Annotated in this window: 98 protein-coding genes (1 of these 98 only partly in view); 28 read left to right on the top strand and 70 right to left on the bottom strand. The window is 34.3% G+C overall.

Annotated features, from left to right (window positions below; translation table 11 throughout):
* Window positions 1–282, top strand: the 3' portion of a protein-coding gene (locus ACQY44_RS17870; protein ID WP_428231657.1) for an OmpA family protein. Its footprint begins 1,890 nt before the window's first position; 282 of the gene's 2,172 nt are visible here — the last part of the coding sequence; its start codon lies off the left edge, out of view; the stop codon is at window positions 280–282.
* 139 nt (window positions 283–421) lie between these two features.
* On the top strand, window positions 422–898 hold the full coding sequence (locus ACQY44_RS17865; RefSeq protein WP_428231656.1) for a hypothetical protein: 477 nt from the start codon (window positions 422–424) through the stop codon (window positions 896–898).
* Window positions 899–1,072: 174 nt separating this feature from the next.
* On the opposite strand, the gene ACQY44_RS17860 is transcribed toward ACQY44_RS17865, so the two are convergent.
* On the bottom strand, window positions 1,073–1,453 hold the full coding sequence (locus tag ACQY44_RS17860) for a DUF1573 domain-containing protein (protein ID WP_428231655.1): 381 nt from the start codon (window positions 1,451–1,453) through the stop codon (window positions 1,073–1,075).
* A 275-nt stretch (window positions 1,454–1,728) separates the two neighbouring features.
* Here ACQY44_RS17860 and ACQY44_RS17855 point away from each other — a divergent pair, with 275 nt between their 5' ends.
* Entirely contained in the window at window positions 1,729–4,365 is a 2,637-nt protein-coding gene (locus tag ACQY44_RS17855) for a valine--tRNA ligase (RefSeq protein ID WP_428231654.1), read from the top strand.
* Between the two features lie 160 nt (window positions 4,366–4,525).
* On the opposite strand, the gene ACQY44_RS17850 is transcribed toward ACQY44_RS17855, so the two are convergent.
* The 3 genes from ACQY44_RS17850 to ACQY44_RS17840 all read right to left on the bottom strand — a co-directional run bounded on the left by ACQY44_RS17850 (window position 4,526) and on the right by ACQY44_RS17840 (window position 9,365).
* Complete coding sequence (locus ACQY44_RS17850; RefSeq protein ID WP_428231653.1) at window positions 4,526–5,839, bottom strand: APC family permease; 1,314 nt, start codon at window positions 5,837–5,839, stop codon at window positions 4,526–4,528.
* Window positions 5,840–6,040: 201 nt separating this feature from the next.
* A complete protein-coding gene (locus ACQY44_RS17845) occupies window positions 6,041–8,347 on the bottom strand; it encodes a TonB-dependent siderophore receptor (protein ID WP_428231652.1) in 2,307 nt (768 codons plus the stop codon).
* Window positions 8,348–8,639: 292 nt separating this feature from the next.
* Entirely contained in the window at window positions 8,640–9,365 is a 726-nt protein-coding gene (locus ACQY44_RS17840; protein ID WP_428231651.1) for a hypothetical protein, read from the bottom strand.
* Between the two features lie 291 nt (window positions 9,366–9,656).
* Between ACQY44_RS17840 and ACQY44_RS17835 the strand changes: the two genes are divergently transcribed.
* A complete protein-coding gene (locus ACQY44_RS17835; RefSeq protein WP_428231650.1) occupies window positions 9,657–10,817 on the top strand; it encodes an MFS transporter in 1,161 nt (386 codons plus the stop codon).
* Window positions 10,818–10,869: 52 nt separating this feature from the next.
* On the opposite strand, the gene ACQY44_RS17830 is transcribed toward ACQY44_RS17835, so the two are convergent.
* From ACQY44_RS17830 to ACQY44_RS17800, 7 genes are all read right to left on the bottom strand, one after another.
* Window positions 10,870–11,607 (bottom strand): protein phosphatase 2C domain-containing protein, encoded by a 738-nt coding sequence (locus ACQY44_RS17830; protein WP_428231649.1) that lies wholly within the window; start codon window positions 11,605–11,607, stop codon window positions 10,870–10,872.
* A 58-nt stretch (window positions 11,608–11,665) separates the two neighbouring features.
* Window positions 11,666–12,142: a DUF6265 family protein gene (locus ACQY44_RS17825; protein WP_428231648.1), complete on the bottom strand. Its 477-nt coding sequence runs from the start codon at window positions 12,140–12,142 to the stop codon at window positions 11,666–11,668.
* Between the two features lie 128 nt (window positions 12,143–12,270).
* Entirely contained in the window at window positions 12,271–14,583 is a 2,313-nt protein-coding gene (locus ACQY44_RS17820; RefSeq protein WP_428231647.1) for a DNA topoisomerase 3, read from the bottom strand.
* A 154-nt stretch (window positions 14,584–14,737) separates the two neighbouring features.
* Window positions 14,738–16,528, bottom strand: coding sequence for a right-handed parallel beta-helix repeat-containing protein (locus tag ACQY44_RS17815; protein ID WP_428231646.1), 1,791 nt, complete (start codon window positions 16,526–16,528; stop codon window positions 14,738–14,740).
* Window positions 16,529–16,791: 263 nt separating this feature from the next.
* Window positions 16,792–17,868 (bottom strand): acyltransferase family protein, encoded by a 1,077-nt coding sequence (locus ACQY44_RS17810; RefSeq protein WP_428231645.1) that lies wholly within the window; start codon window positions 17,866–17,868, stop codon window positions 16,792–16,794.
* 367 nt (window positions 17,869–18,235) lie between these two features.
* The gene (locus ACQY44_RS17805) at window positions 18,236–19,684 is read right to left on the bottom strand and encodes a hypothetical protein (RefSeq protein WP_428231644.1); all 1,449 of its coding nucleotides are present in this window, start codon (window positions 19,682–19,684) and stop codon (window positions 18,236–18,238) included.
* Window positions 19,685–20,027: 343 nt separating this feature from the next.
* Window positions 20,028–20,456 carry a copper resistance protein NlpE N-terminal domain-containing protein gene (locus ACQY44_RS17800; protein ID WP_428231643.1) on the bottom strand — a complete coding sequence of 143 codons (429 nt, stop codon included), beginning with the start codon at window positions 20,454–20,456 and terminating at the stop codon, window positions 20,028–20,030.
* 216 nt (window positions 20,457–20,672) lie between these two features.
* Between ACQY44_RS17800 and ACQY44_RS17795 the strand changes: the two genes are divergently transcribed.
* Window positions 20,673–21,011 (top strand): hypothetical protein, encoded by a 339-nt coding sequence (locus ACQY44_RS17795; protein WP_428231642.1) that lies wholly within the window; start codon window positions 20,673–20,675, stop codon window positions 21,009–21,011.
* 475 nt (window positions 21,012–21,486) lie between these two features.
* On the opposite strand, the gene ACQY44_RS17790 is transcribed toward ACQY44_RS17795, so the two are convergent.
* The 5 genes from ACQY44_RS17790 to ACQY44_RS17770 form a co-directional block, all read right to left on the bottom strand.
* A complete protein-coding gene (locus tag ACQY44_RS17790) occupies window positions 21,487–22,005 on the bottom strand; it encodes a hypothetical protein (RefSeq protein ID WP_428231641.1) in 519 nt (172 codons plus the stop codon).
* A gap of 294 nt (window positions 22,006–22,299) precedes the next feature.
* Window positions 22,300–23,151: a hypothetical protein gene (locus ACQY44_RS17785; protein WP_428231640.1), complete on the bottom strand. Its 852-nt coding sequence runs from the start codon at window positions 23,149–23,151 to the stop codon at window positions 22,300–22,302.
* Window positions 23,148–23,576, bottom strand: coding sequence for a hypothetical protein (locus tag ACQY44_RS17780; protein ID WP_428231639.1), 429 nt, complete (start codon window positions 23,574–23,576; stop codon window positions 23,148–23,150). Before ACQY44_RS17780 ends, ACQY44_RS17785 begins: the two co-directional genes overlap by 4 nt.
* 412 nt (window positions 23,577–23,988) lie before the next feature.
* Window positions 23,989–24,900, bottom strand: coding sequence for a hypothetical protein (locus tag ACQY44_RS17775; protein ID WP_428231638.1), 912 nt, complete (start codon window positions 24,898–24,900; stop codon window positions 23,989–23,991).
* Window positions 24,897–27,278: a glycoside hydrolase family 19 protein gene (locus ACQY44_RS17770; RefSeq protein WP_428231637.1), complete on the bottom strand. Its 2,382-nt coding sequence runs from the start codon at window positions 27,276–27,278 to the stop codon at window positions 24,897–24,899. Before ACQY44_RS17770 ends, ACQY44_RS17775 begins: the two co-directional genes overlap by 4 nt.
* A 348-nt stretch (window positions 27,279–27,626) precedes the next feature.
* Here ACQY44_RS17770 and prfA point away from each other — a divergent pair, with 348 nt between their 5' ends.
* Window positions 27,627–28,703: a peptide chain release factor 1 gene (gene prfA, locus ACQY44_RS17765; RefSeq protein WP_271335843.1), complete on the top strand. Its 1,077-nt coding sequence runs from the start codon at window positions 27,627–27,629 to the stop codon at window positions 28,701–28,703.
* Window positions 28,704–29,264: 561 nt separating this feature from the next.
* Here prfA and ACQY44_RS17760 read toward each other — a convergent pair.
* The 11 genes from ACQY44_RS17760 to ACQY44_RS17710 form a co-directional block, all read right to left on the bottom strand.
* The gene (locus tag ACQY44_RS17760) at window positions 29,265–29,636 is read right to left on the bottom strand and encodes a hypothetical protein (RefSeq protein WP_428231636.1); all 372 of its coding nucleotides are present in this window, start codon (window positions 29,634–29,636) and stop codon (window positions 29,265–29,267) included.
* A 23-nt stretch (window positions 29,637–29,659) separates the two neighbouring features.
* Window positions 29,660–30,040: a hypothetical protein gene (locus ACQY44_RS17755; RefSeq protein ID WP_428231635.1), complete on the bottom strand. Its 381-nt coding sequence runs from the start codon at window positions 30,038–30,040 to the stop codon at window positions 29,660–29,662.
* A gap of 35 nt (window positions 30,041–30,075) precedes the next feature.
* The gene (locus tag ACQY44_RS17750; RefSeq protein WP_428231634.1) at window positions 30,076–30,360 is read right to left on the bottom strand and encodes a YtxH domain-containing protein; all 285 of its coding nucleotides are present in this window, start codon (window positions 30,358–30,360) and stop codon (window positions 30,076–30,078) included.
* A gap of 48 nt (window positions 30,361–30,408) precedes the next feature.
* Window positions 30,409–30,561 carry a lmo0937 family membrane protein gene (locus ACQY44_RS17745; RefSeq protein WP_109746162.1) on the bottom strand — a complete coding sequence of 51 codons (153 nt, stop codon included), beginning with the start codon at window positions 30,559–30,561 and terminating at the stop codon, window positions 30,409–30,411.
* A 36-nt stretch (window positions 30,562–30,597) separates the two neighbouring features.
* Window positions 30,598–31,245 (bottom strand): porin family protein, encoded by a 648-nt coding sequence (locus tag ACQY44_RS17740; protein ID WP_428231633.1) that lies wholly within the window; start codon window positions 31,243–31,245, stop codon window positions 30,598–30,600.
* Window positions 31,246–31,290: 45 nt separating this feature from the next.
* On the bottom strand, window positions 31,291–31,809 hold the full coding sequence (locus ACQY44_RS17735) for a DUF4142 domain-containing protein (RefSeq protein WP_428231632.1): 519 nt from the start codon (window positions 31,807–31,809) through the stop codon (window positions 31,291–31,293).
* Window positions 31,810–32,189: 380 nt separating this feature from the next.
* Window positions 32,190–33,974: a sensor histidine kinase gene (locus ACQY44_RS17730; RefSeq protein WP_428231631.1), complete on the bottom strand. Its 1,785-nt coding sequence runs from the start codon at window positions 33,972–33,974 to the stop codon at window positions 32,190–32,192.
* Between the two features lie 10 nt (window positions 33,975–33,984).
* Entirely contained in the window at window positions 33,985–34,434 is a 450-nt protein-coding gene (locus ACQY44_RS17725) for a response regulator (protein WP_428231630.1), read from the bottom strand.
* Window positions 34,435–34,455: 21 nt separating this feature from the next.
* Window positions 34,456–35,007: a helix-turn-helix domain-containing protein gene (locus ACQY44_RS17720; protein WP_428231629.1), complete on the bottom strand. Its 552-nt coding sequence runs from the start codon at window positions 35,005–35,007 to the stop codon at window positions 34,456–34,458.
* Between the two features lie 157 nt (window positions 35,008–35,164).
* A complete protein-coding gene (locus tag ACQY44_RS17715; RefSeq protein WP_055098382.1) occupies window positions 35,165–35,350 on the bottom strand; it encodes a CsbD family protein in 186 nt (61 codons plus the stop codon).
* Window positions 35,351–35,457: 107 nt separating this feature from the next.
* Entirely contained in the window at window positions 35,458–35,931 is a 474-nt protein-coding gene (locus ACQY44_RS17710) for a Dps family protein (protein ID WP_428231628.1), read from the bottom strand.
* Between the two features lie 162 nt (window positions 35,932–36,093).
* On the opposite strand from ACQY44_RS17710, the gene ACQY44_RS17705 reads away from it, so the two are divergent.
* The 3 genes from ACQY44_RS17705 to ACQY44_RS17695 all read left to right on the top strand — a co-directional run bounded on the left by ACQY44_RS17705 (window position 36,094) and on the right by ACQY44_RS17695 (window position 40,255).
* Entirely contained in the window at window positions 36,094–38,277 is a 2,184-nt protein-coding gene (locus ACQY44_RS17705) for a DUF5723 family protein (RefSeq protein WP_428231627.1), read from the top strand.
* A gap of 115 nt (window positions 38,278–38,392) precedes the next feature.
* Complete coding sequence (gene pyrF / locus ACQY44_RS17700) at window positions 38,393–39,250, top strand: orotidine-5'-phosphate decarboxylase (RefSeq protein ID WP_428231626.1); 858 nt, start codon at window positions 38,393–38,395, stop codon at window positions 39,248–39,250.
* A gap of 204 nt (window positions 39,251–39,454) precedes the next feature.
* Window positions 39,455–40,255, top strand: coding sequence for an ABC transporter substrate-binding protein (locus ACQY44_RS17695; protein WP_428231625.1), 801 nt, complete (start codon window positions 39,455–39,457; stop codon window positions 40,253–40,255).
* Window positions 40,256–40,468: 213 nt separating this feature from the next.
* On the opposite strand, the gene ACQY44_RS17690 is transcribed toward ACQY44_RS17695, so the two are convergent.
* A complete protein-coding gene (locus ACQY44_RS17690; RefSeq protein WP_428231624.1) occupies window positions 40,469–41,389 on the bottom strand; it encodes a helix-turn-helix domain-containing protein in 921 nt (306 codons plus the stop codon).
* Window positions 41,390–41,608: 219 nt separating this feature from the next.
* Window positions 41,609–42,619: an aldo/keto reductase gene (locus tag ACQY44_RS17685; RefSeq protein ID WP_428231623.1), complete on the bottom strand. Its 1,011-nt coding sequence runs from the start codon at window positions 42,617–42,619 to the stop codon at window positions 41,609–41,611.
* A 631-nt stretch (window positions 42,620–43,250) separates the two neighbouring features.
* Here ACQY44_RS17685 and ACQY44_RS17680 point away from each other — a divergent pair.
* Window positions 43,251–44,744, top strand: coding sequence for a catalase (locus ACQY44_RS17680; RefSeq protein ID WP_428231622.1), 1,494 nt, complete (start codon window positions 43,251–43,253; stop codon window positions 44,742–44,744).
* A 427-nt stretch (window positions 44,745–45,171) separates the two neighbouring features.
* Here the strand turns inward: ACQY44_RS17680 and purU are convergent, their stop codons facing one another.
* The 11 genes from purU to ACQY44_RS17625 all read right to left on the bottom strand — a co-directional run bounded on the left by purU (window position 45,172) and on the right by ACQY44_RS17625 (window position 52,526).
* Window positions 45,172–46,026, bottom strand: a complete 855-nt coding sequence (gene purU, locus ACQY44_RS17675) for a formyltetrahydrofolate deformylase (RefSeq protein WP_428231621.1) — start codon at window positions 46,024–46,026, stop codon at window positions 45,172–45,174.
* 95 nt (window positions 46,027–46,121) lie between these two features.
* Window positions 46,122–46,844 (bottom strand): DUF4197 domain-containing protein, encoded by a 723-nt coding sequence (locus ACQY44_RS17670; RefSeq protein WP_428231620.1) that lies wholly within the window; start codon window positions 46,842–46,844, stop codon window positions 46,122–46,124.
* A gap of 359 nt (window positions 46,845–47,203) precedes the next feature.
* The gene (locus ACQY44_RS17665) at window positions 47,204–47,404 is read right to left on the bottom strand and encodes a hypothetical protein (protein WP_428231619.1); all 201 of its coding nucleotides are present in this window, start codon (window positions 47,402–47,404) and stop codon (window positions 47,204–47,206) included.
* A 123-nt stretch (window positions 47,405–47,527) separates the two neighbouring features.
* A complete protein-coding gene (locus ACQY44_RS17660; RefSeq protein WP_428231618.1) occupies window positions 47,528–48,085 on the bottom strand; it encodes a hypothetical protein in 558 nt (185 codons plus the stop codon).
* Window positions 48,086–48,109: 24 nt separating this feature from the next.
* The gene (locus tag ACQY44_RS17655) at window positions 48,110–48,730 is read right to left on the bottom strand and encodes a hypothetical protein (RefSeq protein WP_428231617.1); all 621 of its coding nucleotides are present in this window, start codon (window positions 48,728–48,730) and stop codon (window positions 48,110–48,112) included.
* A gap of 112 nt (window positions 48,731–48,842) precedes the next feature.
* Entirely contained in the window at window positions 48,843–49,067 is a 225-nt protein-coding gene (locus ACQY44_RS17650) for a cytochrome c oxidase assembly factor Coa1 family protein (protein ID WP_428231616.1), read from the bottom strand.
* Entirely contained in the window at window positions 49,064–49,258 is a 195-nt protein-coding gene (locus ACQY44_RS17645) for a hypothetical protein (protein ID WP_428231615.1), read from the bottom strand. Before ACQY44_RS17645 ends, ACQY44_RS17650 begins: the two co-directional genes overlap by 4 nt.
* Window positions 49,259–49,422: 164 nt before the next feature.
* Entirely contained in the window at window positions 49,423–49,974 is a 552-nt protein-coding gene (locus ACQY44_RS17640) for a hypothetical protein (RefSeq protein WP_428231614.1), read from the bottom strand.
* A 122-nt stretch (window positions 49,975–50,096) separates the two neighbouring features.
* Window positions 50,097–50,390: a hypothetical protein gene (locus ACQY44_RS17635; RefSeq protein WP_428231613.1), complete on the bottom strand. Its 294-nt coding sequence runs from the start codon at window positions 50,388–50,390 to the stop codon at window positions 50,097–50,099.
* 569 nt (window positions 50,391–50,959) lie between these two features.
* The gene (locus ACQY44_RS17630) at window positions 50,960–52,072 is read right to left on the bottom strand and encodes a L,D-transpeptidase family protein (protein ID WP_428231612.1); all 1,113 of its coding nucleotides are present in this window, start codon (window positions 52,070–52,072) and stop codon (window positions 50,960–50,962) included.
* A 7-nt stretch (window positions 52,073–52,079) separates the two neighbouring features.
* Window positions 52,080–52,526: a hypothetical protein gene (locus ACQY44_RS17625; protein ID WP_428231611.1), complete on the bottom strand. Its 447-nt coding sequence runs from the start codon at window positions 52,524–52,526 to the stop codon at window positions 52,080–52,082.
* Window positions 52,527–52,831: 305 nt separating this feature from the next.
* Here ACQY44_RS17625 and ACQY44_RS17620 point away from each other — a divergent pair, with 305 nt between their 5' ends.
* On the top strand, window positions 52,832–56,272 hold the full coding sequence (locus tag ACQY44_RS17620; RefSeq protein ID WP_428231610.1) for a methylmalonyl-CoA mutase family protein: 3,441 nt from the start codon (window positions 52,832–52,834) through the stop codon (window positions 56,270–56,272).
* A 209-nt stretch (window positions 56,273–56,481) separates the two neighbouring features.
* Here the strand turns inward: ACQY44_RS17620 and ACQY44_RS17615 are convergent, their stop codons facing one another.
* From ACQY44_RS17615 to ACQY44_RS17605, 3 genes are all read right to left on the bottom strand, one after another.
* Window positions 56,482–57,135 carry a hypothetical protein gene (locus tag ACQY44_RS17615; protein ID WP_428231609.1) on the bottom strand — a complete coding sequence of 218 codons (654 nt, stop codon included), beginning with the start codon at window positions 57,133–57,135 and terminating at the stop codon, window positions 56,482–56,484.
* A gap of 296 nt (window positions 57,136–57,431) precedes the next feature.
* A complete protein-coding gene (locus ACQY44_RS17610) occupies window positions 57,432–57,947 on the bottom strand; it encodes a hypothetical protein (protein WP_428231608.1) in 516 nt (171 codons plus the stop codon).
* Between the two features lie 326 nt (window positions 57,948–58,273).
* The gene (locus ACQY44_RS17605) at window positions 58,274–58,591 is read right to left on the bottom strand and encodes a hypothetical protein (protein ID WP_428231607.1); all 318 of its coding nucleotides are present in this window, start codon (window positions 58,589–58,591) and stop codon (window positions 58,274–58,276) included.
* A gap of 198 nt (window positions 58,592–58,789) precedes the next feature.
* On the opposite strand from ACQY44_RS17605, the gene ACQY44_RS17600 reads away from it, so the two are divergent.
* Complete coding sequence (locus ACQY44_RS17600) at window positions 58,790–59,197, top strand: helix-turn-helix domain-containing protein (protein WP_428231606.1); 408 nt, start codon at window positions 58,790–58,792, stop codon at window positions 59,195–59,197.
* 87 nt (window positions 59,198–59,284) lie between these two features.
* Window positions 59,285–59,890, top strand: a complete 606-nt coding sequence (locus tag ACQY44_RS17595; RefSeq protein ID WP_428231605.1) for a hypothetical protein — start codon at window positions 59,285–59,287, stop codon at window positions 59,888–59,890.
* A gap of 56 nt (window positions 59,891–59,946) precedes the next feature.
* Here the strand turns inward: ACQY44_RS17595 and ACQY44_RS17590 are convergent, their stop codons facing one another.
* The 3 genes from ACQY44_RS17590 to ACQY44_RS17580 all read right to left on the bottom strand — a co-directional run bounded on the left by ACQY44_RS17590 (window position 59,947) and on the right by ACQY44_RS17580 (window position 62,052).
* Window positions 59,947–60,333, bottom strand: coding sequence for a secretion protein (locus tag ACQY44_RS17590; protein WP_428231604.1), 387 nt, complete (start codon window positions 60,331–60,333; stop codon window positions 59,947–59,949).
* A gap of 375 nt (window positions 60,334–60,708) precedes the next feature.
* Window positions 60,709–61,116 (bottom strand): T9SS type A sorting domain-containing protein, encoded by a 408-nt coding sequence (locus ACQY44_RS17585; RefSeq protein WP_428231603.1) that lies wholly within the window; start codon window positions 61,114–61,116, stop codon window positions 60,709–60,711.
* Between the two features lie 519 nt (window positions 61,117–61,635).
* Window positions 61,636–62,052 (bottom strand): T9SS type A sorting domain-containing protein, encoded by a 417-nt coding sequence (locus ACQY44_RS17580; RefSeq protein WP_428231602.1) that lies wholly within the window; start codon window positions 62,050–62,052, stop codon window positions 61,636–61,638.
* A 447-nt stretch (window positions 62,053–62,499) separates the two neighbouring features.
* Between ACQY44_RS17580 and ACQY44_RS17575 the strand changes: the two genes are divergently transcribed.
* From ACQY44_RS17575 to ACQY44_RS17560, 4 genes are all read left to right on the top strand, one after another.
* Entirely contained in the window at window positions 62,500–63,372 is an 873-nt protein-coding gene (locus tag ACQY44_RS17575; RefSeq protein WP_428231601.1) for an AraC family transcriptional regulator, read from the top strand.
* 261 nt (window positions 63,373–63,633) lie between these two features.
* Window positions 63,634–65,670, top strand: a complete 2,037-nt coding sequence (locus tag ACQY44_RS17570) for a M13 family metallopeptidase (protein WP_428231600.1) — start codon at window positions 63,634–63,636, stop codon at window positions 65,668–65,670.
* A 458-nt stretch (window positions 65,671–66,128) separates the two neighbouring features.
* Window positions 66,129–66,998: an alpha/beta hydrolase gene (locus tag ACQY44_RS17565; RefSeq protein WP_428231599.1), complete on the top strand. Its 870-nt coding sequence runs from the start codon at window positions 66,129–66,131 to the stop codon at window positions 66,996–66,998.
* 102 nt (window positions 66,999–67,100) lie between these two features.
* Complete coding sequence (locus ACQY44_RS17560; protein ID WP_428231598.1) at window positions 67,101–67,619, top strand: hypothetical protein; 519 nt, start codon at window positions 67,101–67,103, stop codon at window positions 67,617–67,619.
* 607 nt (window positions 67,620–68,226) lie between these two features.
* Here the strand turns inward: ACQY44_RS17560 and ACQY44_RS17555 are convergent.
* Both ACQY44_RS17555 and ACQY44_RS17550 read right to left on the bottom strand, forming a co-directional pair.
* Complete coding sequence (locus ACQY44_RS17555) at window positions 68,227–69,195, bottom strand: TerC family protein (RefSeq protein WP_428231597.1); 969 nt, start codon at window positions 69,193–69,195, stop codon at window positions 68,227–68,229.
* Window positions 69,196–69,762: 567 nt separating this feature from the next.
* On the bottom strand, window positions 69,763–70,779 hold the full coding sequence (locus ACQY44_RS17550; protein WP_428231596.1) for a glutamine synthetase beta-grasp domain-containing protein: 1,017 nt from the start codon (window positions 70,777–70,779) through the stop codon (window positions 69,763–69,765).
* Between the two features lie 426 nt (window positions 70,780–71,205).
* Here ACQY44_RS17550 and ACQY44_RS17545 point away from each other — a divergent pair, with 426 nt between their 5' ends.
* From ACQY44_RS17545 to ACQY44_RS17530, 4 genes are all read left to right on the top strand, one after another.
* Window positions 71,206–73,395, top strand: coding sequence for a glutamine synthetase III (locus tag ACQY44_RS17545; protein ID WP_428231595.1), 2,190 nt, complete (start codon window positions 71,206–71,208; stop codon window positions 73,393–73,395).
* Window positions 73,396–73,609: 214 nt separating this feature from the next.
* Entirely contained in the window at window positions 73,610–74,788 is a 1,179-nt protein-coding gene (locus ACQY44_RS17540; RefSeq protein ID WP_428231594.1) for an AIR synthase related protein, read from the top strand.
* A 195-nt stretch (window positions 74,789–74,983) separates the two neighbouring features.
* On the top strand, window positions 74,984–75,340 hold the full coding sequence (locus ACQY44_RS17535; protein ID WP_428231593.1) for a hypothetical protein: 357 nt from the start codon (window positions 74,984–74,986) through the stop codon (window positions 75,338–75,340).
* A gap of 351 nt (window positions 75,341–75,691) precedes the next feature.
* Window positions 75,692–76,297 (top strand): GNAT family N-acetyltransferase, encoded by a 606-nt coding sequence (locus ACQY44_RS17530; protein ID WP_428231592.1) that lies wholly within the window; start codon window positions 75,692–75,694, stop codon window positions 76,295–76,297.
* 141 nt (window positions 76,298–76,438) lie between these two features.
* Here ACQY44_RS17530 and ACQY44_RS17525 read toward each other — a convergent pair whose 3' ends face one another.
* A complete protein-coding gene (locus ACQY44_RS17525) occupies window positions 76,439–77,065 on the bottom strand; it encodes a M949_RS01915 family surface polysaccharide biosynthesis protein (protein WP_428231591.1) in 627 nt (208 codons plus the stop codon).
* A gap of 179 nt (window positions 77,066–77,244) precedes the next feature.
* Here ACQY44_RS17525 and ACQY44_RS17520 point away from each other — a divergent pair, with 179 nt between their 5' ends.
* Window positions 77,245–79,572, top strand: a complete 2,328-nt coding sequence (locus ACQY44_RS17520; protein WP_428231590.1) for a GH92 family glycosyl hydrolase — start codon at window positions 77,245–77,247, stop codon at window positions 79,570–79,572.
* 250 nt (window positions 79,573–79,822) lie between these two features.
* A complete protein-coding gene (locus ACQY44_RS17515; RefSeq protein ID WP_428231589.1) occupies window positions 79,823–80,266 on the top strand; it encodes a hypothetical protein in 444 nt (147 codons plus the stop codon).
* Window positions 80,267–80,367: 101 nt separating this feature from the next.
* Here ACQY44_RS17515 and ACQY44_RS17510 read toward each other — a convergent pair whose 3' ends face one another.
* The 14 genes from ACQY44_RS17510 to ACQY44_RS17445 all read right to left on the bottom strand — a co-directional run bounded on the left by ACQY44_RS17510 (window position 80,368) and on the right by ACQY44_RS17445 (window position 93,670).
* Window positions 80,368–82,227 (bottom strand): peptidase M61, encoded by a 1,860-nt coding sequence (locus ACQY44_RS17510; protein ID WP_428231588.1) that lies wholly within the window; start codon window positions 82,225–82,227, stop codon window positions 80,368–80,370.
* A 99-nt stretch (window positions 82,228–82,326) separates the two neighbouring features.
* The gene (locus tag ACQY44_RS17505) at window positions 82,327–82,605 is read right to left on the bottom strand and encodes a DUF2805 domain-containing protein (protein WP_055098339.1); all 279 of its coding nucleotides are present in this window, start codon (window positions 82,603–82,605) and stop codon (window positions 82,327–82,329) included.
* Between the two features lie 120 nt (window positions 82,606–82,725).
* Entirely contained in the window at window positions 82,726–83,553 is an 828-nt protein-coding gene (locus tag ACQY44_RS17500) for a sterol desaturase family protein (RefSeq protein ID WP_428231587.1), read from the bottom strand.
* A gap of 139 nt (window positions 83,554–83,692) precedes the next feature.
* Window positions 83,693–84,400 (bottom strand): aquaporin Z, encoded by a 708-nt coding sequence (gene aqpZ, locus ACQY44_RS17495; protein WP_428231586.1) that lies wholly within the window; start codon window positions 84,398–84,400, stop codon window positions 83,693–83,695.
* Between the two features lie 30 nt (window positions 84,401–84,430).
* A complete protein-coding gene (locus ACQY44_RS17490; RefSeq protein ID WP_428231585.1) occupies window positions 84,431–84,787 on the bottom strand; it encodes a DoxX family protein in 357 nt (118 codons plus the stop codon).
* Between the two features lie 87 nt (window positions 84,788–84,874).
* Window positions 84,875–85,771, bottom strand: coding sequence for an EamA family transporter (locus tag ACQY44_RS17485; RefSeq protein WP_428231584.1), 897 nt, complete (start codon window positions 85,769–85,771; stop codon window positions 84,875–84,877).
* Between the two features lie 210 nt (window positions 85,772–85,981).
* The gene (locus ACQY44_RS17480; protein ID WP_428231583.1) at window positions 85,982–87,124 is read right to left on the bottom strand and encodes a peptidylprolyl isomerase; all 1,143 of its coding nucleotides are present in this window, start codon (window positions 87,122–87,124) and stop codon (window positions 85,982–85,984) included.
* Between the two features lie 42 nt (window positions 87,125–87,166).
* Window positions 87,167–88,246 carry a peptidylprolyl isomerase gene (locus ACQY44_RS17475; protein WP_428231582.1) on the bottom strand — a complete coding sequence of 360 codons (1,080 nt, stop codon included), beginning with the start codon at window positions 88,244–88,246 and terminating at the stop codon, window positions 87,167–87,169.
* 15 nt (window positions 88,247–88,261) lie between these two features.
* Entirely contained in the window at window positions 88,262–88,918 is a 657-nt protein-coding gene (gene gldI / locus ACQY44_RS17470) for a gliding motility-associated peptidyl-prolyl isomerase GldI (protein WP_428231581.1), read from the bottom strand.
* A gap of 6 nt (window positions 88,919–88,924) precedes the next feature.
* On the bottom strand, window positions 88,925–89,929 hold the full coding sequence (locus ACQY44_RS17465) for a DHH family phosphoesterase (protein ID WP_428231580.1): 1,005 nt from the start codon (window positions 89,927–89,929) through the stop codon (window positions 88,925–88,927).
* 374 nt (window positions 89,930–90,303) lie between these two features.
* The gene (locus ACQY44_RS17460; protein ID WP_428231579.1) at window positions 90,304–91,545 is read right to left on the bottom strand and encodes a voltage-gated chloride channel family protein; all 1,242 of its coding nucleotides are present in this window, start codon (window positions 91,543–91,545) and stop codon (window positions 90,304–90,306) included.
* 151 nt (window positions 91,546–91,696) lie between these two features.
* Entirely contained in the window at window positions 91,697–92,080 is a 384-nt protein-coding gene (locus tag ACQY44_RS17455) for a RidA family protein (RefSeq protein ID WP_428231578.1), read from the bottom strand.
* Window positions 92,081–92,451: 371 nt separating this feature from the next.
* Window positions 92,452–92,757 (bottom strand): chaperone modulator CbpM, encoded by a 306-nt coding sequence (locus ACQY44_RS17450; RefSeq protein ID WP_428231577.1) that lies wholly within the window; start codon window positions 92,755–92,757, stop codon window positions 92,452–92,454.
* Window positions 92,750–93,670 carry a DnaJ C-terminal domain-containing protein gene (locus tag ACQY44_RS17445; protein ID WP_428231576.1) on the bottom strand — a complete coding sequence of 307 codons (921 nt, stop codon included), beginning with the start codon at window positions 93,668–93,670 and terminating at the stop codon, window positions 92,750–92,752. The genes ACQY44_RS17450 and ACQY44_RS17445 overlap by 8 nt, the downstream gene beginning before the upstream one ends.
* A 317-nt stretch (window positions 93,671–93,987) precedes the next feature.
* Here ACQY44_RS17445 and ACQY44_RS17440 point away from each other — a divergent pair, with 317 nt between their 5' ends.
* Window positions 93,988–94,704, top strand: coding sequence for a hypothetical protein (locus ACQY44_RS17440; protein ID WP_428231575.1), 717 nt, complete (start codon window positions 93,988–93,990; stop codon window positions 94,702–94,704).
* Window positions 94,705–94,809: 105 nt separating this feature from the next.
* Here the strand turns inward: ACQY44_RS17440 and ACQY44_RS17435 are convergent, their stop codons facing one another.
* From ACQY44_RS17435 to ACQY44_RS17425, 3 genes are all read right to left on the bottom strand, one after another.
* Window positions 94,810–96,069 carry an MFS transporter gene (locus ACQY44_RS17435; RefSeq protein WP_428231574.1) on the bottom strand — a complete coding sequence of 420 codons (1,260 nt, stop codon included), beginning with the start codon at window positions 96,067–96,069 and terminating at the stop codon, window positions 94,810–94,812.
* A gap of 175 nt (window positions 96,070–96,244) precedes the next feature.
* On the bottom strand, window positions 96,245–97,981 hold the full coding sequence (locus tag ACQY44_RS17430; protein WP_428231573.1) for a thiamine pyrophosphate-dependent enzyme: 1,737 nt from the start codon (window positions 97,979–97,981) through the stop codon (window positions 96,245–96,247).
* A gap of 283 nt (window positions 97,982–98,264) precedes the next feature.
* Window positions 98,265–98,792: a hypothetical protein gene (locus ACQY44_RS17425; protein WP_428231572.1), complete on the bottom strand. Its 528-nt coding sequence runs from the start codon at window positions 98,790–98,792 to the stop codon at window positions 98,265–98,267.
* Window positions 98,793–99,026: 234 nt separating this feature from the next.
* On the opposite strand from ACQY44_RS17425, the gene guaA reads away from it, so the two are divergent.
* From guaA to ACQY44_RS17405, 4 genes are all read left to right on the top strand, one after another.
* Window positions 99,027–100,556 carry a glutamine-hydrolyzing GMP synthase gene (gene guaA / locus ACQY44_RS17420; RefSeq protein ID WP_428231571.1) on the top strand — a complete coding sequence of 510 codons (1,530 nt, stop codon included), beginning with the start codon at window positions 99,027–99,029 and terminating at the stop codon, window positions 100,554–100,556.
* A 63-nt stretch (window positions 100,557–100,619) separates the two neighbouring features.
* Window positions 100,620–102,524: a LysM peptidoglycan-binding domain-containing protein gene (locus tag ACQY44_RS17415; RefSeq protein ID WP_428231570.1), complete on the top strand. Its 1,905-nt coding sequence runs from the start codon at window positions 100,620–100,622 to the stop codon at window positions 102,522–102,524.
* A 94-nt stretch (window positions 102,525–102,618) separates the two neighbouring features.
* Window positions 102,619–104,697, top strand: a complete 2,079-nt coding sequence (locus tag ACQY44_RS17410) for a LysM peptidoglycan-binding domain-containing protein (RefSeq protein WP_428231569.1) — start codon at window positions 102,619–102,621, stop codon at window positions 104,695–104,697.
* On the top strand, window positions 104,697–105,098 hold the full coding sequence (locus ACQY44_RS17405) for an OsmC family protein (RefSeq protein WP_428231568.1): 402 nt from the start codon (window positions 104,697–104,699) through the stop codon (window positions 105,096–105,098). The genes ACQY44_RS17410 and ACQY44_RS17405 overlap by 1 nt, the downstream gene beginning before the upstream one ends.
* 249 nt (window positions 105,099–105,347) lie before the next feature.
* On the opposite strand, the gene ACQY44_RS17400 is transcribed toward ACQY44_RS17405, so the two are convergent.
* From ACQY44_RS17400 to ACQY44_RS17385, 4 genes are all read right to left on the bottom strand, one after another.
* Window positions 105,348–107,531 carry a M1 family metallopeptidase gene (locus ACQY44_RS17400; RefSeq protein WP_428231567.1) on the bottom strand — a complete coding sequence of 728 codons (2,184 nt, stop codon included), beginning with the start codon at window positions 107,529–107,531 and terminating at the stop codon, window positions 105,348–105,350.
* Between the two features lie 205 nt (window positions 107,532–107,736).
* Window positions 107,737–110,832 (bottom strand): DUF5107 domain-containing protein, encoded by a 3,096-nt coding sequence (locus ACQY44_RS17395; protein ID WP_428231566.1) that lies wholly within the window; start codon window positions 110,830–110,832, stop codon window positions 107,737–107,739.
* A 294-nt stretch (window positions 110,833–111,126) separates the two neighbouring features.
* Window positions 111,127–114,129 (bottom strand): glycoside hydrolase domain-containing protein, encoded by a 3,003-nt coding sequence (locus ACQY44_RS17390; protein WP_428231565.1) that lies wholly within the window; start codon window positions 114,127–114,129, stop codon window positions 111,127–111,129.
* Between the two features lie 42 nt (window positions 114,130–114,171).
* A complete protein-coding gene (locus tag ACQY44_RS17385; RefSeq protein WP_428231564.1) occupies window positions 114,172–115,161 on the bottom strand; it encodes a c-type cytochrome in 990 nt (329 codons plus the stop codon).
* Between the last annotated feature and the right edge of the window lie 182 nt (window positions 115,162–115,343).

Genomic DNA, 115,343 nt, shown 5'->3' with positions numbered 1-115,343 from the left:
GGACGCGTTGTAGAGCTGATGAAGAAATATCCTGACATGGCTATTGAAATAGGATCGCATACAGATTGCAGAGGTAATGCAAAGTTTAATGAAGATTTATCTCAAAAAAGAGCCAATTCGACCAGGGAATTTATCATACAATCAGGTATAAATGCCAAAAGAGTTCATGCAAAAGGTTACGGAGAATCAGTTCCCATAATCAAATGTAAAACGGATGACGCTTGTTCAGAAGAAGAACACGAATTGAACAGAAGAAGCGAGTTTGTGATTCAGAATTTATAGACTTAGTTACGTATAGTATGTTAGCCTAACAGGTTTTTAAAACCTGTTAGGTTTTTTAAATTTTAATTCGGAAGCCTTTCGTTTACTTACTTTTTTTATTTAACTTTATATGGTAACAATGAACTTAAAATATTTAATTATGAAAAAACTAGTGATATCTTGTTTGCTTTTGTCTTTCGTTGGACTGCAGAGTTGTAAAAAAAATGAAGAAAAAAAAGAAGCTGCTGAAGTCGATGCTGAAAAAACCGTAAGTACTCAATGCTATAAAGCAGTATATGAAAAAGATACTATTGATTTGAAATTGAATACTTTAAAAAACGGAAAAATAGGTGGGAATATGTCGATGAAAGTTGCTAATTCACCAGAAAAGGTGGGAGACATAAAGGGAGAATTTCGTGGGGATACTTTATTTGTAGACTATACTTTTGTTGAAGTAACCAATAAAAACAAAACATTCAAAAATCCAATGGCATTTTTAAAACGAGATAATAAACTGATCTTGGGTAACGGAACGATGCAAACGACTATGGGAGTGACTTATTTAGTAAAAGATAAACCAATTGATTTTGATCGTGTAAAATATAAATTTGATAGCGCTGAATGTGCTGACAAATAAAAACAGATATCCGGATCGATTTTTTGTCTAATTTTTAAACTTTAAAAAAGATTTGACGATCTGAAATTTTATTATTTATACAAAAAACCGACAGGTTTAATTATAATATATTTACAAAAAAAGCCGTTTCTTAATTAAGAAACGGCTTTTTTACTATTTTGAGACTTTAGATTTTTACAAAACTTCACCTTTAATTTTTAAGGCAACTCTGCCATCAGGGTAGTTCACAGCATTGGTTTCAACTGTAATTGTCTTACGAATTGGACCGGAAACCATGTTGTATTTTACATCAATTTTACCTTTTTTACCAGGCATCACTGCTTCTGTAGGTTTTGTGACAACTATAGAACTTACTGAGGATTCTGCTCCTGTAATTAATAGAGGTGCATCTCCTGTGTTTGTAAATTCAAAAGAGCGAACTCCGTTATCACTTTTAGAAATTTTACCATAATCAATGGTATTGTCTTGGGCTGCAAAATCAATTTTTGGGCCGTTTTGTGCATAACCTATTGCGCTAAACAATACGACTGCAATAAAAGAGGCTACATTTTTCATTTTGAAATTGTTTTTAAGTTGTAAGTAAATATACATTCTTTTAATTAACACACAAATTATTAATTCGCTTTTTATAGTGTACTTAATTATTTACTTTTGTTGTCAAATATAATTACAAAAATTAAACCAATTTTGTTGTTTAATTGTTTAATCGTTAATTCGTTTAATCGAGAAACGATTCACAAAAGCTGTTATTACAGTAAAAACAATTGAACAATTAAAAGGTTAAACAAAAAAACGATTAAACAGTTAAACGATTAAACAAACCTATTTAAATGACAATTCCAGCACAATTTGACGCTAAGACGATTGAGAATAAATGGTATGATTACTGGATGAAAAACAACTATTTTCATTCAGAACCAGATCACAGAACGCCGTATACTATTGTAATTCCGCCTCCAAACGTCACTGGTGTCTTGCACATGGGACATATGTTAAATAATACAATTCAGGATGTTTTAATTCGTAGAGCACGTCTTAAAGGTTTCAATGCTTGTTGGGTTCCGGGAACAGATCACGCCTCTATTGCAACTGAAGCAAAGGTTGTAGCAAAATTAAAAGCAGAAGGAATCAATAAAAATGATTTGTCCCGTGAGGAATTTTTAGCACACGCCTGGGAATGGACACATAAATATGGCGGAACAATTCTGGAACAGCTTAAGAAATTAGGTGCTTCATGCGATTGGGAACGTACTAAATTTACGATGGATCCTGACATGTCGGCAGCTGTAATCAAATCATTTGTTGACCTATATAATAAAGGATTAATTTACAGAGGATACCGAATGGTAAACTGGGATCCTGAAGCTAAAACGACTTTGTCTGACGAAGAAGTTATTTATGAAGAACAACAAGGAAAATTATTTTTCTTAAAATATAAAATAGAAGGATCAGAAGATTTCCTGACTATTGCGACAACACGTCCGGAAACTATTTTTGGAGATACTGCGATTTGTATCAACCCAAATGACGAACGTTTTACGCATTTGAAAGGTAAAAAAGCGATTGTTCCTATTTGTGGTCGTGTAATTCCTATTATCGAAGATGAATATGTAGATGTAGAATTTGGGACAGGATGTTTGAAAGTAACTCCTGCTCACGATATGAACGATAAAACATTAGGAGAAAAACACAATCTTGAAATCGTTGATATTTTTAATGAAGATGCTACATTAAATAGTTTCGGATTGCATTATCAGGGAAAAGACCGTTTTGTGGTTCGTACCGAAATTGCAAAAGAATTAGAAGAAATTGGAGCTTTGGCAAAAACCGAAATCCATTTGAATAAAGTTGGAACATCTGAAAGAACCAAAGCGGTAATCGAACCAAGATTATCAGACCAATGGTTCCTGAAAATGGAAGAATTAGTAAAACCGGCAATCAATTCAGTTTTAGTTGATGGTGATATTAAATTGCACCCAAAACGTTTCGAAAATACTTACGCGCATTGGTTAAACAATATTCGCGATTGGAATATCTCTCGCCAATTATGGTGGGGACACAGAATTCCTGCTTTTTATTACGGAGACGGAAAAGAAGATTTTGTTGTAGCTGAAAACATCGAAGATGCCTTAAAATTAGCTCAGGAAAGAACTTCAAACTTGAAACTTGAAACAAAAGATTTAAGACAAGATGTTGATGCTTTAGATACCTGGTTTTCGGCTTGGTTATGGCCAATGTCAGTTTTCGATGGAATTGTGAATCCTGAAAACGAAGATTTTAAATATTATTATCCAACAAATGACTTGGTTACAGGTCCGGATATTTTATTTTTCTGGGTTGCCAGAATGATTATTGCAGGTTACGAATATGCAGGCGAAAAACCATTTACGAATGTATACTTAACAGGTTTAGTACGTGATAAACAGCGTCGTAAAATGTCTAAATCATTAGGAAATTCTCCTGATCCTTTAGACTTGATCGAAAAATTTGGTGCAGATGGTGTTCGTGTAGGATTGCTTTTAAGCGCTTCTGCCGGAAACGATATTATGTTTGATGAAGAATTATGCCTACAAGGAAAATCATTCACTAACAAAATATGGAATGCTTTTAAATTGATCAAAGGTTGGGAAGTTTCTGAAACAATCCCACAACCGGAATCATCAAAAGTGGCAATCGAATGGTACGAAGCGAAGTTGCAACAAACCTTGGTTGATATTGAAGATAATTTCGAGAAATACAGAATTTCAGATTCATTAATGGCAATTTATAAATTGGTTTGGGATGATTTCTGTTCTTGGTTTTTAGAAATGATCAAACCGGCATATCAACAACCAATTGATAAAACAACGTTCGACAAAGCAATCGAAATGTTAGAAAGTAACTTAAAATTACTTCACCCGTTTATGCCTTTCTTAACAGAAGAAATTTGGCATTTAATTGCAGACAGAACTCCGGAAGAAGCTCTAATTGTATCAACTTGGCCAGAATTAAAACCTTTTAACGCAGGTTTAATTGCTGATTTCGAAAGTACAATCGAGGTAATTTCAGGAATTAGAACGATCAGAAAAGATAAAAATATTCCGTTTAAAGATACTATCGAATTAAAAGCTATCAACAGCGAAAGTCTTTCGACTTATTTTGATACAATCGTAACGAAATTAGGAAATATTACTGCTTTCGAATATGTTTCTGCCAAAGTAGATGGAGCATTATCTTTCCGTGTAAAATCAAATGAATATTTCATCCCGATTTCTGGAGGAAATATTGATGTTGAGGCTGAAGTTGCAAAACTAACGGCAGAGTTGGTTTACACGCAAGGTTTCTTAAAATCAGTTCAGGCAAAATTATCAAACGAGAAATTTGTTGCCGGAGCACCAGAGAAAGTCCTGGCAAACGAAAAACAAAAAGAAGCGGATGCTTTAGCAAAAATTGCTACAATCGAGCAAAGTATTGCTGGTTTGAAATAAGAATAAACTAGTCTTTTTTAAGATATTCAAACCCGACAGGTTTTTAAAAACTGTCGGGTTTTTTGTGTCAAAATTTTTCGCCACGAATTCACGAATTATTATTTCAAATTTTTAACTTGAAGCTTTAATTCGTGAATTCGTGGCGATAAAAAAGTATCAATTATTTCTTCCTCCTCAAAATCAAAAACAAAGGATATGAAGCCAAAGTAATGAATACGATAATGATAAAACTTTTAGGATCGCTGTAAACAAAACCCATTAATAATGCAATTGAAGCTATAATAGCTATAATTGTGGTATAAGGATACCAGGCAGAGCGATAAGGTCTTGGTAAATCAGGTTCTGAGATTCTAAGTTTGATAAGCGAAAAATAAGCTAATCCCCAAACGATAATAGAGGTAAAGGCTGCAAATGAAAACAAGACTTCAAACGAACCAATATAAATCAGGAATAAACTGAAAAGGGATGAAACCAAAAGTGCTACAATTGGCGTTCCGCCTTTATTAACTGCTGTTCCTTTTTCGATAAAAAAACCATCACGACTTAATCCGTACAAGATTCTGGGCGGAATCATCATGAAAGCGTTCAGAATACTGATTAAAGAGAAAATAGAAATCACAGTTACGATAATCGCTCCGTTTTTCCCAAAAATGACATTGGCAACATCGGCTGCAGCCAAATTTGATTTTGCTATGGTTTCTATTGGTAAAACATGAAAAAATGCCACATTCAATAATACATAAATTGCAATGACAAGTAATACACCGCTAAACAATGATTTCGGAATATTTTTGCCCGGATCATTATTTTCTTCCGCAAAAAAGCAAACACTGTTCCAGCCATTATAAGTTCCGATGATGAGTTGAAGTGATTTGAAAAATCCAAATACTAAACCAATATGAACTAGTGAATTGTCTTTTGGAATTGGTGCTAACTTCACGCCTGTATACATGAAACAAGCAACAAGCAAAGCAAAAAAGCAAATGACTTTTAATAAACTTGTAATTTGCTGAATGACGCTTCCGTTTTTTACGCCGCTTAGATGTAATAATACAAAAGCGATCAAAAGCGAAATCGCCATTTCGGTCGAGTAATTTCTAAGACTTGGAAATAAAATAATAATGTATTCGCTGATTACAATACAGTAAAAAGCAGGCGGAATAACATTAGTAATATAATCGAACCAACCGGACAAGAAACCGGCATATTCGCCCAAAGCTCTTTTGATATAATTGTAAGATCCTCCGGCTTTAGGTAACATTGTAGCCAGTTCTGCATACGAATTAGCACCTATTAAAACAAATAAGCCACCAAAAAGCCACGAAGCAATTACGAGCCAATAATTATCTAATAATCCTGCAATCGCGCCGGGTGTTCTTAAGATTCCAACTCCTATTGTTCCTCCAATTAATACGGCAATATTAAAACTTAAGCCTAAACTTTTCTTTAATTGGTTTTTCTTGGAATCTGACATTTTCGAATTTTTATTAGTGCAATTTAAAGTATATGTACGGCAAAAGTAATACAATTACAATGACTTTATTATAGAAAGGAAAAAACCTCATTTATTGTTAAATGAGGTTTTAAGTTGATCTAAAAACCAAAGCTTCTTCTGATTTTCAATAAATGAAAACACAGAAAAAGCCTTGGTGTATTAAAAATCTAATTCAAATTTTTAGAATTTGTATCTTAAGCTTGTCATAACCTGACGTGGCGCTATCGGATTCACACTATAATTTTCGTGAACAGTATAATTTAACTCATTTGTAATGTTCGATAATTTACACAAAATTGAAATTTTTCTCCACTCATAACCTAAAGAAGCATCAATAGTTGTGTATCCTTGTAACGGAATATCACGATCTCTAATCGTTATAATGTATGCTGGATCCGGCTTTGGATTTGCAGGAGTTGGTTTAACTTCTGTCCATAAATAATCATCATTCCAACCTCCGGTACGGTCACCTACATAATTGGCAATAGCTCCAAAAGTTAATCCTTTTAATAAGCCCTCTGGCAATTTGTAGAAGAAGCTTAAATTGGCGGTGTGTTTAGGAGTTCTCGCTAATATATCGCCCACTACAAGACTTCCGTTTGTACCTGATGATTTCGATACTTTAGTTTCATTAAAGCTATAACCAGCCAAAATATTCAATCCTAAAACAGGATTTGCAGTTATATCTATTTCGACACCTTTTCCTTTTGTAGCACCTACTAATTCTTTGAAATTGGTGTTAGCATTTTGTGTTACACCATCGGCTAAAAATTGCGCAGTTTGTGCCAGATTGTTATTTGATATTTGATAAACAGTAACGTTTGTGCTCAAAAGACCTTTCCAGAAATCTTTTTTAATACCCACTTCATATTGGTCAATAATCGAAGGATCTAGCGGTTTTGAATCTACTGTTGTTCCGGTATTTGGTGTAAAAGAGTTCGAATAACTTGCAAAAAGTGATAAATCAGTCGTTGGCTGAATTACTAATCCTGCTTTAGGCGAAAAAGCTTTGTTTAAGGTTTTGGCTCCGGTAACTGGAAGTGCATTTTCGTAAGCAGCTGTAATAACATTTACATTGCTTCTCTTCTCGATTACTTCTTTTGTAGTTGTAGCTTCGGCTTGTTGCCATGACCAACGTAATCCTGCTAAAACTTTTACATATTGATTGATCGAAACCAAATCTTGAAAATAAGCTCCAAAACGTTGTGTTTCTGTACTTGTTAATTGAGTAGTTCTTGAAGGGTAAGGAATAACCTTATTTTGCGTGCTGTAATCGTAAGTATATAAGTTTATAGCTGTAGCTTCTGTTGTTATGAGGTCTGCAGGTTTTGCCGGATCATAGAATCCAAAAGTATAACTTGGAGCCAGAGAATTTTCGTAATCAACTCCCGTAAATATCTGATGTTTAATGCTACCCGTATTAAAAGTTCCTTGCAAACTCAATTGATCGCCAAATATTTGTTCTGCACCATCCGCTTTTGTCAAACCACGTTTCCAGTTTCCATTGGCTTCAACTGTACTTAACTGTGCTGTTGAAGTTTGAGTTCTGCGGTAAGATTGATAGGAAGAATTAAAATTTAATTTCCAGTTTTTATTAAAATCATGATTAAACAACATCGAAGCACTGGCAGATTTTGTATTTGCTGTTGACCAAAGTGAACCGAAAAATTCGTTGCGAGGTAAATCTAAAATTGTTTTACCAACAATTCCTGTACCAAAATCCGGAGTCCAGTCTGCGCTTAAATAATCTCCTTGTACTGTAATTTGTGTTTTATCTGAAAGATGAAATAAGAACGAAGGGTTAACATAAATACGTTCGTTTTTTACGTAATCTCTAAAACTTTCTGAGTTTTCGTAAGAAGCGATAAATCTGTAAGCTATAGACTTGTTTAACGGTCCGTAAATATCTAAAGTTGGTTTGTAGAAAGAATAACTTCCCATTTGCATCGATATTTCGCCACCTTGTGTAAATTTTGGAGTTTTGGTAACCAAATTCATAATTCCACCAGGAGCTACATTTCCGTATAATAAAGCGGAACCTCCTTTTAAGAATTCTACTTTTTCTAAAGAAGAAACCTCTGGTATTGAACCTGCATTGTAACGAAAGCCATTTTTAAACATATTATTGGCAGACATATCGTAACCTCTCGAGAAAAAAGATTCCTGTGCGCCACCACGAGCAGAGCCTACATAAACTCCGTTAAGGTTTTTTACCACTTCACTTAATCTGATCGCTTGTTGTTCTTCTATAATTTCACTCCCAATGATTTGAACACTCTGTGGTAAATCCATTACTTTTATTCCTGAACGGGCTGCTTCGATAGGTTTTTTAGGTTTATTGGTAGTAATAAAAACTTCATTCAGAATTTCTCCTTTCTTATTTTTTACAGTATCAGTTGCAGTCGAAGTATTTTCTGCAGCGGCATACTCCTGACTATAAGATGCAAAACTTATCAAACATAGTGCTAATAGTAAATTATGTTTCATGGCTTATTTAGATTTAATAAAAATAATTTTCTGCAAATATAAGGGCACATATATGTTTTAACAAAATTTAACATGATATTTTATTACTTAAAACTTACTTAGTTTTATCTTAAGATTTGCTTAATATTTTGTTATTTCATTTTTAATTTTTTAGCAATGCAGACAGATTTCAAATAATGTATTTTATTCTATTAAGCTTTTTTGTGAATTTTGTATAAAAAAAACCTTGTCAAAAGCCAAGGTTTAATTGAAGATGAACTTCTTAATTTAAATCTGAAAATACAGTTGAAAATTATTTTACTGTAATTAAGTAAGTAGCCATTTTCCAGATTTCATCGTATTTTTTATCATTATGTTGTCCGGAAGCTTTTTCAGTATAGGCAAATTCTACCATATAATTTCCCGACCAGATTGGTGTAAACGAAAATTGGCCTTTATCATTTGTCCATAGTTCTTTTTCCCAGCCGTTTGGAGCGATAACTTTTATCTTTTGCTTTTTTGCAGATGCACCTTCATATAAAGCAAAACCGTCAATTTTTACATTCTTTTTTGCGATATCGGCATTTTCGCTAAACAAGCCAATAACATTATTGTTTGCAGTTGCATAATTTCCTGCAGTTTTATTTCCAACAACTACAGTTGCGCTCGAGTTATAATCTAAAACCATAGTTCCGTAAACATCTTTTACTTTATGGTGCATTACAATAGTATAAACTCCATCTTCATCAGGAGTAAAAAAGGACTGGTATTTATTTTCTAAAGCTGATGCGGTAAGTTTTGTTTCTTTTTTTGAAGGTGAAACCAATACCAGGGTAAAGTCTTTTAAATCAGAAAACCATTTGTCAGCTTTTGTAATATCATTATCTGAAAACTCTCCAAAATAAACTGAAATTTCCTGAGCTTTTCCTTTTGTTCCGGTTGATTTGGTTTCGATCCAAAGGGCGTGAGCAAATAATTGAGGACTTGCCATTAACATAAATAGTAAAAATGCTATTGATTTTAAAGTTTTAGATTTCATAAAATGGAGTTTAAATTGGATTAAAAATTATTATTAATACAAACTTAAGTCTTATTTAGAATAATTAAAAATAAAACTAAAAAAAGAATCAAAGTTTGACGACTTTTATATATTTAGTAAGAAACTAAAAATTAAAAGGAACTATTTTTTTTTTGATTAATTCCTTTTTATATTTTGGAAAGCGCTCCATTTAATACACTTAATGTTGCAATTGTTTTTGTAGAAGAAGGTTAAAAGAGGGAATAATGGTTTTAAAAAACTTATTTTTGCGCTTTAATTGAAACCTTCCTCATGATTTTACCCTTTTTTAAAAAAATACAAAATACCCCTCGAGGATTCCGTATCGCAAACACTGTGTTTTTTTTCCTTTCCGGATTTGGATATTCTTCCTGGGTTTCCCGAATTCCGCATATAAAAGCGCAGTTGCATTTGTCTGAAGCTCAATTTGGAACAGTTTTATTTGCCTTTCCGATTGGTTTAATGCTGACAATGCCTTTCACAGGAAAGTTATTAAATAAGTACAGCAGCCGTTATATCATGTTGTTAGGAGCAGTGATGTTTAATATTGTTCTGGCTTTACCTGGCTTAGCTGCTTTTGTATGGCAGTTGGTTATTATACTTTTGATCTTTGGCGCTTCCCGTAATATTTTCAATTTGTCAATTAATGCACAATCGCTGGAAGTTCAAAAACTATATCCACACTCTATTATTACCCGTTTTCATGCCGTTTGGAGCATAGCTGTTTTTGCTGGTGCAGGTTTAGGATATGTAATGGTAACTAAGCATATTGCGCCATCACATCATTTATTAGGTGTAAGTATTTTTATGATGGGGCTTACGGCTTGTTTTTATCCATTGAGTATTCATAATCAGCCCGTGCCGGTAAAAAAGAAGTTCTTTTCGATGCCGGAAAAAAACCTGATCAAATTTGCTATTATTTGTTTTGTCTCTATGGCCTGCGAAAATACGATGTATGATTGGAGCGGTATCTATTTTGAAAATATATTACATGCTTCTCCAAAACTAACCAGTGCTGCATTTGTATTTTTCGCCACGGCAGTAACTTTAGGACGTTTGTTCGGGGATTATGGCGTGATGAAATTTGGTACAAAACGAATCCTGCTTTACAGCGGTATTTTGATCACTTTAGGATTTTTAATTTGTTTTCTATTGCCCTTTATTTATCCCACTATTTTTGGTTATGTCTTAATTGGAGTTGGTGTTTCCTGCGTGGTTCCGTTAGTATTCAGTATTGCCGGAAGATCATCAAAACTAAGCAGTGGTTCTGCATTAACCTCTATATCTACAATTGGTTATCTTGGGTTTTTATTGGTTCCTCCAATGGTTGGTTTTATCTCTGAATATTTAAGTATGAAATTTGCGTTTCTAGTAATGGCGTTTCTAGGGATATTGATGATTTTTATGGTGAATAAGATTGGGGAGAAGGAATAAGTTTTTTGGGAAGGTGCTGAGGTTTCTTTTTGTATGATTGTTTGAGTAATAATCAAACTATAATTCTAATCATAGAAAAATCATCTGTTGGTTTTAGACCAAATTCATTTTCTATCCTTTTTAATTTAAAATCAAGCATATCGTTCTTTTCAGAATTTGTTTTATCCATTGTTAAAAACTGAATAACATCAATTTTTTCTTTTGACTTAGAAGGGAATAATTTTTCGAAAGTAAAAATTCCATCCGTTGCTATACTGATGTCTTCAAGTGAGTTGAATTCAATTTTTTGTTTTTGTGAACTATAAAAAGTTTGAAAATCTTCTGAAAGATGAAAACCTAAATAATCAGGCTTGTTGTCTTGCTCAAATTCGGTTATTTTTCCATTTATATTGACAAAGCCATCTCCAATGGCTAATACAATACCTTTCTGTTGAACTTTATCAAATAAAAGAATAATGAGAGTTGTTAATAATTCTTTCTCATCAATCATCAATTGATTCTTTATAATTTTAAGCTCACTTAACAAAGCTTGTAAAATTAATTTTAGATTTTCTTCGGGAGAGAGGGAATGATTGTTTTTCTCAATAAATTCTTTGTAGCCTTTTTCTAAACAGATTTTTTTTAGAATTTTTCCAACTAATAGAGAAGCAAACTGACTTTCTAATGCTGTTGTACAACCATCCATTAGAGCGCAAAGAGTGTGATTTTTTCCATATTCACTGATGAATAAATGATCTTCGCAATTATTTTGATGATAATCGCCAATTTGCAATGATGAATATATTTTCATCTAATTATTTGTGATTGTTGTTGGTATTGATTCTCGATTTTTTTTTCAATTAAAATTATTACTTCTTAGTCATAACAAACTTCTCAGAACTAGCTTTCCCTTGTAAATTCCCTGAAATCTCAGCAGTCAAAGTATTATTTGCGCTTTTTGTATAGGTAATTTTTTGAGGATAATCGTGTTTAGGATTTTCGAAAACCAATTGTTTATCAGATTCAATAGTTGATGGAAATGCAACAGCTTTATCATCATTCTGACCTTTTACAGTAGCAAAATAAGTTAAGGTTTCTCCTTTTTGAGCCAAAACAATGCTTTCGAAATGTAAAGTATCTTTTCCTTTTATGAAATAAGAAGTGGCATTAAAAGTACTGTCGTTTAGTTTTGTCCAATTTTCAGTCAAAGTGCCTTCTGGAGAAGTGTTTTCCCAATTGCCAATAAGCCAATCTGCAATTTTGATTTTATCTTTTTCTACAGATTCTTTTTTCTGGCAAGAAGCAACAATTAATACAAGAGCTAAAAGAGTAATTTTCTGAAACATATTTCTGGTTTTGATGTTAAATTGAAAAGCTAAAATATGAAAAGAATTATGAATTATGAATTGTGAATTGTAAATTGTGAAATGTAAGATGAAAAACAAATAAAGTCTTAACATCTAACTTCTCACTTTTAATTTTTAACTTCACAAAGAATAGCATAAACCAGTTCTTTAGTTGGTTTTTGATCTTTGAGTTTGGCTCTTACATCATCAAAACTCACTTTAAAATCACAACCCAGTTTATAATCTCCACAACCATAAGCGGTTTTTCCTTTCATGATGGTTCCTTTTTTACATTTTGGGCACGTTAATGCATCAGAATCAGCTGTTAAGGTTGGTTTTGCTTTTGTAGTTGCTTTTTTGGGTTCTAGTTTTAGTTTGTAATTTTCTTCAAAACGTATTAAACCTTCAACTGTACCTTCTTCTGTTTTAAAACCTTTTATGTTTACAGTTGATCCTTTTTGAACTAGTCTTAAATATTGGCTTTCCGTAATTTTTTTCTCGGCAAAATTATAAGGCAATACAAAATCACAACCTGCTTTATAATTACCACATCCATAAGCTGATTTTCCTTTTATAAGTGTCGCTTTCTGGCATTTCGGACAGGTTTCTGCCAGTATTCCTGCAGCTTTCTTTTTCTCTACTTTCACCACTTCTTTTTGAGTCGCGGTTGCGTGCGAGATATTGGCGTGTCGGGTTTCGCTTCGTACTTCGGTAACCAAAGCCTCGACCATTCGTTTCATGTTTTTGATGAATGCTCCGGCAGTAAAAGTGCCTTTTTCGATATCTTTCAGCTGCTTCTCCCACGAACCCGTAAGTTCAGCTGATTTGATTAATTCATTCTGAATTGTATCAATAAGCTGAATTCCTGTTGGAGTAGGTAAAACCTGTTTTTTGTTTCGAACAATGTACTGACGTTTGAAAAGCGTTTCGATAATATTCGCTCGTGTTGACGGGCGGCCAATACCGTTTTCTTTCATCAGTTCTCGCAAATCTTCGTCATCGACTTGTTTACCAGCGGTTTCCATGGCACGCAGTAAAGTTGCCTCCGTAAACTGATTGGGTGGTTTGGTTTCTTTTTCTAAAAACGAAGGTTCGTGTGGACCTTTTTCTCCCACTACAAAACTTGGTAACAAATCGGCCTCTTTTTCTTTGGCATTTGGGTCTTCAAAAACTATACGAAATCCCTTTTTTAAGATTTCTTTTCCGGTGGTTTTAAAGTGTACTTCGGCAGCTTTTCCAATCACTGTGGTATTGGCCACCAGACAATCATCGTAAAATACCGCAATAAAACGTCTTGTAATAATATCGTAAACTTGCTGCTGATTGAATTGCAAATTAGATTCTATTCCGGTTGGAATAATAGCATGGTGATCCGTAACTTTTTTATCGTTGAAAACCTTAGGGGATTTTTTTATTTTTTTTCCTAAAAGCGGTTGCGTTAACTCAGCGTATTTGGATAATTTTTGCAAAATTCCGGGCACTTTCGGATAAATATCATTGGGTAAAAAAGTCGTATCAACTCTGGGATACGTCACTACTTTTTGTTCGTATAAAGTCTGCACAATTTTAAGCGTTTCATCTGCCGAAAATCCAAATTTGGTATTGCAATATACCTGTAAACCGGTTAAGTCAAATAGTTTTGGAGCGTATTCATTTCCGTTCTTTTTCTCGACCGAAACAATTTCGAATTCGCTTTCTTTGACTTTATTGGCTAATAATTCTCCGTCTTCCTTTTTCAGGAAACGGCCTTCTTCATAGCTAAAAAGTGTTTCTCTGTATAAAGTCTGTAATTCCCAATAGGGTTGAGGTTTAAAATTTTCGATTTCTTTCCAGCGATCTACAACCATTGCCAATGTTGGCGTTTGAACGCGCCCAATAGACAATACTTGTTTGTATCCACCATGTTTTACGGTGTACAAACGTGTAGCATTCATACCCAATAACCAGTCGCCAATGGCTCTTGAAAATCCGGCGTAGAATAAATTATCGTAGTTTTCAGAGGGTTTTAAGTTTTCGAAACCTTCTTTTATCGCTTCGGTTGTTAATGACGAAATCCATAAACGCTGTACTTCGCCTTTGTAATTCGCTTCGTTCATTACCCAACGCTGAATCAACTCTCCTTCTTGCCCGGCATCCCCGCAGTTTATGACTACTTCGGCTTTATCGAACAGGCTTTTTACAATTTTAAATTGTTTTTGGATTCCTGAATTCTCAACTACTTTGGTTTCAAATTTCTCCGGAAGCATGGGCAAGTTATTCAAATCCCAGCTTTTCCAGTGTGGTTTGTAGTCGTTAGGTTCTTTTAAGGTACATAAATGCCCAAAAGTGTAGGTCACGGCATAACCATTGCCTTCAAAATATCCATCGTGCTTGGTATTGGCTCCCAAAACGGATGCGATTTCGCGTGCTACACTTGGTTTTTCAGCAATACATACCTTCATTTTTCTCCTTCTTATTTAAAGGCGAAATTAGGGATTTTTTATAAGAAAGGCGCAAAGGTTCTTAGGAACAAAGGGAGAAAGATTCTTTTTACTGTGTTTTTTAATCGCGCAAAGTCCCAAAGTCGCAAAGTTTTTTCTTTATTAAGTTTTTAAACTAGACGTTTTTGCGACTTTGGGTGAAATTATGAGAGCGCTGATATAGAAGTACAAAATTAATAACTGAATTTGCTGTCGGACTCAATAACTTTATTCGACTATTATTTTTTAAAGCTTCACTTTTTGTCGTTTTTAGTAAATAAATTCCTTTAGCTAAGCCGCTTACATTAACCTGAGCTTTTCCATTTTCTATCCTTGCAGACTTGACTTGTTTTCCGGAGAGGTCATAAAGCATTGCATTTCCATCTGTGCTGGCGTTTTCTATAGTAAAAAAATCACCTTTTACAGGGTTAGGATAGGTTATTAAATTTGATTTTTCTACGTGACCAATGCCTAAGATACCGTTTTTTGATTCATAAGCTCCCAAATCAATAGTGGTTTCGTTAACACGGGATCTTCCGGATAGATCTAAATTACCAAAAATTAAAGGATCGTATAAGGCATTATTACCTTTATTTATGGCAATTCCTCCTTCCAGAAGAGTGTAATCTCCAGCAGCAGGATTATTGAAAATCTGAGTATCGCTAATTCCTGTTGCGCTGATATTACTATCAGAAGTATTTGTTTTTCCTAAAATTATTGAGTTTTTTGAATTATATGAACCTTCTGCACCCAAAGTTAAATTAGCCCAAACGATACAATTTGTAAAATTGATACTGCCGCCGCCACTAGAAAATAGTGCATCCTTACCATTATTAACAAAAGTACTATTGATTATTTTTAGTGTAACATCAGAAGTACTATGTAGTTCATTTGCTAAGGTTCCGGCAGTATTGTTAATAAAAAGACTATTTACGATAGTTAGATTAGTAAAATTATTACTCACTATTGCACCGCCATATTTAACAGCAGAATTTTCGATAAAACGACAATTATAGATCGTAATATTACATCTAAAAACATTGTATATGGCAGCTCTGCCATTATTTGAAGTAGTGCTTCGTCTGGAAATATTTTTTGTAAAATTACAATTGGTCATTGTAACATTAGATAACTCATTATACATAGCACCGCCATCCCAACCGGTATTTTCTGTAAAATTACAATTGGTTAGAGTAGTAGTCGAACGCGTATTTTCTACTGCAGCAGCAGCAGAAGCGTTTTTTTCAAAATTACAATTTGTTATTACTGCTGTAGTAGACCAATTATCAATAGCATTACCTGAATTATTAATAAAAGTACAGTTGGTTATAATTGGGAAACCGCCAGAATTATAGATTCCTCCTCCGCCTGATGCCTTATTATTTATAAAGATGCAGTTTGAGATCGTAAGAGAAGATGAAAGATTCAAAATTCCTCCACCTGTGCCATTATTGCCACTTGAATCTGGCTCCGTAAAACCATCAGAAATTGTAAAACCATCTAAAAGAGTTGCAGGCGTTAAATTTCTTGTTTGGATAACGGAATTTCTAATCCCCTTTAAATTGGTTATATTGGTTTTGAAATCACGTTGGCTAAGATCATTTTCAGTTCCTGCGAATCCGCCATAAATTTTTACGCCTTCTTTCAATGAAAAAGATTTACCATATTGAGGACTATAAATTCCAGCTGCTACCCAAATTTGAAGAATAGCTGTATTTGTACTGGTCATTGCAAACTGAAATTCTCCGTAGGCATTATTCCATGAAGAACCGTCTCCCGTACCTCCATTTTTTACATACAAAATGCCTTTTGCATCTGGAGTTGGTCCAGTAACAATTTTAATAGTTTTTGCATTTAAGTTGCTTACAGCAAGAAGAGAAAAAGAAAGGAATAGCGAAAAAAATAAAATATGTAGTTTTTTATTCATATAAATATTTAAAAATTAGTAAATGAAAAATCTTTGAATTTTTAGTTTTCATAAACAAATACATTGTTTTTTTATTGGTTCTATTGAGGTTTATTCGTATTTGTTAATTTTTTAAATATATATAAATTAACATAAAAAAACTAAAAAATATTTATGCAAATCTGCGTTATCCGCTTGTGGTTACGTTACATAAACAGACTTGTTTTATTTGATTAAAAATAATAGTACAGAAAAGCTACAATTCTTTTTCTGGCCTATAAAAATTAGATCTTTCTTTTATCCGTAAGATATTTTCGAATAGGCATATCATAAAAAATCATAGTCAAGTAGGCGATCCCCACAAGAAGAATTGTACCTGTAATAACAACAAAAGTAAGTTGACCTGTTTCGGGCTTGTACTTGGTGTAATAGTTCGCGAATATCCACATGGCGGCGTAATGTGTCATGTATAAAGGATACGATATTTTCCCAAAGAAAACGCATAGTTTTTTGAATCCCGGTGCCAAAGTTGCTCCGGCGCCTAATACAATCAATAACGGGAAATAGAATAAGACCACAAGAGGTTCTGTAAGCCAATTGAAATCTGAAAAAGGCAATACGAAAGCTAAAAGCAGTAATACAGATAAAGCAATAAAGCCCAGTTTTGATTTAATAATCCAATTCGAGCGGTAAATAAGCATTCCGGCTAGGAACGAATATGAAATACGGCCAAAACCATCCCAAAAAGTTTCTCCGCTCCATCCGCCCATTAGGGAACCTCCAGCGCGTTGACTGATCAAACAAATTCCTGCAGCAGCCAAAACGGTTAATACAAATAGTGAACGTCGGCTTAGTTTATAAAGGAAAAGCGCATAAAAAATATTGGCAACATATTCCCAAAACAAAGACCAGCCGGGCGCATTTAAACCAAACAGGTTAAAATAACGATCTGCCATTACCGGAAAAGGAATCAGAAAAACCGAAGCCAGAAAGATCAGAATCAATTTCTCGGTTTGGTAAGCTTCAGGATGACCGCCAAACTGGTCAAAAAGAAAAGCCAATAAACCCAATACAGAACCAAAAACAACCAAAGGATGTAATCTGATCAATCTTAGTTTAAAAAAGTCGGTAAGTTTCATTTTACTAATTCGGTCATGATAGGCGTAGGCAATAACAAATCCGGAAAGGCAAAAGAAAAAGTCAACGGCTAAAAAGCCATGCGCGATAAAATTGTCTTTAGGCGGATAAACGATTTCCATAAAATGAAAAATGACAATCGCCACAGCGGCTATTCCTCTTAATCCGTCCAGGATTTCAAAATGTTGTTTTGGTTTTAAAGTTTCGGTTTCTGGTTTGGTCATGGTTTTATTTATAGCGCATATTTATTTTAATAATTCTAAGACGCAGAATTTGTAATCTGTCCTCACAAAGATTGATTTTTTATGTTTATAAAAAAAGCCACAAAAATTATTTTCTTGTGGCATTTTTGTTTTTACTTACCATTGATGCCAAAGATTAGAAATCAGAACCATTGAATTGAAAGAAATGTTCAAACTAAACTTAAGGTAAGCCTAATTATTTAGATTTGTAATCTGGGCATGTAAAGATGGATTTTTTATATTGCGATCTCCATTATGCCCCATGAATAAAACAGAAAAACCACAAACAGAAGCTTGCGGTTTTGTGTCCTTATCAATTTTAGCTTTGCTTTAAAAGTAAAGTGATTTGTTATTTGTTTCTTAATTTTAGACGCAATTTGAATTGTTTCTTGATTTCATTAACATGTGCTTGTTTGATTTGTTTTCTGTTTAACCCTTGCAGGCTTTCTACATATCCTGTAAAAACATGACTTATATAGAGAGGAGAAACACTTCCAAAATTAGATGTATTATGGCAGGAGAAGCAATTAACAAGATTGCCCACTGAATTCCCGTGTATGGATGACGAACCAAAACCTACCTGAACATAGGTTTCCATAGTGATATTGTAGGCTGCAGTGGAGCCTCTGGTGAAATCTCCGGGTGAGGAATTGGAAAGATTTGAACTTAACGAATCTAATAAGGCAGCTTGCGCCTGATTTGTATTGTGCCCTGCGGTATTAATCCATAGTGAACCATTGTAAAAATAATTGTTCCAGACACCTTTCAGTTGTTTCTTAACGCTTTGATTAATAGTACGGATATTATTGAAGTTCTCAGAACCATTTTGACTTGTTTGCATATAAAGCAGAACATTGAAAGAACCTTTTTTGGCTTTTTCGACAGGAACGCCATATTTGTAAACGGAAAAGACATCCGTATAAATTCCATTTCCAGTAGTTATATTGTTAACCGTTGCAGTGCTGCTTTTATTAAAAAAAGGATAATCGACTGTACTTGTCACCGGCGCATCAGTTGTTGGCGTAGCTTTTGACCAATCATAAGCGGGTGCAAGATTTTCATGTTCAAAAGTAGCCCATACAAATTCGGGATGATTCTCTACAACCCCAACGATATGCATTCCCAAAAGTGCTACTCTTTTTTTTACTCCATTGATTAATCCCTTAGTAACAAAATAAGAAGAAGTATCTTTAAGTACGCTTGCATCAATCCAGGAAGTTTTAAGTTCTAATGAACCTACAGGAAAAGTTATCCCTTGTAAGTTGGAGGAGTCCTTTTGTGCTATTGGGCCATATTTTAGCATTGTTTTGTAAATAATTGGGTCCATGAATATAGAATAATAGACCGTAGTAGATCGAGGAACACCCGATGGATAATTAGGTGTTTTTAAAATATCAGTTGTATCACTTGCCTGAGCAGAATCCGTCAAAAAGATCCCATTGCGTGGGTCTAATCTCTTACCTGCTGAATTCACCTGAAGGAGTTCAGTCATAAATAATGGTTTTCCGTTGATCTCATTGGTAAGAAAAAGAAATTTTTGCCAGGACCATTGATGAAAATCACAATTCGTTACGGTTGCATTGTTGGCAAATACGCTTGTTGGCCCTTCATTTGGCGGAGGAGTCCGGCGCGTGTTGTCTACCATCGTAAACCAATTAGCAGGAGCTAAACACTCTGCAGAAGCAGCACTTTTTTGTATAGTTGTATAATTATTTTTTTCTCCCTTTAAGTCCTTTTTACAGGCACATAATAATGAGATTAGCGTGATAAAAAATAATACTGTTTTTGTAGTTTTCATAATCAGGGGCTTTAGTTAATTTTTGTAGTTATCTTTTTGAAGACCTGAAATTAAGTAATTAAGAAAATGACCCCTGAAAAAATGTCATAAAACCTTCATATTTAGGTATAAAGCCAATAAAAACAGGTATTAATAAAAGTAGTATAAATACTATAGCCTGATATTAGTTAGTTGAGCACTTTTGCAAAAGGAGCTGCTACGTTTTTTATGCAGGAGTGTTGATTCTTGGGAAGTCACAAGGATTGATCTTTTTTGATTATAAAAAAAAGCCACAAAAATTATTTTCTTGTAGCTTTCTATATTGTGCTTTTATAGTGGTATGAGTGCCGTTTATAAGATGTTTTTAGATCTTAAAAATATCAATTCTTTTCATCCAGAAAATTCCTGATTCTAAAAATTGAAGTTTTGTTTTCGCTACTTTATCGCTTTTATCTCTGGGATTTTTAGTTACAAATCTGGCTGTTGACTGATTAAAATCCAGCGTGTTTTTTTCATCAAAGTCTTCTTTTTTATCTGCCGAAAAAGTAATGATATTGTCTTTGGCGCTCCATTTTCCTTTTCCGTAGGTATTGACTTCCGGTGGAGTTCCGCCTTGCATTTTCTTATACGAATGAAATAGGAATGTTCCGTCTTGATTTAAGGTTAGTTTATATTCAATAATATGTTTTCCTTCTTCAGAAAGAGAACGTGTATAATCGCCAGTGTATGGGTTGGATTGTGCAGATAAAGCCAGATTAAAAATAAAAAGTAAGATGGCAAGTATTAGTTTCATTGGTTTGCTTTTTTATTGGTTTGAAAATAGGTTAGAAAGCTTTGGTCAAAAGTAATTGGTTTGAATTTAAATACCTTACGTGAAGCCGTAAATCTATCTGTGAATATCAGTTGGATACAACCGATTGTATACAATTACTTTAAAATCATCTAATAGCTGTAATTTCGTTTTGATCAAAATCAGAATAAAAGATAACAATCAATTAAAAATAAAAACATGGAAACACAACATACAAAACAAGTCGCAGAACTTTTAGAATTAATGAAAAATACAAAAGATTTCAGAAAACTAAAATCAGAAAATAATAGCAATAATTCGTTTAGTGTAAACTTGAAAGTATCCGGTTATAATGAATTGAATCTAATGGTTTCGGATTTGCTAAAAGCAAGTATTATTTTGCTTAATGATGATGCCAGAAGTTTATCAAGTTTTACAGCGAATAGTGGTGTTGATGTAATGACTTTGCTTGAAATTGCATTGCAACTTTTACCGGAACAAGAAATGGAGTTATTGGATGATTTGCATAAGATTTATTTGGAGTCTGATGCGGTATAAGTTTTTCAATTATTTCCACATTAGAATAAAATCAAGTAAATTTTCAATAATTATTTTGAGCCAATTTTTCTCTGTTGGTTTATACTTGTTCATAGTTGGTAAGATTTTAAACTTTGCATAGGGATTTTGAGAATAGGAAAACTTCGGATATCGGGATTTCTATTTCAATCAATGTTAGGTATTAAAAATAACCAATAAAAATATAAGTCCTCCAAAGAATATAACTCCAATCATATGATTTAAAGAGCTGTTTCCATCCTTTTTTTTGTTACTGCCAGTTGGTGACCATATACTTGAGAATGTTGTAAAATCATTGTCGTTTAGTAAACATCTTAAGTTTAAATACAGAAATCTAACTGATGCTCCTAAATACTCCAATATAATTCGTCCAGATATTATTTCTATAAAATCCATTCGTATGAATTCTTGTTTAGGATTAGCGTAATGATTGAGTTTTCAGTTTTGTGTTCTTCGGCTAGCGCGAGCGTCCCGCTCGTGTTCGCGAAAAGATATATCTTTTTTTCCACCAAAATATATTCCAATTATATCTAATTCCGCCCAATTCCCAATTAACATCAAATTTATTTTTTTTGTTATTTAGATATGGAGGTAATGCTATTTTACAATGCAACATTGGTGGATTGTTAACTATTGTTTTTATATAATCAGGAGGCAGTTCGCTTTTAAGAAAATAGCTTATTTCGATTATGGTTCTATGCTTTTCTGATTTATAAACATGTAGATTTACATCATAAATCAAATCGTAAATTTCTTTTAGGCTAATTATTACTTCATTAAAGCTTTTTGGTATTTTCTTCTTATTGAGCTTATTTCTATTACTACGTTGAATAAAAAAGTTTTCACCTTCTGCTTCGGAAATATTTGAAAGTATAAACATTAAATTTCTTGAAATAGCATTCCAACAATTTAGATTTACCAGATCAAGTAATCTTATTGTTAGATTTTCTATTTCTTCTTCAATATTCTTTTCCATATTCCAATGCTTGATTATGTATATTTGTCGTTGTTATATTTTGCAATAATATGATTTTATTTCTTTGTGGCTTATTGAAGTGTGTACGAAGTCGGGAGACTTCGCACAGCGATCGCGATGATGGGAATACTTCGAAGAGCGGGGTTTGTTCACGAGCGGGTACGAAGTCGGGAGACTTCGCACAGCGACCGTGACATTGCGGAAAGAACACGTCTAAGAGCTGAGGGAACACTTCGAGGAGCGGGGGTAATTAGTTTTAAATACTTCATTTTTATTAATTGAGAAAGATTTGAATTAATATGTCTTTATTAATTTTCCCATATCATAAACTTCAGTTTTGCTTAAAGGATCTCCCTCATTATAAATCCATTCCCCATTTCTTAATCCATCAATATATTTTCCATACACCCAACCTGATCGGGCGTATTCTGGGAGATATCTTTTTTCAGACCATTCGCCGTTTTTTAAATGATTTTTTATTTCCCCCTTTAAAATATATTCATATTGATAAAAAGAATCAAGCGCGTCTTTCGTGTGAATTAACTCTTTATGCCCCCATTCAGGAATATCAATTTTTGAATTAGCATAATAATTCAAAAAATTATTGTTTTTTAGGATATATTTCTCTGTACCTTTTCTCAAATCGTCAATTCGGCTTATAGTTATGATATTGTTGTTTATTTTAGAATAGCAATTATAATTGTCTGCTGATTTTAGATTTTCATAAACTACTAAACAATTGTAAGGATAATTTTCTTTGTCTAACAATAAAAGTATAGACGTATATAATGCATCCTCAAACTGTATTTTTACAATATAAGATTTAACGTTAGTATTATTTATGGGTATTGTTTTGTATTCAGAAATTTCAAATAAAGAATTTATATTTGATAAAAATGATTCTACCATTACCGGTCTTTCAACTTCTCTAGTGATTGCTAACTGATATTTGTTTATTAATGTTTGCTTTTCTTTCCCCTCAATTTTTTTTCCTATAAATTTTAAATTGATATCTTTTATAATAGTGTCTTGTACTATTTTTTTTTCCGTTTTTTTAATTTCACTAAAATCTGTAGTGTTTTCTTTTTTGCAAAAGGATAGAAAGAATGACATAGAACAGATAATGCTAAATTTTAAATATTTCATTTTATTTTTTTTAAGATAGGTGTAAAAATTTGTATATGTAAATGATGATGATGGCCTTCATAATGTTTCGAGTGGTTTAGTAACTTATGGTTGTATTTCCATGATAACATATCTTTCCAACCATATTTAAATAAGGCGTCAATAAATATATTTTGTCTTTTTTCATCTAACCCTTTCCATCCACAAGGATCTCCAGTTTCAGATTCTAAAGATAAGTGTATATTTTTCCCGGATTTGTCTTTTCTTAAATATCTTAAGTCTCCATGCATTCCATTTTTATGAGATGTACTACCTCCTGTAGAATTTCCTAAATTATCACTAAAACCGTTAAAAACAAAATCAGTATAGCTACAATCTAACATTGCACCAATAAAAGCAGCAATTGTAATATCATTCATGAAAAATCGATCAGTAGTTGGATTCATTGTTAATGAAAATTTGACATCTCCTTTTTTATAGTTTTTTAAATTTCTAATATCAAACAAATAGATATCAGCGCTACCCAGACAGTCTTGATATTTTCCTCCGTACTGATCGCTTATTTTTTTGAGTTCATATTTACCAATGTTATGTACTGTGCCGGAATTATCATGATAATAATAAGAAGCATTTTCTCTTTTTTTATTTTGTAGTTTATAGCGAAGGTTTGTTTGGAGTCTAATGCATTATAAGTTTTTTAATGGCTAGCGCCGAGTATCCAGCTCGTGACCGTAGTTTTGTTATTTACATGGTTTGTGTGCACGAGCGGGACGCTCGCGCTAGCGGGTTTATTGGAATGGGTACGAACGCGATAAAGGGAACACTTTGGAGAGCGGGGGCATAAATCCGCTAAATTAACTACGGGAAATATGTTTTTATTAGTTTTCCCATATTGTAAACTTCAACTTTGTCAACTGGTCCATCTGGTGAGTAGTTCCATTCTCCATTTTTTAATCCTTTTACATATTCTCCATTTAGCCACACAGATTTATTATATATATTGATATATCTTCTTTCTTCCCAGTTTCCTGTTTTTAAATGATTTTTAATTTTTCCTTTTTTTTCATATAAGTATACAAAAGAAGAATCAAGTCTATCTTTTGTATAGATAATTTCTTTTTCTCCCCATTGTTTATTTAAATTCAAATTATCTTCTGCAAAATATTCTAAAAAGTAATTTTCGTTTAGTAAATATTTGTTTTCACTAACTACTAAAGAATCTTTTATTGCTTTTTCGTTAGAAATATTACCTTCATTGTCGTATTTAAAATGCTCTATTTGAAAAACAGAACTTTTGACTATATTTTTGTTGATTCTTGAAATTCTTAAATACTCTCCTTCGTCTATAACTTTTTCATAGATTAATAATGCGTCATCTAAATTGGAATTAGTTAATAATATTGATCTATAAAGTTCATCATTTTCATAAGAGAATGAAATTAAATAAGATTGATATTTATTTTTATTAATATTAAAATTGACATATTTTTTTACCTCAATTTTTTCTTGAGAATTTTTAATACTACTAAAGTTTATTAACGGTTTGGTATAATCATTATCTAAACTCTTGAAAAATAATTCTATAATTTTTTCTTTTTTAGTGTCTAAATTAAGTATCCTTGTAGAATCAATACTATTTATTAATGTATCAGTAATGTTGATTTGTATGGAAGTTTTTTTTATTGAAGAAACAATTTTCTTTTCTTTTTTTTGACAATAAACAAAAAGTAATGATAAAGAAAAAGTAATGGTTAATTTTAAAAGTCTCATTTTATTTTTTTTAATGTTGGACTGAAAGATTGTAAATGTAAATGATGGTGGTGATCTATAAAATGTTTAGAGTGACGTAGCATTTTTCCATTATATTTACATGAAAGCATACTTTTCCATCCGTATTTATATAATGCATCATTAAATGTGTTTTGTCTTTTTTCATCCATTCCTTTCCATCCGCAAGGATCTCCACTTTCAGACTCTAACGATAAATGTACGTTTTTGCCTGACTTATCTTTTCTTAAGTATCGTAAATCTCCGTTCATTCCATTTTTGTGGGACTCACTTCCTCCAATAGAATTGCCTAAATGATCACTGAAGCCATTAAAAATAAAGTCTTTATAACTACACTCTAGCATTGCACCAATAAAAGATGCTACAGTTATATCATTCATAAAAAATCTATTAGTACTAGGATTCATCGTTAGAGTAAATTTAATATCTCCTTTATTATAGTTTTTTAAATTTCTAATATCAAATAAGTAGATATTTGAACTTTTAAGTTTGTCTTGATAATCAGTGCCATAATTATTAGTAATTTTCTTTAAATCATATTTACCAATATTATGAATTATTCCTAAATTATCATGATAATAATAAGAAGCATTTTCTCTTTTTTCATTTTGAATTTTATAACGTATTATTCCACTAAAAAAAATATGATATTCAATGTCTGCATCTGATAAAATTTCAGCAACTATTTTTTTGCATTCATTCGTTTTTAATATTGGCTTTATCTTATTTAAGATTTCTTCTCTATCTTTAATATCGAGTACAGAACCATGTACTAATTCTGTTGCTTTTGCGAAATCTTCGAAGTCTGCAACTGTATTAATATCTTTTTCCGAACTATCATTTAGAAGGACACCATGTTTCCAATACCAACCTGCAGAGCGTATCATTAAATCTAAATCATTAATTAGTAAGTCAGGGCTAGAAGTTAAATTTCTACCAATATATTCTCCAAATCTTCTATACCCTTTTTTTCTAGTAATTTGTATTAAACCTCTTCCTCGAAATTTATAACCATCGCCGCTAGTCTCGTCACCATTTTCGGCTACATTTCTATAAACATAATTCCCCAGTTTTTCAGGATTATTTAAAAATTTATCGGCTTGTGAATATAAGAGAGGATTGTTTGTTTTTGTCCAATAGGCATGCAAAGCACTTTCTAAATTGTAATTTAAATTTTCATCAATTCTTGAGAAATCGCCAGTTTCTCTTGCTATTTGAGTAAGAAAAAATGCTTTTCTTATACAAGTATTTATCTTAAACTCTTTAAATGTTTTGTTTAACGAATTAATAAATTCTTGAGGTGTGGTTTGAGATAACTTATTGGTTCCTTTATAAAATAATTTTTTAGAATTTGGAAACATTAAATTAAACTGCTCTAGCGTTATATCCTTATTACAATTAGGACAAATACTTTTTTTATTATCGTTTTCCTTTTCCCACCATTTGTCTTTCCCAATATTAACAGTCATTGTACTATTGTAGATTTCCTGAATAGGATTTGTGGAAATTTCATTTTTCACAACAATTTTTTGCTCATGATAATCATGAACTTTTTTGTCAGATATTGCAATTCCTTTTGTTTCTTTTTTTGATGGTCCTTTTTGTTCTGCTGGAATAACTTGTTTTGGTATTATCGGTTGAGGTGTGTACTCAGGATTTGGGACATTTGTATTTTTACTTATTATCCTTTTTGAAACTTTTTTAAAGATTTCTGCTGTTACGTAATATTCATGAAATTCTCCCTCGTTATTATCTCCCGAAGCTAATTTTGCATTGGCAAGCCAGGCATGACTTGGATTTAAAAAAAATGGAACATCTGCTTTTCCATTTAAAACATTAGCCTTTTTAATTTCTATTTTTAAATTAGTTGTATTTTGTTTGGTTTTACCTTCGTCGTCTTCCCATAAAGTAACAGTTAGAGGAAACCTTTCCATAGCTACACAGTGTACGCGTGCAATGATCCAATCGCCATAGAGAAAAGGTTTGGTTGGTACCTTATAATTGTTGTCAAGCAATTCAACGTTAAGTATTTTGGCTTCAAATGTTTTTTGCGGTTTTATCTCTAATATTGCTTTTTCACCATTAACATCGACTAACATTCTAATGCCTTTTCTAGTAAGACTACTTTGAAAAAAGGTATAATCTACAGTTGTCCCAATTTTGTCATTTTTTTGTGTTTTTGTCCAAGATCCTCTAACGAGTGTCCAAATACTCCATTTAATTTGTTCATCAGACACTGTTTGAAATTGATATTCTGATGTTGATATAGGAACTGAATTTCCAAAAAAATCATTTATTGAATAATACTCTTTGATTCCTACTATAGGATTAGGCTTTCCGTAGATTTTTAATTTTGGCATTGTACTATTTTTATTTAGAGGTAAATACTTATAAATAACGAATATAGGTGTTTTTATATAATGAAATAAATTTCTTTCAAAAAACAATATAATTAATAGGATATATTCTATATATAAAATTAAAGATTCTTGAAAAACTATTCCTTGGCTCTGATAGAAGTGAAAATCCTTTTGTGTCCGTCCCGATAGCTATCGGGAGGCACAAAAGATTGTAGCGGATAGCAGGAAACAGCTCCTAAAAACAATCCTAATCCCACTAAATTTTCCCCTCAAAAAACACAAACCATCAATACTAGAATTTTAAACAAAAATTTCGTAAATTTGCACTCCAATAAAAGGAATTAGAAAATGTTAGATAGACTTCAAATAGTAAAACAACGTTTTGACGAGATTTCGGATTTGATTATCCAGCCGGATGTTATTTCTGATCAGAAACGTTATGTGCAATTGAATCAGGAGTACAAAAACCTGAAAGCATTGGCTGAAAAGCGCGATGAATATGTGCTTTTGATGGCTAATATAGATGAGGCAAACGAAATTATTGCTGACGGAAGCGATGCAGATATGACCGAAATGGCCAAAATGCAACTAGATGAAGCAAAACAAAGATTGCCGGAACTTGAGGAAGAAATCAAGTTTATGTTGATCCCTAAAGATCCTGAAGATGCTAAAAACGTAATGGTCGAGATTCGTGCCGGAACGGGTGGGGATGAAGCGAGTATCTTTGCAGGAGATTTATTCAGAATGTATACGAAATATTGCGAGAACCAGGGTTGGAGAACTTCTGTAGTAGATATGAATGAAGGAACTTCAGGTGGTTTCAAAGAGGTAATCTTTGAAGTATCAGGAGAAGATGTTTACGGAACCTTAAAGTTTGAAGCCGGAGTACACCGTGTACAACGTGTTCCTCAGACAGAAACTCAGGGTCGTGTGCATACCTCTGCTGCTACGGTAATGGTTTTACCGGAAGCGGAAGAGTTTGATGTACAAATTGATATGAACGATGTTCGTGTTGATTTCTTCTGTTCATCAGGACCTGGAGGACAATCTGTAAATACAACGAAATCTGCGGTACGTTTAACGCACATTCCAACCGGATTGGTGGCGCAATGTCAGGATCAGAAATCACAGCATAAAAACAAAGATAAAGCGTTAACGGTTTTACGTTCTCGTTTATACGAACAGGAATTAGCCAAGAAAGAGGCCGAAGATGCTACAAAACGTACATCTCAGGTAAGTTCTGGTGACCGTTCTGCTAAGATTCGTACCTACAACTACGCACAAGGTCGTGTAACCGATCACAGAGTTGGTTTGACATTATACGATTTAGGAAATATCATGAATGGCGACATTCAGAAAATTGTTGCCGAGCTACAATTGGTAAACAATATGGAGAAACTGAAAGAAGCTTCGGAGGTATTCTAAAGAAGGTTCAAAGTTTCAGAGAGGTTCAAAGGGACAAAGGTTTCTGTAGAGATAACATTTTGAGTCTTCTGGAATACTCTAAAATTATAAAACAAAAACAGCCTGTTTCACTTGTGTGAAACAGGCTGTTTTTGTTTGAAAGCTTTGATTTGTATTGTCAATTTTCAATTAGATACTCTATAAACTACGAAGCTTAGAAAGAAAGAAGGTAAGTCTGACTTTAAGTTTACAAAGAAACGTTTGCCCTTCCATCTAAACAAAAAGAGACTGTTTCACCTATTGTGTAACAGTCTCTTTTTTGGTTCAGAATTAAGTCTTGTTATAAGCTTGCAAAGAAATCTTTGCGCCTTTCTAACTCACTACCTTTGAACCTTAATAAAATATATAGTGACGGATATTAACTCTTTAACCGTTTGTTTATAAAACGTATAAAGCAAGTTAGATACCTAAAAATACTCTTGTATATTCAAAACATTTATATAGATTTGAGTACATGTACACACCATTTTTTAATACTATTTCGCTTAACTTTTCCATAATACATAATTTTAAGTCAGACACTTACTCTCTTGATGGTTCTTGTTGTGATGATCTCTCGTTTGGGGAGTCATGATGTGGTTTAGAAACTAAATTAGTTACGACCAGTTGTAATAATGATCCGGCTATGCCTTTGAACATCGAGGTACTTTTGCCAACGACAAATCTTTTTGCCAGGTAACCAATCCCGATGCTGATGGCAGATTGTGCCAGATTGCTTTTAAAACCTACAGTTTCGTTGATCTCTTCAACCGTATTCCTGATAAGATTAAGAGGTTTTAAGTTGTGCTTAATTTCATCTATTTCATCTTTTATGGCGCACCATTCGGCGTCCTGTCGATCTTCTAATAGTCGTATCTTCTGATCTAATGAATCAAGTGTATAAATAGTTTCCATAACAGTCTTTTTTAGTTTTTCGATTAATTTGAATCAGTTTTAATATCTTTTTTAGTTTCTTTTAAAATACTGGAAACAATCAGGTTGCCAATAGGGGTTTTGATAAGTGTATGTTGCGCTTTGTACATGACAATAGCAACGATAAGATAAAAGAGAGCTACGATAAAAAAACCGTAATAATACTCTCCTAATAATTTCCCAACCCATAAACTGATCCCTATATTCAGGAATAAGGTAAAAAATGCAACAACAGCTCCAACTGCTATCTTTGAGGTTAATGTTGATAAAACATCAGCTGCTGATGATACTGTTTTGAGTTTAATTAATTCTAAACTCGTTTTAGTATAATTTTCTGCTTTTTCGTAAAGATTTAAGTTCTCGTTTGTTGTTGCATTTGATTCCATGATAGAGGGGATTTATGGTTTAAAAATTTCACTTTTTAGTAGTTCGTTTTTACACTTTTTGCTTCGTCTTTAATGGTATTGAAGTCTTCTTTTGCCTGATTGAATTTTGATTTTCCTTCTTCGATAATATCTTTACCGTTTGAAGTAATAGTACTTACAATACCATCAAATTTTGTTTTTAAATCATCGCTGTAATCTTTTGATTTGTCTTTGATTTTTTTTCTAGTGTTTGACCCTTTGTCCGGTGCGAATAATACACCTAAAAATGCTCCTGCAGCTGCAGCTCCTAAAATTCCTAAAATTGTGTTACTTGCTTTCATAATATTTGATTTAGTGATTAATATAATTATTGTTTATAATGTTGATTTTTAAACTTCTCGACCTTTGATCAGTCTGAATAGTATTGCGATAATGGCAATGACTAATAATATATGGATGATACTTCCTAAGCTATAAACGAAGAAGCCTAAAGCCCATAGGATAACCAGTATCACTGCGATTGTATATAATAAATTTGACATGGTTTTTATATTAAGGGGGTTAATAATTCGTTTTTCTTAGTTTAACTTATACGAAAGGTATACTGTTAAGTTGCTGTTTTTTGCATCCGGGAACGTGTAAGTTGTTCCTGCAACAGTTCTTTCTTTACCAACAGTTGTTAAACCGTAGTTGTAACGTACACCAATACTGATTGGGCTAAAATCTACTCCAACACCTGCTGCGATACCCGCATCAAACTTGTTTAGATCATCTCTGTCAATTTCTTGTTCAAAACTAACATCTCCGCTTCCTGTTACTTTAGAACTTACTAAGTATGAAGCATATCCACCGGCGTGTACATTAAAGTTTTTGGTGATATTTACTCTTACTAATAAAGGCACTTCGATATAGTTTAATTTGAATTTTGCATCTCCTGAAGCAAAAGCATTGTCATATTCTAATTTTGCTCCTTTTGTAGTAAACAAAACCTCTGGTTGAATGGCGATGAAATCTGAAATAGGTAATGTGGCATAAACCCCTGCGTTAAATCCGTATAATACATTATTGTCATTTACGTCATCTCCGCTACCGTATAGGTTAGACATGTTGAATCCTCCTTTTACACCAAACTCGGTAGTTACATTATTGTCCTGAGCGTGTAGCATTCCAAATGAAGCTGTTAAAAAAAGTGTTAAGGCGCATAAAAAATTTGATTGCATTTTCATAGTTAAAAAAATTTAGTTAATAATAAATAATAGATATATAGGCATTTAATTAATCTCATTGCTGATCCTTTGCATTTCGCGTAAGATCTGGTATTGTTCAGGCAAATAGTGTAATACTAACTTTAATATTGCTTTATCATTTGTTTCCTTCGAAATCGATTCAAATAATCCAATCTGTTCTTTTAATGATGTGATCATCGAATTGAGATAGGTTTTGTTAAAATCAGTATTAGTAGCATCGATCAGATCGTATAAATCTCTTTTATGAGTTGCATTGATTTCAGTAATAATAATGAGCTTTTGATTGGCCATTTTTGAAACTTCCTGCAATATTTCAGTCTGCTCGCTTTCTATTTTTTTACTTAATTCCTGTATTGTAAAATCTGAACTTTTTTGTTGTGCAATTTCACTTTTTGAAATAATGGACTTACTAACATTTGCCGTTGCAATAAAAAAAAAGGCTTCAATTTCTTCTTTTTCCGTTTTAGTAAAGGCTTCGTTTTTTAATGAATTTTCTATCGGATTCGTTTTCTTGCACGATGCAACACAAACTATAATTATCAATAAAAAAAATCTAAAAATTGTCGCTTTTAAATGGGGCGCTGCTATCATTATTACTTCATAAAGTATTACATTACAAAGATGCTAACGAAACAAGCGTTTTGCTTTACAGCATAAAAACGAATGTTTATATAATTCCCATAATCAATTTATTTTAGGGTTTATTCCTTTATTTTACAGGGATTTATTCGTTGAAAGTTTAAGGTAAAAAAAAAGAAACCACAATAGATTTGTGGTTTCTTTTTATGTAGAAGCAATTATAGAGTCTGTTTTGTATTCTTACAATTTCTAGTGTTGCTTGAAATATTGTTAATGAAATATTGTTAGTGAAATGTTATATGTGAGATGTTATATGTGAGATGTTTATAGAAACAGCGAAAAGATTAGTCCGGAAGAAAAACGGTAAAAACAGAACCTTTATTAGGAGTACTGTCTGCTATAATATGTCCTTTATGATTGTCGACTATTTTTTTGCAAATCGCCAGGCCAATTCCGGTTCCCGGATAATCTGTTTTAGAATGCAAACGCTGAAACAAAACAAAAATGGTTTCCCTGAACTGGGGATCAAATCCCATTCCGTTATCGGTAAAAGTAATCTTGTGGAATTTCTTGATATTAGGTTCTAACAAATCCGGATAATCACTGGAATTTACTTTTTCGCTTTCGATTTTAATTTCAGGAGCAACATCAGGTTGACTGTATTTTAAAGAATTCCCGATGAGGTTGATAAAAAGCTGTTCGATTTGATATGGAATAACGGCCAGCTTCGGTAATTTTGAAACCGTAATAGTTGCTTTCTTTTCTTCGATTATTTCAGCCAATTCAGATTCTGCATTTTCCAAAAGCTCATTCAGGTTTAGTTTGATGAACTCTTTTTTGGTCGTATTGGTCCTTGAAAATAAAAGTAAATCGTCTATTAATACACGCATTCTTTTAGCTGAAACTTCGATTTTAGAAATATAATCTTTGGCACTGTCTGATAAAAGTGCTTTATCAGCTTCAGAAATTCTCGAAACAAATGTTTGTATTTTTCTTAGCGGTTCTTGTAAATCATGACTGGCAACGTGATTAAAGGAAGCCAATTCTTTATTGCTTTTCTCTAATTCTCTGTTGCGTTCCTGAAGTTCGATGTTGAGTAAATGCTCGTCGGTGATGTCAAAATTAATTCCGAGCAGAATTTTACTGCCTTGTTGATCGGTCAGTAATTTTCCTGTAGATTTAAAATATCTTATTTCGTAATCCGGACGTATGATTTTATAATACACAAAAGGCAATTGTTTTTTTTCAACAATGCCTTCCATTGATTTGGCCACCTTTGCTTTATCATCAGGATGCACAAATTCCAGAAAAGTCTCTTTTACAGGAGCAAATGCGTTGGGTTCAAAGCCCAATAAACGGTATTGATTTTCAGAGTAGTCGATTTTGTTCGAATCTAAATCCCATTGCCAGGTACTAAATTTACCAATGCTTTCAGATTCCGCCATAAGTCCGCTTGAGATCAGAAGTTTTTTATTGTAAATTTTCAAACGTTCAAAATCACGGCTAATTTGTCTGTAAGCCAATAAGATAAAACTTAAAGCAACTAAAAATAAAGAAATAGAAAATACAGGACTTAAGGAAATTTCTGCAGCATAAATTTTAAGTCTTTTTGCCAGATAATTTTTCTCAATGTCATTCATTTCGTCTACCTGAAAACGAATGTTTTCCATCAGGATTCGACCGCCAAACATATGATTGTCGAGTTTTCTCTTATCATATGTTTTGGGATCGCTGTATTTGAGACAATTTTCAAAAGAAACAAAACGCTGAATAATTAGTTTGAATAATTTTTCAAGATTTTTTTGCTGTTTCGGATTGTCAGCAGTAAGTTTTTTTAAGGTAATAAACGAAGTATTTACCTTGTCGCGTGAATAAATATAAGGAGTCAAAAACCTGGCATTTCGTGTTATGATATAACCACGCTGCCCTGTTTCAGCATCTTTAATCGCCGACATTAATCGCTCTAATTGAATGTTTATTTCGTACGTATGCATTACAACCTTACTGGATTCGTCTAAATCCTTGTTGTGCTTGTAGGCAATAGAAGAAAGAAATAACAGAATGAAAACCGCGATTACAAATATAACTCTCAAAGAGTTTGAAGAATTAAAATTTGGTATCCATTTCATTGGTATGCTATTATTTTAGTCGAAGCAGGAAATTATCACGGTTTAACCCAGAGGTATGATAGTGCCAGTTTACAGTAATGACTTCATTGATTATTTTTTTAAGCGTATTAAAATCGCTTGGCTTTTTGATATAAATGTTGGCTCCCTGAATAAACGTATCTTCAATATCTTCTTCAGATGATGAAGTAGAATATATCGCGATGATAATATTTTTCAGATGTTCTGTTTTTTTTATTTCGATCAAACATTCTTTACCGGTTTTTTTAGGCATGTTCAAATCCAGAAATAAAATATCGGGTAATTTGGTTTCAGGATCCATTAAACGATCCATTAACTGCATTCCGTCATGAACAAAATCAACTTTTGTCTGAATTTTTATTTCTTCAAAAGCATCCTTAAAAAAGAGACGATCATCTTCATCATCATCAGCCAATAAAATGTATAATGCGTTTTTTTGCATTTTAGTATGGTATTATGGTTTTTATTTTAAATTTTCTCTACGTTTCTTAATTATTCTCTGAAAAGCCGATGGCGTAATTCCTGTCGTATTCTTAAACTGCGTACTCAAATGGGCAACACTTGAGTAATTGAGTAAAAAAGCGATTTCGGTCAAACTCATTTCATTTATAATGATTAATTGTTTGGCTCTTTCAATTTTCTGTAAAATAATGAAATTTTCTATAGAAGAATAGGTTACTTCTGAAAATACATTAGACAAGTAGCCATAACTGTGGTTTAATTTCTCAGCTAAAAACACAGAACTTTTATAATTATTGCTGTCTTCCATGAAAACAAGTTCAATAATGGCGTCTTTTATTTTTTGAACTAAGACGCTTTTCTGATTTTCAACTACTTCGAAGCCACATGGCAATAAATTATTTTTTAAAGTTTCGAGTGTATCAGCATCAAGATTATCAGCAATTTCTATTTCGCCAAATCCCAGGGTTATAAAATTTATATTTTGTTGTTCCAGGTTTTGTTTCAGAAAAAGTGAGCAAATGGTATTGATGTCGAACTTTATAAATAGTTTCATTTTATAGAAATTTGGTTAAAGATAATTAATTTATTTTTGGTTATAGAGTTTAATGCTTGTTCGCGATGTAGAACATTAAAAAATTTAAATAAAATTCTCAAAAAAATACCGTCTAATAGGGGTTACTAGACGGTATTTATGGTTGATTTAGAAGGTCTTACAAATCTGCAATGATTTTTCTAACTTCATCTTTAGTTTTTCCGAGTTTTTGTTGGAGTTTTCCATACATTTCGTCTTCTTTTCCTTCGTCATACAATAAATCGTCATCTGTAAGATCCGCATATTGTTGTTTCAATTTTCCTTTCAACTCATTCCAGTTTCCTTTTATTTCTGTAGTATTCATGATAATAGTTTTTTTGTATTTATAATATTGTAAAATTCTGAATTCTTATTTGCTGCTGTGTTATATGAATTTTGTAAAGCGTTTCATAATTCACATTTCGGTATTTTTTAAACCTGATAGCGACGTAAAACCCAGGCCATTTTTTCGTGTTGTTGCAGCAGTCCTGTTACAAAATCAGCAGATCCTATATCATTACTGTCTTCTTCAAAAGCCGGAATATAATCTCTGAATTCTGTAACCAGTTGTTCATGGTTTTCTAAAAGTTCTTCTAACATATGTTTTTGTGAGGCATATTCTTTTGGAGATTCTTTTAGTGTAGAATTATCGATAAATTCCTTCATCGTTCCAATTGTTTTTTCGCCAAGCTGGCTAATGCGCTCTGCAACTTCATCAATGTTGGCTTCTAAAATTCGGTATTGTTCTTCAAACAATTTGTGCAACTCCATAAAACTGTTTCCGGAAATATTCCAGTGAAACTTTCTGGTTTTTACATATAGCGTCATTTCATTCGATAAAATTGTAGCTAATATAGTGGTGCTTTTCTTTAAGTTTTTTGGCGTTATTCCGATATGTGGAGTCATAATTGTTTGATTTAATGTTGCTTATCAAATTTAGAAGAATTGACTTTAAATTTTCTTACATAATTTATTGAAGATGTTATATGAATTCAATGTTGGCGTAACCTGTTTGTAGTTCTAAAAGTGTAGTTTTGCCACCGAATTTATTTAAAAAACCAAATTTTAATGAAAAAAACTTTACTCAGTTTATTACTTATTGTCCTTACTTTTTCAGCTAAAGCCCAGTCTTATCTGGGATATACGCATGATAATTATGCAGGTATACAAAGTGTGCTTTTCAACCCGGCATCTATTGCCGATTCTCGTTTCAAAACCGATATCAATTTGTTTTCGATCAGCGGATCAGCAGGGAATGATTTGTATAGCGTTAATCTTTTTGACACCTATAAAAAGGGATACGATTTTGACACTCAGTCTAAAATGACACCAAAAAGCAACAACAATGGTTTTGCTAATTTTGATATCATGGGACCGTCTTTTATGTTTAATATTGCTCCCAAACATACTATTGCCGTATTTACAAGAGCAAGATCAGTTACCAACCTGAGAAATATAAACGGAAGTCTGGTCGATCAGGTTAAAGAGGGTCTGGACAAAGCAAGCGATTTTAATTTTAATGCAGGAAATGCCAACGGTGCTTCGAATACCTGGGCAGAACTTGGAGTCTCTTATGCTGCTGTTTTATACCAAAAAGACCAACATTTTCTTAAAGGCGGTCTAACGGCAAAATACCTTCAGGGTGGAGTAAACGGATACGTTAAAGGAAATAATGTGAATGTTAAGTACAATGAAAACACAGTAAATCCTGAGCAGGGAACTCTTGTTTCGACCGGACAAATAACTGTGGGAACAAGTCAGGATTTTGAAGCCAAAGAAGATTATGAATTTGATTCAGCTGCAAATGGATTTGGTGTTGATTTGGGACTTGTTTACGAATGGAGACCGGATTATGATCAATACGATTTGGGTAAGGCAAAACCAGCCGACAATAATTTTAGGGATTTAAACAAATACAAATTACGTTTCGGATTATCGGTTACGGATATCGGATCTATCAATTACAAAAATGCAAGACAGGATACGTATAATGTAAATGGTACCATCACGCAGGAGATGATCAATGATGCGGATAATTTCTATGATTTCCTTAACGAGCATTATACCAAAACCTCTTCGACAAAAGGAATGAAAACCAATTTGCCAACGGCGCTTCACGCTGATGCAGACTGGAATATGTACAAAAAATTCTATTTGAATCTTAACGGAGATATCAATATGGTTTCCGGAACAAAAATAAATGGTTACGGAATCGCTGATCGTGTAACGTTGACACCTCGTTACGAAAGCAGATGGTTTAGTTTTTATGTACCTATGACCTATATGCAGTACAGCGGCATGCAGGTAGGTTCAGGATTACGTGTTGGGGCCTTCTTTATTGGTTCCGGTTCTATTCTTACCAATTTAGTTTCGAAAGAATCAAAAGCTGCTGATTTTCATTTGGGGATAAAAATTCCGGTTTATGAGAAGCAATTCAAAGATACAGACGGAGACGGAGTTATCGACAAAGAAGATGCCTGCAGAAAAGTAGCCGGTCCGGCAGAAAATAACGGATGTCCTTGGCCCGATACAGATAAAGATGGTGTTTTTGACAAAGACGATGCCTGCCCGGAAGTTGCGGGTCCTGTAGAGAACAAAGGTTGTCCCTGGAAAGATTCAGATGGAGATACCTTATTAGATAATGTAGATGCTTGTCCGGCAATTGCAGGTCCGGTAGAAAACAAAGGTTGCCCTTGGCCGGATACAGACGGAGATGGCGTTCTGGATAAAGATGATGCCTGCCCAACTGTTGCAGGTTTAGCAGAAAATAAAGGTTGTCCTGTTTTAGATGCTGACAAAGACGGAGTTCCGGATAATGTAGACGAATGTCCGTTAGTTGCCGGTCCTGCTGATAACAAGGGGTGTCCTAAAGTAACTAAGGCGACTTTAGAAAAACTAAAAGTAGAAGCGAAGTCAATCTTTTTCGTTACCGGAAAAGCAACATTGAGTGATGCTAAAAAAGGAGAAACTTCAGGAAGGTTAGATGCGATTAAAGAAATCTTAAAAAACTATCCGAATGCTAAATTTGCGATCAACGGACATACAGATAATGTTGGAAATGCAAAGGCAAATCAGAAATTATCTGAAGAAAGAGCAAAAGTAGTAATGGATGCACTGATTGCCAAAGGAGTAAATCCGGATAATTTATCTTCACAAGGATTTGGAGCTAGTAAACCAGTTGCGTCTAACAAAACAGCTTCTGGAAGAGCACAGAACAGAAGAACTGAAATTGTCTATTTAGGGAATTTGTAAGCCTATATTGAATATAAAACCAAAAAGCCATTCGTAATTGAATGGCTTTTTTTATTTTTGCGTACTTCTAAAACAGAATTACTTCTGATGTATTAGAAGAACTAAAAAATCAAGAATGACTACACAACAACTACACGAACAAATTCTTTCAAAAAAATCATTTTTATGCGTTGGATTAGATCCTGATCTGACTAAAATCCCGCCTCATTTATTAGAAACTGAAGATCCTATTTTCGAATTTAATAAAGCCATCATCGATGCGACACATGATTTGGCTGTGGGATACAAACCCAATACCGCTTTCTTTGAAGCCTATGGTATAAAAGGATGGATGTCTTTGCAAAAAACGATCAACTATATCAACGAGAATTTTCCTGAGATTTTCACCATTGCAGATGCAAAACGTGGAGATATAGGAAACACATCAAGCATGTATGCGAAAGCTTTTTTTGAAGATCTGAATTTTGATAGTGTAACCGTTGCGCCTTATATGGGGAAAGATTCGGTCGAGCCTTTTTTGGCTTTCGAAAACAAACATACCATCATGTTAGCGTTAACGTCTAATGAAGGTGCTTTCGATTTTCAGACGTTAACCATCAACGGAGCCCGAGGCGAAGGCGAACAGAGCGGAGCTAAAGAATTATACAAACAAGTTTTAGAAACTTCTAAAACATGGAAAAACAGCCACAATCTAATGTATGTTGTTGGCGCAACAAAAGCAGAGTATTTTGCTGATATCAGAAAAATTGTTCCGGATAGTTTTTTATTAGTTCCCGGAATTGGGGCTCAGGGCGGAAGTTTGTCCGAGGTTTGCAAATACGGAATGAACGATAAAGTGGGTTTGTTAGTAAACTCAGCAAGAGCAATTATCTACGCCTCAAAAGGAACTGACTTTGCCGAAAAGGCAAGAGAAGAAGCTTTGAAGGTTCAACAGGAAATGGAAGAAATAATTAGTTTAAAGTTTCAGGTTTAAAGTTACTTTACTTTGAATATATATTTAACCGCAAAGTTCGCAAAGTTTTTGGATCCTCGTGATTTTATAAAAATGCAAAGTTCGCAAAGCTTTATGTTGATTTAGCTTAGCGAACTTTGCATTTACTGAAAATACAGTTATATAAAAAACTTGGCGCACCTTGCGGTAAAACCACACAATCCAACAACTTGAAACAAAACAAACATGAAACAACTAATTGATCAGTTCGGTACTTCACATTCGTTTGAGAGTTCTCCCAAACGTATTATCTCATTAGTGCCTTCGCAAACGGAATTGTTGTATGATTTAGGTTTAGAAGAAAAGATCATCGGGATCACGAAGTTCTGTGTGCATCCGTATCATTTAAAATCGACTAAGAAAATGGTGGGCGGCACCAAGAAAATTCATTTTGAGAAGATAAAATTATTGCAGCCTGATATTATTATTTGTAACAAGGAAGAAAACACACCTGAAATTGTCGAGCAGTTAAGTGCTATTTGTCCGGTTTGGGTCACCAATATTATTACGATCGAAGATAATTTTCAGATGATTTCAGATTTCGGCCAACTCTTTAATTGCAGAACCGAAGCCCAAAAATGGAATGACAAACTGACTTTCGCTTTAAGCGATTTCAAAAAATATATTCACGATATTCCGGTACAAAAAGTGGCATATTTTATCTGGAAAAATCCCTTTATGGTAGCCGGAAAGGATACTTATATCAATGAATTATTAAAGTTAAATCACTTTCAGAATATCTACGAAGACAAAGGGCGTTATCCTGAAGTCGAACTCAAGAAAATGCGTCTCGAAGGCGATCCTGATTTGGTTTTGCTTTCATCAGAACCGTATCCTTTTAAAGAAGAAGATGCTTTTGAAATTGGCAGATTTACCCATCACGCCAAAACTATCTTTGTGGATGGCGAAATGTTCTCCTGGCATGGCAGCCGACTGTTAAAGGCTTTTCTGTATTTTAAAATACTACATGAAAGACTGAAAAACTAAGATTTAGTTTCAGGTTTTCTTTACTTTGAACATAATTTAACCGCAAAGTCCGCAAAGTTTTTTTAGTAGTAAGTTTTTATAAAAAAGAGAACTTCGCAAAGCTTTGTGTTGATTTAGCTTTGCGAACTTTGCCTACTTATATATTATGAAATAAACCTTTGCGAAAAATCTTTGCGGACTTTGCGGTAATATATCTCACTTTATATTTAAAATCTAGTTAAACGAACTTCTGAATTCTAAAGGCGAAACATTGGTTTTGCTTTTAAATAATTTATTGAACGATTGCGGATATTCAAAACCCAGTTGATATGCCATTTCGCTTACACTTAAAGACGTGGTAGTAAGTAATTCTTTTGCTTTTTCGATGATTTTATTATGAATGTGATGTTGTGTACTTTGTCCCGTTAAAGAACGCAACATGTCACTCAGATAATTAGGAGAAACATGCAACTCATCTGAAATATAGGCCACAGTTGGTAATCCGAATTGCTGTACTTTATCACCTTCAAAATAGTCAGAAAGCAAGGTTTCTAATTGGGTTAAAAGTGTATTGTTGGCAGATTTTCGGGTAATAAATTGGCGGTTGTAAAAACGATTGCAATAATTAAGGAGCAATTCGATATGCGAAACCATGACATCCTGACTAAAAGCATCAATAGAGGATATATATTCGTGTTCGATGTTCTGCATAATGTTTCTTACCATCGTTTCTTCTTTATCAGAAAGATGCAAAGCTTCGTTCACCGCATACGAGAAATAACCGTAATCTTTGATGTTTTTGGCTAAAGGATAGTTCTGAATAAAATCAGGATGAATCACCAGCATTGCGCCGTAAACGGATGTGTCAACAGAAACTTCAGTAGAAATAACCTGTCCGGGTGACATAAAAGTCATCACGCCTTCGTCAAAATCATAATAATTTTGTCCGTACTTCATTTTTCCTGTAAAACCTTTTTTGATGCAAACCGTATAAAAATCATAAACGACACTTTTTAAATTGTCATCAAAATGGCAGCTTATTTTACTTAAATCGACAAAACTCACCAGGGGATGTTCCGGTTTTGGAATTCTCAACAGTGAATGCATTTCTGAAATCGAATGAATCGTATACGGAATATGGGCTTCTTTTTTCATGATAAAACAGGTATAATATTTAAAGAAATATATAAATAAGGAAAAGCTACCGTAAAGGTAACTTTTCCTTAGAAATTAATGATTTGGTTTTATTATTACTTTCAAGCCTTTGACCTTGCTCAGCCTGACATACAAACAATAAAATTCATTATAAAAATCCGCATAAATCTGCGTTTTCGCTTTAACGAATCCGTATCATCCGCGTGCAATCCCGAAGTCTTATTGATCAACAGAAGCCATATTAGCGGCATCATAACGTATTCCGGTTTCAGTTCCCAGCGGAATAATTTTTTCTAAGCGATTCATCTCATCTGTGGTTAATGTTATTTGAGCTGCTGCGATATTTTCTTCGACATATTTTACCCGTTTTGTTCCCGGAATTGGTAAAATATTTTTAGAGACAATCCACGAAAGTGCTAATTGTGAAGCTGTAATTTCTTTTTCTTCGGCCATTTTCTTGATTTCATGCACCAATTGAATGTTTTTCTGGAATTGCTCTCCCTGAAAACGAGGTAAAGCTTTTCTAAAATCGTCATCCGGGAAATCGTCGGGACTTTTAATATCTCCGGAAAGAAAACCTCTGCCAAGCGGAGAGTAAGCAACAAAACCAATTCCTAATTCTTTTAGTGTATCCAATATCCCATCTTCTTCGGCACTTCTTTCAAATAATGAATATTCGGTTTGAATAGCTGTCAGGGGATGAATTGCATGCGCTTTGCGAATGGTTTGGGATGAAACTTCAGATAAGCCGATGTAACCCACTTTTCCTTCTTTTACCAATTCTGCCATAGCTGCGACGGTTTCTTCGATTGGCGTGTCAGGATCAAGCCTGTGCAGGTAGTATAAATCGATGTAATCTGTTCTTAAGTTTTTCAGAGAACGCTCAACAGCTTTTTTGACGTAATCTTTTTTACCGTTAAATTTCCAGGTAAGTTGTTCGTTATCGTCAATTTCAAAACCAAATTTAGTAGCAATACTATAGGCGTTTCTATTGCCTTTTATGGCTTTTGCTATTAATCTTTCGTTGTGTAGTGGTCCGTATAAATCTGCGGTGTCCAGAAAGTTTCCCCCCAGTTCAAGCGAACGGTGAATGGTGGCAATGGCTTCTTTTTCATCAGCTTTGCCATAGATGTCAGCACCGGCAATCTGGGTCATTCCCATACAGCCTAAACCAATATTAGGAACAATAAGTCCCTGATTTCCTAATTTTATTTTGTGGATACTATTCATAACTTCTGTTTTAAGTTTTTAGTTTGAAAATTATAAGACAAAGATCCGTGGGTTTTACTTTTATAAAGTATCTAAATCTCTTGTAGTTGTATCCAAAATGTAGTTTTTGTTTCAGGTTTCAGGTTTCAGGTTGTTGGATAGTAAGAATTACCCCTAAAATGATATACCACAAAGTGAAACAAAGATTTGCGCAGAGTTTCACAAAGCTTGGTGTGAAAACTAGCAGACTATGTTCTATAATAAAAAAAATTGTGAAACTCTGCGGTAAAAACTAAGTTCAAAGTCAATCAACCTGAAACCTGAAACCTGAAACAAAGAAACCTGAAACCCAAATTGCAATAAAAAAAGAATGCCGGCATCTCGAAGACGCCGGCATCATTTAACTAACCAAAACCAAAATAATAAATAACCAGTTTATTACACTACAAAGATCTAACATAAATGGATGTTTAGCTGTTAAGGTTTTGTTATTACTTTGTTGAACATAAGTTAAGATTTTTTAATAGTGGATTCTGAGCTTTCTGCAACGTTAAATAACTTTTAATTATTAAAATATAATAACAATCAATTTTGGTTATGAATATCGTAAAGATAAGTTTGTACATTTGATAAAACATTAAATATCAGCATTATGGATTCAAACAAAAAATTAACAACTGCAACGGGAACTCCCGTTCCGGACAATCAAAATATTCAAACTGCAGGACCTCGTGGTCCTGTTTTATTACAAGATTTTTGGTTTTTAGAAAAAATGGCACATTTTGATCGTGAGGTTATTCCGGAACGCAGAATGCATGCCAAAGGTTCCGGAGCTTACGGGACTTTTACTGTAACTCACGATATTACCAAATACACCAGAGCCGATCTGTTTTCGGAAATTGGAAAAAAAACCGAAATGTTTGCACGTTTTTCAACCGTTGCAGGTGAAAGGGGTGCAGCTGATGCCGAAAGAGACATTCGTGGTTTTGCTTTAAAATTTTATACAAACGAAGGAAATTGGGATTTGGTAGGGAATAATACGCCGGTTTTCTTTTTCCGTGACCCAATGAAGTTTCCTGATTTAAATCACGCTGTAAAACGTGATCCAAAAACCAATTTAAGAAGTGCTGATAACAACTGGGATTTTTGGACCTTATTACCCGAAGCTTTACATCAGGTTACCATAGTAATGAGCGATAGAGGAATTCCGAGATCGTACAGACAAATGCACGGATTTGGAAGTCACACGTTTAGTTTCTTAAATGCTCAAAACGAGAGAAATTATGTAAAATTTCATTTCGTATCACAACAAGGAATTGATAATTTATCTGATGAAGAAGCGGCACTGTTAGTAGGTGGCGACAGAGAAAGTCATCAAAGAGATTTGTTTGATGCTATTGAAGAAGGCAATTTTCCGAAATGGAAAATGTTTGTTCAGATCATGAGCGAAGAACAAGCTTCTACGTATCGTTTTCATCCTTTTGATTTGACGAAAGTTTGGCTAAAAGGCGATTTTCCGTTAATTCCTGTTGGAGAATTTGAATTGAATAAAAACCCGGAAAACTATTTTGCCGAAGTAGAACAAGCTGCCTTTAATCCGGCGCACGTTCCACCAGGAATTAGTTTTTCACCGGATAAAATGTTGCAGGCCCGTTTGTTTTCTTACGGAGATGCACACCGTTACCGTTTAGGAGTAAACAATTACCAAATTCCGGTAAACTCGTCCAGATGTCCGTATAATACTTTTCACAGAGATGGAGCAATGCGCGTAGACGGAAATAACGGAGGGCGTAAACATTACGAACCAAATAGTTTTGGAGAATGGCAGGAACAACCAGAATTTAAAGAACCACCATTGGCACTTCATGGCGACGCTTATGCACATAACTTCAGAGATGATGATAATGATTATTTCACGCAGCCTGGTTTGTTGTTCAACTTATTAACTGAGGAGAAAAAACAATTATTGTTCAAAAATACCGCCGGACAAGTAGGGGGAGCCCAGAAATTTATTCAGGTAAGACACATTCGCAATTGTTACAAAGCCGATCCGGCATACGGAACAGGAGTAGCAAATGCTTTGGGAATGACGATCGATGAAGTAAATAATTTTTCTGATCCAAGATTATTAATCGAAGTACGATAGATTTTTCTGTAGACAACAATCTTTGTCAAAGTTTTAAACTTTGACAAAGATTCGATTCTAAATCCTCAACATATTTCAAAAAAAATAACCCAATAGATTTTTAAAATCTATCGGGTTTGCTATTTGATATAAACAAATATTCTTTTTATGTAAACCGGACTGAAGTCCGGCCCTACAATATAATTCGTTCCTTTGGAACTATAAAAGCCTTTGGCCTGATCTATATTTTAGGGCCGGGTTACGGTTTAAACCAGCGAAAACCAGTTTAAAGCTGCTTAATCTGTGGCCAATAATTATAGACAAAGCTTTGCGATCTTCATAAAATCATGAACATTAAACATAAAAAACTTAGCGTTCTTTGCGTAACCCTTCGTGCACTTTGCGGTAAAAAAAAACTTAGCATCTTAGTGCCTTAGAAACTTAGTTACTAAGAAAAAACAACCGTCTTATTACTATAAACCATAGTCTTACGTTCTGCATGCAGTTTTATAGCGCGGGCCAGAACAATACGTTCCAGGTCTCGTCCTTTCATGATAAAATCATCAACGGAATGTATGTGCGAAACTCTCGCAATATCCTGTTCGATAATTGGGCCTTCGTCTAATTCGGCTGTAACATAGTGGCTGGTTGCCCCAATAATTTTCACACCACGCTTAAAAGCTGAATGGTAAGGCTTTGCGCCCGGAAATGCAGGTAAAAACGAATGGTGGATATTGATGATTTTATTTTCGTAAAGCGAGATCAATTTAGGGGTAATGATCTGCATATAGCGCGCCAAAACGATAAAGTTGATTTGGTAGCGTTGCAATAATTCAATTTGTTTGGCTTCGCCTTCTTCTTTATGGTCTTTGGTAAAAGGAACGCAGTGAAACGGAATATCAAATCGTTCTGCAATCGATCTTAAATCGTTATGATTGCTAATGATGAGGGGAATTTCAACATTCAGTTCTCCGGCGCTGTAACGTCCTAAAATGTCAAACAAACAGTGATCGTATTTGGATACAAACAGGGCCATTTTTGGTTTTTGTTCCTGGTTGTACAAATCCCACGACATATCAAAATCAGAGGCAATAGTCTGGTCAAAATCGATTTTCAGATCTTCAATTGTAATATGATGATTGGTCAGTTCACATTCCAATCGCATAAAAAATACATTTTGCTCTACATCAACATGCTGGTCAATGTAGGTAATATTTCCTTCTACTTTAGCGATAAAAGTAGTCACTGCGGCGATAATTCCTTTTTGGTCTTTACAGTGAATCAGAATGGTTATTTTTTGCATTTTAGTTTATTGGTGGGTTGTTTATAGTTTTTTGATATTTGCCACGAATTTCACAAATAGAATTAGTGTAAATTAATGAAATTCATGGCGAAAAATTATTTTTTATCCTGCATAGCAAACACTTTTTGTAGTAAAGGTGTTGTTCTTGCATTTATATTGGTACGGATGTCTTTTTCTTCAACAGCAATCATTTTAAAAACACCAGCCAAAGCCTGATTGGTTGTATAATCAGTCAAATCCGGGTTTACTTTTTTTACTAAAGGGATCGTGTTGTATTTGTTGATGATATTTTTCCAAACGACATCAGCACCCACTTTTTCAAAAGAGCTTTTTATCACCGGATTAAATTTTCCGTACAAAGCCGTAGTAGTACCTTTTTGTAAGTAAGTGGTGGCAGCACTTTCATTTCCTAATAAGATGTTTTTAGCATCTGTGAATGACATGTTTTTTACAGCCGAAACAAATATTGGGGTAGCTTCTTTTACAGCATCTTCGGCAGCACGATTGAGTACTTTAATCCCCTCATCAGCAAGAGAAGACAATCCAACTCTACGCAACGTCGCGTCAACTTTTTGCAATTCTGCCGGCATTAGGATCTTTACCGCTTCATTTTTATAAAACCCGTCTTCGGCAGTCAGTTTACTCACTTGTTCTGTGATTCCTTTGTTTAAAGCCTCTTTTAATCCGGAAGCAATATCAACGCCGCCCACTCCTGCAATTTGAGTAGATAATCGTGAAAGTTTTTGGGCTAAAGTTTCTTTTACCTGAGCATAAGAACTTAGAGAAATACAAAGCGATAAAATTAAAATCTTTTTCATTAGGTTGGGGTATATATAAGTTTCAAAAATACTACTTATTCAAAAATAAAGCCACAATTTTATTACTGGAGCATAAGAATTTGTTTTATAATTAACATTCGTCCCGCTGTTCGTTGTAATCTTTTGCTTTTAAAAAAAAATCAAAAGGATTTCCACTGCCATCGGGGCTGGATGAGCCTTTTTCGGGTTTTTAAGGCGTGACGGTTTTGTGTTTTAAAATTCAATTCGAATTGGGATATAATCACCATTTTTTTGGAGAAAGTAAGCTAAAAATATAGAAGGGCTGAAAAAGTTTCGCCACGAATTACACTAATTTACAAGAATTACTTCATAATAAATGCACCTAAAATTGATGTCATTCATGGTGTGCCTTCAATTATATAATTGATAATTATTACGATGAAAAATAATTGAATACAGTACCCTATCCAAATATTTCTTTTTTCAAATTGCAGTATAAATTGATCACTTAGTTTCCCTCTAAAACCTTTTATCATCCAAAAGAAAAAGGCACCAATCCAGAGAGATGTTAGTTGGGCAGCGAAAGGCTCTTTTGCCATAATTTGGTTTATTTAATTTTGCAACGTGCTCTTCTTGTGTGATCTCTCATTCTTCGAGATGACATAAGTGCGATTGAAATAACTTAGAATCTTAGCAACTTTAGCCACTACGCATCTTAAAAATCACGGCCAATACATCCTGACATTATAATCCCAATATATTTTGCTGGAGATATAAGTCGGTTGAAATTCTCTTATCGGGAGGTTGTTCTGATCGAATAATTCTACCCGTATAATTTTTTCGTTGGTATCGTCTTTTAAATCAATATTGCCCTCTGCAGCATCAATTAATTTCTTTTTCTTTACATATAAATCGGGTTTTTCGATAATAAAAGCGACGCCTGCTTCATTTTTGGATTCCCTTTCTCCGGCTAAATTGCCATTTGTATCAAATGTCTCAATTCGTTGCACATACCCATTTTTATAATAGAAAAGCTGATAGGCAATTCCACCATGCTGTATTTGTAATTTTTGATTGGCGACACGAAAACGGAGTATTTGTTTTTTAGCATTGGTAAATTCAATGGGACCATTTCCTTTTTTATCAATGTAATTAGATAAAACTTTGACAGGTTTTGAAAATTGTTTTACTCTATTGGTAAAAACCTGATATTTGGCATCAGATTGTGCTGTTGCGCAAATACATTGCAGTAAACTAAGAGATAAAAAGAATAATTTCATTTGTTTGGTTTGCTGCTGATACTTTTAATTATACTCCCCATTAATATTTTTACGGTTTATTTGTTTAATGCCGTTTTTGGTAAAAGTATAGGTAGATTCTTCCTGCCATCTCCATGTTTTTTGTTTTTCTGAATCTTCACCAACTGCACTGTAAATAATTTTGATGGTATTTATACTAGTCATCATTTTTATTTCAGAAAAACGATCCTGAATTTTTGCTGAGGATTCCGTTTTTTGACAATATTGTAATCTTTCCAGAACTTTTGTATCTTCTTTAAACCATTTTTTCAAAAAAGACAAATGGGTATCAGAACATTGATAGCCTAAATTAAGTGCTGAAAGAAATTTACATTTCAAATTGCTTGCATCTGCTTTTTTATCGCCATCCCAATGACATTCATTGCTAACATCAGTTGCAATATAACCTAAAGCGGCACGCTGCTGATCAGTTAATGTTTTGATGTAATTGGTATTGAGTTGAAGTACACCATTTTGGTCCAGCCACAATATTTTGATATAAATATCCTGCACTACAGTAGCTGTAGAGGATTTGTTTATTGTGGTTTGGGTTGTTGCATTTGCTTGGGAAAATACTGAAGTGCAAAAATTAAAAAGAAATAATAAAGTAAGCAGGCGGATAGTCATGATCAAAAAATGTAAAAATTTATTGTCGATAAAGGTACTGTATCTAATATTGTTTTTGTCAATAAAAAAGGCAGAAACCTGTTAAGGAAATCTGCCTGTATTTTATATGTAATTATTGCTTCAGTAAATCAATCTCTTCTTTTGTAGCTGTGATAAAAACGCTCATTTCGCTGTATTTCCAGGTACCTCTTTTTTCTGCAACCACAAATACAGTTCCTTTTCCTTTTGGGCCTTTTATCGGAATTTGTAAGTTACAATTTCCACCGTCGTTGATCATATTAATGCTGCCCGAAGTCATTCCGTCATCTTCAATTGGACTTCCGAGTTTCTCTATCACCAACTTATTTTTTTGTAATTCATAGCTCCTTTATAGGCATCAGAATCTTTCATCATCGAAGTAACGCCAAAGAAAATGCTGGCGATAAATACGATAAAAATCAGTAAAAGGCTTACACATCCTGTTGGTACGAACCATTTCCAGTTTCTTTCCCACCAACTTTTTCTAACTTCAACATAATCATCTTCCATAATTAAAATATAATTTTAGATTTGAGTTTCAGGTTAGAAAGATACTATTATTCTATTTAAAATTTAAAACAAGGACATTCTTTTTGGTTTTCAAAAAACGGTATAAATAATATGATAAGGTTAAAGACTAGTACATCATGTTGTGTCCGCGGACGTGACCTATTTCAATTTATTTTTTTTCTGTTTCCAACATAGAATAAAGTCCTTCCCGTAGAAGCATCAATTTCAAATTTTTCTTCGCGTATTCCATGAGGAATAAAAGTGCACGGAATATCAATAAAGTACTTCATTAATTGAAAGCTTCTGGAGAGAGAGGATACATAATTATTGTTCCTGATCTGGTCTTTTTCATCCATTAGATTGATACCATACTCGTGTTTCATTTTCTGTACCAGGTCCTGCCAGCTAAACGGATACGGTTTGTCGTGATTGATCTCTTTTATTAACTCTTGCTGCTCATTATATTCTCTTTGAAAACCAATAACACAGTCATAGAAGCTTTCTATTTCCTTTGTGAGATTAAGGGTTTTCTTATCATATTTATACCTTTTTTTTATTGGTGTATTCAAATAGATGATGCTTTCCTGATAGCAATCGTTGTGTTCTATAAGATAAATTTCAACATTATCGCCTTGTGCATTTATAGTGTTATATCGACAGTGGTTAGTGTTGTCTTTTTTATGGTTTTTAAATGCTTCTAAATCGAATTTTCTCATTCTGGTTGTTTTTTACAATTCTAATTTTAGTAAAACGGAAAATTTTTTCTTTCTCTAAATTTTCTTCTTTTCTGAATATTCCTTTTGGATAATCCTCACGTAGATAAATTGTCCAGCCACTTTTATTTTTTTTTATCAAATTCAAAATGGTCGGGTATCAGTAAATTGCTATTTGAAGGTTCAATAAAAATGGAATATTGGCTCAAGCAGGTTTTGCTTTTTTTTCTGTCAGAAGGAGTGATCGTGCTGGCAAAGCGACATCCCAAAAGAATATGTTCAAATGCCATGGCCTGCACTTTTTTTTCTACGATATTGGTGTAGTCTGAAATAAGGGAGTCTGCATCAGATTTTTTAGCTTCTATTATTAAACTGCCAATATTTCTTTTTAAATCCTGATGATTGTTTTTGCCATTCATAAAAAAACAATAAGAATTAGTGCCCAACTTCTCATTTTTTTGTTGTTTATAATAGAGCTGTAATTTATTTACAACCTTTTGTATGAATGCTATTGTGAATAAGGTACTTGGATTTCTTTACTCTATTCATACGGTTTTATCAATAGGAAATGATAAGTGGTTCTCATAAGACAGTTTTATTTTGACTGTTTTAGGCTCATTCATTAACTTTTGACCTAACGGCAAAGATTCATTTTAATTCATGAAAATTTATACCACAATAAGATTTAAAACCAATAAATTAGGGTATTGTTAGGAGTTAAGGGGATGAAAAAAGTAAAATGAAAAAAGTAAGATGAAAAAAGTAAGATGAAAAAAGTAAGATGGAAAAAGTAAAATGGAAAAAGTAAAATGGAAAAAGTAAGATGGAAAAAGTAAGATGGAAAAAGTAAGATGGAAAAAGTAAGATGGAAAAAGTAAGATGGAAAAAGTAAGATGGAAAAAGTAAGATGGAAAAAAGATTACTATGCCAATAAAAATGGCTTGCTTCAATAAAGAAACAAGCCATAAAATATTTTAATTTAAAGGTATTAGTTCGCTACTACTGCTGCCTGAGGAGAAAGAACTTCACTATCTCTTTCATATACATCCTGATAGAAACCAATTTCGCCATTTTCATTTACCAGTGAAGTGAAGTAAGTGATATAAATAGGCACTTTTTTGGCCAATTTAAAACTGTTTTCTGTTTTACCCGCCATCGCTTTATCAATTTTATCGGTAGTCCATTCAGGATAATCTTTAAGCATTGCTACAGCTAATTCTTTTGCCATTTTTACGTTGATACAACCATGACTAAAAGTTCTTTTTTCAAAATCGAATAAAGTTTTAGACGGTGTATCGTGCAAATAGATATCATCCGGGTTTGGAAACATAAATTTTACCAGTCCTAATGAATTGTCCGGTCCTGGTTTTTGTCTTACCTGACCATTTACAATTTCCATATTTTTTTCTGCCAGATAATTTTTATCTGCAGCGATTTTACCTTTTAATTCATTGTTCACAATACTTTGCGGCACTGTCCAGTAAGGGCTGAAAACGATTCTGTCAATTTCACTGTTAAAAATGGTTGTTTTAGTCAATGGCGCACCAACAAATACACTAGAGGTCAATTGAACTTTTCCGTTTTTAACATAAATTAATTCATAAGAAGGAACATTGACTAAAACATACTCATCGCTGGCGGCAATCTGTGCTGAAATAGCACGGCATCTCTCCATGTTCAGTTTTAGTGTTTCCATTTTATCAGCAAGTGGCACATTCATTTCTTTAATATGTTCTTCTGCTAAAATGTAGTTGGGTTTAAAACCATTACGCACTTTATATTTCATTACAGCGTCCATCAGTTCACGGTCGTAAACATTACTTTTGGAATTGTTTTTTAGATCTCCTAACAGATACAATCTGGTTCTAACCTGGGCAATCGTGTTTGAAACAGCATCCGGGCGTAAATCTTTATAAGGAGTTTCTTCCGGAACAATAGGTTTCCATTTATTAGAGCGCTCTATTTTTTTATATTTTTTCAGAACGTCTTGTAATTTGTAATATTGATCGTATTCTACTTTTACATCTTCAGTTGTAGAAGCAGTTGCTTCTTCGATAGTGCTGTAGTTTAGAAAATCTTTCAGCATAGTATCATAAGACACTTTTTTCTTAGTATCTGAATTGCTTTTTTTTTGCGTAAGCAATATATAATGAACTTAAAAGCATATCAGCATCTGTTTTAGATAGCTTTGTTGCTGAGGAAGAAAAAAGTGCATCAATTTCATTTTGATAAGGAACAACCAAATCATTTGTTTTTTTAGCTTTTTCGTATAATGCAGTCCCAAATTCATTAATATCATCTTCGTCAAACCAGATCGTTCCCAAAGTTCTGTTTTTGTATAACGACATAACATCTGATTTGTATTTTTTTAGATCTGAATATCTTTTAAAAAAGTCATTTGAAAGTTCGTCTGAATCATCAGATTCTGAAGGGTTATAAACTGCTGCAATAGAGGACGTTTTTTTATAGGAGTGAATGCCGTTTTCTGCTCTGCTAAAAGAAGATACAAGAAAACTCAAACTTAAAATTACGGTGAGTGGATAAAATGTTTTCATTTTTTAAATTTTTACGATTTATTACTTAACGGTAAAAGTTTTGGGTAAAAATTTGGGGCTTTTCTACCATGCTAAATTACTTTAGATGTCTGTGAAACAAGTTGTTGTATTTGGTTTTAATTTTTCAAGATTTCCATGTTATTAACAATTCTATAAGACTTATATAAGATAAATCAGATAAGTATTCAAAATGTTACCCCTATAGATTTAGAAAGATATTTTTTTTTGTTAACAAAAAGATATTAGCATAACCAAACATTATAATATTTTGTAAATTGCTCCCTTAAAATTATCATATTCATAAAATGGAACAACAAATACCATATATTCCTAAAAATAAAGTAAGAATTGTAACGGCAGCCTCCCTTTTTGATGGTCATGACGCGGCGATCAACATTATGCGTCGTATTATTCAGTCGACCGGAGTCGAAGTAATTCATTTGGGTCATGATCGTAGTGTCGAAGAAGTGGTGAATACCGCTATTCAGGAAGATGCCAATGCAATCGCCATGACATCTTATCAGGGAGGTCACAACGAATACTTTAAATATATGTATGACTTGCTTCATGAAAAAGGAGCGGGACATATCAAAATTTTTGGCGGCGGCGGCGGCGTAATCCTGCCAAGCGAAATTGCTGAGCTGCAGGATTATGGTATTACCAGAATTTATTCTCCGGATGATGGCCGTTCTCTAGGTTTGCAAGGAATGATCAATGATTTGGTCGAACGTTCTGATTATCCTATTGGAGATCAACTAAACGGAGAAATCGATCATATCGAAAATAAAATCCCTACAGCCATTGCACGATTAATTTCGGCAGCAGAGAATTTCCCCGAAATTGCCAAACCGGTTTTTGACCAGATACATACCAGTAATACCAATTCTAAAATTCCGGTTCTTGGAATTACAGGAACGGGTGGAGCCGGAAAATCATCTTTGGTAGATGAATTGGTTCGTCGTTTTTTAATAGATTTTCCTGAAAAAACAATCGGATTGATTTCTGTCGATCCTTCGAAACGTAAAACGGGCGGAGCATTGTTAGGAGACAGAATTAGAATGAATGCCATTAATAATCCTCGTGTTTATATGCGTTCGCTGGCAACACGTCAGTCGAATTTGGCATTGTCTAAATATGTTGCCGAAGCGATTCAGGTGTTAAAGGCCGCAAAATATGATTTGATTATTCTGGAAACTTCCGGAATTGGTCAATCCGATACTGAGATTATGGACCATTCTGATGTATCCTTATATGTAATGACTCCGGAATTTGGAGCGGCGACACAATTAGAGAAAATTGACATGCTTGATTTTGCTGATTTGGTAGCTTTGAACAAGTTCGATAAAAGAGGTGCCCTTGACGCCATTCGTGACGTGAAGAAACAATACCAACGCAACCATAATTTATGGGATAAAAATCCGGATGAAATGCCGGTTTTCGGAACCATTGCATCGCAGTTCAACGATCCTGGAATGAACACACTTTATAAAGCGATCATGGATAAAATTGTCGAAAAAACAGATTCAGATCTAAAATCGACTTTTGAAATTACACGCGAAATGAGCGAGAAAATCTTTGTGATTCCGCCTCACAGAACGCGTTATTTATCTGAAATCGCAGAGAACAACAGATCGTATGACGAAAGTGCACTTTCGCAACAAAAAGTAGCACAGAAATTATACGGAATCTTTAAAACGATTGAATCGGTTTCAGGAAAAGTTCCGCAAATTAATAAGGCAGGAATCGATGACTCGACCGTTTTACCAAACGCAGCCGAAACACATGACGAAAACAGAATCTTCCTTAACCTTTTACTGAATCAGTTTGATAAAGTAAAAATGGACTTAGATCCTTACAATTGGGAAATTATCCTAAGTTGGGACGAGAAAGTAAACAAATACAAAAATCCGGTTTATACGTTTAAAGTTCGTGATAAAGAAATTAAAATCGCGACCCATACCGAGAGTTTATCACATATTCAGATTCCGAAAATAGCGTTGCCTAAATACGAAGCCTGGGGGGATATCCTGCGTTGGAATTTGCAGGAAAATGTTCCGGGAGAATTTCCGTTTACTTCAGGATTGTATCCGTTCAAGCGTGAAGGCGAAGATCCGTCAAGAATGTTTGCAGGCGAGGGCGGACCGGAAAGAACCAATAAACGTTTTCATTATGTGAGTGCAGGATTGCCGGCAAAACGACTTTCGACTGCTTTTGATAGTGTGACTTTATACGGAAACGATCCCGACATTCGTCCTGATATTTACGGAAAAATCGGGAATGCCGGAGTTTCTATTTGTTGTCTTGATGATGCCAAAAAACTGTATTCAGGTTTCGATCTGGTACACGCTTTAACATCGGTAAGTATGACCATCAACGGCCCGGCGCCAATGTTGTTAGGCTTTTTTATGAATGCCGCAATCGATCAGCAATGCGAGTATTATATTAAGGAGAACGATTTAGAAAAAGAAGTTGAAGCTAAAATCAACAAAATATACAAAGACAAAGGACTTGAACGCCCAAAATACCAGGGCGATTTACCGGAAGGAAACAACGGTTTGGGGTTAATGCTTTTGGGTGTTACCGGAGATCAGGTTTTGCCTCAGGAAGTGTACAATGATATAAAAGCCAAAACTTTATCACAGGTTCGTGGTACGGTTCAGGCCGATATTCTAAAAGAAGATCAGGCGCAAAACACCTGTATTTTCTCTACCGAATTTGCGTTAAGATTAATGGGCGACGTTCAGGAATATTTTATTACCAAAAACGTTCGTAATTTTTATTCCGTTTCGATTTCAGGATATCATATTGCTGAGGCAGGGGCGAACCCAATTACGCAATTAGCCTTTACGCTTTCTAATGGTTTCACTTACGTGGAATATTACCTGAGCCGTGGCATGAGCATCAACGATTTTGGACCGAATTTATCATTCTTCTTCTCCAACGGAGTAGATCCTGAATATTCAGTAATTGGTCGTGTGGCGCGTAAAATTTGGGCGAAAGCCATGAAAAACAAATACGGAGCCAACGAAAGAGCACAAATGCTAAAATATCATATTCAGACTTCAGGACGTTCGTTGCACGCTCAGGAAATTGATTTTAACGATATCAGAACGACTTTGCAGGCTTTGTATGCCATTTATGATAACTGTAATTCATTGCACACTAATGCTTATGACGAAGCAATTACAACACCAACCGAAGAATCTGTGCGTAGAGCCATGGCGATTCAGTTGATTATCAATAAAGAATTAGGTTTGGCGAAAAACGAAAACCCAATACAAGGTTCGTTTATCATCGAAGAATTGACCGATTTGGTAGAAGCTGCCGTTTTACAGGAATTCGACCGAATCACAGAACGTGGCGGAGTTCTTGGCGCAATGGAAACAATGTACCAGCGTTCTAAAATTCAGGAAGAAAGTTTGTATTATGAAACCCTGAAACACAACGGAGATTTCCCAATTGTGGGTGTAAATACGTTCCTGAGTTCAAAAGGTTCTCCTACGGTAATTCCGGCAGAAGTAATTCGCGCCACCGAAGAAGAAAAACAATACCAAATTACGATGCTGGATAACTTACACCAGTTTCACGAAGCAAAAGTAAACGAGCATCTTAACAAACTACAGGAAGCTGCCATTAAAAACGAAAACTTATTCGACCATTTAATGGAAGCTACAAAGGTTTGTTCGCTGGGTCAGATTACTTCGGCATTGTTTGAAGTTGGCGGGCAGTATAGAAGGAATATGTAGAATTTAAGATTTTATATTTATGGAAAAACCTCTCAGATAATGGGAGGTTTTTTTGTTTCACTGGAGATTACTGTTTGCTGTGCGAAGTCTCCTGACTTCGCACAGCTAGTGCGAGCGTCCCGCTCGTGCACCCAAAGTTTATATAACAAAATTAAAATTCAGTTGATGTCCACGAGTTGTTTACATTACAGATTATACTTTTATATAATTTACAAAGGCTTTTTTCTTAATATGTCATCGTAAAAAGCGTCTTCACAGATTATAATAAAAATTGCAACGATCATTCCAAAGATTCCTCCTATATATGAAGTAAAACCTTTATAGATTACAATTGTTAATTCTCCTAAATGTATTTCACTTGGTAAAAAGAACGAAGAAATAAAATATATAAATCCCAATATAAATCCAACTTTTTTGTGTTTACTTGGAATGAATACAATTGAAGAAAAAATTATTCCAACTATTCTAACACAATTGCAAAAAAATCTAATAGATTCTGAATCATGTTTAGGGTAAAGCTCATTTGTTCCAAAATAGGTACTAGACATTCTGATTGTTAATTCTAACAATAAACAAGTTAGAATTGTTACTGGAATAAAAGCAATTAATTTCAAAGTATTTATTGCCTTTAAATTAAATTTAAATGAAAATATTTTTCCCCAAGTATTTTGATATTTTATTGATTTTTTAATCAACTGTTGTAATAACAGTGGAGATGAATTATTTCTATTTAAATAAGTTATATCTAATTGTCTTTGTAGTTCTTCTTGCTGCAATCTTTTAAAGAAACGCGTTAAAAAGCTTAGTATTATCAATATTAAAGGAACTATACAGACAATTATATCTAATGTAATCCATTTCATTTTTTTACGAAAATAGTAAAATTAAAGCTATAAATTATTAATTCTTTTTTATAGTGTTGCACCCCGCTCTAAGAAGTCTTCACTTTTGCTGTGCGAAGTCTCCCGACTTCGTACCCGTTCCAATAATCCACGAAGAGAATAAAAAATAATAATTTTGGAACGGAATATAGAGCCCCTGATATTATCAATATTATAGGAACTAGGCAAACAATTATACTAATATAATCCATTTTTTTTTTACGAAAATAATAAAATTAAAGGTATGCTATGATTTATATGTATTGTTGGCGGTAGTTTTAATGAATATAATTTCCAAAGTCTAAAATCAATGATTTATTGTCAGAATGAATAAAAAGAACTCTGACTAAACTTCCATCTTTTGTATCAATCAAATATTCATAACTGGTTACAATCCATAAGTCGGTCAGTTCAAAAATGTTACTTTTTACTTTTTCTACTAATTGATTTAGAATGTCAATATGATAATTGCTTTTGAATATATCAGGCGCTTTGTTGAATGTAGCTAAATGGTCAAGGCACCATGAAAAATTCTCATTTATTCTCTCTTTGATGCTATCAATATCTTTTCTTGTTGGTTGAATCTTGTTTATAAAAAAAAAATCTGTATCAATATTGTTTGGAGAGGGGAATATAAATCGATCCCGATCATTCAATCTTTTGTTGATGCTAATTTTTATATCGAGAATTGTCGGATTATATCCGTCTGACAATACATTCATGAAATCAGAAAACAAACTAATTGAATTTTCCAATAACTTTGTCCGAGTCAATTCATCTTCATTAATTACCATATACTTATTGAAATTAAGATTAACTTGCATATGTATGACAAAATCATACAGGCCACCAAATATAGAGAATTCTTATAATTCATCAAAAGTCTTTTAATTTATTGAATAACTTTACATACATGAATGTAATTTTTTATTTTTACTAATATTATCCCCGCTCTACGAAGTGTTCACGTTTGCTGTGCGAAGTCTCCCGACTTCGTACCCGTTCCAATAATCCACGAAGAGAATAAAAAGTAATAATTTTGGAACGGAATATAGCGACCGGTACGAAGTCAGGAGACTTCGCACAGCAATTCAGAATATTTAAATGGAGAGGAGAGAATTCAATCCCCAACCAACACCTCATTAATTTCCGTAATCAATTCAAATTCATCCAAAGGAAACATCTCCAACACCATTTCTAAAATAAGCGCCACATTGATAGGCGAATATTTAATTGTGGTTGAGGTTTGATGTGCTTCTTGCTCTAAAACTACAATACACAATTTTATGATTTCGGTAATGGTACAGCCCAGTTCATAATAATTGAGTAGCTTAATTTGAGCTGTGTGAGTGCCTGTTTTATCAGCGGTCAGCTTATTGCAATATTTGACAGTTAATTTTCTGAGGTTCTCTAAAGTTTTCATTTCATTAGTTTCCATGGCTTATATTTTTTAGTTATTAATCGTTTTACAATTAGACTTTTATTATTTTATTATAAGAAAAATTGTACTTTTGTTTGATTCAGCGAAGGAAGAAATAGATTGTATCGTACCAAACCGTTTTGATTGGTATCTGAACAGTCGAAATAAGTTTTTTACCAGTTGAGGTTTTTCACACTTAATTATTATCTTTGAATTATGAGCACACTAACAAAACCAAATCATATAGGGCGCAAGATCAGCCGTATTCGTGAACTTCGTGATATGAAACAGGAAGCTTTGGCGCAGGCTTTAGGAATCAGTCAGCAAACAATATCTGCTATCGAAAACAGCGAAACTATAGAAGAAGAAAGACTTATCGAAGTTGCAAAAGCACTTGGTGTAACAGTTGAAGCTATTAAGAATTTTTCAGACGAAGCTGCAATTAATTATTTTAATACTTTCAATGAAAGTCCTAATAATTATTTTGGACTTAATAATTGTACTTTCAACCCGTTAGATAAATTGGTTGAATCTTACGAAGAAAATAAAAAACTTTACGAACGTTTGCTAAAAGCGGAACAAGATAAAATCGAATATCTGGAAAAATTACTTCAAGGGAAATAATTTTTTCTAAAGTCTATTCATAAAAAAAGCATCAGCCACGGTTGGTGCTTTTCAATTTTAAAGCAAAAAACAAATCTTAGCGCGATAATGAAAATTGTACTAGAAAATAAAGGAATTAAAACAGATACTTTTTATATACCGCCTTTTGTTTTGTATGAAGGCGAGATAGTCGTTTTGTTTTTATACAACGGACAACATTTTTATGAAACAGAAATGTATCTTAAAGACATTTTTTGCGGTAATACAAAACATGAAAATGTTACTTTACACAAAAACATGACTTTTGTCGATTTTTTTAGAGAATCAAATTTTAAAGATATTTTTTTTCCCTCGACTATAAATAGATATTTAAAAAAGCATACCGATTTTTCAAACCTTTTTCTTGTGAAATTATTTGAAGATAAATATGTTACCAGAAAAACCAGAATTAATAAGCTAGGAGGAACTCAGCGAAAGCTGTTGAATTTATATGTAACTCTTTCTAAAACAAAAGATATAGTATTTGATGTAGCAGGCTTGGATCCTCAAGGTGCTTTGTTAACTTTTACGATGGTAGAGGAAACAGTAAAAAATGGAGGTTCAGCAATTTTACTCGATGGCTTTGATGATATGAAACAACATGCTTCAAAATACATTGAACTCGAATGGAATGAAGGTTATACGCCACCAGCTCGAAGAGAATTTAAATTTTAAGCTAAAAAAAAGCATTCGCCGCGACGAATGCTTTTCGTTTTTAATGTAAAAAACAATTAACGACGAAACGAAGGACTTTCGTTTACTGATTCATCAAGCTTAATAGTTTTTGATTTTTTAGCAGAAACATTAATTTCGTGTTTCGCTACTTTACCATTTTCTTTTACTTCTAAGGTATAAGTTCCGGCAGGATATGCTTCTAAACTTAAGGTTTTTGAAATCTCTAATTTATCTGTAGCAGATTCTCCTGTGTACACTAAATTATGGTTTTCGTCATAAATAGAAAAAACTGACTTCTCAACGGCATTTAAAGTAAAACTAACTACTTTTCCGTTTCCGGTTTTTATATGTAAAATATAATCCCCTTTTCCATCAATTGCATAAGTAAAGATCGTTGTTAAAAATACGGCAACAACTAAGCCCATTTTGGTAAAATTTGTCATGTTTTTTTTAATTGTTTATTACTATTTGTGGAACGCCCAAAACTACAAATTGAAATTTAATTTTATGCAAAAAAATCACTTTTTTTAACGTGTAAATTGCTGAATTAAAGATGTTTCTGTGTTTTGTCTGAGCTATGTACGTATTTACTGGGCTCTTGGATGTTTTTAGCTGATTTTTTTTAATGGTTTAGAAACCAGATTTTTAGATTTATTAAGAATAGTTTTCTAAAAATGAAATCCAAATAAATTTCAGCAAAAAATAAGGCATAAAAAAACAGCTCACTAACCACAATGAACTGTTTAAAAAAACGATTTTCTCGTTTTAAACTTTACTAACTATCTAACCTCATTTTATACTGTATGCAGTATAACTTTTTAGCGTGTTGCTACGCTTGTATTTTGAGCAGAAAATCCTGCTTTGTAAACTGATGAAACTGCTTTTCTGGATAATAAAGTCGCATCATCGGTAATTGTAATTTCGTGTCTCACTTTTTTTACATTATCTTCAATTTCTAAGAAGTAAGTTCCTGCCGGAAATTCTTCTAAACTAAAAGTTCTCAAAATTCCTTCTTTGCCGGAAGCACTTTCAGAATAAATTAAACTACCGTCTTTATCATAAATAGCCAGGTTTGCTTTTTGCACTTTATTAAGGGCAAATGTTATTAGCTTTCCATTCGCTTTTAATACATGAAGATTAAAATCTTCATTCCCGTCAATTGCATAAGTACTCATTCCTGAAAAAAGCACCGCACATACTAAACTTAATTTTAAAATCTTTTTCATGACATTTGTTTTTAGATTAATAGTTCTAATTCTCTGATGCTAAATTACTTCGGATATGCGTTTTTTTACACAACTCTGTTTTCCTATTTCGATGCTGTATTCTCATTTACGAAAGCGTTATAGGTTAAAGTTTGAATTATATTTATCGATTTTGTTAATATGGTTGTTATTTTTCAACGTTTTGTTTAAATTAAGATAATGTAAATTTATCTGTATTTCTTACAAAAAGTATGTTTTGAAATGAACTTTAACCGCAAGGGACGCAAAGGTCTTTTTATAAGCAAGGTTTTATATAAACGCAAAGTTCGCAAAGCTGATTATTGATATCGCTTTGCGAACTTTGCGTTTACTAAATAGTACATAAAAAAAATTTGCGTCCCTTGCGGTTAGATTAACATTAAGATAAGGCACAAAAAAAACAGCTCAATAACCACAAAGAGCTGTTTCAAAACAATCACGTTTTTAACTTTACTAACTATCTAACCTCATTTTTATACTTTATGAGAAGTATAAACTTTTTTAGCGTACTGCTACGCTTGTAGTTTTAGCAGAACCTGCTTTATATGCTGACGAAACTGCTTTTGATGATAATACAGATGCATCATCAGTAATTGTAATTTCGTGTCTTACTTTTTTAACACTGTCTTCAACTTCTAAGTAATAAGTTCCTGCAGGAAATTCTTCTAAACTAAAAGTTCTTAAGATTCCTTCTTTACCAGAAGCATTTTCAGAATAAATCAAACTGCCATTTTTATCATAAATGCTTAAGTTGGCTTTTTGTACCTGATTAAGGGCGAACGTAATTAGTTTTCCATTAGCTTTTAATACGTGAAGATTAAAATCTGCATTTCCGTTGTCATTTCCATCAATTGCATAAGTGCTCATTCCTGTTAATAGTACTGCACACACTAAACTTAATTTTAATATCTTTTTCATAATGCTTCGTTTTTAAATTATTGTTCTAATTTTCTGATGCTAAATTACTGCAGCAATACCTTTTTTATCACAACTCTATTTTCCAATTTATGTGCTGTATTCTCATTTACGAAACCGTTATAGGTTAAAATTTGAATTAAATGAGGTGTTTTTGTTAATTCTGCTATTATTTTTCAATTATTTATAATTGTTAACATTTTTGTAAAACACCCATATTCCTACAAAAATGACAAAAACTTATAAAAAGACTGATTAACTACGATATGTAGAAAAAATATCGGTTAAAAATAAGGATCATTAAAAAAATATCGATTTTGTCATAATTTGTAAATTCGTTCTTGGATGATTTTGATGTAAAATTCGCATTTGCGAAACCGTTATAGGTTAATTTTTAAATTATATTAGCTATTTTTGTTAAATTTGCTGTTATTTTTTAAAGAATTTATCATGAAGACAATTGCCCCAGCTCTTGAAGTGATATCAAACTCATACGGAAGTTCTTTTACCTATACAAAGCACGCCGAAAAGACCAATAGTAAAGCGCATCTCTGGCATTATCATCCGGAAATTGAGTTGGTTTATATAAATGGCGGAGCGGGGAAAAGACAAATAGGAAGCCATGTTTCTTATTATACAAATGGTAGTTTGATACTTATAGGTGCTAATTTGCCACATTGTGGTTTTACGAATGAACAGACGGGAAACACAAACGAAACCGTTATTCATATTAAACCCGGGTTTTTAGGGAGTGATTTTTTTGTTGCTCCTGAAATGAAAAGGGTTCAGAATCTTTTTAGTCAGGCAAAAGGCGGAATCGCTTTTGGCGGGGAAACAAAGAAAAAGATTGGAAAGAAAATCGAGATGATGGAAAATCAGCTTCCGTTCGAACGTTTGCTGACACTCCTGAGTATTTTAGACGAACTCGATTCTTCTGAAGATTATACGGTACTGAACGCCGATGGTTTTTCGTTGGAATTGCAAACGCAGGGCAATGATCGTATCAATGTTGTTTTTAATTATGTTAAAGATCATTTTCAGGAATCGATTGCCATCGACGAAGTTTCGAGCCTGGTCAGTATGACAACGCCTTCTTTCTGCCGTTATTTCAAAAAGATTTCAAATAAAACCTTTACAGAGTTTGTAAACGAGTATCGTTTGGTACATGCCTCAAAACTATTGGCCGAAAAACCAATAAGTATCAATGAGGTTTGTTACGAAAGCGGCTTTAATAATTTCAGTCACTTTAGCAAATCCTTCAAACAATATACCGGTAAAAGCGCTTCGCAATACCGTCACGAACACAAAATTATTATTAGCTAAAAAAAGACCTTTTGGCTGGCTGAGAATCCTGGAACTTCGAAAGAAGCTTCAGGATTTTTTTTTAGCCACGAATTTCACGAATTACTATTTTTCATTACAGAGAAAAAATTAGTGCTAATTCGTGCAATTCGTGGCAACTTTTTTTTAAAATTTAAAATTTTTGATATTGTTATAAAATTTATATTTACAGACTTGTTATTCTTAAATTGTAACAAGTCTGTGCATATTTTGATTTAATATCCTAACCAATTTTATAACGGAATGAATTTATTTAGAAAACCTGCCATATTCCTCCTTATCGGGATAACTTTTTTTAGCTGCAATAAAAAAGATGTAGCATTTTCAGATCCTTTAATTACCAATCGCGATACAACGGTAAATCCTGCGGATGATTTTTTTAATTATGCCAACAATGGATGGTTCAAAAAGAATCCAATCCCGAAGACCGACAGCAATAACGGAATAATGCGAATTGTAATGGATACTATTAATGAACAAATTAAAAGTATCTGCGAAAATTCGGCTAAAGACGAATCAGCACCAAAAGGAAGCAACAAACAAAAGATTGGTGATTTTTATGCCTCAGGTATGGATACGATTGCCATCGAAAAAGCGGGTTTGTCTCCGTTAGATACCGAAATAAAAAAAATCAACGCAATTAAAGATCTTTCAGGATTGGTGAGTACGATTGCACATTTGCAAACGGTAGGAGCAGATCCGGCATTTACGTTTTATGTTTCTCAAGATGACAAAATCAGTACAAAATATGCGTTGTTTTTTGGACAAGGTGGTTTAGGAATGAAACAAAGAGATTATTATCTGGATTCGGATAAGCGAAATGTCGAAATTCGTGCGGCCTATTTAGCCTATCTTAAAACGATGATGAAATTCACGGGCGAAGATGAGACAGTAGCAACAAAAAATGCTGAAATAGTCCTGAAACTAGAAACCGAACTGGCAAAATCATCCCGAAAATTAGAAGCGCTTCGTGATCCTGTAAAAAATTACAATAAACTGACTGTTGATCAGTTCAGCACCATCACGCCGGATATCGACTGGAAAAAAGTATTGCCGGTTTTAGGCGTGGCAAAAGCCGATTCTGTTATTGTAGGGCAACCGGAATTCTTTAAAGCATTAAATACGACCATAAAAAAATACACGATTGAAGAATGGAAGACCTATCTGAAATCGAATCTTGTCAATGCTTATGCGCCTTATCTGACTGCTGCCATCGAGAAAGAAAATTTCAAATTCTATTATACGATTATGAATGGTGTGTCTGCTCAAAAACCACGCTGGAAGAGGGTAGTAGCACAAACAGATGAATCTTTAGGAGAATTAATTGGTCAGGTTTACGTGTCGGATTATATGCCAAAAGGGGTAAAAGAGAAATTGTTGGAAATAGGAAACAATATTCGTGATGTATTTGCTTCGCACATCAAAAAGTTAGATTGGATGAGCGAACCTACCAAGCAAAAAGCATTATACAAGTTGAGTAAAATGGTGATGAAATTGGGATATCCGGATAAATGGAAGGATATGAGCCAACTTGCCATAGACAGAAAATCATATTGCGGGAATGTTATGAAAGCCAACGTTTGGGATTATAATTTCATGATCAATAAATATGGTAAACCGGTAGACAGAAACGAATGGGTAATGCAGCCACAAACCTACAACGCATATTATAACCCGAGCAATAACGAAATTGTGATTCCGGCCTGTAATATCATCGTCCCGGGTTATGAAGGGCGCATGCCTGATGACGCCATTTTATACGGAATTATTGGTGGTTCTTTCTTTGGGCACGAAATTACGCATGGTTTTGATGATCAGGGAAGTCAATATGACGAAAAAGGAAACCTAAACAATTGGTGGACGGCAGAAGATCTGAAAAAATTCAAAGCCAAAACTCAGCTAATAGTAAATCAGTATAATAAATTTACCGTATTAGGAAAACATGTAAACGGTGAAGCAACTCAAGGCGAAAATATTGCCGATCTGGGTGGTGTGATTATGGGATATGAAGCATTCCAGAAGACAGCGCAATTTAAGAACAAAGATAAAATTAGCGGATTAACTCCGGATCAGCGTTATTTTCTTGCCTATGCTTATTCCTGGATGATTAACAGAAGAGATGAATCCAAAATCAATCAAATCATGACGGATGTTCATGCGCCGGAACAATTCAGAGTCAATGGACCGTTGAGTAATATTCCGGAATTTCATAAAGCATTCAATGTCAAAAAAGGAGATAAGATGTACCAACCGGATAGTTTACGAGTAGTAATCTGGTAAGCAATAAGATTCTCATTTATATAAAACCATTCGTTGCGACGAATGGTTTTTTTGTTGCTAATTTTTTGCCACTCCCGATAGCTATCGGGATAGAGAGATTAATGGGATTTTTTTTCGCCACTAATTTCACGAATTTTCACGAATTCAATTCATGCTAATTTGTGACACACTTTTTTTAGAATCATTAAAGTCATTTTATCCCGATAGCTATCGGGAGTGGCTATCTTTTTCATCGCAACTAACCCACCATACAATTCGCTCTAATTAGTGCAATTACTTCGCCTGTTCGCTGTCGATCGGGTCGTGGTAACCTTTTTTTATAATTATTAAAATCTAAAATCAGTGGCCAAAAAAATATCACAAATACATAATCCGACTACTGAAAACCAGTCGGATTTTTCATATAATATATTGTAGAAAAAAGTATATTTACAATCCCTAATCAGAAAAAAAATAATATGAAAAACTTTAGAATTTTAGTATTTGCTGTTTTTTTATGTGCTTCATCAATGAGTTATGCGGCAAAAGTAGATACTTTGCAAGTAGCGAGTGCAGCGATGAGCAAAACCTACAAAGCTGCGGTTGTTTTACCAAATTCGTATGCAAAAAGCAAATCGGCATTTCCGGTGCTGTATTTATTGCATGGTGCTTACGGGCATTTTGGCGATTGGCTAAAAAACACACCCAACAAAAAATTAGTTCAGAATTTAGCCGATCAGTACAATTTGATTATTGTAATGCCCGAAGGAGAAACGTTTAGTTTTTATCTGGACAGTCCGGTAAATCAGGGAAGCCAGTTTGAAACCTTTATTACACAAGAAGTGATTCAGAAAGTAGATAAAACCTATAGAACGATAAGCAACAGAAACGGAAGAGTCATTACAGGACTTTCTATGGGAGGTCACGGCGCATTGTACTTATCGGCCAAACATCCTGAATTGTTTTGTGCTGCCGGAAGTATGAGTGGCGCAGTAGATATGGGAGTAATGCTCAATCGTGAATCTTCGGCACAGGTGGTAAAATTAATGCAACCCGTTTTTGGGGACAAAAGCGACAGCTCAGAAATGTATGCAAAATATGCTGTAATAGGAATGTTAGACAAACTAAAAGCCAACGAACTCCCTTTGATTATTGATTGCGGCGTTGATGATTTTTTGATAGAACCCAACAGAGAATTACACCGAAGACTAGTCTATAATAAAGTAAATCACGATTATACCGAACGTCCCGGAGCACATACTTGGGACTATTGGGAAAATTCGCTACCGTATCATGTGTTATTTTTTAATAAAATATTGCTTAAAAACCAGCAGGTTACAAAAAAATAATAGAAAATTCTAACAAGAATTTAGTAAAATCCTTTTTTTGGTTTGGTTTTTGGAATACCTTTATATATAAATATTCTAAAAACAATAAATACCACAAATACCATGAAAAAGATACTTACCTTATTTGCAGTTGTTGGATTAATCGTGTTTTCTAGTTGTGAAGGACCGGAAGGGCCTCCGGGATTGGATGGAATTGATGGTGAAATTGGCACTGTTTACGAAAATATTGCGCCTAATTACTATAATTTTGTAGGTCCAGATTATAGCGTTAGATTTAATTTTCCAAAGGCTATTTACGATTCAGATGTTGTTTTAGTATACCGTTTTGATGGTGTAGATTCTGGTAATCGACCAGTTTGGCAAGCCCTGCCGGAGACTTATTATCTAAATGATGGAACTAGAGATTTTTCTTTAAAGTATGTTTTTACGCCTAGTTATGTAAATATTTACTTAGATGGAAATAATCGAGCTACTATTCCTGCTGCTTATAGGGTTAACCAGATTTTTAGAATTGTTGTAGTTCCTGCAGACTTTGTAAAATCAGTTAATAAAGCTAGCTATTTAGATGTAGTTAATAAATTGAATATTAAAGATAGTCAGATACATGATATTAAACTATAATATTAGTTTCAAGTTATTATAAAAAAAAGGAAATCGGAAGATTTCCTTTTTTTATGAATTGTATTTTATATACTATTTAATAAATGCTCTTTATGAATCATTAGTGAGCTAGTTAAGGATATCCTTTCTTTATCAGGAAGATAAGATCTCGGTTTTCTAAGTCCAGCAAACCCGACAGGTTTTTAAAATCTGTCGGGTTTATAGTATCGAGAAGTTTAAGTTTTATCTAATTCATTTCAATGAAAACAGGGCTCAATACCATCTTATCTATATATGCGAATCAAGAGTTGAGATGTGCCTTTAGGCACTAAATATTGGTAGAAAACACGAATAAGAATGAATCCAGCGTGCCGTAGGTACACAATAGTTATCGTTTTGTTGCGTACCTACGGCACGCCAACGTATTACGCACCTAATTTCTACCAATATTTAATGCCTAACGGCACAAATTGCAGACTTTCAATTCTTTATTTGCATTATGTATTGTAAAGATTACTTTACGAATAGAACGTCGTTTAAGTATGGTAACGACAATAGAATAGTAGACTAAAAACAAAAAAGCTATCTTAAAAAAGACAGCCTTTCGTATTAAATATATCTAAAATATTTATTCTTCTAATTTTGGAGCTTCTTCAGCATCTTTCCCGTATTTTAGAGAAACCAAAATCCCTACTAAAAGCGAAAGTGCAATAAACGCTAAGGATGCCCATTCCGGTATGTGAATAAAATCGTGAAGGATCATTTTTAATCCCACAAAGGCTAAAATAGCCACTAAACTATATTCTAAGAAACTAAATTTGGCCAACATATTCGCTAGGAAAAAGTACATAGAACGTAATCCCAGAATAGCAAAAATATTAGAACTAAATACCAAAAACGGATCCTTGGTAATGGCTAAAATTGCAGGAACACTATCTACAGCAAAAAGAACATCCATAACCTCAATAACAATCAGTGCCACAAATAATGGAGTAGCTGCTTTTTTTGCCATTTTTGTCGTAATGAAAAACTTTTCACCGTCCATTTCAGATGTAATAGGGATAATTTTTCCAAGCGTTTTATAGACAAAAGAATCTTTTGGCTGAAAATCATCTTCTTCTCCGGAGAACAACATTTTTATAGCAGTAAAAATCAGGAATCCACCAAACAAATAAGTCGTCCAGGTAAATTTATTGATCAGCATTACACCAAAGAAAATCATCAGTCCACGAAAGATTACTGCACCCAGGATTCCCCAGAATAAAACGCGGTGTTGGTATTTTTGCGGTATTTTGAACGACGCAAATATAATGGCAATTACAAAAATATTATCGACACTCAGGGATAGTTCAATCAGATAACCTGTAATAAACTTCATAGAAGCAACAGCTGGTTTCAGATTATCAGGATTTGCAATATAGTCTGTAGTATAAAGCCAGTAAATTACTCCTGAAAACAAGAAGGACATTGATACCCAGATCAGGGTCCATTTGCTTGCTTCTTTGGTACTAATGATATGAGGGTTTTTATTGAAAACTCCCAGGTCTAAAGCAAGGATAAAAACAACGGCTAATAAAAACAAAATCCAGACTATCATGATACTTTTTTTAAATGATTTACAAAGATAGTTTTTGATGTTTAACTTAAAAATTAATTATCGAAAAGTTGTGTTTAAATTCTGAATAAAGCTTAAAGATTTCTAAGTTAGTGATGTTGGTTTTGTGTATCATGGGAAGATTGCGGTAAATGGCACGCGGATGACACGGATTCGCTTTGGGAAAACACGGATTTACACGGATTTAATCTTTTTTATTATCGCTTTTTGTCATCCCGAACGATGGATCTATGAAAGCAGCTCTACAAAGATTGGCGATTTTGCAGGAGGAGTTACTTGCGGAGATCCCTTGTCCGTCGGTATGACAAGTTTGAGGTTATAATATTAATAGATAAAATTTCTAATGAAAACTGTAGCCCTAGCCCCGATAGAAGTGGAAATCCTTTTGTGTGTCCCGATAGCTATCGGGAGCCACAAAAGATTGGAACGGATAGCGGGATTAGCTCCTGAAAAAAAGAAAAATTATACATACCGAAATGACAGACTATAAGGCAAAAAAAAGTGCCAACAATTACGATGGCACTTTTAAGATATAATCTAAGCTTTGAATTATAGCGCTGATTTTACAGTTTTGATAATTCTTGCAGCAATTTTGTATGGATCACCGTTTGAAGCTGGTCTTCTGTCTTCAAGATATCCTTTCCATCCTTTTTGAACAGTATATAAAGGAATTCTGATTGAAGCTCCTCTATCAGATACTCCATAAGAGAAATCATGGATAGAAGCAGTTTCATGTTTACCAGTCAAACGTTGGTCGTTGTAAGCTCCGTAAACTGCAATGTGTTCTTCAACAACAGGACGGAAAGCTTCACATATTTTTTCGTATGTTTCTTTAGAACCGCATGTTCTTAGTACTTCGTTAGAGAAGTTAGCGTGCATTCCGGAACCATTCCAGTCTGTATCTCCAAGTGGTTTTGGGTGGTATTCTATATAGTAACCGTATTTTTCAGTCAAACGATCTAATAAGTATCTGGCAACCCAAATTTCGTCTCCGGCTTTTTTAGCCCCTTTAGCGAATAATTGAAATTCCCATTGTCCGCAGGCAACCTCCTGGTTAATACCTTCAAAGTTAAGACCGGCAGCGATACATAAGTCAGCATGTTCTTCTACTAATTTTCTTCCGTGAGTGTTTTTTCCACCTACAGAGCAGTAGTACATACCTTGTGGAGCAGGATAACCTCCAACAGGGAAACCTAATGGCAATAAAGTTTTAGTATCCATGATGAAATACTCTTGTTCGAAACCAAACCAAAAATCATCATTATCATCATCAATTGTAGCTCTACCGTTAGATGGGTGTGGCTTTCCGTCAGCATACATCACTTCTGACATTACAAGGTATCCGTTAATGCGAGTTGGATCCGGGTAAATTGCAACAGGAACTAACAGACAGTCTGAAGAACCACCCTCGGCTTGTTTTGTTGATGAACCATCAAATGACCAGTTTCCAAGTTCTTCTATCGTTCCTTTGAAATTTTCATGCTCTTCAACTTTAGTTTTACTTCTAAGATTTTGAGTTGGTTCATATCCATCTAACCAAATGTACTCTAACTTAATTTTAGCCATAATAATATAAATTAATTTTTTTGTTTTTTTCGTTGGGTCAAATATAGATTTATTTTTTTAGCCGTAAAAATTAGGGGGCTGTTTTGTTTAGCTGACTATTATTTTTTGGATAAGCGCAATTTTCAGAGGGGTATATTTTTAAAAAAGCAATTTTTAATGCTTTTAAAAAATAAATTCGTAAAAATTACTGTTGTTTAGAGGGTTTTCAGGTTATGAAATTGTAAAAAAATGTTTATTTAATGAAGAATGCTGAGGTATTTTGTTATATTTCTTCAAATCAAATTCATTATTCTTTGAAAAAAGCTTTTAACGTTGAAAAATCATCGAAGAAAAATCTGAAATTTATCTTTAAAACAGGCTTTTTATTTGTTTATATTTGTTCTTCTTTTTTTAGTAAAAATTATTACAAATTTTAAACTTATATACATGTCAACATTACGTTTCCAGGCTTTAAAAGAAGCTTCTACCAGAAAGCCAGTACATTTTGAAGAAATAGACAGAAAATCTAACATCTTTGGTGCAAATGTGTTTAATGAAAAAGCAATGAAGCAATTCCTGACTTCGGATGCATTAAAGGGAGTTAGGGACGCTGTGCAGCATGGAACTAAAATAGACAGAAAACTGGCAGATTATATTGCTATGGGAATGAAAGAATGGGCGTTATCAAAAGGTGTTACGCATTATACACACTGGTTTCAGCCCCTTACAGGAACAACAGCAGAAAAACATGATGCTTTCTTCGAGACTTCTTATGACGGGAGCGATCCGGTAGAGAAATTTGGCGGAGCGCAATTGGTACAGCAAGAACCGGATGCCTCAAGTTTCCCGAATGGCGGCATCAGAAATACCTTCGAAGCCAGAGGATATACAGCCTGGGACCCCACTTCGCCGGCATTTATTTACGGAACTACTTTATGTATTCCAACCGTTTTTATTGCCTACACAGGAGAAGCTTTAGACAATAAAATACCGTTGTTAAGAGCGCTGTCTGCTATGGATGAAGCTGCTACGGAAGTATGCAGGTATTTTGATAAAAATGTAAAAAAAGTAACCGCTACTCTAGGGTGGGAGCAGGAATACTTTTTGATTGATAAAGCATTAGCCAATTCCCGTCCTGACCTGATGATGACCGGAAGAACATTATTAGGACATACCTCTGCAAAAGGGCAACAATTAGACGATCACTACTTTGGTTCTATTCCTACGCGTGCCTTAACGTATATGAGAGATTTAGAACAAGAATGTATGTTGCTGGGAATTCCGGTAAAAACGCGTCATAACGAAGTAGCGCCTAACCAATTTGAGCTGGCCCCAATTTTTGAAGAAACCAACCTTGCCGTAGACCATAACTCTTTATTAATGGATGTAATGCAAAGAGTAGCAGAACGTCATGATTTTAAAGTATTATTTCACGAAAAACCTTTTAAAGGAGTAAACGGTTCCGGAAAACACAACAACTGGTCACTGGCAACAGATACGGGAGTTAATTTACTGAGCCCTAGTAAAACGCCAATGAGCAATTTACAGTTTCTGACTTTCTTTATCAATACCATAAAAGCAGTTAACGATTACGAAACCTTATTAAGAGCGTCTATCGCAACAGCAAGTAACGATCACAGGTTGGGGGCAAATGAAGCACCGCCGGCCATTATCTCGGTTTTCATCGGAGCGCAATTAACCAAAGTTTTGTCAGAGCTGGAAAGTGTGACAACCGGTAAATTATCACCTGAAGAAAAAACGGATTTAAAACTTAATGTAGTTGGGAAAATTCCGGACGTTCTTTTAGACAATACAGACAGAAACAGAACATCGCCTTTTGCCTTTACCGGAAATAAATTCGAGTTTAGAGCGGTGGGTTCAAATGCAAACTGTTCAAACGCAATGACAACGCTAAACGCAATTGTCGCCAAACAATTAAAAGATTTTAAAATAGAAGTAGATGCTTTGATCGAGTCCAAAGACATGAAAAAAGATGATGCGATCTTTAATGTTTTAAGAGAATACATCAAACAATCTAAAAAAATACTTTTTGAAGGCGACGGATATAGCGAAGCCTGGGAAAAAGAAGCGGCTAAGAGAGGGTTAAGTAATTTTAAAACCACTCCGGAAGCGATCAAAGCGAAAGTTTCAAAACAAGCTTTGGATTTATTTTCTGAATTAGGCATCCTGAACCATGTTGAAGCAGAAGCGCGTTATGAGATAGAATTAGAAGAATACACAAAGAAGATTCAGATCGAAGGAAGAGTTTTAGGCGATATTGCAAGAAATCATGTTATCCCGACAGCCATTCGTTACCAAAACACCTTAATCGAAAATGTAAAAGGATTAAAAGAAATTTTCGGAAAGGAATTTGAAACGATTGCAAAAGAACAAATCGTTCTGATAAAAGAAATTTCGGCTCATATAGAAGGAATCAATTCTAAAGTATTGGCCATGACAGATGAGAGAAGAACAGCAAACCATTTAACCGATGCACAAAAAATGGCTGAAGCTTATTGTGACAAAGTAAAACCTTATTTTGAAGATATTCGTAATCACTGTGATAAATTAGAATTACTGGTTGATGACGAAAGCTGGACATTGACTAAATACAGAGAATTATTGTTTACAAAATAGTTTTTTGCCACAGGTTACACAAATTTTTAGGAATTTATTTATAAGTATAAATGCTCAAAAATCATCCGTTAAGGATGATTTTTGCTTTTTAAGAAAAGAATTAGTGAAAATTTGTGTAATTCGTGGCAAACTTTTTTACAATCAGACATCTCAATAAACCAAAGAATTAAAAAAAGGGATTATCTTTGCACCACATCAACACAAACTAATTTTCATGAGTTCAGATTCTAGCAAAAGGTACGCACAAAGAGGTGTTTCGGCATCAAAAGAAGACGTACACAACGCCATAAAAAATATCGATAAAGGTTTATTTCCTCAAGCATTTTGCAAAATCGTTCCGGATTATCTTACCCAGGACGAGGAATATTGCTTAATCATGCACGCTGACGGAGCAGGTACAAAATCGTCACTGGCGTATATGTACTGGAAAGAAACAGGCGATATTTCAGTTTGGAAAGGAATTGCCCAGGATGCTTTAATCATGAATATCGACGATTTATTATGTGTTGGCGCAACAGATAATATCTTGCTTTCTTCTACCATAGGAAGAAATAAAAACTTAATTCCGGCTGAGGTTATCTCCGCAATCATCAACGGAACCGAAGAATTGATCAACGAATTAAAATCTTTTGGTGTAACGATTCATTCAACCGGAGGCGAAACTGCTGATGTTGGTGATGTTGTTCGTACCATTATTGTAGACTCTACCGTAACAGCCCGCATGAAACGCAGCGATGTTGTAGATAATGCTAATATCAAAGCAGGTGACGTAATTGTTGGTTTGACTTCTTTTGGTCAGGCTACTTACGAAAAAAGCTATAATGGCGGAATGGGAAGTAACGGATTAACCTCTGCCCGTCACGATGTTTTTGGGAAATATTTAGCCAAAAAATATCCGGAGAGTTATGATGCACTTGTTCCTGAAGAACTAATTTATTCAGGTCAGGTAAACTTAACAGATGCGGTTGAAAACAGCCCAATAAACGCAGGTCAGTTAGTACTTTCTCCAACCAGAACGTATGCACCAATTATCAAGAAAATTTTAGATACGTACACGCCAAACGAAATTCACGGAATGGTGCATTGTAGTGGGGGAGCGCAAACTAAAATTTTGCATTTCGTACAAAATTTACACATTATAAAAGACAATTTATTTCCGGTTCCGCCATTGTTCAAACTCATCCAGGAACAATCAAAAACGGACTGGAAAGAAATGTATCAGGTTTTCAATTGCGGTCACCGTATGGAAATTTACGTTCCTGAAAACATTGCACAAGATATCATCGCGATCTCAAAATCGTTCCATGTTGATGCACAAATCGTAGGTAGAGTAGAAGCGGCAGATGCTAAGAAACTGACTATTACCAGCGAATACGGAACATTCGAATATTAATTCTTTTTTGAGTTACAAAGATACAAAGGTTCTGAGTTGCAAAGGTTTTATATACTGGAGTTTACAACAGAACCTTGTTTTATTAATCATTAGCTTTTTTTAGGAGCTAATCCCGCTATCCGTTACAATCTTTTGTTTTTTAAAGAAAAAAACAAAAGGATTTTCACTACTATCGGGGCTAAAAAACAGCAGGCTATGTACGAATTACTTTTTTGGAGATATTTAGAAGAGGTTTACCTAAACCATCACGAAGTTTATGAAGCTCTTACAGAAAGAGAAAATGTCGAAGGTCTTGAAACACTTCCCGTTGAGGTAATTATGAACCGAATCGCTTCGGTATTCTCGCAATGGGAAAGAGTCGATGAAAACAGCTGGCAAAATACTTCAGGAAAAGGTGCTTTTCAGGTCATTACAACACCACAAAGTATCAAAATAGACTGTTACGGAACCGAAGGTAAAACCATGAACAAATTGGTTGAGGTGATGGAAGAATTCAAATGTCCGTTATACGATCCGCAAGTTCCGGAGCGCTATGATGAAATGAGTGAATAATTTTTTCTCTAATCGCTTTGTGAATCTTCGAGCATTTTCGTCAATCTCTGCGAAATAGCGATAACACAAAGTTGCACAAAATCTCACAGAGATCTTCAAAAGGTGTAGTCCCTAAAGGGACAATTTTATTTGGGATTTTTTTTCTACTAACATCTAACTCCTAACGGAGTATTTAATGCAGAGTATAGGTTCATGAGCTAATATCTCGGAGAGATTAAATGTTGGTAGCAACAAGTTTAAGCGTCTTCCATTTGTCCCGTAGGGACTACATTGAATCAATAATTGATCTTTTATTTAGAAATTTTTTATAATCTTTATAATCAATTTAATCTGTGGCAAAAAAATAAAAACATGAAGGCATCAAATTTTAATTTTTCAGACAACATTATCCTGGAAGACGACTTAGTTTTATTACGTCCGTTACAAGAATCCGACGTTGATAATCTGTTAGAAATATCGATCAACGAACCCGAAACCTGGAAATATTCATTAGTAGGTGCAGACGGAAAAGAAAATTTGATCAAATACATTCAGGCGGCCATAAAAAACCGTGAGGATAAAAAAGAATTTCCTTTTATTGTCTTTGATAAAAAATCTCAAAAATACGCCGGTTCAACACGTTTTTACGATATGAATCTGGAGTTTAAAACCCTTCAGTTAGGGTTTACCTGGTACGGTTCAGCTTTTAGAGGAACCGGGCTCAACAAACATTGTAAATATTTATTACTACAATTTGCTTTTGAAACACTCGGAATGGAACGCGTAGAGTTTCGTGCCGATAACAACAACGAACGAAGTATTGCTGCTATGAAAAGCATCGGTTGCAAAGTCGAAGGTGTTTTAAGAAATCACATGCCAACAATAAATAAGGAAATACGTCGAGATTCGATCATTTTAAGTATTCTTAAAAACGAATGGTTTGACGAAGTAAAAGAAAACCTAAAGCAAAAACTTTAAAAAAGAGCCAAGGCTCGATCTACATCGTAGGGCTGTCCCGATAGCTGTCGGGATTAATTCGGTTTAGATATATATAGTAAATATTGAATTTTGCGATTGAAATTGATTTTTGCCATTCCCATTTTGGAATTTAAAATTTAACTATCCATCTTTCAATATCAAATTTTGTTCTTTTCTCAGCTTTACAACTAAAGTATCAATGTAGGTTTTTATTTTTTGAGGTAAAGTATTCCAGCTTGGGTCTTTTTTGAAACTTCTGCAATAATCCAGGTCGCATTCTACAGCACGAATTGCATACTTTTTGTTTTTATAAACCGTAATAATTTTAACGCGTCTTATTCCGCCATACTCTGTTTTTGTTCCGTACACAATTACAGGATCTATGTAGCCATCACCATCAATATCTTTGGTACTGCAATATTTTGTCCAGAACCAAATCGTAGTTTCTTTAGGATCATCAGTAGGTTCAAGTAAATCGTTGATTCTCCATTTTTCAAGAAAACCGCCATGATCCGCCATGGTGCAAATGGCCTGGATTTTAGTGTTTAAAGTATCGTTTTTAGTAATGTTCTTTTGGTTTTCGCACAAAAGCAATTCATAGACACCGCTTTTATCATCGCATTCAAATGCTTTATAAATAGGGAAGTCAGAAACTTCGTTTAATTCTCTTTGCTTTATTTCTTCTTTGGTTAACCTGTAACTGTCTGTTTTTTGCGAAAAACCGAATGTGGTATAGGAAAGTACTAGAAATAAAATATATTTTTTCATATATAAATGGCATTTTAGATACTTCAAAGATATTTAAAAGCTTTTTAGTCTGAAACAATTTATATTTTTTATAAAGCATATTTTATTGTAATTTTCTAACCTGAAAGTATTGGTAAATCGTTTTAGTAAATGCTGTTTACCGTTTTATATACAAAATATTGATTTTAAAAAATAACCTGATGAATAGAATAAATTGTAAAAATTTACTTTTTGGATTATCATTTTTAGTACTTAGTTCTACAGCAAATGCTCAGAAAAAAACAATAGAAAAGCGAAACCTGATTCAGTACGTTGATCCGATGATTGGTACGGCTAAAATGGGGCATGCCTATCCCGGAGCAACAGTTCCGTTTGGGAGTGTGCAATTAAGTCCGGAAACCGATACAATTGCTTACAGCCTAAATGGCAGATACAATGGTGATGTTTATAAATATTGTGCAGGATATCAATACGAAGACAAAACGATTGTGGGGTTTAGCCACACGCATTTTAGTGGAACAGGACATTCTGATTTAGGTGATTTTTTAATCATGCCTACAACAGGAAAATTACAACTGAATCCCGGAGTTGCTTCAAAACCATTATCGGGTTATCGATCGGCCTTTTCTCATACGACAGAAAAAGCGGAACCCGCCTATTATAGCGTACTTCTGGAAGATCATAAGATTAAGGCAGAACTTACTGCAACAACGCGAGTTGGAATGCATCAATATACGTTTCCAAAGTCAGACGAAGCGCATATTATTCTCGATTTGACTTCCGGAATTTACAATTACGATAAAAAGAACGTCTGGACATTTGTTCGTATTGAGAACGATACTTTGATTACAGGATATCGCCAGACGAATGGTTGGGCGAGGACCAGAACGGTTTATTTTGCGATGTCTTTTAGTAAACCAATCAAAAGCTACGGACAAGCGGCGCAGGAAAAAAGTGTATACAAAGGTTTTTGGGGAAGATTTGATCAAACCAAAAATTTTCCTGAAATGGCGGGTCAGAACCTAAAATTGTTTTTTGACTTTAATACCGAAGAAGGCGAGAAGATCAAAATAAAAATGGCTTTATCTCCTGTAAGTTCAGCCGGAGCATTGGAGAATATGAAGAAAGAAGTTCCGGATTGGGATTTCGAAAAAGTAAAAAAACAAAGTCAGGAAACTTGGAATAACGAATTGAATAAAATTCAGGTTGAAACCATTCAAAAAGAAGATTTAGTCAATTTTTATACTTCAATGTACCATGCCTTTTTAGGCCCAACAGAATACATGGATTTAGACGGAAACTATAAAGGTCTGGATATGAATGTTCATAAAGCAGAGAACTTTAAAAATTACACCAGTTATTCGCTATGGGATACTTACAGGGCTTTGCATCCTTTATTCAATTTGGTTCAGCCCGCCCGAAATTCAGATATGATCAGTTCAATGTTGGCACATTCAGACCAAAGTGTGCATAAAATGCTGCCGATCTGGTCGCATTATGCCAATGAGAACTGGTGCATGATTGGGTATCATTCCGTTTCCGTAATTGCGGATGCGATTGTAAAAGGCAATGGAAATTTTGACAGAGAAAAAGCACTTCAGGCTTGTGTGAATACGGCTAAAGTACCTTATTACGACGGACTGGAATATTACATGAAAATGGGCTATGTGCCTGAAGATAAAAACGGATCTTCAGTTTCCAAAACCTTAGAATATGCTTACGATGATTGGGCAATTGCTCAGGCAGCAAAAAAGTTAGGCAAAACGGATATTTATAATGAATTCATCGAAAGATCTAAAAATTATAAAAACGTTTATGATGCCAAAACGGGGTTTATGCGTCCTAAATTAAACGATGGCACTTTCAAAAAAGAATTTGATCCGCTTGATACCCACGGACAAGGATTTATTGAAGGAAATTCATGGAATTATAGTTTGTACGTTCCGCAGGATCCTGCCGAAATGATCAAAATGATGGGCGGAAACGAGAAGTTTAATATTCGTCTGGATTCTTTATTCAGCATGCATTTGCCGGATAAATATTTTGAAAACACCGAAGATATTACCAGAGAAGGCATCATAGGGAATTATGTTCACGGAAACGAACCTTCTCATCATGTGGTGTATTTGTACAATTGGACCAATTCGCCTTGGAAAGCTCAGGATAAAATCAGAATGATCCTGAAAAAAATGTACCGAAACGGTGCCGACGGTTTAGGGGGAAATGACGATTTTGGGCAAATGAGCGCCTGGTATATTTTTAGCAGTTTAGGATTTTACCCTGTAGCACCGGGGTCTGACGAATATGCTTTAGGAAGCCCGCTAGTGAAGAAAGGGATTTTTAATTTAGACAGCGGTAAAACTTTCGAAATAGAAACTGTAAATCAATCAGATAAAAATGTGTTTGTAAGCAAGGTTTTATTGAATGGTAAAAAGTTAGACAAACCTTTCCTAAAACATGCAGATGTTATCAATGGCGGAAAAATTACTTTTTATATGAGTTCAAAACCTAATAAGAAGAATTATTAATAGGTAAGGGCTGAGGTTCTAAGATACTAAGTTGCTAAGTTTTTTAGGCTTTCATTTTTTAATCGACATGTAAACCTAACAGGTTTTTAAAACCTGTTAGGTTTCTTTATTCCGACTTCGTTCAGCCTGACAAATACCATATTAAATTCGTGAAAATTGGTAAAATTCGTGGTGAAAAAATTAATAATACTCAAACATGAATAGATTTTATAAAAACTTCCCGAAATTTGCACTTTAAATAAAAGTAAATATGAAAATAAATCTAAAATCAGGAATTGATAAATTGCTTTTCGGAATGAAGCAAAATGATGTAACCGCTGCTTTAGGAAAACCGGACAAAAATTATGTAGATGAAGACGATAATGTGATTTTTGTATACAATGCACAAAAAATCAGATTGACATTTTATCAGGAAGAAGACTTGAAATTAGGTTATTTAGTAGCGTCAAGCAATGATCTGGAAGTTTTTGGATTCAAATTAATCGGAAGAAAAATTGCTGATGTAAAGAAAGATTTAGCCACAAAAGATATTACAAAATATACTCAGGAAACTTTTGATACTTTCGAGAACTATTTCAACGAAGACAATTGGTTTATTCTTCAAACAGAATTTGACGAAGTGGTAAAGTTTGAAATTGGTGCGATTATCAATGGTAAAGACGAGTTCGACTGGAAGTTTCCGGTGAAGAAGTAAAAGTATTGTTTGAAAACTTTCAAAGCTTAAAACTTTGACAAACTAAAACAAAAAAACCGACAATCACTTGTCGGTTTTTTTTAAGTTTTCATTAAAAGAAATTATCCTTTTAACCATGCATTTTTAAGTTTTTCTTTTGAAGCATCAGTCGCTTTAAAGGTTTCTTTTTCTTCGAATGGTACTTTTACAGTTCCTTTTATGGTTTGCTCTGTACCGGCTCGCTTTATTTTAAGAGTGATCGGGTCATTTTCTTTCCAGTTTTCACTTTCGGTAATCAAATCATAAATGTTATCTAAATTGTACGTTTTACCGTTTACAGCAACGATTACGTCACCTGCCTGAAGCTTTAAGTTCGTAAAGAATACATTAAGGTCAACATCTGGTCGCACACTGATTATTTTAGTCGCCGGATCAACACCAATATAAGGAGTTTGTCCTTTGATAAAAATTGCTGCAGGAACTTTTTCAGAAGCTTTGGTTACACCTACTTTTGCTAAATAGAAATCGTAAGGAATTGGCGTTGTCCCCTGAACATATTTAGTCAAAAATTCGCCAACTTCAGGATAAGTAAGCTGTGTAATTTTAGCAAAAAGCTCATCATCATTAAATGGTTTTTCTACTCCATATTCATCAGATAATTTATGCATTAAATCCAGAATTCCTCTTTCTCCGTTGCTTTTTTCTCTAATGATAATATCGATGCACATACCAATTAGAGCTCCTTTTTGGTACACATTTAAGTATTGGTCTTTATATGGCTGCTCTAGTACATTTTTACTCATTACAGTAAACGACATTGTATCATTCAGACCTTTTGCCTGTTCGATTTTATCAGCAATACGAGTATAGAATTCAGCTTCGTTAATTAACCCCTGATTGATTTGGAAAAGATTGGCAAAATATTCCGTTACACCTTCGTACATCCATAAATGCTCAGACATTTTGGGTGCGTTATAATCAAAAAACTGAATCTCTTTTGAGTGCACAGTAAGTGGTGTTACAATATGGAAAAACTCGTGAGAAACGACATCTTTCATCGATTCTACCAATTTTTCTTTTGGCATAGATTCCGGTAAAACAACTGTAGTTGCTGTTGGGTGTTCCAGAGCTCCAAAACCATGGGCATCATCTTTAGCCATACTTGATAAGTACAATATCACAGTATATTTTTTAGTAGCATTTACTTTTCCTAAAAAGTTTTTTTGCGCTGTCATGATGGTTTTCATTTCCGGAGTAATACTTTCGGCAGTAAATTTTCCGGTAGGAGAGTAAACAGCGATCAGAATATCCATTCCGTTTACGTTGAATGTCGTATAATCCGGTTTAGAATACATGATTGGGTTTTCGACTAAAACGGCATAACGTGGTGTTGTAAAAACATCGCTCGTATTGCTTGCGTCTTCATCTGTCATTGAAGTGGCTCCCCAAAGTGTGTCAGGATGCGTGATGGTCACTTTATACGGCACATCCAGTTTATCCTGAAAATAACCTACAAAACCGTGGGTGTTAACCATGAAGTTGATTCCTGCGTTGATGTTGGTTCCGGCTGGCGAAAAAACATCGTCATTACCAAATCCGGTTCCTTTTTCGGTATCAAAGGTATCACCTACTAAGTAGGTAATCTTTTTTAGTGTTTTTGCTTTAGAGATTGACCATGAATTATCGTCAATTCTTTTTACGGTTAAAGCATTTCCTTTAGCATCAAAAGCTTTAAAATCATCAGAATATTTACCGTAGTTATCTGTAGAATAGGTTCCCGGAACTGTTTTTGGGATACTATAAATTACTTCGTCTGTTTTGATTGGCGGAGGGGTAACGGTTACCAAAACTTTATCGTCTTTTACATCAATAAGATTAATATTCACCTCTACGACATTGCTTTTGGCAGCACCTGTTGAGCTCCCTGTTTTACAGCTCCAGAGAGTTACTGTAAGAGCCAGGGTATAAAGTATTTTTTTCATTTGTTTGAGTTTAATTATTCGTATTTGACTTATAAAATGTAAAAAAGTTACATTGAGATTAAAAATATAAAAAAACTCCTGAATTTCAGGAGTTCTGTTTTAGTCTAGTTTATTTTTTATATAATATTTACCATCCAAATCTTCATCAAAATCATCTATTTTAACGGGTTTTGGTTTTGGTTTATTTGCTATAGCCTTCTTTTTCCACATTTCAAATTTTTCAAGTGGCATTTTCTTTTTCATGATTTCCAGAACTTCTTTTTCTGCCAATCCAAATTCCTTTTTTATGATCTCAAATGGATTTTTTTCTTCTAAGGCTAACGAAACAAGTTTTTCGGTTTGTTCCCAATTCAATTCTTTGCGGTTACTCTTTTTCATCACGTGAAAATTAATTCAAAATAGGTGTTAATGATTAATAGATTGATTTTCAATTTAAGTATCAATATTAATAAAAAAAATAATTAGTTGGTTCGATGAGGGAGTTTTTTTTTAATGATTTTAACTGTTTTTTATCGATCTTGATTTTTGAAACGGAATTTGCAATAGATTTTTCAATTTATTGTTTTCTTCCGGCTTCATATGGGTGTCTACTCCGTAAATTAATTCTTCTTTTGGTAAGGTAGTAAAAGTACCAAAAAACCGGTCCCAAACTGAAAAAATGTTTCCGTAATTACTGTCTGTGTATGGTAAAACATAATGATGGTGAACCTTATGCATATTAGGAGAAATGATGAAATAACTTAGGAAAGCATCTAATTTTTCGGGCAAAGAAATATTTGCATGATTGAATTGCGAAAAGATAACAGACAGGCTCTGATATAAGAAAACCATCCACATTGGACTTCCTACTATTAAAACACCCAGAGTCGTGAATAGAAACCGAATCACACTTTCGCCGGGATGATGCCTGTTAGCAGTTGTGGTATCAATCCAGGTATCCGTATGATGAATAATATGAAAACGCCATAAAAATTTTATTTTGTGCTGAATAAAATGTGCTAAATAGGCTCCAATTAGATCTAATAAAAGCAATCCGAGAAGAGTATACAACAAAAGTGGTATTGCAGGTAGCCAGTTTAGTACTCCAAAATGATTTAAGGTTGTCCAGTTTGCGGTTTTAATCAGGATAAAAGCTAAAACAAAATTGACAATGATTGTAGTAAAAGTCAAAAAGAAATTGATTCCAGCGTGCTGCCATTTTTGATATTGCATCCGGAATAGGGGAAAAGCATTCTCAATCAACCAAAAAAGAGTAATACCTCCAACCAGAATTAAACTTCGATGTGTAGACGGAATTGTACTGAAATAGGCTATAATATCATTCATAAAACTAAAAATTAGATTGATAAAATTTTAATCTGTTTTTCGATTAAGAGATTAATCCGGATTATGGGCATATAAAAAAGAGAAAACCGAATATAAATAGATCTGATTTTCTCTTTGATTTTTATTTTATACGGTAAACTTATGCTGCGTCGTGATTTTGCAGTAATGTTTTGTATATAAATCCGGCTACTATAGCGCCTAATATTGGTGCAACCCAAAATAACCAAACTTGAGATAAAGGTTCTCCGCCTGTAAAAATAGCCTGAGATAAAGATCTTGCAGGGTTTACAGAAGTATTAGTAATTGGAATACTGATTAAATGAATTAAAGTTAATGCTAAACCAATTGCGATACCGGCAAATCTTCCGTTTGCAAATTTATCTGTTGCTCCCAAAATTATAATCAGGAAAAAGAAAGTCAGTACAAATTCAGCTATAAAAGCAGCTGCCAGCGAATAACCATCAGGAGAGAATGCGCCGTAACCATTTGAAGCAAAAGCTCCTGCCTGTGTGTTGTCGATTGCATGTCCTGCCTTGCCTGACCAGATGATAAATAATGTGCCTGCGGCAGCTAATGCGCCTACACATTGTGAGATAATGTAAGGTAAAAGATCTTTTGCAGGAAATCTTCCTCCGGCCCATAAACCAAAGGAAACTGCAGGATTAAAATGTCCGCCGGAAATGTGTCCAACGGCATACGCCATAGTTAATACGGTTAAACCAAAAGCTAACGCAACTCCTGCAAATCCAATTCCCAATCCTGGAAATCCAGCAGCAAAAAGTGCGCTGCCACAACCTCCAAAAACTAGCCAATAAGTTCCGAAAAACTCTGCAAATAATTTTTTCATAATAAAATAATTTTAATTAATAGTTGATTGTTAAAGGGTATATTGGTATGCCCAAAAAATCAAAAAGATTTGTAGGGGCAAACGTACAAATAAAATCCACTTCGGCAAACCAAAACCAGCTTTTTTATTTTGATACATGAAGAGATTCGCGGGAAATACAGCAATTAAAAGTGCTATAATTCCCCATGCAGCAAAATGCATAGTAAACGGGATCATTAAGAGTATGCCAAAAAGAATTTCGGCACCTCCGCTTAAAATATTTATTAATTTGGGGTTTGAAAAAAAAGGCGGAATGATTCTGATGTACATTCCGGGATTTCTAAAATGATTTAATCCGGCAATAATATAGAGCACAGCCATTAAATATAAATGCCAGGGTAAATTCATGATATCTGATTGTTTATCACGAATTTATAAAAAAATTAACAATTATTGCATTACAAAGGACTTTTTTTTAATCCTTCTCAAAATAAGTTAATTTTTACGCTTAAAATTTACATTCATAATAATTATGGCAAGAATGATTAAAACGATTCCAACCCATTGAGACAGAATTACTTTTTCATCTAATAATACATAAGCCATCATTACGGAAACAGGCAATTCGAGTGCAGAAACGATACTTCCTAACCCAATTCCGGTTAATGGGAAACCGGCAGTCATTAACATTGGCGGAATAATAGTACCAAACAGTGCTAATATAATACCCCATTTCATGAAAATCTCAAAGTTAAAAGGAGTAACCTGTGTGGCTACTGCAAATGAAAATACAATTATGGCACCACCTAAAAGCATATACAAGCTTCTTTGTGCAGATGAAATTTCAGTAGCGACACTATTTGCCGTAAACATAGTAGTGGTGAAGGAAGCAGCCGCTAAAATACCCCAAACAAGACCACGCCAATCCAGATCTACATCATTATGAATGATATTGGTTGCCAGGACTGTACCAATAAGTACTATAAATACAGCAATAACTTTTTGTTTTGAAGGTAATTTTTTCTCTAAAATCATTTCAAGCAATACACCCATCCAAACAGTTTGCATTAATAAAACGATACCAATAGAAACGGGAATGTATTTTACCGCTAAATAATAGAATAAACTTGTCATCCCTAAAGAAGTTCCGGCAAGCATCAGACTGAAGATATTTTTTTTGGTTGCTTTTACAACTTTTTCTTTATGTTTGATTTTCTGGAAAGCATTGATAATTAGAATACCAATGATTCCTAATATAAATTGAGATGTGGTTACTTCGGCGGTAGTATATCCTTCTGAATAGGCCATTTTTACAAAAGTGGCTAACATTCCGTAAGTCGTAGCTCCAATTGCTACTAAAAATACTCCCTTTAATACGTTGTTTTGTGACATCTGAACTTGTTTTGATTAAAAAATTAAAGCCGGCAAAGGTAAGCTATTTTGTTTAGGATTTAATAGAAAATAAGCAGAAACATTATTATCAATATGGTTTGAGGGGCAATTGATCTTGTAAAATTATGAATTTGACAGTATTACATAAAAAACAAAACCCATCAAAAATATATGTTTTTGATGGGTTTAAAAGAGTATGATATACTTTTTTTATTTTGTAACAGGCTGCTCTTTGTAAGTTTCGATTTCGAAAATCAAAGTTGAGTTTGGTGGAATCACACCTCCGGCACCTTTTTCTCCATAAGCTAAATTTGAAGGAAGAAAGAATATCGCTTTTTCTCCATCTGTCATCATATCTAATGCTTCAATGAAACCAGGGATCATTCCGTCTTTTTTACCTACTGTAAAAGGAAATGCCTGATATCCTTTTTGGGCATCACGATTTGCATCGTATTTGCCATAAGCTTTTGCTACACTTGACATGCTGCTGTCAAAAAGATTTCCATCTTCAAAATATCCAGCATAATGGAAATAGATATTAGAACCTTCAGCTCCTTTTATACCCGTTCCTTTTTTTGTAATAACATATTTTAAACCTGATGCAGTTGTAGTCGCTTTTGCCTTAGTTGCGGCAAAATAAGCAGCTTTTTGTGTTACCACTTTTTGGGATTCTGCTTTTTTAGCGTCTTGTTTTTTTACATCATCAGCTAAAACTTTTACCGCATTAAACTTTTTAGCTGCCTCACCTTTACGGGTGATTGTAATTTTTGTCATAATATCATCCTGAACAATTTTATTTACATTGTCCATTCCGGAAACTACATGACCAAAAATAGTATGTTTTCCGTTTAACCACGGTGTTTCTTTATGCGTGATAAAAAACTGACTTCCGTTTGTAGCAGGACCTGAATTGGCCATAGCCAGAACACCACCTTTTTCAAATTTCAATTCTTCTACAAATTCGTCTTTAAAGGCATATCCGGGACCTCCAGAACCATTTCCGTCGGGATCTCCACCCTGAATCATGAAATCATTGATTACTCTGTGAAATTTTAATCCGTCGTAGAAAGGTTTTCCTTTTAGTCTTTCTACTTTAACATTAGGATTGTTTCCTTCTGCCAGCGAAATAAAGTTAGCCACCGTTACGGGAGTTTTTTCGTATTCTAAAGAAACCACGATATCTCCTTTTGTAGTTGATATAGTAGCAAAAATTCCGTCGTTAGGATCTGTCTTAGGTGCTACTTTTGTTACCGTTTTAGTTGCCGGAGCCTTTGGTTTTGCAACCGGCTTTTTTGTCTGAGCCTGGATGTTTACGACTGCCAGGCAAAATAAAAATAGAAATTTAAACTTCATGTGTTCAGAATTTAAGTCTATGTTAATCTTTTAATATATGAATTATTGTGGTTTTTCTAATAATTGAATTTCGAAAATGATGTTAGCGTTTGGCGGGATAACTCCTCCTGCACCAGTTGCTCCGTAAGCTAAGTGAGCCGGGATAAAAAGAATCGCTTTATCTCCAAATGAAAGTTGTTCTATTCCTTCGATAAATCCCGGAATCATACCGTCTTTGCGACCTGCCTGAAACGGAATTGGCTGATATCCTTTTTGTGCTGCCCTTGCTTCGTCAAGTTTTCCAAAAGCTTTGTTAACTTCTTCTATACTGGAGTCGAATAAAGTTCCGTCTTCTAGGAAACCGGAATAGTTAATGTACAATTGAGTTCCTGCTGCCGGTTTTTTACCTGTTCCTTTTTCTGTAATTAAATATTGTAAACCTGAACTTGTTTTAGTTGTCTTTGGTTTTACAGCGGCAAAGTAATCTACTTTTTCTTTTTGAACTCCGGCGTATTTACCTTTTTCTTTAGCGATTTCTGAAAAGTAATCATGAAATACTTTTGCAGCATCAAATTTTTTGGCCGCTTCTCCATTTCTAATAATGGTTACGGCAACAATGGTATCACCTTGCTTGATTTGATTTACTACTTCTTGTCCTTTTTCTACAACATGACCAAAAATGGTATGTTTACCGTCTAACCACGGAGTTTCAACATGTGTGATAAAAAACTGACTGCTGTTGGTTCCCGGACCGTTATTGGCCATGGCTAAAACACCACCTTTGTCAAATTTTAGATCTGTGATTTCGTCTTTAAATTTATACCCGGTATCTCCAGAACCGGTTCCTTCAGGATCTCCTGTCTGGATCATGAAATCTTCAATTACTCTATGAAATTTTAATCCGTTATAAAAAGGTTTGTTTTTTAGGTAATCCTTGGTTACGAATTCATTTTTACCTTCTGCCAGGGTTACAAAATTGGCAACTGTTACAGGTGCTTTTTTATAATCTAATTCAACAATAACATGTCCTTTATTGGTTTCAATATCGGCATATAAACCATCAGGTAAGTTGCTGTGCTCGTCCTTACAAGAATATAATGAGCTAACGGTAACAGCTAGTAATAATAAAATACTCTTTTTCATTTTTAAAATGTTGTTTTATGGGTTTATTGTATCTTTTTTGGTGGGAGTTACAGCTTTTGGAACTACCGCTTTTGGAGCCGCTGTAGTTTGAGTTTGTCCGGCTACAGGTGCAGGTTTAGCAGTGGGATCAGGTACAAAATTACGAAGCGTAACAGTACAAATTAAGGACTCATTAGGGCCTATTTTTTTGTTGTCTCCATGATATCCGTATGCAATATGCGAAGGAAATAAGAAAGTAACCGTTTCGTTTTTATGCATCATTTTGATACCATCCCGTAATCCCATCATGATATCCTGCTTGTCTACATAATAAGTTTGTGGACCAAGATCAGCTTCAGAGTAAATAATTTTGCCGTTTATGTCTTTTACTTCCAGATTAAAATAAGCAATATCTCCTTTTTTAGGTGTTGCAGGATCTGTTGTATTTTGTTCGTCGTAATAAAACCAGTATCCTTTTCTTGTAGCGTAATATTTTATTTTAGGATTGCTTTTGATAATCTTTTTGATCACGTCCTCTTCATTGGCTACTAATTTTTTATTTCGATCAGCCGATTTTTTCATAAAAGTACCGGAAGCCTGAGAAATAGGTCTTCTTGCTTCTTCGTGTTGTTTACAGCTTACCAATAAAACAGCAAAAAGTAGGGTATAGATGCTTATTTTTAAGTAGTTCATATGGGGTTATATTTTTAGTTTGTTTACTAAATCTTCAAACTTCTTCAAGGTTTCTTCCATTGAAACTTCTGATCTTCCACCGGCAGCATTACTGTGTCCACCACCATTAAAGTGATCTCTTGCAAATTGATTGACGTCAAATCCGCCTTGTGAACGGAAGGATATTTTAATGATTTTCTCGTCTTTATTTTCGATAAAAATAGCGGTAAAAACGATACCTTTTATACTTAATCCGTAATTAACGATGCCTTCAGTATCCCCTTTTACATAATTAAATGAATCTAGTTCAGCCTGAGTAAGCGAAGTATAGGATGTTTTATGCGCTTCCAACACCTTCATATTCTGTAAAGCACGACCTAATAACTGCAAACGGCTATAAGAACTGTTATCGTATAATAAAATTGGAATTTGAGTATTCTCCACTCCCAAATCAATTAAATCGGCAATGATTCTGTGTGTGTTTCCTGTTGTTCCCGGAAAACGAAATGAACCTGAATCAGTCAATATCCCGGTATAAAGGCAGGTTGCGATCGTTTTGTCGATCTCTTCTTTTTTTCCTAAGAAAGAAATGAAGTTATACACCATTTCGCAAGTGGATCCAAATGAAGTATCAGAGTACGTGTAAGCAGCATAATCGTCCGGTTTTTGATGATGATCAATCATGATAAAGGGAGCCGTTAGCTTTGCTAAAGTATGTTCCATTTCGCCTGTGCGATGAAAAGCATTAAAGTCGAGTGTAAAAATCAACTCTGCTTCTTCTAATATTTTGGTGCAGTTTTCAGTATCTTTTTCAAAGATTTTAACCGTTTCAGAACCTGGTAACCAGGCTAAAAAATCCGGAAAATCATTTGGTGCAATTACAGTTGCCTGATGATTATTTTTTAATAAAAAATGGTATAAACCTAAGGTTGAACCCATAGCATCACCGTCAGGACCTCTATGCGGAATTATGGCGATTTTCTTTGGGGTTGCGAGTAACAATTGTATCGCTTGAATATCTTGTATTTTCATAGTGTGCGAATTTACATTTTTTTAATGTAATGTTGAAATCATTTTACAGATTAACACACTTTTATGCTGGTGGTGATTTGTAAGAGCTAAAATGTGAAATATAAAATGTGAAATGTAAAATGTAAAATATAAAATGTAAAATGTGAAATGTGAAATGTAAAATGTGAATTGTAAATGGTAGGTTTGGAATTGGGAATTACTTTTGGAATTGGGAATTACTTTTGGAATTGGGAATTACTTTTGGAATTAAATTAATACGCCGATGAAACGTATTCGCTAAAGCGAAAACGTGGATTTGCAGGGATTTTTTTTATTTTTAAAAAATCTTGTTTAGTATTGGAATTTATTCTTGGAATTTTTAAAGTTTTTAGATTTTAAAAATTTGAATTTAATCTCTGATACAACTTATATTTTGCGCCTTTTACAATTTGCGATTTGTAAATTCCCATGGGACCTGAAGAAAAGTAAGCGATTGTACAAGCAATCGCAATGAAAATTCCGGGTTGCATTCCAAAAAGTTCTATTCCCATAATCGTGCAGGCGATAGGGGTGTGGGTCGCGCCGGAAAAGACGGCGACAAATCCTAAACCGGCTAAAAATGCTATCGGTAGCGGAATAATCAATGATAAGGCACTTCCTAAAGTGGCGCCTACAAAAAATAACGGAGTTACTTCTCCACCTTTAAAACCTGCTCCTAAAGTAAAACCGGTGAACAAAATCTTTAGTAAGAAATCGTACCATGGATTGGCATTCGAAAAAGAATCTACAATTACAGGAACGCCTAATCCGGAAAATTTGGTCAAACCAAAACCTGCAATAGCAATCGCAAGAACAATTCCCCCAATAAAAGGACGTAAAGGCGGATATTTTATGTTTGAAAAAAGAGAACCCCAAAAATGAGTAGTTCTCGAGAATAATAAAGCGGCAAAACCTGATAAAGTACCAAGGATAATAACGTAAATTAAAGTTGTAAAACTAATTGCAGGAACAACGGGAATGCTGTAATGCGTGTGTTTTACCTGCCAAAATTCTACCGTAAAGTAAGCTGCGTAAGCGACCAAAAAAGATAGGATAATACTTTTGAAATTAATTTTACTGAAATACAAAACTTCCAATGCAAAAATGGCACCTGCCAAAGGAGTTCCAAAAACCGATGCAAAACCGGCACTGATTCCCAGAATAATCAGAATTTTTCTTTCAGCATTATCTAGATTAAAAAGATTTTTAAATTGGTCGGCAATTGCGCCTCCCATTTGTACAGCCGTGCCTTCACGACCGGCAGAACCTCCAAATAAATGAGTAAGTAGAGTTCCTAAAAGTACCAAAGGAGCCATTTTAAACGGAATAACTTTCTTCGGGTTTTCGTATTCTTCGAGCAACAAATTATTGCCTTTTACAACAGATTCTCCCCAGTAATAATAACTCAACCCTACTAATAATCCTCCAAAAGGCAATAACCAGATGATCCAGTCGTGTTGAATTCTAAATTGTGTAACCCATTCTAAAGCAACTAGAAAAAATGCCGATGCAGATCCGGAAAAGATGCCTGTTAAAAGACAAATGAAGATCCATTTGAAGATTAAGAGAAGTATTTTTTTTAGTTTTCGAGAGGTCATTAATTATGAAAAGTTTTTTGCCACGAATTACACTAATTTTTACGAATTAATAGCTTTTTAACTGGAAAAAATAAAAAAGAAATCATGTTAAATATTTTTAATCTGTGGCAAAAAACATTAGTGAAAATTAGTGTAATTCGTGGCAAATTTATTATTGTACTACAGCCGTAAATTCAATTTCGATTAAATATTCAGGTGCGACTAATTTACTAATTTCATAAAATCCGGTTGTAGGCTTTACATCTTTAAAGAATGAAGCGTGAGCTCTTGCTACTTCTTCAAAAGTAGAAATATCAGTGGTAAAAATTCGGGTTCTGATGACATCTTTCATTCCAACATTCAAATCTTCCAAAACTTTTTCCACACGTTCCAGAATGTTATAGGTTTGAGCGTAAGCATCGTCGGCTTTTACTTTTTCACCGTCAACAATCGCTACAGTTCCTGAAACTTCAATAATATTGCCAATTCTTACTGCACGACAATATCCCATTTTGTCTTCCCAAGGTGATCCTGTTAAGATGTTTTCTCTTTTCATTTCTTCTGTTTTATAGAATTTGTTTAAGACAAATTCAGGTTAGTTAATTTCGCTGCAATTTATAAAATATGCAGATGGGAAAAGGTGTTATTGAGTTGAAATCATTTTGTAAAATGACTCTTTTTTGTGATATTTTGAATAGCTGATTTTATTTTTGCCACAAATTAAAATGATTTTAAGGATTATCTATTTGTATGAAATTGTTGCCACGAATTACACTAATTTCCACTAATTTAATTAGCGTTGGTCATGAAATTGATTTCTGCGAAGCTGAATTTGTAACAATTTAATTCAGGTAATTCGTGAAATTAGTGACAGAAAAAATATACTTCAAATCAATCATTTTAATCTGTGGCAAAAAAACACCTTCCTTATTCAATTTGATATTGTTCGTATAAGCGAAGTTTGTTTTGAGTAGCTGTAAGGCTTTGTTGCAACACTTCGATTTTGTTTAATAAGTTGGCGATGGCATCAATACCTTCTAAATTGATTTTCAGATCATAATGCAGACGAATCATTTTTTCAACGGCAGGCAATTGTTCCGGTTGTAAGTATTCATCTTCTTCCAGAATAATAATTTCTACCAAACCATAATTGTGTAACTCTGTGATAAAGGTATTTTCAATTTCGTGATACAAACAAAACTGTTTTATTTGAATTAAGTTTTTACTATTCATGACTTCTTAATTTAGCTAATTCCTGGAATAATTCTTTTTCTTTTGCTGATAATTTTGTTGGGATTTTTAAGGTATACGTAATGTATAAATCTCCAAATTGATTTTCTTTTTTATAGACCGGAAATCCTTTTCCTTTCAGTTTTACTTTAGTTCCGGGTTGAGTTTCAGCAGGAACTTTGACTTTTACTTTTCCATCAAAGGTATTCACTAAAATTTCTCCCCCTAAAATTGCAGTGTACAAATCCAGATCAACATCAGCGTATAAATTATTGCCTTCTCTTTTAAAATCGGAATTGTTTTCAATTGTAAAAGTAATGTACAAGTCGCCATTAGGTCCGCCGTTTGCACCGGGTGCACCGTGATTCGGGATTTTTATAATTTGTCCGTTTTCGACACCGGCAGGAATTGTAATTCGGATATTTTTGCCATTTACAGTCAGGTTCTGTTTGTGCGTGGTGTATGCTGAGACTAAGTCTAGTTGTAACTCGGCATTAAAATCCTGTCCTCTGTATTTGGCCTGACCTCTTGAACTTCTTCCTGCGGAGCCATACATAGAATTGAAGAAATCAGAAAAATCACCTCCGGAGAAATCCCCTCCAAAATCAGAATAACTCTGATTGCCACCTTGCTGTTGTCTTGAATATTGCTGTTGGTTAGGATCGTAGCCTGCTTTTTCGAACTCATCAGCATGTTTCCAGTCTTTTCCGTATTTATCGTATTTTTTACGATTTTCAGGATTACTTAAAACTTCATTCGCTTCATTTATTTCCTTGAATTTTTTCTCCGCTTCTTTATCGTTTGGATTCAAATCAGGATGATATTTGCGGGCTAGTTTTCGATATGCTTTTTTGATCTCAGCTTCTGTAGCTGATTTCGTGATTCCTAATGCTTTATAATAGTCAATGTAGTCCATTTGCTTGTGTTTTTAATAAAGGTAAATTAAAATATTGAAGTTAGGAATAAGTTGCTAATTATCAAAATGATGAAGTGTTTTTAAGATAAGAAAAGTGAAAAATGATGTAGGTTAGCTTGGAATTTGGGATTTATTGCTTGAAATTTATTTTTAACTGAATAATTATTTTCTGGCAGGTTTTTTGATTCCAAAAATTTGCCTAATATATTGTTATAATAGTCTTAAAGTTGTAGTGCCAAACTAAATTATGCTATTTTTGTGATGCTATACCTTGATTTTATAAAAATTATAAAAGCCGATTCGATAATACTTTTTCAATGAAGCATATTTTATTTTTCATATTATTTTTTACAGCTGTATCCGTATCAGCCCAAACTGAATTTAGTACTAAATTCAAGAGTATTCCGGCACCTAAGTTTGGTGCAAAACCCAAAAAGACACCATTGCCTGAAGTAAAAGACCCTCAGGCGTATAATATGGACATGCCGAGTATTAAAACGCCTAATGTTTTTGATCATACCAGTATTACACCCAAATCTCAATTGCAGGTAGGAGCTGAGAAAAGTAAATTTACCATGTCTACAGAAAGCGAATTTGCCAATCCGGGAGATCGTTTTGTGCCTAAAATGGAGAAAGATCTGGACAAAGCACTTAAAGATGCCGGGCTAAAAGAAGGTCGTGGACAGTTGGTGAGGCGTAATATTTCGTTAGGGGATTTTAGAACAAAATCGAAATACTTTATTGTAAAACTCAGGGATTTTGGTGCCATCGATGGCGATTTGGTAAAAGTATCGTCTAATGATAAAGTGATTAAAGACCAGATATTTTTAGAAGCCAATTTTAAAGATGTTAAAATTATGCTGGATAATGGCTTTAATAAATTAGATTTTGAAGCTTTGAATATTGGTGCATTGGGAGGCAATACTGCTGAAATCCAGGTCTATGATGATAAAGGACAATTAGTGACCAATGATTATTGGGACAATCTTGCAGCAGGTTTTAAAGCTTCTATAGTAGTTACTAAAGAAGAATAAAACACCCAATTACTTGGTTGTGCATAAAAAAGTAACCCATAGAAACATCACTTTTATATAAATGTTTCTATGGGTTTAAATTATCTTTTCTTTCCTGTTTATTACTTACTCTTTTGCAATAACAAGTTTTCTTTGCCCTTCACCGGTTTCCTTTAGCATAAAGCTTATCACAATAGCAATCGAGATTCCTATAATCCAAAATAAACCCGCTTGCTGAAAATGAAGCGTTTTATCCAGACTACTTGCAAGGGTTTTACCAAATAAATGACTGAATAAGGGACTTAAAAGTGTTGTCACTCCAAAAGTTATAAAATTAATAGCTCCTGTGGCACTTCCTTTTACATGATCAGGATTCGCTTCTTTAATTATAGAATAGGGAATCATGGCAGCTCCCGATCCAACACCCAATAAAAACATACTAATTTTCGTAGGAAGCAGATCTGGAAAGTATAATAGCTGAACTAAGCTTAAAATCATAAATAACGCACCAAATATTAAAACTGGTTTTCGTCTATTGATTTTATCTGTGATATATCCTAATAAAGGACATCCGAATACCCAGCCAAATGCCACCATTGCGCTCGAAATTGTGGCAGTATGAAAGTCTAAAGAACGGTCTTTCTGAAAAAAGTCCACCGCCCATGTCATGGCAAATATAGTAGTAGGTGCAAATAATAAACCTGAAACGATACCACACAACCAGGATTGCGGATTGCTAAAAACAATTTTATAAGGGCTTAATAAACCCTGTTTCTTTTGATCAGGTTCTGTCTTTTGCTCTATTTTGTTAGCGGGAGTTATGAACCAAAGTCCAAAAGCCACGACAATCGTAAAAATACCAATCGATAACCAGAAGAGAGAAATGTCCATTCCCTTCTCAATCAAAGGGCCCACAACAAATTGTCCTGCTGAGCCTCCCAGCATTCCTAAACATTGGGTAAATCCAATTGCTGTTGCCAGTGACTTTGCAGAGAATCCTTTGCTGGCGAGATATACACAACCGGGAAATGCAAAAGCGCAACCTGCACCCTGAAATAATCTCCCGACAACTCCCGTAAACTGACTGGAAACCATAAACAACAAACAGCCTGTTCCTAAAATAAGCGCCCCGGCAAAAAGCGAGTATTTAGCGCCAAATCGATCCAAAGCAATTCCGGCAATTAAACTACAGGTAGAATAGGTGTAATAATAGGTTCCGATAATAGTTACCAGTCTTATCTCGCTGACGGAAAAACTATGAGAAAGCTCCGGAAGCATTACAGCCGGAGCAGAACGTATTACATAATCTAAAAAATAGAAAATCAAACCAAATACCCATGCAATGACGTAATATTTGGTATATGATTTAGTAGTATTGATATCCATAAAGGTTATTTTTAATTTAAGGTAGATGTTACCGTGTTTTGGTAAGAATCAATTTTGAACACGAATTTCACAAATTTCCACCATCTTAATATTTAGATTTTGTCTGTAGGTTAATTTCACTAAGAATTAGTTGGAATTAGTGAAATTCGTGTTTGTAAGGGTGTCTAAAAACCAGTTAAATGCCTTCTTTTAAGTGTTTGTAATTGGATTTAATGGTATCGAAAACTTCATCCATTTTACCGCCAAGCATTAATCGGGTCATTGATTTTGCCATACCCACAACTTGTTCCCATTCTACTTTTGGGGGCATTGCCAGCGCATTTGGATTCGTAAAGATATTTAGTAAAACAGGACCATTATGCAGGAATGCATTTTCAATTGCTCCCTGAACTTCTTCGGGTTTGTGAACATTTACCCCCTGAAAACCCATTGCCTGAGCAATCAGCCCAAAGTCAGGATTAACCATATTCGTTTCGTTATCGGGCAGGCCGCCAACTTCCATTTCCAGTTTTACCATTCCCAAAGCACGATTATTAAAAACAATAATTTTAATGGGAATATTATATTGATGAATGGTTGCCAAATCGCCGAGTAACATAGATAAACCACCATCGCCACACATGGCAATCACTTGTCTTTCAGGATGTGCGAGGGCTGCTCCGATAGCCATTGGCATTGCATTGGCCATTGATCCGTGATTAAATGAACCCAGCATTTTTCGTTCTCCGGTACCTTTTATAAAACGGGCTCCCCAAACACAAGTCATTCCGGTATCTACCGTAAAAATGGCATCTTTCGTAGCTAATTTATCGATAATATGCGCAACATATTCAGGCTGAATCGTGTCTTCGCCACCATTATCATTAATATAGATGTTCATGTTTTCTTTTACACTGTCGTAAAATTTAAGTTGTGCCTCTAAAAAACTATCATCTGTTTTGGTTTCCAATAAAGGTAGTAGAGCTTCTATAGTATCACCTATATCACCGCATAATCCCATATAAAGATTGGCCCTTCTTCCTAAACGTTCAGTACTGGTGTCGATTTGAATGATCTTATTATCGGTAGGCATGAATTTATCATAAGGAAAGTCGGTTCCTAATAACAATACTAAGTGCGACTCATGCATACTGTGATAAGCAGAAGGCTGACCAAGTAAACCTGTCATCCCTATTTCATTGGGATTATTGGGTTGAATACTCATTTTTCCCCGGAAAGAATAGCCTACAGGAGCCTTGATATGATGGGATAATTGTACCACCTGATCGTGTGCTTTTTCAGCTCCAATTCCACAAAACAAAGTTATTTTCGTGCTTTCGTTTATGGCTTGTGCTAAATGCTGTAATTCAGCATCAGAAGGTCGGATAACAGGATTACAATGAAAAAATTGTGTTGAGATATTGCTTTCAACAGCTTTTAATTCAGAAACATCACCGGGTAAGCCAATAACGGCAACTCCTTTTTTGCCCAGGGCATGTTGTATGGCAGTTTGTATAATTCGGGGTGCTTGTTCGGCAGTCATAATCATTTGATTGTAACAACTGCAGTCGTCAAACAATTTGATTGTATTGGTTTCCTGGAAATAATCCATGCCCATCTCGCTTGTGTTTATTGTGGAGGCAATGGCTAACAAAGGCACATGCGAACGATGTGCATCATACAAACCATTGATTAGGTGGACGTGTCCGGGACCGCAACTTCCGGCGCAAACTGCAAAACCATCTAACTCGGCTTCAGCCGCCGCCGCATAAGCACCCACTTCTTCATGGCGAACATGAATCCATTTTATTTTTCCGTTTCTGCGTATCGCATCATTAAAATGATTTAAACTATCACCGGTAACTGCGTAAACACGTTTTACTCCAGCTTCTACCAACATGTCAACTAATTGTTCTGCAACTATTTTACTCATGGATTATATTTTTAAATTAATATTTAGAAAGCACAAACATTGGTTATGGTTTACTTTCTTAATTAGATTTTAATATACACTGGTTATGATGTAAAAGTGATTCTGGTATGGTTTTATAAATTTAAGGAAAAGAAATGGTTTTTTTGAGGTGCAAAGCGACAAAGGTTTCAAAGAAACAGAGTTTTTTCTTTAGGGGCCAAAATTAGGAAAGGTTCAGAAGTAGAATGCGATTAAGCTTTCAAACCTCTGAACCTTTGTTCCTCTGTAACTTTGAATCTTTCTTCTAAAATGGATCCGCAGTAACTCTAAACTTCATATCTGCTTTTACCGTTACATCTTTGGTAAGGGTTTCTTTTAAAGTAACTTTTGTTCTGATTTTATATTTATCAGCTTTAATGTATTGATCTAATCGGGCATCGGTACAAATTAAGTCAATTGTATTAACGCTTGAATTGATATTATCCTGATAAGCCAGTTCTATTTCGTCAGAATCTGTTGTTGAGATGTATAAATGTACCGATTTTAAAAACGTAAATGTTTTATCTGACGGATCAGAGACCGATAATTTAAGCGATTTTATTTTGACATCTTTAACCAAACTCGCCTTGGTTTTATTGTTTTGAAATTCAGCCGAAGAATTTGTTGTTATATCGGGCGTAATAATTTCTAAAGGTAAATTGATAGGAGAAGTGCTTTGAATTTTAATTGAAGTTGAGTTGGAAATATTAAAACTTAATAAGTCATCAACGGTACTGCAAGAATTTAAAAATAAAGACAATAAAAGCGCAAGGATAATTAATTTTGATTTCATAAGTATGGTTTTTTTTAAAATACGATGTTTTGTCTAATTTGGATTTTTCTTTAAGGTTCAAAGTAGCAAAGGCTCAAAGGAACATAGAAAACGAGTAATAAAAATGCGGATTTTTAAAAACTCTGAACCTTTGTCACTTTGAACCTTTGTACCTAAAATCGGAACAATGAAAAAAAATATTATTTTTTCATTGTTCCGATTTTTCAAATTCGAATATAAAAAGTATTTTTGCGCATGCAACACAACGTACTTATTTTAGATTTCGGATCGCAATATACTCAGCTTATTGCGCGTAGAGTTCGCGAATTAAATATATTCTGCGAAATTTTCCCTTACAATCACTTTCCTAGTGATTTATCACCTTATAAAGCCGTAATTTTAGGAGGAAGCCCATTTTCTGTTCGTGCAGAAGACGCTCCGCATCCTGATTTATCTCAAATTAGAGGCAAACTACCTATGTTGGCAGTTTGTTACGGAGCACAATACCTGGCTCACTTTAGTGGGGGAGAAGTAGCGGCTTCGAATACCAGAGAATATGGCAGGGCTAATTTGTCTTATATTAAAGAAGGTGAAACTTTCTTTAACGGAGTTTCAGAAAACAGTCAGGTCTGGATGAGTCATAGCGACAGTATCAAGGCTTTACCAACCAATGCAATAAAATTAGCAAGTACTCATGATGTAGAATTTGCTGCATATAAAATTGAAGGCGAAACTACTTATGCTATTCAGTACCACCCTGAAGTATTCCATTCTACTGATGGATCAAAAATGCTGAAAAACTTTCTAGTAGATATTGCCGAAGTCCCTCAAAATTTTACACCAAATGCTTTCGTAGAAGAAATGGTGGGAGAATTAAAAGAGAAATTAGGAGACGATAAAGTTGTTTTAGGATTGTCAGGCGGAGTAGATTCTACTGTAGCAGCAGTTTTATTACACCAGGCAATTGGTAAAAACTTATATTGTATTTTCGTAAATAACGGTTTACTTCGTAAAAACGAATTCCAAAATGTATTGGATCAGTACAAAGGAATGGGATTAAACGTAAAAGGAGTAGACGCCGGAGATCGTTTCCTGAGCGAATTGGCCGGAATTAGTGATCCTGAAACCAAACGTAAAACAATTGGCCGTGTATTTATCGAAGTTTTTGACGATGAATCTCACCTGATCGAAGACGTAAAATGGTTGGCACAAGGAACTATTTATCCTGACGTCATCGAATCAGTATCTGTAAAAGGACCATCGGCAACGATTAAATCGCACCATAATGTGGGGGGATTGCCGGATTATATGAAATTAAAAATTGTAGAGCCACTTAGAATGTTGTTTAAAGACGAAGTTCGAAGAGTTGGTGCTACTTTAGGAATAGATCCTGAGTTGTTAGGAAGACACCCTTTCCCGGGACCAGGATTATCCATCAGAATCTTAGGAGATATTACTCCGGAGAAAGTTCAGATTTTACAAGATGTTGATGCTGTTTTTATCGACGGTTTAAAATCCTGGGGATTATACGACAAAGTTTGGCAGGCTGGAGCAATCTTGCTTCCGGTAAACAGTGTTGGTGTAATGGGCGATGAGCGTACTTACGAAAAAGTAGTAGCGCTTAGAGCTGTAGAATCAACAGACGGTATGACTGCTGACTGGGTTCATTTGCCTTACGATTTCCTGATGAAAGTGTCTAATGACATCATTAATAAGGTAAAAGGAGTAAACAGAGTCGTTTATGATATAAGTTCAAAACCACCGGCAACAATTGAGTGGGAATAATACTATGAATTAAAATTAAGGCGTTACATTTGTAACGCCTTAATTTTTTAAAACCTACTGTATATGAGAGAACTTTTAAAGATTTCTCTTGTGCTTATTTTGTCTTTTAATAAGATAATTGCGCAAGATTCAATTATTGAACACAAAACTCAAAAAGGAGAAACCGCTTATTTTATTGCCCAAAAATATAAGGTCTCTGTAGATGAAATTTATAAACTCAACCCCGAGTCGCAAAACGGAATCAAAGACAATCAAATTATTAAGATTCCTGTTTACACTGTAGCAAAACAAACTCAGGACCAGTCAATAACTCACGTTGTTGGTGCAAAAGAAACTCTTTTTGGTTTATCAAAACAATATAATGTTTCTGTTGAAGCCCTTCAAAATGCAAACCCAATTCTTACCAACGGACTTCAGATTGGCCAGGAATTAATGATCCCGCAGCATCCTAAAACTGAACTTACAACATCCTCAAAAGTAGCCCATCAGGTGGTGGCTAAAGAATCTTTGTTTAGTATCGCGAGACAATACAATGTTTCGGTCAATGATTTAGAAAATCTAAACAAAGACCTTCTTATTAACGGATTGCAGATAGGTCAGACAATTTCAATTCCAAACAAAAGAAAGACACTCGACGGAAGGGTTCGCGTAATTAATCAGGAAACTATTTTTCATATAGTTGAATCCCAGGAAACTAAATTTTCGATTGCTAAAAAATACGGAATTTCAATCGATCAGCTTGAATCTCAAAATCCTGAGATTGTAAACGGACTAATCGTTGGCAATAAATTAGCAATTAACACTAAAGAAGTCAAACCAACCAACGAAAGCGAAGAATTGATGTTGGCTCTCGCCGAAAAACAAGTTGTGGTCGAAAAAGGAAAAGCAAAAACGGTTGAACTGGAAGATCTAAAGGATCGATTAGTAGTTCAGAAAGAAATGAATCAAAAAATTATAAAAATTAATGATTTGAAAGTCAATCTGAATGATATGAATGGTTCCAGGGAAAACTCGGTTGAAAAATTACGTTTGGTTCTGGAAGCCAATAAAAATGTTCAGGATATTTTAATGGCAAAATTAGATTCATTAGTCAATACAATGAATAATGATTTGATTGATCTGAAAAGAATGGATATTTTGAATGTGAATGAATCAAAAAGATTAGAGAAACAGTCGTATGAAAGCATCGGAAAAACCAGTGAATTATCTTCTCAATTAAAAAAAGAACTGGCAGAAAACCGAAAAGTATATGCCGGCTTGATGAATAAAGTAGAGAAAATTGCTGTTGAGGAAAATCAGGAATACAAAAAGAAAATACGCGAAAACGAAAAAAATAATAACGTTACTTCTTTGCAACAGCGCCTTTCATTAGAAGATATAAAACGATACAAAACAGATCAGGAAAAAGGGGATGCACAAAATCAGTTTTTGATTGCTAAAATTGATTCGCTGGATACTCAGAAAAAAATTGAGATAAAACGACACATCAGTAAAGCGACTTATTATAGTATGGAAGCCCGAAAATTTGATGATAAACTGGCTTTGATAAAATTGAAAAAATATCAGGATGAGGCGATTAAAAATCAAAATAAAACGAATCCGGCTGAATATTCAAAAACAATTTCACTGGAAGAAATGAAGCAGGAACTAAAAGAGAATCCGCTTAGAACTGATAAAAACGTAAGCGTTGAAGTTTATGACAATCTTAAAGAAGTTTCAAACGGCTATTACTTAGTTTTAGGTATATTTACAGACTCTTCATTAAGAGATAAGCTCATTATGAAACTCATTGATTCTGGTGATTTTAACGCTAGCTTCTTTTTTAATATTAACAGTCTTTCGTACTACGTTTATACAGATAAGTATCAAAATATGGAAGAAGTACTGTATAAATGCAAGAAAAATGAAGAAGCGGAGTTATATAAAGAGATTGTTATTGCAAAGGTAGAAATTGATCTTAGAGAATAATTTTTACCAAATTAACAAGTGGCAGGAATCTTGCATTGAAGAGAATTTAGTACCTTGTTTTCGAATTAAAAATTAAATCGTTTTAAGCCTTATTATGAAATATTATTCAACTTTATTGTTTCTTGTTTTTTTTGTAACATTTTCTGCTTTCTCACAAGAGAAGGTGATTAAATATACAGTTGCGAACGGAGAAACGATTAACCAAATTGCTGTAAAATTTAAGGTTACCCCTTATGATATTTATGCGCTAAATCCTGATGCCAGAAGAGGAATTTCACCTAATACCGTTTTGTTGATTCCAACCAGTAGTTCAAAATCTGCTGCGGTTAAATCTGAAGCAGTTGTGGCAAAAACGGGTGGTAATACAAAAGAAGTTATTCATGAGGTACAACCAAAAGAAACTTTTTACAGTATCGAAAAGAAATACGGTATCTCTGATGCGGTTTTAAAGGCGGCAAATCCTTTCTTAGAAAAAAATGGTGTTCAGATCGGACAAAAATTAGTGATTCCTGCAAAAGGATCAGCTGTAAAATCTTTGGTGGCCACAGAAAAGCCAGTTAAGGAAAAAACACCTGAAAAATATGTGTATCACGATGTTATAGCAAAAGAAACTAAATTTTCGATTGCTAAACAATACGGAATTACAATCGAAGAATTAGAGAAACGCAATCCTGAAATCGTTTCGAATTTGCCTATTGGTTACCGATTAACCATTAAAGGAAAAGCACCTAAAGCAGAAGTTTCAACTCCCCCGGTAACAAGTACGGCAAAGCCGGCAGAAACGTCAAAGAAGGCAACTTCTTATATGGAGTATCAGGTAAAACCGAAAGAAACTTTTTATAGCTTATCCCATACTTTTCACATCACTCAGGAGGAATTAACGGCATTGAACCCGGCACTTTCTGAAGGAGTAAAAGAAGGAATGGTTTTAAAAGTTCCTGCAGGATATTTGGCACCAAGTCCAATTATAGCACAACAAGTGCCTGTCGAAAAATCAATTGACAAACCGGTAGAAAACACAGGAGGCGGGATACAAATTATAGACAAAGTAAAATCGGAGACAGTTTCTGTTAATCCTGAAGTGGTGGAGCTGACTAAAAAAAGAGGACAAAACGAGCGTAAAAAAATAGTTTTATTGTTGCCTTTCAATTTAGCTAAAATGCAAAGTGATACTGCCAGTACTGCTAATAAAATAAAGAATGACAAATTTTTGAATATGACTCTTGATTTTTATTCAGGAGCAATGATGGCAATAGATTCTGCAAGAACTTTAAAATTGCCAATAGATGTTGCTATTTATGATTCACAGGAGACTAAAACAACATCAAATGTTTCGACTTTGATTTCTCAAAATAAATTGCAGGATGCCAATGCGGTTATTGGACCATTTTATCAAAATAATGCTGAAGCTACTGCTAATACATTACGCTTGTATAATGTTCCTGTCATTTCTCCATTATCAAAAGACAAAGCAAACCCTATTGATAATTTGTATCAGACTATACCTTCTAATGAGGTTGTTAAAAATGCCATTTTTGATTATATGCGTGGTAAAAACGGAAACATTGTAGCGGTTGTGGATAAAAAGAAAGAATCGGTAATTAGCTATATCAAACAAAATCAAAAAGGAGTTGTTTTTGCCGCTTTGACAGAAACGGGAGGTTTGGATGTCGCAAATTTAAAAAGTTTGCTATTGCCAAACAGAATGAACTATGTGGTGATGGAAACAGGAAATACGGCTATGGTAAAAGCAACCATAAAAGCCCTGATTGATGCACAAAAAACATGTCAGGTACAGTTGGTTATTTTAGAGCCAAACAGCACGCTTGACACAGATGAAATTAATTTTGATAACCTGGTACAATTAAAACTTATGTATCCTTCTGTAACTCGTGAAAGTGATGAACCGGGAGTTTTAATTTTTGATAAAGAATACAGACTGAAGAATAAAGTGAATCCAAATACATATGCAACACGCGGATTTGATGTGACTTTTGATACGATGATGCGTTTGGTACAAGGAAAAACTTATCAGGAAACAGCAGATTTAATGACGACGGAACAAGTTGACAATAAATTTCAATTTTATAAAAAAGAAGATGGAGGACACGCCAATAAAGGAGTGTACATTCTATATTACGATACCGACTTAACTTTAAAAGTAGCAAATTAATGACATCAAAAGTAACCTATTTAGGAGATTTAAGAACAAAATCAATGCATGTGCAATCAGGAAGCGAAATTATCTCTGACGCACCACTAGATAATAACGGAAAAGGAGAAGCATTTTCTCCAACAGATACAGTTGCCAATGCTTTAGCAAGTTGCATGATGACCATTATGGGAATCAAAGCATGCGATTTAAAAGTAGATTTCATTGGTTCAACTGCTGAAGTAACAAAAATTATGAATGCTGAACCAAGAAGAATTGGGGCAATCGAAATTGTTTTTGACATGCAAGGTGTTGAAGATGAAAAAAGCAGAACAATTCTGGAACGTGCAGGAATGACATGTCCGGTATTTTTGAGTTTAAGTTCAGAAATTGAAAAGAAAATTACTTTTAACTGGAAGTAATTTTTTAATAGATAAATAAGAAAGGGCACTTTAATAGTGCCCTTTTCTTGCTTAAAATACTAACCAACTAATAAATATAATAATTCTAATCTTTATAGCTCATTTGTTTAAAATGTCAGCTGATAATATAGTTCTTTTGAAGCAACCTCTCTAATGAACCAAATTAGAGAGGCTTCAAAAAACAAACAATATTTAAAAAAATACTATTTTTAAGGCAACCCTGAGCTACTATTTTAAGTATCCGTTGGCCTAATATTTTTGACTATTAAATTTTTTAATTAACGGGTTTACATGATTTTTTGTATCCTCGTCTAATGTTGCCAAAGTTTTGTCAGCTTCATCAGTTGAGAATTTTGACAATCCGCAAATTCCGGCAGCAAGCACATTATAAGATTGATTTTTGGTACTTTCAATCATTATTATTTTATAAGAAGCATCTCCCGTTGAAGCTAATTTTATAAGGGCAGCTGCTCTGGCAATTGTTTTTTTATCGTTTTTAACAATGTTTAGCAAGGTTTTAATGGCAGCATCCTTTATTTTAGAATCTCCTAAATCAATTGCTTTGATACTTAGAACCCTTAAATCGTCCTGCTGATCTTCTAAGCCGGCCAAAAGTATCAATTGAGCTTCATTACTTTTGTCTTTTGAAGCAAATTTAATGGCTTCAATTCTATTATAATAAGAAGGAACCTTTTTGTATTGATACCAATAATCGGCTACTTTTTTGTTGTCGGTCACCTGACCCACTAAAACTTTATCCGGATCAAAATCTGTAAATTCCGGCTGGGACGGCATATCAAAACTGAAATTTTGTTCGCGTTTTTCGATCAAAATATCCTTTCTGATTTTAGTTCCGTTGACATAAAAATCAACTTTTAATGGTAAACTAAATGTTTGAACCGAATTGTCCTGAACTTGTTTTACCGCGATTGTTGCTTTTCCGTTGGCATACCCGTATTCAATATTCAAAATTGGATTTCCGCCCTGATAATACCATTGGTTAAAATAAGGACTCCAGTCTTTTCCGGTTATTTCTTCCATCGATAAACGCAATTGATGTGTTTCTCCGGATTTGTATGCATTGATTGTCAAATAATGATTCAGTGATTTAAAAAATGCTGCATCGCCCATTTGGTTTTTTGCGGCGTATAATATGATAGAACCTTTTGAGTAGCTAATATTATCAAACATATCGTCTCTGTTTTTGTAATGAAAACGAGCTAGAGGCGGGCTTACTCCATCTTTAGAAGAACGCAAACAGTTTTGTAATTTTTCATAGCGAGAACGGTCTTCGGCATCTTGTCCTGCATCGTGTCCGTGCCAAAGTACTTCTCCAAAAGTGGCAAAAGATTCATTCATAGTTAAATTCGACCAGGATTCTGCGGTTACATAATCGCCAAACCATTGGTGAAAAAGTTCGTGTGCAACCGTACTTTCCTGATTGTCATCCAGCAATTCTCTTGCGGTTTTCTGAACATATTCGCCGTGTAAAGTGGCAGAAGTATTTTCCATCGCACCTGAGAAATAGTCTCTGCAGACAATTTGCGCATATTTTGCCCACGGATATTCTACGCCTAACATTTTGCCATAGAAGTTCATCATGTCCGGAGTTTTTCCGAAGATTTGCTTGGCGTAAGGTGCATATTTCGGCTCCAGATAATAATTTACCTCTTTGCCATTATAAGTGTCTTTATATACTTTAAAATCTCCAACGGCCATCATAAATAGATAAGGAGCATTGGGTTGTTCCATTTTCCAGATATCGGTTCTGGTACCGTTTTTGTTGACTTTTTGCGAAGCCAATTTGCCGTTTGATAAAGTCGTGTATTTTGATTCGACTGTCATTGCGATTTCAGAAGTTGTTTTCTGATTGGGTTTATCAATCGTAGGAAACCAGCAAGAAGAAGCTTCGGTTTCGCCTTGCGTCCAGATTTGTACCGGTTTGTCGCCTTTTCCGTCAGGATTTACAAAATACAATCCTTTTGAATCCGTGATAGTTTGGCCTCCTTTTGTTTTTAGTTCTTCTGGTTTTGCTGTGTAATGAATGAAAAGCGTATATTTTTCGGTGCTTTTGTATTTTCGGTTTAAAGTGATAAAAAGCTGTTCATTGTCATAGGTATATTGTAACGGAATACTCTTTTTTCCGTCAATAATGGCAATTTCCTTAAAGTCCATTCCTTTGGCATCTAAGGTAAGAGAATCGGTTTCGTAAAAGTGAGGCTTTAGCGTCAGCCATTCTTTACCGTACAAATAACGTTTTCCATAATCAAATGAAACTTCTAATTTGGTATGAACTAAATCATTTACTTTTAGTGCTGTAACTCTATAAATGGATAAAGGATCTTTGGTTTGATCGGCGTTTTGAGCTACTGTTTTCTGACCGATCATACAGATAAGGCTAAAAACGGTATATTTTAAAAATAGCTTGTTCATTTTATTTTTTTTGTAAAGTTTATTTTTTGATAACGGTGTCTTTTTAAACACATAGAAACATAGATTTTTAATTAGGTTTAAGCTGTTTTAAAGAAAATCTCAATTTTTTCGCATAGTGTTATGTGATTTATTTTTAAGTGAAACGTCTTTTTAAAAATGCTATAAACTATGTCTTTATGTGTTTAAATATTATGTCCAAAAGGGGTTAAAGTTTCTCGATAATTCGGACTTCTCCATCTTTTTCGTCCGCAGTTAAAATATCCGATTGCTGTTTGGTGTAAACCAATAAAGCCCACTGAACAATTTTATTGTCCGGATATAACTTAGCCTGATTTTGCAGCCATTCCTGAGCTTTTTGTGCGGAAGAAGTTTTCTCAATCGCCCAGGCAGAAACCAATTGATTTGCTGGTAAAAAGTTCAGTACTGTATTGTCTAGTTTTGGTTTAAAAGCAACTATTTTCTGTACTGATTTTGTTGCTTTTTCATTATTCCCCAAACTTGTGTAACAGAGATAATCCATCCAGTTTTCCAGCCTTTCGTCGATATCTTCTTCATAAGGTTTTCCTACTCCTAAATTTTGTGGCCACAATTTGGCATCAGCAATAAATTGTAATGCTTTTTTGTATTGCTTGTTTTTCATTTCGGCTAAAGCCTGCATTAGTTTTGCCTCATGATACAATTGTCTTCCTGCCGTGGCTCCTTCAAAAGGAAGAATTTTCAGTTTGGTGAGGAAAGCGTCAGCGGCAGCGTATTTTTTATTCAGTAATAATGTTTTGGCATACAACATTCCCATTAAATAATTTTCCTTATGGTTTTTGTAGAAGGGTTCTGTGACAGCCAAAGCTTTGTCATATTGTTTTTGGCTGATATAATGCTCTGCTAACAATTTATGATATCTCCAACCTTGATGGTCTAATTTAATAGCTTGCTGAAGATCTGATATTACCAATTGAGAATCATCTTTGAACAATGAAGCTTTGGCAGCATAAAACGCAGGATCATTTGGTTGATCGGCACATTGCAAAAAGAGGTCTTTTGCTTTTAGAATATTACCACGATTCCATTCTATTAAAGCCAGATGATATTTTAACTGCCATTGCTTGTTTTTTGGAATCAATTTCTCGAGTATGACAGCTGTTTCTTCACGGAAAGGAAAACTGATTCCGGGTTGAATTTGGCGTAAATCAACGGGTGTATTTTCTAAAAATGCTTTCCAATATATAATTTCAGGATTTGGAACGGCAAGAGAAAAAACTTTCAAAGCTTCTTCTTTGCGTCCTAATTGCTGGTACCAAATTCCTAATTCAAGATAGGTCTGTTCCGGCATTTCATTTTGTATCAAAGAAGTGAAATGTCCTTTTGATGCTTCTGAATTTTCCCAAAGCAATTTCTCAAAACTAACAAAATGATTTAGTGGATCCACAGCGTTGATTTTATTTAGAATCTCATCTGCTTTAACTGTATTGTTCTGTAAACGGTATAGAACAGCTAACACTTGCAGTCCTTCTAAATTATCCTGATTATTAAGTAGACTTTTTCCGGCATATTCAAGCGCTTTTGACTGATCTTTTCCAATAAAATAAATCCTGCTCAATGCCGTATAGGCAGCACTGCGAAATTCTGTACTTGACGCGGCAATATCAAAACCATCTTTTGCATCGATGCTATTTCCTAAATGCAAGTTTGCCACACCATAATAATAATTTGCCGCAGGATCATAAGTGTTGATTGCCAAAGCTTTGCTTGCCGAAATAATGGCTTCATCGTATTGAAATTTTCTGATTAGCAACGATGCCAGATCAGAAAGGGCAGGAGCGTAGTTAGGATCTTTTTTCAGACAAGCAGTTAGTTTTTCTTCTGCTTTTATATAATCTTTAAAGGCGATATAATTTTTTCCTTGCAGGTATAATCCGTAAACCGAATTGTTATCGAAATCTTTTGGAATTTCCACAGGGCGATTTAGATTTCCATCTTCGGGAGCTGAATTCCAAACCAGTTTATTTTCTCCAATTGTCAGTCTTAATTTATTTTCGTCAACAGCAACCTGAATCGAATCTTTGAATAATTGTAAAGTGTTTACCGAAATATCTTTAGAATAGATTTTTTTACCATTATCAAAAACTTCTAATTTTTCGTTTAATTTTTGAAGTGGAGAAAAGTAAATTTTCAGCCAGCCATTTTCATTTTTAACATTGACTGCACCATAATTATTGGCTTTTACAAAACCTTTTGTTTGTTTTACGGGAAACCAATATTCAGTCCAGGAATCTGTTTGATAAGGGGCGAACGAGCGTTGTTTGAATGGGGTATAAATGCTGTTTTCACTCGCCTGATTGAACAACCTTCCGCTTTGTACTTCTACATATTGTCCGTCAGTATCGGTCAATAATTTTTCCCAGATCATGCCTTGTTGCGACAATCCCCAAATCCATATTTTTTTACCGGGTTTGTCATTGTGATTGCCATATCTACCCATTCCAAAATCTTCATCGTGGTAATAGCCTCCAAAGAAATCATCATATTTCCCGAATACGTGATACGATTTATAACCGCCAAAATCATTGTTTTTATAAAATGATAAATCTTTGCCATTTTCTTTATCAATGGGCCACGGATTATGCTCACCGTTATGACCGATATAGCTTTGTCCAGGATAAATAAACTGTAAATCGTTTGAAGCTTTAATTCCCGTATTCATCCAGGTATAATACGGTTGTTCAGCTTCGGTTGAATTGAACCAAAATGAATTTGTAGTAAAATAAGCTTTGTCTTTTGGTAAATTGATGTCGAGCTTCCATGAGGTACGGGTCAGTAAATCCAGAACTCCAATAACGCAACTGATGCTTCCGTCTTGTCTGGTTATTAATGTATAATCGACGGGAGTGGCACAATTTGGTGTGTGACCAATAATACCGTAATTGCCTTCAACGCCGCCGCTTGTCCACGGACCACGCATAGCGATATCCCTGAATTTGATGACATGGTTGTTGTAAACAAAATCTTTTCCGGTTGATTTTTCTATAGCTGACCATATTTTTCCGCCTATTTCCGGTAAAATCATCAATTTTATATAATCATTTTCCAATTCGATTACTTTCCATTCTTTTTGAACGGGCTTATCGGTGAAACCATCAAAACGGAAGTAAGGATAGGTCTTCGTATCTGGTTTTGGAATTGGATCGGGATCTGAAAAAGGATAAGTAGTGAATACTTTTTTATATTCTTTTATGGTTGGTTTATTTTGTGCGGTGACAAACAGGCTTCCAAAGAGCAAAATGGATATAAATGTTCTTAGTTTCATATGGAGAGCTAATTTTTGTGGTTATTTTTGCTACTCCCGATGACTATCGGGATAAAAAGATTTCAAATGATTTCGTTTATGTCAATTGATGTAATTTATATTTAAATGTGCCGTTAGGTACAAAATGTTGGTAGAAAAAAAATGAATTTGAATAAATTTAGCGTGCCGTAGGTACGCAATGAATATCGTTTTGTTGCGTACCTACGGCACGCTTGATATACTCTCGCTGACCTATGTTTTCTACCAACATTTTGTACCTAACGGCACAAATACTTGCTTTTAGTTTGATTAATATTACTTCACAATCAACAACCAACCTTTTCCTTTTGTTACCGGAATTTCATCCTTTTCAGTAAAAGTTTGCGCAGGTTGAAAATTCGTAATTTCCGGAGCTGTGATTGTTGCTTTTGCAGGATTGATGCCTAGTTTTTTCCAGTCGATATTCAGTTTTACTTTTACATCAGTATCTGCCCAGCTTGCAATAGAAATTAAAGCTGAACCGTTCTTTTTGTAAACTGTTGCCAGAACTTTATCATTAGTTGTTTTTACCGGACAATTTTCACTCCAGTATCCAATCATTTCAGAACCTTTGATTCCGAAAGTATCCCATAATTTCCAGATATTTCTAGGATCTGCGTTACTGCTCCAAGGCAATCTATTGGTCATTCCGTAAACCATTCCTCTCCATGGATTTCCTCCGTCTTGCAGCATTTCGCCCATTAATCCAAAAGGAATTCCGCTTACCTCAGTTAGGAAAAAGTCAGGTTGATTTTTTTCATAATCAAAATATTCTCCAAACCATAATTTATTGATGTACGGAAAGTGTTCCATATATAAATTGGCACTATTATTAAATCCGTCACTTTTATTGTACTGGTTTGCGCTGTGTAAATCGATAATTCCAGGATGTCCGTCTTTTGTTAATACCCTCTTGATTCGTTTCATCGTGATTCTGTCAAAAGCAACATCATCAAGATAGATTCCATCAATACCAACGCTTTGAGTCAGCCAGTTCATTCCTTCAACATAATAATTGTGCCAACGGTTCATACCACTGTTTACGATTGCAGCATCTTTGATTTCAGGAACAAACCAGGCTGCGATATAGTCATCACCAACATGTTCTTGCAACCAGGAGAATCCACCACCTTTTCCGGGAGAGTAAATTTCATGACCTAAACTTCTTAGAGCAAAAGTTTCATAAGCTTTGTTCGAAACCTCTCTAACGGTATTGTAGATCTTAACTTTTAATCCTTTTTCATGTGCTTCATCGATATAACTTTTCATCTTTTTAAATTCAATAAAAGGATAATTGATGTATGGATTTATGGCATTTGCATGGTGAATATTAATTACTGTTGCACCAGTTTGAGCGATTGAATCGATTGGACTGTATTTGTGATAGAATTTAGTATCCCATTGAAAATCTGTGTTTATGGTATGAAAAGGCGTAATTAGTAAGGTGAAGTTGTAATATAAAACATCTCCTTTTTTCATGCTGCGGGCTCCGCTATAAGCGTTTACCAAAACTGATTTTTGATTTGGCGTAATGGTGATTCCACCTTTGTTTTCGTTACCCCATGAAGTTGGTAATAATAATGGTTTTTGCAGATAGAAATTAGTGTTTAACGGACGACTGTATTTTTCGTCTCTAAGAGAAAATTGCAATCCTGAATTCACATTTCCAATCCATGCACCATCTTGGTTTTTGTGGGCAACATCCCATTTCCAGTCAAAAGTTGCAGGACGATCGCCGCCTTTTTGACCTAATCCCATCATGTATTTTGCTGATGAAGGCTGCATTGGCAATTGAAAGTTAATGTCATTGAAAGCAGCATCTTCAAGAGCTGTAATCTTAACGGTATAATGTAAAAAACCATCAAACTCGATAGTAGCATTTACATCCATTTGAAGCGATTGAGAAGTAGAAGTACTTTCCCAGGCAACAGTTCCGGCTTCTTTTTTGGTAAATTTAAGTCCTGAGTTTTTCCATTGTGCTTCTTTTCCGGCTGCACCAATAAAATGAAATGCTATTGGTGCACTCAAAATATCATTAGCCTTTGTGGTAACGGTAGTCATTTCCGGAGTAAAGAAAGTCTGGATTTGAGTTGGGAAACCATTTGTTCCTAAAACCAATTTTCTGCCTAATAAAGATATTTCAGCATCTTTTACAACTAATGGCGTATAAGGTGCAATTACTGTATTTTCCTGGGCTAAAGTTGAGTTCAACCATTTTAAACGCGTCATTTTCTCGGGAGAATCGATTCCTCCGTTTTTGGTCACTTCATTTTTTACAGTTATCTGAAGTGTTATTGGGGTAGATTTTCCATCAGCAACAACTGTCGCTTTTCCGGTATAGATTCCTGCAGCAGCAGTTTGAGGAACATCGATGCCGCACCACATTGCCTGGATTTTTCCTTTTGAAACAGAAACGTTAGCAGAGAAAAGATTTCCATCATATTTGACTCCATCCGTATTGATACAGTTGATGTTTTTTGCTGAAATGGTTTCTCCGTTCGTATTTTTTAAATCCGAAAAAGTCACTTTTACATTGCTTAAATCCTGTAAAGCGTAAACGCCCAATTGAAAAGCCAGATATTCGCCTTTTAAAGCTGTATCTGAAAAAGTGTTTTGAACTCCTTTTTGAATCCATCTTTGCGGCAAATCATTTTTCATACGGATAGAAAACAATCTGTCTTCCGGGAATACCAGGAATGAATTTCCGCTGTTTTTTGCAATAAGATCCTTGGTTTCAGCCGCAGTTGCAATGACTTCCATTGGAAAAAAACTGTTGAAAGCATTGATACTCTGAGTTTCTGTAATCGTGCAATTGTCGGCTAAATTTGGTTTGATTTTAGACAACCATTGCGCATCAGCTTTATTTTCTGGTTTGGCATAAACTCCTTTTGGATAATTAGCATCGCCTTCGTCAATATAAGGCATATAGTACACATAATACGTTCCTTTTCCTGAAACAGGTTCAAAGAAAATTGTTCCGTTTTCTCTGTTGATATTCTCGGTTTTGGTATTAAGAATTTCTTTGCCTGAAGCATCCTGAACAATAATTTTTTTAAGTTCCGGATTTTCATCTCTTCTGCGCCATTCGATAGTGGTTTTCGCTACATTTCCTGTACCGGAAAATAGTACTGCAACGCGATGATTTCCTAACTTGTTAGGATTCCAGCTGTCATTGCCGTCCGTATACTTTATTTGTGCGACCAACGGAATGCTGAGAATGAAAAAGCACATAATCAATATTCGGCTTAAAATTTGTTTGTTGTGTGAGTTTAGTTTCATTGTTTTGATATTCAGGTTAAAAGGGTATGCTTGATTTAAAAGTTAGTAAACAGTTTTCCAGCCATTCTTTTTCCAGTACGCAATGATTGGTTTGTATGGCCCGTATTTATGTTGTTCTTCAGAAAAATTATCGCTAAAAGGACTGTGTGCGTAATCAATAGGTTTGCCCATTTTGTTGGGATAATCGAATGTTTTAGGATTTGGCCTGGTGTGTATGGCATCATCATTTACATAAGCCGCAATATCCAGCGCTTCATTATCTGTAAGATATGGTTTTCCTGGAGTTACTTTATCATACGGCATATTACTTTTTAGCCATTGCGCCTGTTTAATAACGCGATGCATGCTTGAACCGGGCTGATAACCATATTCGCCCCAAAGTGGCGGATAGGTGTAACCTGATTTATCGGCATTGTATTGTCCTTCGCCATTATTTCCGTGGCAACGGGCACAATTTTCAACAAACAATGCTTTTCCTCTTTCCGGACTTGCGGCTACATCAGGAAATTCTATTTCTAAGTTTTTAGCACCTTTAAAATTGCCATCTTTCGGAACAAATTTACTGATCCATTTAAAATACGATAGAAAAGCCACCATTTCTTTTCCGTCAAGCGGAAGGGGTTTTCCGGAATGCGGGCGCATGATGCAATTATTAACACGTTCAGCAAGTGTAAGGACTTTATTTTCACGTCCGCGATATTGCGGATAATTATCGTGAGACGCCATTAAATTGAAGGCATAAGGTTTTGTACCCGCGTCCTGATGGCAATTGGTACAATTCATTTTATTGCCTAAGTATTTTCCGTTGATCCCATTTGGACCAATATAGTAAGCTGTTTTCAGCATCAGTTCCCTTCCGTAACGTACAGATTCTCCAAATTGATCGTCCGGAATTTTTGACGTGTCTATTGTAACGTACGAATCATCATCGGCAGTTTTTGATGCCAATGTTTGAGAATTTGAAGTATGGCAGGAATTGAAAACAACAATTGGCAATGTTGCAAACAGACCAATAAGAATTATTTTTTTCATGTTTACTATTTTTAATCTGTTTTATTTCCCTGCAAGATTTTGAAAATTTTGCAGGTGTCGCTTTTATTGTCAGGTTTCAAAAACCTGTTGAGTATTTATGTAAATCAAGAACTAAAATGTGCCTTAGGGACTAAATATCGGTAACTATATAGTTACCAAATTGATTAACGTGCCGTAGTTAC

The sequence above is a fragment of the Flavobacterium sp. genome (assembly GCF_965277525.1).
Taxonomy (GTDB): domain Bacteria; phylum Bacteroidota; class Bacteroidia; order Flavobacteriales; family Flavobacteriaceae; genus Flavobacterium.
The sequence above is the reverse complement of the archived record's forward strand: the minus strand, read 5'-3'. Positions and strand labels throughout refer to the sequence as shown.

Excerpts from the sequence above, each read along its gene's own strand:
- ACQY44_RS17510 (WP_428231588.1), bottom strand. The coding sequence starts at position 82,227 with ATGAAAAAAATACTTTATACCCTGGCTCTTACAGTAACTCTCTGGAGC.
- gldI (WP_428231581.1), bottom strand. The coding sequence starts at position 88,918 with ATGAACTACTTAAAAATAAGCATCTATACCCTACTTTTTGCTGTTTTA.
- ACQY44_RS17405 (WP_428231568.1), top strand. The coding sequence starts at position 104,697 with ATGACATCAAAAGTAACCTATTTAGGAGATTTAAGAACAAAATCAATG.
- ACQY44_RS17725 (WP_428231630.1), bottom strand. The coding sequence starts at position 34,434 with ATGCAAAAAAACGCATTATACATTTTATTGGCTGATGATGATGAAGAT.
- ACQY44_RS17655 (WP_428231617.1), bottom strand. The coding sequence starts at position 48,730 with ATGACTATCCGCCTGCTTACTTTATTATTTCTTTTTAATTTTTGCACT.
- prfA (WP_271335843.1), top strand. The coding sequence starts at position 27,627 with ATGTTAGATAGACTTCAAATAGTAAAACAACGTTTTGACGAGATTTCG.
- ACQY44_RS17840 (WP_428231651.1), bottom strand. The coding sequence starts at position 9,365 with ATGAAATCTAAAACTTTAAAATCAATAGCATTTTTACTATTTATGTTA.
- ACQY44_RS17705 (WP_428231627.1), top strand. The coding sequence starts at position 36,094 with ATGAAAAAAACTTTACTCAGTTTATTACTTATTGTCCTTACTTTTTCA.
- ACQY44_RS17750 (WP_428231634.1), bottom strand. The coding sequence starts at position 30,360 with ATGAAAGCAAGTAACACAATTTTAGGAATTTTAGGAGCTGCAGCTGCA.
- ACQY44_RS17575 (WP_428231601.1), top strand. The coding sequence starts at position 62,500 with ATGAAGACAATTGCCCCAGCTCTTGAAGTGATATCAAACTCATACGGA.
- ACQY44_RS17610 (WP_428231608.1), bottom strand. The coding sequence starts at position 57,947 with ATGGTAATTAATGAAGATGAATTGACTCGGACAAAGTTATTGGAAAAT.
- ACQY44_RS17715 (WP_055098382.1), bottom strand. The coding sequence starts at position 35,350 with ATGAATACTACAGAAATAAAAGGAAACTGGAATGAGTTGAAAGGAAAA.
- ACQY44_RS17845 (WP_428231652.1), bottom strand. The coding sequence starts at position 8,347 with ATGAAACATAATTTACTATTAGCACTATGTTTGATAAGTTTTGCATCT.
- ACQY44_RS17710 (WP_428231628.1), bottom strand. The coding sequence starts at position 35,931 with ATGACTCCACATATCGGAATAACGCCAAAAAACTTAAAGAAAAGCACC.
- ACQY44_RS17520 (WP_428231590.1), top strand. The coding sequence starts at position 77,245 with ATGAATAGAATAAATTGTAAAAATTTACTTTTTGGATTATCATTTTTA.
- ACQY44_RS17425 (WP_428231572.1), bottom strand. The coding sequence starts at position 98,792 with ATGAAATCAAAATTAATTATCCTTGCGCTTTTATTGTCTTTATTTTTA.
- ACQY44_RS17555 (WP_428231597.1), bottom strand. The coding sequence starts at position 69,195 with ATGATAGTCTGGATTTTGTTTTTATTAGCCGTTGTTTTTATCCTTGCT.
- ACQY44_RS17445 (WP_428231576.1), bottom strand. The coding sequence starts at position 93,670 with ATGGACTACATTGACTATTATAAAGCATTAGGAATCACGAAATCAGCT.
- ACQY44_RS17595 (WP_428231605.1), top strand. The coding sequence starts at position 59,285 with ATGAAAATTGTACTAGAAAATAAAGGAATTAAAACAGATACTTTTTAT.
- ACQY44_RS17580 (WP_428231602.1), bottom strand. The coding sequence starts at position 62,052 with ATGAAAAAGATATTAAAATTAAGTTTAGTGTGTGCAGTACTATTAACA.
- ACQY44_RS17590 (WP_428231604.1), bottom strand. The coding sequence starts at position 60,333 with ATGACAAATTTTACCAAAATGGGCTTAGTTGTTGCCGTATTTTTAACA.
- ACQY44_RS17540 (WP_428231594.1), top strand. The coding sequence starts at position 73,610 with ATGAGTTCAGATTCTAGCAAAAGGTACGCACAAAGAGGTGTTTCGGCA.
- ACQY44_RS17865 (WP_428231656.1), top strand. The coding sequence starts at position 422 with ATGAAAAAACTAGTGATATCTTGTTTGCTTTTGTCTTTCGTTGGACTG.
- ACQY44_RS17720 (WP_428231629.1), bottom strand. The coding sequence starts at position 35,007 with ATGAAACTATTTATAAAGTTCGACATCAATACCATTTGCTCACTTTTT.
- ACQY44_RS17645 (WP_428231615.1), bottom strand. The coding sequence starts at position 49,258 with ATGGAAGATGATTATGTTGAAGTTAGAAAAAGTTGGTGGGAAAGAAAC.
- ACQY44_RS17685 (WP_428231623.1), bottom strand. The coding sequence starts at position 42,619 with ATGAATAGTATCCACAAAATAAAATTAGGAAATCAGGGACTTATTGTT.
- ACQY44_RS17515 (WP_428231589.1), top strand. The coding sequence starts at position 79,823 with ATGAAAATAAATCTAAAATCAGGAATTGATAAATTGCTTTTCGGAATG.
- ACQY44_RS17690 (WP_428231624.1), bottom strand. The coding sequence starts at position 41,389 with ATGAAAAAAGAAGCCCATATTCCGTATACGATTCATTCGATTTCAGAA.
- ACQY44_RS17570 (WP_428231600.1), top strand. The coding sequence starts at position 63,634 with ATGAATTTATTTAGAAAACCTGCCATATTCCTCCTTATCGGGATAACT.
- ACQY44_RS17505 (WP_055098339.1), bottom strand. The coding sequence starts at position 82,605 with ATGAAAAAGAGTAACCGCAAAGAATTGAATTGGGAACAAACCGAAAAA.
- ACQY44_RS17805 (WP_428231644.1), bottom strand. The coding sequence starts at position 19,684 with ATGAAAACTACAAAAACAGTATTATTTTTTATCACGCTAATCTCATTA.
- ACQY44_RS17455 (WP_428231578.1), bottom strand. The coding sequence starts at position 92,080 with ATGAAAAGAGAAAACATCTTAACAGGATCACCTTGGGAAGACAAAATG.
- ACQY44_RS17485 (WP_428231584.1), bottom strand. The coding sequence starts at position 85,771 with ATGTCACAAAACAACGTATTAAAGGGAGTATTTTTAGTAGCAATTGGA.
- ACQY44_RS17635 (WP_428231613.1), bottom strand. The coding sequence starts at position 50,390 with ATGAATGGCAAAAACAATCATCAGGATTTAAAAAGAAATATTGGCAGT.
- ACQY44_RS17670 (WP_428231620.1), bottom strand. The coding sequence starts at position 46,844 with ATGAAAAAGATTTTAATTTTATCGCTTTGTATTTCTCTAAGTTCTTAT.
- ACQY44_RS17600 (WP_428231606.1), top strand. The coding sequence starts at position 58,790 with ATGAGCACACTAACAAAACCAAATCATATAGGGCGCAAGATCAGCCGT.
- ACQY44_RS17440 (WP_428231575.1), top strand. The coding sequence starts at position 93,988 with ATGAAGCATATTTTATTTTTCATATTATTTTTTACAGCTGTATCCGTA.
- ACQY44_RS17620 (WP_428231610.1), top strand. The coding sequence starts at position 52,832 with ATGGAACAACAAATACCATATATTCCTAAAAATAAAGTAAGAATTGTA.
- pyrF (WP_428231626.1), top strand. The coding sequence starts at position 38,393 with ATGACTACACAACAACTACACGAACAAATTCTTTCAAAAAAATCATTT.
- ACQY44_RS17560 (WP_428231598.1), top strand. The coding sequence starts at position 67,101 with ATGAAAAAGATACTTACCTTATTTGCAGTTGTTGGATTAATCGTGTTT.
- ACQY44_RS17740 (WP_428231633.1), bottom strand. The coding sequence starts at position 31,245 with ATGAAAATGCAATCAAATTTTTTATGCGCCTTAACACTTTTTTTAACA.
- ACQY44_RS17830 (WP_428231649.1), bottom strand. The coding sequence starts at position 11,607 with ATGAAAATATATTCATCATTGCAAATTGGCGATTATCATCAAAATAAT.
- ACQY44_RS17480 (WP_428231583.1), bottom strand. The coding sequence starts at position 87,124 with ATGAAGTTTAAATTTCTATTTTTATTTTGCCTGGCAGTCGTAAACATC.
- ACQY44_RS17585 (WP_428231603.1), bottom strand. The coding sequence starts at position 61,116 with ATGAAAAAGATTTTAAAATTAAGTTTAGTATGTGCGGTGCTTTTTTCA.
- ACQY44_RS17825 (WP_428231648.1), bottom strand. The coding sequence starts at position 12,142 with ATGTTTCAGAAAATTACTCTTTTAGCTCTTGTATTAATTGTTGCTTCT.
- ACQY44_RS17800 (WP_428231643.1), bottom strand. The coding sequence starts at position 20,456 with ATGAAACTAATACTTGCCATCTTACTTTTTATTTTTAATCTGGCTTTA.
- ACQY44_RS17385 (WP_428231564.1), bottom strand. The coding sequence starts at position 115,161 with ATGAAAAAAATAATTCTTATTGGTCTGTTTGCAACATTGCCAATTGTT.
- ACQY44_RS17775 (WP_428231638.1), bottom strand. The coding sequence starts at position 24,900 with ATGAGACTTTTAAAATTAACCATTACTTTTTCTTTATCATTACTTTTT.
- ACQY44_RS17465 (WP_428231580.1), bottom strand. The coding sequence starts at position 89,929 with ATGAAAATACAAGATATTCAAGCGATACAATTGTTACTCGCAACCCCA.
- ACQY44_RS17730 (WP_428231631.1), bottom strand. The coding sequence starts at position 33,974 with ATGAAATGGATACCAAATTTTAATTCTTCAAACTCTTTGAGAGTTATA.
- purU (WP_428231621.1), bottom strand. The coding sequence starts at position 46,026 with ATGCAAAAAATAACCATTCTGATTCACTGTAAAGACCAAAAAGGAATT.
- ACQY44_RS17545 (WP_428231595.1), top strand. The coding sequence starts at position 71,206 with ATGTCAACATTACGTTTCCAGGCTTTAAAAGAAGCTTCTACCAGAAAG.
- ACQY44_RS17665 (WP_428231619.1), bottom strand. The coding sequence starts at position 47,404 with ATGGCAAAAGAGCCTTTCGCTGCCCAACTAACATCTCTCTGGATTGGT.
- ACQY44_RS17460 (WP_428231579.1), bottom strand. The coding sequence starts at position 91,545 with ATGACCTCTCGAAAACTAAAAAAAATACTTCTCTTAATCTTCAAATGG.
- ACQY44_RS17535 (WP_428231593.1), top strand. The coding sequence starts at position 74,984 with ATGTACGAATTACTTTTTTGGAGATATTTAGAAGAGGTTTACCTAAAC.
- ACQY44_RS17400 (WP_428231567.1), bottom strand. The coding sequence starts at position 107,531 with ATGAACAAGCTATTTTTAAAATATACCGTTTTTAGCCTTATCTGTATG.
- ACQY44_RS17815 (WP_428231646.1), bottom strand. The coding sequence starts at position 16,528 with ATGAATAAAAAACTACATATTTTATTTTTTTCGCTATTCCTTTCTTTT.
- ACQY44_RS17530 (WP_428231592.1), top strand. The coding sequence starts at position 75,692 with ATGAAGGCATCAAATTTTAATTTTTCAGACAACATTATCCTGGAAGAC.
- guaA (WP_428231571.1), top strand. The coding sequence starts at position 99,027 with ATGCAACACAACGTACTTATTTTAGATTTCGGATCGCAATATACTCAG.
- ACQY44_RS17790 (WP_428231641.1), bottom strand. The coding sequence starts at position 22,005 with ATGGAAAAGAATATTGAAGAAGAAATAGAAAATCTAACAATAAGATTA.
- ACQY44_RS17525 (WP_428231591.1), bottom strand. The coding sequence starts at position 77,065 with ATGAAAAAATATATTTTATTTCTAGTACTTTCCTATACCACATTCGGT.
- ACQY44_RS17615 (WP_428231609.1), bottom strand. The coding sequence starts at position 57,135 with ATGAAATGGATTACATTAGATATAATTGTCTGTATAGTTCCTTTAATA.
- ACQY44_RS17565 (WP_428231599.1), top strand. The coding sequence starts at position 66,129 with ATGAAAAACTTTAGAATTTTAGTATTTGCTGTTTTTTTATGTGCTTCA.
- ACQY44_RS17810 (WP_428231645.1), bottom strand. The coding sequence starts at position 17,868 with ATGACCAAACCAGAAACCGAAACTTTAAAACCAAAACAACATTTTGAA.
- ACQY44_RS17660 (WP_428231618.1), bottom strand. The coding sequence starts at position 48,085 with ATGAAATTATTCTTTTTATCTCTTAGTTTACTGCAATGTATTTGCGCA.
- ACQY44_RS17450 (WP_428231577.1), bottom strand. The coding sequence starts at position 92,757 with ATGAATAGTAAAAACTTAATTCAAATAAAACAGTTTTGTTTGTATCAC.
- ACQY44_RS17390 (WP_428231565.1), bottom strand. The coding sequence starts at position 114,129 with ATGAAACTAAACTCACACAACAAACAAATTTTAAGCCGAATATTGATT.
- ACQY44_RS17605 (WP_428231607.1), bottom strand. The coding sequence starts at position 58,591 with ATGGAAACTAATGAAATGAAAACTTTAGAGAACCTCAGAAAATTAACT.
- ACQY44_RS17435 (WP_428231574.1), bottom strand. The coding sequence starts at position 96,069 with ATGGATATCAATACTACTAAATCATATACCAAATATTACGTCATTGCA.
- ACQY44_RS17795 (WP_428231642.1), top strand. The coding sequence starts at position 20,673 with ATGGAAACACAACATACAAAACAAGTCGCAGAACTTTTAGAATTAATG.
- aqpZ (WP_428231586.1), bottom strand. The coding sequence starts at position 84,400 with ATGAAAAAATTATTTGCAGAGTTTTTCGGAACTTATTGGCTAGTTTTT.
- ACQY44_RS17860 (WP_428231655.1), bottom strand. The coding sequence starts at position 1,453 with ATGAAAAATGTAGCCTCTTTTATTGCAGTCGTATTGTTTAGCGCAATA.
- ACQY44_RS17680 (WP_428231622.1), top strand. The coding sequence starts at position 43,251 with ATGGATTCAAACAAAAAATTAACAACTGCAACGGGAACTCCCGTTCCG.
- ACQY44_RS17835 (WP_428231650.1), top strand. The coding sequence starts at position 9,657 with ATGATTTTACCCTTTTTTAAAAAAATACAAAATACCCCTCGAGGATTC.
- ACQY44_RS17760 (WP_428231636.1), bottom strand. The coding sequence starts at position 29,636 with ATGGAAACTATTTATACACTTGATTCATTAGATCAGAAGATACGACTA.
- ACQY44_RS17550 (WP_428231596.1), bottom strand. The coding sequence starts at position 70,779 with ATGGCTAAAATTAAGTTAGAGTACATTTGGTTAGATGGATATGAACCA.
- ACQY44_RS17770 (WP_428231637.1), bottom strand. The coding sequence starts at position 27,278 with ATGCCAAAATTAAAAATCTACGGAAAGCCTAATCCTATAGTAGGAATC.
- ACQY44_RS17780 (WP_428231639.1), bottom strand. The coding sequence starts at position 23,576 with ATGAATCCAACTACTGATCGATTTTTCATGAATGATATTACAATTGCT.
- ACQY44_RS17415 (WP_428231570.1), top strand. The coding sequence starts at position 100,620 with ATGAGAGAACTTTTAAAGATTTCTCTTGTGCTTATTTTGTCTTTTAAT.
- ACQY44_RS17855 (WP_428231654.1), top strand. The coding sequence starts at position 1,729 with ATGACAATTCCAGCACAATTTGACGCTAAGACGATTGAGAATAAATGG.
- ACQY44_RS17625 (WP_428231611.1), bottom strand. The coding sequence starts at position 52,526 with ATGAAAACATTTTATCCACTCACCGTAATTTTAAGTTTGAGTTTTCTT.
- ACQY44_RS17640 (WP_428231614.1), bottom strand. The coding sequence starts at position 49,974 with ATGAGAAAATTCGATTTAGAAGCATTTAAAAACCATAAAAAAGACAAC.
- ACQY44_RS17745 (WP_109746162.1), bottom strand. The coding sequence starts at position 30,561 with ATGTCAAATTTATTATATACAATCGCAGTGATACTGGTTATCCTATGG.
- ACQY44_RS17500 (WP_428231587.1), bottom strand. The coding sequence starts at position 83,553 with ATGAATGATATTATAGCCTATTTCAGTACAATTCCGTCTACACATCGA.
- ACQY44_RS17695 (WP_428231625.1), top strand. The coding sequence starts at position 39,455 with ATGAAACAACTAATTGATCAGTTCGGTACTTCACATTCGTTTGAGAGT.
- ACQY44_RS17820 (WP_428231647.1), bottom strand. The coding sequence starts at position 14,583 with ATGAAGGTATGTATTGCTGAAAAACCAAGTGTAGCACGCGAAATCGCA.
- ACQY44_RS17430 (WP_428231573.1), bottom strand. The coding sequence starts at position 97,981 with ATGAGTAAAATAGTTGCAGAACAATTAGTTGACATGTTGGTAGAAGCT.
- ACQY44_RS17785 (WP_428231640.1), bottom strand. The coding sequence starts at position 23,151 with ATGAAATATTTAAAATTTAGCATTATCTGTTCTATGTCATTCTTTCTA.
- ACQY44_RS17475 (WP_428231582.1), bottom strand. The coding sequence starts at position 88,246 with ATGAAAAAGAGTATTTTATTATTACTAGCTGTTACCGTTAGCTCATTA.
- ACQY44_RS17850 (WP_428231653.1), bottom strand. The coding sequence starts at position 5,839 with ATGTCAGATTCCAAGAAAAACCAATTAAAGAAAAGTTTAGGCTTAAGT.
- ACQY44_RS17410 (WP_428231569.1), top strand. The coding sequence starts at position 102,619 with ATGAAATATTATTCAACTTTATTGTTTCTTGTTTTTTTTGTAACATTT.
- ACQY44_RS17490 (WP_428231585.1), bottom strand. The coding sequence starts at position 84,787 with ATGAATTTACCCTGGCATTTATATTTAATGGCTGTGCTCTATATTATT.
- ACQY44_RS17755 (WP_428231635.1), bottom strand. The coding sequence starts at position 30,040 with ATGGAATCAAATGCAACAACAAACGAGAACTTAAATCTTTACGAAAAA.
- ACQY44_RS17395 (WP_428231566.1), bottom strand. The coding sequence starts at position 110,832 with ATGAAACTAAGAACATTTATATCCATTTTGCTCTTTGGAAGCCTGTTT.